Source organism: Parashewanella sp. 2210YD4-3, assembly GCF_056591735.1.
Genome location: NZ_JBWQOG010000010.1, coordinates 1 through 115,343, shown reverse-complemented (window position 1 = coordinate 115,343; position 115,343 = coordinate 1). Strand labels below are relative to the sequence as shown.

Here is a 115,343-nt window from a genome sequence, read left to right as displayed (position 1 = left end):
CGAATTACCAGCCTGTCCTCTAACCATACACGCTCACACTGCTGACCATGCTCTTCAATATTCACCTGTGCTAACAAGGCATCATCTATATACACTCTCGGTGTACCTTTGTTAGAACCAATTTTCCTGTTAATTAAAGAAGCCATTTTATTTCCCTCACCTTCAAGATAAAGAAAACATACCAAGCCCAGATACATGAGCATTTTTATTACGCATAAAAAAACCCAGCAATACAACTGGGTTACGAGTAAAAGGTAAAGCTTAAAAAAGGAATGAAGACCAAACCAACTTATAGTTGATCTATTTGATTTTTAAGTTCATCGTTTTCAGCTTCAAGCTGTTCGATTCTTTTGAGTGCTATTTCAGCCAAATCTTTAATGGCTATTTTACAACTGACTCTTTCACCCTCTTCATTAACAAAGCTAGAATTCAAGTTCGTTAGACCAGCTTTTGTTTCGTCCGTATTAGCGAGCCCAGCTAAAAACATTGTTAAATTCTGTTCATTAATCATAATAACCACCTACTTCAAGATTCTGATAAACGTTATTCATTTCCTGCATTGATCCATGCTGCCACCAGCATCGAGAATCGATACATCTATGTTTGAATTCAGAACATACCTATATATGCAAACGGTTCATTTTTATTGCACATAAAAAAGCCCAGTCAAAAATCTGGGCTATAGCGGTGAATGTAATGACGATACCTTTAGCCTAAAGCCATTTTTTGCAACTTTTGTCGAGCTGCTGGGTATGTGTGATGACTTATCTTTCTGGTATACATCCCTCGGATGAATTTAATGTCACTTTGTTTAGTCGCTTTTCTCAGTGCCAGCAAAACAACCGCACCATAGCTATTATATGGAAATTTATGGCCATTAATTTTGTTCTGTATAGAGTCAGCATAAGACAACAAGAAAAGATACACCTCAAAGTCATGTTCGCTAAGCCCCTTGATAGTTTCAATATCGATTTGCTGAACATATCGAACTAGTTCAGGCTTCTTCAGTATCAATTCAGTAGGCTTCAGATAATTAACCATCATTGATCTTCGCTGCTCCTTAGTTAAACCTGAAAGGGCTTTATCCATTTCATCATCTGTTATTTCCATATGAGTCAACCACACTTCAATATGGTGATCATGAGTTCCGAATTCAGCCGCCAAGGTTTTTATGTTATGTCTTTTAATGTTCATGATATGCCTCAAATGTTTTTTAAGCCGAAATAGGAGTGTTGTTAAATTCGAATGACTCTACCCTGAAAGGCTTGTAATGCCACCAGCTAGAACCTTCATTCATATTTTTTAGAGTAAGTACGTGATGAACCATGCATTTCAGATCTGGCAAGCTATTTAAGTGATGGCAGTATCGAGTTTCATTAAAGTTAACTCTTGCAATAAAACCACGGTGAGTATCGAGTTGCTGATATTCAGTTTCTGAGAATGAATAACCTGCAAACCCTAAGTTATTTAAACTAATACATAGAGGTTGTGTTTTCGCATCAAGAAGGTGTTTAACGAGCTCAGCAAACTCACTGCCATTTGTTGCAATCGAGCCTCGGGACATACCACTATTAAATGATTTCTTTAAATACGGTAAAGCATCATTTAAAAGCTCGTACTCCGAACCCACGAATAAAAAGCCCCAGCTAGGATCGCTAGGATATACATTACTATCATGAGTCTTAGCTAAAACGATGACACCTGTATCTAGTGGCAAGAGGCCACTCGCTTGAATTGGTTCAGGAAGAGGAACGGAAAACACCTTTATATCTGTATAAATTGTAGAACTCATAGGAAACCTAACTACATGGTTGGTGCCCCGAAATAACGGGGCGATAGAATGGTTAATTAAACTGAAGCCGCTGCGAGCGAATGGCCTTGATCTATAAGATTTATTAACCATTTTCTTAGAAACGAATTATTATCTTTTTTTATAGATGGGTAGTAATTATTCGCATCTTGATAGCTACGGTAATAGCGAGGGGGGATGCTCATTTCAAAAGTGAGGGCTTCAGCTATTTTTCTGTCAAAATGCACCACTATTACTTGTTCAGGATCTTTGCATAGATCGCCATTTTGCTTGTAGTAATGAACCAACGACACAGCAACGCTATTACCTTCACTTAAGTAAGTAGGAATGTTGTTATGCATAGGGATTACTTCAACTTTAAGATCCATATAGCCATCTGACTTATAAGATCCCTCAACAATAGCCCCCTCTTTAATGATCCCTAATTTCAGCAGACGTTCAAAATTCATTTGTTCAGCGCTTCTGCGTGGCTTTCTAAGTTTTATCATGCTTGCCTCTGCAATAGTGGTTGGAAGTGAGGCAAACATACATATCTCACCACCAGCTGCAGCAAAACTCCATCACCACCCATTTCTCCAATCACTAAGAAACAACTCTTTTTCAGCGATAGCTGAAAATAAAAGCCATGCCACATGGAAATCAGAAAAAGAAAAGCCCTAACAATAAGTAGGGCAATTGATTAGCATAGTGCAGAGAGGAGAATCCATATATCGGGGCAGATTTATTTGCTCAACGTCTCAACTCCCGAATAAGAGGCCTTTTTTCCAATCTCTTATATCTTGCAACTCATCAGCGAGTGCTTTTGATGCCTTATCTTTAAGTGAATTCAACATCATAGAGTATCGTGTTATATGTTTAGATATCTCCCTAGTAATGGCTCTGTGCATTGGCACCTCTATTGACTGACCTATTATCTCAGCACCTATTTCTACAGTGAAAGCAGAGAGATCAAATCCATCCACAAAACCCATTAGTTTCATCAAGGCTCCGTTATCAGGCATTAGATATTTTTCATTGTGATAGATATACAGGCTATCCTTAGCTTGACGGTTTTGGCTCTTAGTGATTGCTGGGGTAATTACATCCCCCTTACTGGCTGTTCTTATTCTCCCTGTTTCAATTCCTTTTTTTACTGAGCTTGTATGAGATACATCACGAAATAAATGTAAGTTTACATCAATTACATCTCTCCATGCATGCGTGGTTCTGCTAACTGCATCTGGAAAAGTAAACTCAGTAGGCAGAACACTAGCAAACATAAAATATCGCTCACGATTTGACATACCGTTATAGTCCTTCGCACTCATAACTTTCTCATGGACGTTGTACCCAAGACGCTCTAAAGCTTCTCTAAACAGTTTTGCTTCTACACTGCTATGAAAAGGCTTTACATTTTCCACCAGCAAGCATGGACTACCAACCTTCTTTATCGTATCAATAACAGACAAAAACATATCTCTTGTACTGCTTAAATCAGCAATTGATTGTTTTCGCGCTTTATGCGTTTTTAAGCAACTAAAGTCATCACACTGAATTGATATTTGAAGAAGATTGGGGCGCTCTGATATAAGATCAGAAACAGCATCTACATTAAACTCATAGATATCCTCATTGAATATTGCTTTAGTGTGCTTGCTATTTATTGCCGCACACAATGCACCTGTATCTGTTTTGTCGTTATGGATCACAACGTTGTTACCAGTTGCTTTGCATAGGCTCTTTTTAAAATCACGCTTCTCTGGTGGGCGATAATCAAGTGTATAAAGATTTCTGAATCCATCAGCTTCAAGTGCAGATACATCAACACCTGAGCTGCATATAGAAAACGAAGTAAAGGGCGAGTTTGTATTAAACTGCTTTAACACTCTTCTTCTGTATGAATTATTGATACTTTGCTGAGCCATTATATTGTAGCTATGCTTTGGGATTCCGTTTCTATTGTCATCTCCTAGATACGCACACAAACCACCAGCTTTCGCTTCTATTTTATAACCTAGCCTTCTTAGCTGCAGTTGAAACAGAGTACATTCCTGAGACTCTGAAAATCCGTCCTCAGCTGATATATCAATTTGATTGAAGGCCTTTTGCTTAATAATTTCAAGCGCGTCTAAAATTGGCGTATAAACTCCGTCATTATTTGGAGAACCTAATGATATAGAAGCGGCAGCTCCTTTGCTGGTGGCTAAATCTTTGTGACTTTGCACTGGCCTGAACTCAATCACACCTTTTTTAAAGATAACGTGAACATGAGAAGCATCCCCTAGAGTTTCATCTATAAGCTTTTGATTGCGCATGTCAAAAACGGGTTCAACCCCTTTTCTATTGGCATAGGTTCTTGATGAGATTTTTCTTACCTGAGTATCACCAATTGAAGCAGGCCTAACTTTAAATCCGTTCAACTCTAGAGGCTCTACTACAACCTTTACACCTTCCCCCATTCCTACTACAGAAAGAAGCTTCGAGGAAACCACTACCTTTCTCTTGTCGCTATTGGCACCAACACGCATAACCTTCAGCTTTTTTGTGAAACCTTCAAGCTTTTGCAAAGCAAGATTAATGGATGGAACGAGTTTGGATTTTTTGAATTCAATCATGTTAACCCCTATTTATTTCAATAGGGGCAACATATCTAAATGATAAAAATAGGCAGGAAAGTTGCGTTTAACTGGAGAGCATTAATTCTTTTGAATTACTTCTTGATTTAAAGCGTTTCCGCGTAGATCTTTTCGAGAAACTCCTCAACAAATGTCAAAGTAACATCTATATATTCCCGCTCAATTTTTATAAACATATGGCTGCGAAGTGAAAGGTTGTTACTATTCTTTACGATATTTTTAAGAGCAGAGGTATTTCTGGCGGTTTCTATATTACCTTCGCTATGTACAATGCAATTTCTAACTTTATTCAACTCAGTTAAAGGTTGCCATTCAGCGTTTAATTTATCGAATTTCACATTAGCTAGTTTTTCTAGATATTTTTTGGCACGAACAATCCCTTCGCCTTTCATATCATCCAACTCAACAGGGTAGCCCTCATGCCTGCATAGGTGTTTGCACAATGAATTTAGTGAGTTCTCTAGAAATGAATATATGGAGACAACGGTTGACCTTCGGTAGAGATCAATGTGGATATCTTCAATTTCAAAATACCCATCTGAAAAATATTCATTTACTTCTATAATATCCTCTTCACTTAGCCCCTCAATTGATTCACTATATGCCTTCTCGATTGTTTTAATATCATCATTGAACTTTGATTCTAACTCTTTTGAATAACACCTGAATTGCTCTAGAGCATTCCTCGTTTGGTGGGTAATCGCATATGAAAAAATCTTACCACTCATCACTTTTACGTCTTCCTTGCATTTCAACAGCATTTACTCCTATTAATTTGAATGTATATAACACCCAACCGAGCTAACAAAAGGTTGTAAGCTAGAGTTTAAAGCTCAGCGGTGAAGGCATGCAAGGAGATAATTAACAATAACTACGCCCCCTTAAAGGCGCGAGCATTGTAAATTTCTGAGTGAGTTTCGATTAGCTTTAGCTTCTTTATGTCAGAGTGAAGAGGATTAACAACCAAGATACTCTCAAGCCCACCAGTGACAGCGGAGCTTGGAACTTCAAGAGCCAGTGATTTACCAGCAACTAGAAATGCAGAGCCTATGTTTTGTGTGGACATTGGATAAGGAAAATCTGACCAATCTGAATCTAATTCAGAGACATGAACCTTCTCAATATCAACATCACCAACTATTTCATACACACACATCACACTACCTTTTGGCAGCAATCGTGGTGTTGGAATATAGTTAGCAAGCTCTAACATTGCCACGGATGGAGACAGTGCAAAATATAGAACTGGCGAGCCCTTTAGGTTCCATCTCGCACCATCACGAAAACTTGCACCTTGGCCGTTGTAGTTCTCAGCAAAAGCGATATTTGTAACCCGATAGAGTCGCATCAAGAAAACTCCATCCATTTGATTTTGTTCAATACATCTTTCACCATCTTGCGCCCAATGAAAGATGATAATAAAGATTGAGGTTTCTGGTTATTTAACGCAGGAATAGAAGTAGATAAGAACTCTTCCACCAGCTCAATATCATCGTAAACCTCTAAGCCAAGCGAGTACACTGATAATATATCCAGTATCTCTTCACTTTGATGCCTTGAAAGATGTTTACGCCCATACAAACGACTTAAATTACTAGACTTAACAGAAAGCGCCTCGCAAACCGCTTCCCTCTGCTTTGGGAATCTATTAACTGTATTCCTAACCACTCCACCAGAAACACCGCTTATCGCAAGCTCGAACATTTTCTGAGGATTAGAGAAGATAACCGACTCAATACCTACATTTTCAAACAGTGTGTTATTCATAGCGATATCCATTAATTATCCTCCCTTAATGATACACCATATTGACGAGCAAACAACATCATAAAGATGAATTCATATTTTCTACATATTCAAACCTTATGATTTTCGCACGACCTATTCGCTTAAACCTTTTTTGGTTAGGAGTATAATTTGAATACGATGAAGACTTTTTGTTTCTGAAACCTAAATCTACGGATTCACCGTTATCCATATGTGCAAGCAAAGTGTATTTATGCTCCATCGCATCTAAAATGGGTTGAGCGTCAAGTACACCCGATTGAACTCCAAATAGTTTTGCTACTCTCTTAAACTTTTGGCTATGCCCATGCTTTAAGCCAATTGCTAGGTGAGCAAGCTCATGTCGGATTGTAGATCTAAGCTTTCTGGTCGCTGTGGTGCCAACAAAGCAATCATTAATTCGAACAACGCCTTCAGGCGTAGCCCATCCCCATGCACTTTTGCTCTTACACAATTCTAAAGTAGATGGTTGATGCACCCATTTTTCAAGTGGATATGTTTGTCTAACTGATTGAATAGCTGAATCAAATTCAGCCTTAATTATTGCTTCGGTAATCATAAAGCCTCCCAAAAAGAATGAATTAAACATACACACTTAAGAGAAGGATTCAGAAAAGTTACAGTGTTCCCAATCACATAGCTGGATGAGCTGAATTGCGTTAGCAATTTAGGGAAGATGAGTGATTTTATGGTTTGGGGTTGACCCGCTCATCGAGAGCAGGCCATACATGCGACAGGGGCTTCAGTTATATCAAAGTCATCCACCAGCTCTTCCAAAGAAGGCTTTTCGTATTTTGTAACACTTAGGATACGTCCATATTCTTTTTCATGTTTCAGTTTTTCGATAGAGTTAATGGCTTGCTTACTAATTGTTGGGTCAAAATGATGAACATTTTGCTTTTCACCTTCAGTAAGAAGTATTCTCTCAGCTACTGCCACTGTCTTACGAATAGCGAATAACGGAGTGCGGTCGTTTTGCCAGGTAAACACACCTGTCGGGGCTGGTGGAATTTCATTTTCAAAATCATCAACTTCTATTTCAAAGATGTAAACCTGACGTTCACCAGATAGCTTTTCTTCGCTTTGCGAATACAACTCTTTGGTCTGAAGTCTATGCAACCAAAAATGCTTCAAGGCTTTTTTAATGCCTCCCATCGATGTGGAATAGGTAATTAACTTTTCAAAAAACACCATTGGTTGAGCAAGGAACCCATAAGAATTTGACTCGTAGTGGTATTCCACAGCAACATACAAACGCTTGCTGTCACTTGCCCCAAATAAGTCATCGATGCCGCTTACCAGTTTGTTCTTACCACGTTCAGACTCGAATCCGAATGCTTTATATCCCAAATCAGATGGTCTGTAGTAATTAACCCAGTTACGACCTACGTTTAAAATTTCTGGGATTGATTTTGGTAGTGCTTTGTAAATGTTCAAAGTGGATGCTGGTACGTCTTCTGTATTCCCTGCTCTTTCCAGATCAACTGGAGAAGTCTTCCAAGCTGAGACGATCTCGCTTCTTCGAGAAAAAATGCAAATTTTGCAGCCGCTTCTCGACTTGTCGAGGTAGTATCTTGGGATTCCCTGAATCTTTTCTACTATCATGTTTACGTCAGACTTCTTAATACCTAGAGCCTGTAACGGGTATGAAGATGCGATGTGCTCTTCTTTCCAGTCGATACCTTCTCTCTGGGGTTCATCAGCTCTAAGCCCTACAAACTGAATGAAAACAGAGTCTTCCCCAAACTTCTCTTTCAAAGCATTAAAGAATTTTTTGATAGGTAGAGTTTTCAACGTCTGAGTGCAAGAACGATGAAGCTGGCTAGGCAGAAAGTTACCATGACGCTCAACGCCTTCTAGCAGCCCATATTTTGGCTTAATTCTTAGTATGTTTCGGCCTGTGATTTTTTCGAATAGCTCTAGAGCTTCCTCAGTGCCTTCCGCTTCGATACCTGTATCGCAATGAACAAAACACAAAGGAGCGGAAGGATATAACGCAATCAAAGTATAAGCCGTTGCAAAGCTATCCAAACCACCACTAAGAGGCACAATTAAAAAGTTCTTCTTTCCTTCGATTTTTGGCAGTTCAAACTTACCCGTTACATAAGTAGAGACCGATTCTTTAATGAGTTTTAAGTTGTTCATTTTCATCACACCGTTTTGTATTCTTGCTTGATGAGATAAACATATAATCTGGGGTTTAATTTGCAGAAAAGTTAAGGGGTTAACCCCAATCAATAAGTAAAAAATAAGCCGCAAGGCTATAAAAAAAAGCCCCTTTCGGGGCTTTGGGTGGGTCATGGTTGGGTTGGGAAAAGGAGCTGGTTAAGCAGCTTTTTGTTTGGCTCTGATTGCTTTAGCCTCAGCCAAGATAGCACCTAGCTCAGAGAATTTCATAGCCTTTGATTTAATAGTGATTTTCTTTTCAAATGCAAGTACAATTTGTTCCGCGCTCATATTGAATTACCTTCTAGATTTAATTTGAATGCCTTGCCCACTGAGACCTGCTAGTTAAAGTGGGCAAGTTAGTTCCCTTTGAACTAATGTAAACATACCCTTCTGAAAGCATCCTTCAGATTAATTACGCCTTCCAAGGTACTTATTCATTGGCTAGATGTATTTTTTTAAGATCATCGCTTCGAATTGGCTGACTTCATCGGCATCTTGAAGAAACATTTCTATATCACCATTCAAACAGGTTGCAGATAGGTGTTTCTTAACCCACGCGAAACCACTTAGATCATTACCGTAATTCAAACTTTGGAATGCCCGTTCTTTAGCCTCATCCATAGAATCAGCATTAATCAAAACTTTGGAATCTACTTCTTGGCCATCGATAATGGATAAAATCTTTACTAAAAAGTATCGGCTGCTTGCAGGCTCCTTTAGCCCATCCACCAGCTCAGAAATCAGATACTCAATTCTTGATGCTCTTGAATCAATGACTTCAAAAATATTGTTGGGAGATGAATGCTGATATCGCTCATTAGAGTTATGGCACAAAAAAGCATCTTGCTCAGCTTCAGAAAGCTCTAGGAAGTTAATTGGAAGCTCTTCGTTTAAACATGCGCCAGAAGCGGCTTGAAGAATTAAAGCTTTTTGCGGTTCAGTGAATGTGTTCATTTCCACACCTCAATATTCATAAAAGATGGGGAAAACGTAGCGGAAACCGCAACAAATGCAGCGAAATTACGACATCATTCCAATTAATAGTAAAAACATAGAAAAAGGCGATAGCCTTTTTTGAAAGGCCTAAGGCCATGGTGAAAGGACTTAAAAACCCCTAATATAGACATTGGCACCGTACAGCACCACTTCTTTGCATTTCAAGTCTTTATCGAGTAACTCACCAGATTCTCGAACAAAAAACCATTCTTTTAAATAAGGACTGTACGTTACACAAGTGAATGAGTCATCGGGTGTAAAAACCCCGTCAAAACAATCCTCAAAGCAACCCCTCACGTAAGCGTGAACGTTTCTAGATTTTTGCTTTAACACGCGCTGGCGACTTGCCTCGGACACTTTAAAAACGGCATCCTGTAGCACAAGTATTTTCCCATAACCGCTCACCTTTCCTTTATCTTCACCCTTACGTTGTTTGCATGAATAAAATTCAGGTTTGTTAAGGTTTCGATACGAATCGACTTCTTGACCACGAGTAGTAAACCTTTCTACCTGTTTCCCATTAGAGTTAATAACAGAAACAAGCTTTTCTTCTTGAAGTAAGCTCGTACCTGTAATGTATTCGGTTACTGGCTTTACTACAGTCTCTACACATTGATAATCAAACATGTCTGCTTGTGATAAATACATATTCACTCCTATGACTAAGCTGCGTTAGATTTATGACAATGCCAACCAGCGTCCACGAGCCGACCAATGCGACACATTTGACTCTGACGCTTTTCATTTTTCTTTTTCGCTGGAGAGCCGAAGCATTTAGCAATAGCTTTTATCGCTCTCATAGCATCAGCATATGAGTTTAGAACCATAGTCCCATCAGCAAGCGTTCTGTTGTATCGAGCAAATTTATTCGCTTGTTTTAACCAGTAGTTCAATACAGCCTTTTTTTGGGAGGAATCTTCTTGGTTTTGCCAGTGGTTGATGTATTCAATGATTTCGTCAAGTTGGTGATTCATGCTAAGTCTCCCTTGTTGGTATAAATAAAACATACCAGGATGAGCATGTGGGGCATTGAAATTGCGGAGGATGAGCGGGGATCGGATACATCCCCATTAAATAGATAGAAAAGCTTTTTCTTTATCTGGGGCTTGTTGTAATGGTATTAATGCCTTTCAGTATTTTCTCAAACTCAACGATTAAACTATAAATACCAACCCGATCACCATTGGCTGTCATTCTCGCAATTGCAGCTACAAAACAGCGGCCAATAGACTCAACTGAATGATTACTCAAACCAATACTAACGAGTTCACAACTGTTGAAAAAGTTAAGCTGGTGGGATAATTCCATCTCTGCACTATTCAGCTGAACTAATTCATGAAGAAAAGCCGCAACACCTACCCTGCTTTGTTGCCTTGCTAGGTGTGACAAGCACACATAACGTTTAGCTAGCTCACAAGCTTGGAGCATTTTTAAAGCTTCTTCAGCTTTCCCTGATGCTAAGAGTATTACAAGACTATGGGAAACACTTAAAGCAGATTGATTAGGCATAACATTTTCCATTTTCACCTCCTACTATCTAGATAATTTGAACATATCAATAGAGAAGATAAATTCAGATAAATTAACGTGTTAGTCTTTTGCAAAATATCTGCGCTTTCAACAGCTATAAGTATGTTTTAGCTCATATGACCTATTCATCGAATTCATAACAAAGGAAGTAGAAAATGACAGAACAACTAAAAGAATGGTTAACATCTTTAGCAAAACGCCAGAACTCGAAGGCCATTGAGATACTCGAACTTATCCATCAGATTGAATCTGAATCAGCGCAGTGCAAACAGACACTCGAATTAGTTACATCTCAAGACCGTTACAGATGTATTTCTGTATCAACCTCCCACCTTGATGAGGCATCGCGCAAAGCTTTAACGGCTTTAGCTAACACATCACATATGATTTTTCAGCGGGATACTGGATGGTTTGTGAAACTGTATGATGAGCTAGAATACAACACCGATTTACCAGAGCAAGAGGTGAGCGGTCTAAGTGAATTCCCTTTACAGCTTAAAGAAATATTTGCAGCTGCTCTTAGTGCGGATTACCGAATGATTGAGTTTGATTCTGATGGTGAAGTCTATCAATCCTTTGCTAAATATGACATCTAACGTCTTTTTTAGGTAAAAATAAAGGTAGCTATTTGAGGCTACCTTTTTTTCATTTCTACGACCCCTTAAGACCAATCCAAGATTGCTCTCCTCAAGCCTTTACCTACTATCAATACCCTGTTGTCTTACTTGCTAAGCAACATTTATGGCCAAAAACGCCAGAGGAATAATTAACTACTCCCTCCGACTTCTTGTGCTGGCTCCAAAACCTCTTCATCTCAACCAGTAAATATGTCGCATCAACATGCTTACCACAAACCTCACAATTTCCATATCGTTCACTGCCAAATTTAAGCTTAGTCAGTCGATAAGCAAATCCAGAGGCAAGCTTCAGTTTGGTAGAGTATTTACCAGCATTATCTTTGATCATTTCCTTTAGGTGGTGCTCAGCCTCTTCATATGTCTCAAAATCGTCTCCAAGCTCCTCGCCAGACTCTACATCTTGAATAATGAACCAAGCAGTTGAACTATGGTGGTTAATTCTTTTCTTTACCGTAAGCTCGTAAGTGTTCATAGCCATAATTGGTCCTTTTATTATTGAGAGATACAGCTCATTAGTTTTTGATGAGTTGTTTTGAATGAGGTAAATGTAAAAAGTGAGGCGTCTCGCTCTATAAATGCGTTGATGGCTTGCTCTTGTGCATCGAGTAGCGAAGACTCCATATTCAAAACATCATTCTGAGAGCTGGTACTTTGAATGTTACTTGACGCTGAGCGTAGATCAGCATTTAACAAATCAAATAAAGTACTTCCTAATTCATGTTTTTGCGCTTGCTCGAACGGATTCAAATCAAGACCTTTTTTTACGGTTTCATCATTTACAGATTCCTGAGGATTATTTGACTCTACACTCTTTATATTTGGTTCAGAATCTAAGCTGGTGGTCACGGCAATAATTGCTTCGTTATAAGTGTCGTATGAATGAAACTCTTCATAAACTCCACAAACGGCTTTATAGGTCACAAACTTACACTGACTAAAGCCAATTCGCTTTGTGTAGTGAGTTGGCGCAATGACAACCTTAGTCAGCTTACATCTTACGGTTTGAACATCTCTTATGACCCAGCCCTCATTTATACTCACTTGAACAACATTCTTATCAAGCTGAAGGTCAAAACGTGAACCTGAGTGTGTGTTTGATTCAATTGCTTTTTTAGCGCGTCCACCTGTCGAGTAGAGACCTCCACCTTTTTTAGTGAAATCGCTTTTAGGCAAGTGATCTAAAATCAAATCACACGTCTCAAACCTTTTTTGAAAATCAATTTCTGACATTACATTTTGGTTAACACTTGGCATAAAACGCCCCTCCCTTAATCGATTGAATATCAACATAAGAGTTAAATAAAAGTGTTCAGAAATATTGCAGGCAGAAAAAGAAAGCCCCATAGCGGGGCCGATATTAAAAACTCTAAATGAATCTTATTTTAAGAAGATGAATCCCCCACTCGGCTCTCAAGTTTGGCTCCCTCAAGCGATATAACATGAGTAGGATCTTCTTGGTTTATATCCCCATAAACCACCACCCTTAACTCTCCATCATAAACTTCAAAGTAAACAGGGGTTCCGTTTTGGTCTTGGCTGCAATGATCACCATAACTTTCAAAATGAAGTGCAATACCTTGGTCTTGGCAACTACCCTCAACAACTTTTCCCTTAACTTGATTGCTAACGCTAAAGCTCAACGTTGCATCTTCTATTGAGGTATTGATTGGCGGCTTGTCACAAGCTTTAAATTCACTCCAACAGGTTTTCCCTTCATGAAATATAAGAATGTATTGACCTGCAAGCTCATCGTTTAGCATATCTTCTTCAGAGACATTAAGCATTTCAGCAAGAGATTCACAGACATCATCATCAAGGGAAGAAGCATCCAAAATAAACTCGTTAGATATATCATTTCTTTTGAAGACATCGAAATAATGTTCTATCTCTCGAAAAGCTTGAACGGTCACTTCAAGCACTAAACCATTAAACTCAGATATGTTTCTATTACTCATAACCACCTCTACAATACAATGAGCAGTTAAAGTAAAAGAGGCATAGGAAAAAAGCAGAAAAGTTGAAATAGTCCCAACCATACGCTTAACAGATTGAATTACTGCGATAGCAGTGATGAGAGATGTTAGCGCCTGTATGCAACCAAAAACACTAGGCACAAAAAAACCTCCAAATGGAGGTTCTTTAAGCAAAGTTAGATATTACTCGTGATTAGCTTTATTGGCGACAAAGAAAAACATTCCAATCAGAGCAAACGAACCTAGGGCAACGCAGCCTGTCCAAATCCACATATCCATCATATTGTCTCCCTCTAACTTTCTTTTTCTATTGTTGAGATTAGCACAATTACGCCACCAGCGACAATAAGCACAAAACCCAAAAAGCCGATTGTTACTGTATTGGCAATGTCTGACATTGCTTCGGCTCGTTTAAACATAATACCGATACCACTAAATAAAACTAGCGCAATCCCGATTGTTCTCAGAGCATCAGCGAGATACTTTGCAAGAGCTTCTACCTTTTGCTTCATGAATCGCCCTTATCGCTGTCTGGAAACGTGATATTTGCGTCAGCGATGTCACCCATAAGCGCATCAAGCTCTTTTGATCCTTCACCAAGTGCAAAGCTTGCGTATGTTTCTACATCCTTAACACTGTTTCGCCATTGCTGGGTGTCATTAAAATGCTCAAGTAGACCATGCTTTTTCATAATAGGTAGTAAAGCTTTTTCACAAACTTCCTGTACCTCTTTTTTGCGAGCATATTTAAGCATGTCTTGGAAGCATTCTTCAGGTAAAGCTTCCACTGTACCTATGCAAGTGTAAGGGGCTGGATACATAACGGTTTTATGACCGTCCATAATCCCCTTAAAATCCTTATGAGTGTGTTTCCAGATCAAATCAATATCTGCTTGAGTGCGTTTAGAATTGTCTTTAGAGTCTGTCATTTAGGAGTCCTTTTCGTTGTTCCCGTTGATTTAGTGAAAACATAACGAAAAGAGAAATCCGAGCAGATTTATTAAGCCTTCATTCCATAAAATAAAACAACATATTCAATGCATTAGCATTGAATGAGCAAATAGTTATTCCAACAGATAATAAATACCCTCAACTACTAACATTATGAAATTTTATTTATTAGACTTAAAGCATGTGAAGCGCATTTTCGCGGAACAAGGACCTTTAGCAAGTCCGCAAAGCCATGACCAATGGCACCAAAAAATAAAACATAACATGTATAAAAAAAATGAATCTAACAACTCAGCGAGTTTCGGTAATTGGATTGAAAGAGTAACTAAAATAATTGCAAACCTGACCCTTTTAATTGCGTCTTTAACTTTGTTAATAAAAAAGTCACGTTTGTTCGGATTGGAAATTTACGAATTAATTCTTTTTTCTGAGAATTTTGTTGCTCTCCCCTTTTAAGCTAAACCTCTTTGGACAAGGCTTGCCTTAGCAAGCCTTCTTTTACCAACAAATGTCTGTCGTTGCATCGACTGGAGAATCTGAAAGCGAGACTACAGCATTAAAGCTCGAAGAAGCCTCTGATGATGAGATAAAATCGACACTTTCTTTCTGAAGCAGCTCTTTTCTATTTTCGATGTTGCTTTGGTTCAAAAAATTCAGCTGCAGTTCAAGCATAGTCCAATCGTGACCTGTGTTATTAATAACATCTAACTCTGCACTACAAACTTGGCCAACCATTTCATTCCATTGCTTTGTATTCTTAGAGGCCAGATTGATTAATTGCTTTCTCAGCGTGATATCAACATTAAATGCTTTTCGAATCTTTGGTGACATCAATGACTTAATACCGTCAATATCAGTAAATAGATATTTCACCGATTCGATAAACCCATTATGCGTATGGAATTCAACTTTATTATTCAAAGTATCAAATCCAGTTTGCCCCACACTCAAAAGAAATGAAGTGAATCGACTTCGATATAGACTATAGTTAACCCTTTCCTTCACATTCTCAAAGGCATTTTCCATCGAACTCAAAACATACCCGTATTTATCAGTAGAGTAGTCCTTAAATGCTATTTTAAGCTCTTTACGTCGAGAATTACGCATAGCTCTAACTAAAAGCAATTTATTAGCTTTCTTTGACCTAAAGGCGCTCATAAGCATTAGCTTACTTAAGCGGACTGTTCCATGAGAGCCTAACGCCTCTTGCACCTTTACAGGTAATACCTTGGTTTGTGTATATTCGGCTAATTGAGCATCATTGAAAAAGAATAGTCCCAGAGAATGGAAGTATGAGGTTCTTCGTAAAATGCTCATCAAGTTTTGCTTAGCATTAGGCTTCAATGAAACAATACCGTATCTCATAAATGTTTCTAAGGTTCCCATACCAGGGTATCTATAGATGCTTTTCTTCTGCAGTTTGCTGGTGGACACCCACTCATCATGAGATTTCAAAGCTCTTTCATAGCCATCAAATTGAATCCAGTTATCCAAAGAATAACCATCGATGTAATAGCCACCAGCGATTTCAGTATTTACATCTAAAATTGGTGTTAAGGTATATCCATTATCAGGGAAAGGGATCTCTACATCCTGAAGTAGTGACTTCTCAAGACTTGGCACCACACTCCTTGCACCAAACGATGGAGAATCAAGCGAGGTTCTTCCGCGCTCAACAACAATCTTTTTCCCATTAACTGATCTCGATTTAACAATTCTTCTCTTACTGAACTGTTTTCGTATTTGTTTCTTAGATGGAGAGTCTGAGAATCGAGAGTATAGAACCTCAGTTCTTAGGCCTCTCACTGGTACAGTATCAGTAGATTTTAAACCAACGAGTTTATGCTGCTCATCTTCAGGCAAATAGAACTTTGCTAACTTAACAGGAACCTTCGCAAAATTATCCACTTTAGTTATATCACAGCCAGTAATGTATTCTTCGTCATGAAAATTAAATCCAGGTTGGTAAAAATGCTGCTCAATACCGTACTCAGGAATTGCCATCACAGCGTCTGGTATATTACTAACTACAGCACTATTAACATCAACTTCAGGATAAGGAATACGAAGCCCCATCTGCTCATATTTTTTAGATACTTTCGCAATACGAGAATTAAGAGTTTGATAAGCACCAGAACCGTATGCTTCTTCTTCAACATCACTTTTGAATTGCTGCATATTATTCCAATGGAACAACGCTCGGTACGGTGGAATGCGAATTCCATCACGAGCATGAATCAATGAGATGAAAATACACTGCTCAAAACTAAGTGGCTTAACAAGGGGCTTAGTTGCGTATTTCCTATAAGCATTTCCAAGAACCTCTTTATCTTCTGAGGATAAAAAGTGATCGGTCATAATATCTTTATAACCAGCATCATCCATTTCATTACCGTATTTGACTTTGATGGCAAACTCTTCTGCTCTCAACTCCTCATCAATCGTTACTTGGCAAAGAAGCAGAATCAATTTATCTAGTGCCTTACCTGATAAGACATTTGGTTGCAGAGCGATTCCACCAGTCAACGAGTCAATAGCTCTTCCCTGCCAAGATCTATATGAAATATCTTCGCTAATATAAGACATGTAGTTACGACACTTTAAAATATTGCCACTGATCACTTGATTTCTGATGAGCGAGTTCATGGCTTCTCCACTGCTATCAGTTTTTACCTTTAAGCAAAGGGTGCAGCCTGTGCGACTACTGGCACCGCAACCACCAGCTTTATTCGACTCACCTTTTACCTTCTTAGAAGACGTAGGACAGGATGAATCAGTAGCGTCTCTGTAAACAATATCTAATAACCTATGATTTTCTGTATAACTTGGAATTGGCTCGAAAGCTTCACTGGGAGAAACGATTGGATTACTTCCTGCCCTTCTGATAATCATCCAGACATGATCTGCAGTCATGTTGCAAATTGGGGTCAGAACCTTTGACTCATTGCTTTCACTGTTTCGAGCAATTAAATCTTCAGCAGTTAAAGTGTCATTATTGGTTTTCTTAAGGCTACGAGCTCGCGCATGAGATTCCGAAATTCGACTACCTAATAGCGTCACTGTCTCAGAGCCATACTCGGCTTCTAACGCTCTTTCGATTATCGATGCATTATCAACTTTTAGAATCACACTACAATCTGAACTGGTTCTTCCTGTCGAGAATAACTTCATGCCAGAGAGATATAAACTAGCCCAACTTTTGGATAATTCAGGTGTAGCAACTCTAATATCCATTTTGAAACCAAACAAAGAGCCAAAAGCATTTAGCTCTTCAATCTGACTTCTTACTAGAAACTCCAACATATGAGGCTCAAGGCCAGTATCTATGGTGGTTACAATAAATGGTGAGTCTTTAGGTATTTTCTGCTCTTCAATGAGCTCTCTATGAGCCTGCAGCGCAGCGAGAAGAAGCACTGTACTATCTTTGCCGAATGATACTGCAGAAATAGTTGTATAATGCTGTTTAACAGTCTTTATTTCTGAAACAGCATTATAAAACAAGTCATAAGCTTCTTTTTCCGTGTCTTGATTAATATCAATCGCACTAGAATTTGAAAATTGAATAACATTATTTGTACTTTCAATAAAAGAAAGTGGAATGTTTAACGCTGCGTTCATTTACCTGACCCATCATGTTGCCTTCTGAATCAGATAATAAAACACCCCCTCAACCTCTTCAGATTTTTTAAGAAACCAATCATTTACTACACATATATGTTTTATGCGTGATTTAGATCTTTTTTCTCTTGTAGCAACTATGCAGTCCTGCCCGACTTTTACCTGTTCATGGATAAACCTTCTGATTGGTAGTGATAGCTCTGGACAAAATATGCTGGTGGCATCTAAAGTAGGAATATTCATAGTTATCACCCTTCACCATCAGCTTGCTCAGCTTCTTCTTTCTCTTGGAGTTTTTTGGCTTCCCGAGCAATTCTCCGCTGCTCAGCTTTTGCCATTAATACCTCATCCTCTACAAGCTCAAGCTCTTCAGGTAACTCAATTCCCATAGAAGAAAGAATCATAGATGCTGTTGCTTTTTGATTAAAAGCCTTATCAGCAAACACTCCCCTGTAATCCCTACATCTGCCAATCCAATCATCATTTTCTTTTGATAAGTCTAATTTGTGCCACTTATCCAAGATTGACCAGTCGGCTTTCTGAGCTCCTGAATTAATAAAATATAAAGCAACAACTTTTCCAACAATACCTAGTGATTTTAAAAACACACTAGTACCAATAATTGTCGATTCTCTTGTATTAATAGCCAAAGTTGATTGAGCCAAAGCATCATGAAGTTGTGGGTGATTAGCTACTACATGAATAAATTTATGAATGAAGCCTTTCCAATAGGTTTGCTTAGCTTCATCCATTTTCTTTTCAAAACTACTTTTCGTGGTTCCTGTAACCAATTGAACAAATGCCACCAGCTGATTCAAAGTCCAAAGCATATTCGAAGTTGAAGAAGCTGATACAGAAGCTTGATGAAAATCCACTCTGCTTTTCAATAATTCATTCTCTGCTATTAACGCTCTAGTGAATTTGTTGATGCTGACTCTTGAGTCCATTGCTACACAAACGGATTTGTTTGGTTGGGTTTGAAGCATGTTAGTGTCGGCAAATACTTGATTATCTCTTTCTACACCTTCAGATTTAACAAACTTAATATCAAGGGAATAAGTATCAAGATTAGGTCTTTTATTTAAAGCTGATTTAATGCCTGACAATCGCCCTTGCCCATCAGTTAGATATCTAAATGCATCTGCAGGTAAAGAAAGTTTGAATACGTTTGAATTTGGTAAAGCCTGCTCTACAGAGAAGTGCTCACATATTGCTATGACTTCAGGAAAAATGAAATCATCATTATCTAAGATGTATTTAGAAATAGAGTTAGTTCTAGAAGACTTTAGTTCACGTTGAATTCGTAGTGCGCCTGAACCAGAATCAGATGTTGGTACTATGTCAAAAGAGTCAGCTAAAGCTTTAAAACCAATTTTGCCAGTATAAGTAGTTCTATTCCCTTCTTTACCAGCTATAACAAAAATGGAGATATCAGAGTCACTTTTAAGTTTAGAGTATAGGTCTGATAATTCATTAGGTATTGAGGTAACTAAGTTCATTTGCGAATTCCTTTGTTAATTTGCAAATGAACATACAAGTAATGTCTTTCTAATTCAGAATTGTTGCAGCGTGTCTTTTAGCTTTTAAAAAATTCAAAGAATCTTGTTAACCTATAGATCTATTTAATAAATATAAAAGATCTATATCTATTGATCTATATAACTATGATAGACTGTGGGTAAGTCAAAAAGCTCCTTAATATCAGCTGGTTGCAGCACTATTAAAAGGTGCTAGATTACAATTAAACGTTGTTTGGGATCATATAGCCGTTTTAAGGGATCAAAAGATCGTTTTAAGAGATCAAATACCCGTCCTTGGAGATCGTTTAAAAAGCCTATCGAGATCATATAGATGTTTTAAAGTGACATTTATATAGCCCAACTTATCCACAGCTTAAATTGTAACCATTCGAAACTTTGAATTGTTATTGGGCGACTAAAAAACCATCTCAAGGATCGTTTATCTGTTCAAAAGTAGCTTATATTTGGCTAAAAGAGATCATTTATTCGTTATTTTTCATTTGGGCGTGAGATTAATCCATCAACCCATCAAATTAGGGATCATCATTTTAGCCCTGAAGTTGCAAGTAATTGTTGTTTAGGTGACAAGTATTTGTTGCCATTAATACCCTTCTTGCGTACTCCCATCCTTCAATTGATCAATTCTTTCAAAGAATACATCGAGATCGTCATCATCTATTTCATTCACAGGCTTTGCATTTGCTGCTTCATGTCTTTCAATTAAAGCTGAGTAAATTTCTTCGGCCTTACCTTCTCTGCCTAATTTAATGTACGCTGCGGCCAAAAATTCAAGCTCATTATCGTCAAGCTGCTTACCAAGAACCCATCTCTTATTTTCCAATTCTTTAATAGTAGATCTGGCTGAAGCTTTATCTAGCTGTATTTCTTTATCTATCCATCTATAGTTAAACTTGATAGCGACAATGCTTCGACCTTTCTTGATTGGAATGAAACCTTTATTTCCGTCTTCATCTGTTAATAGCAAGATTTCATCTTTACACTGTTCTTGTAGAATTTTTAGAGGCTCTATAATACAGCGCTTAACAAATACAGACGGCTTCTCTAAAGATTTCTTGCCAGGCTTAATCTTTCCACGTTCATCAGTGACCCCTAACATAGCTTTCAGGTCATCAATTGAAAAGTTGTTGTTCTTAAACCTAAAGTCATTTGTTTTGAATCTGCTGAGCATTTCATAAATACGTTTAGAATACGAATGAGATATCTTAAAAAATGTTTTGGAGTTAATAAGTGCAAACCCTTTCACATAACCTATATATTCCATGCTTAAAGCATCGTTTGGAATCATGGTTAGCTTTGCATTTTTATAAGATATTTCTTTAAATAGAGGTAAAAACCTGAATTCTTCAGTGTCTCGGTATACCACACCAATCGTTTTTGTTGCTAGCCTGTCAGCCACGGGTGTGAGCGTTGCACTAAGATGTCTTGATTCAATACCTAACCAATCGCTTAAATCAGCTGCTTTGAACTCGTATACAGGAACCTTATTGTTATCCCATTGCTTGGGTTCCATGTGAGCAACCATAATATTAAATAGATTCTGTTCGTGTGGGGTTAAATCCTGTTTTGCGAATACTAGTCTATTACCTTTTTTAATGTTACTAGGTAACTTTCCGTCACCCTTTAGCTTAACTTTTTTTTGCTCAAGAGCTGGAAGTGAATTTGAGTGTTCGCTCATAAAAATTCCTTTAATATCTCACTAGAGATCATTTTCTTTAGAACATCAATTTATCCTTATTATAGTGACAGAAACTTGTTGTACAAAGCTAAATTTATGTCACTTTGGTTTTTCTATTAAATTTCAAATAAATCAATTGGTTGTGTTGAGTATGAATGAGTGTTCTTTTTTCGTTGTTACACAAACTTGGCTTTTTGTGTGCCCTCCTCATGGAAAGAGAACAAATTTATGATCCTTATATCAAACTACTAATTGTATCTAAGTGACATTATTTTGTTGTTGGTTAATTGTGTGAAGAACGCCCTATGTATGGGTAAAGTAAGATTAAAACAATTAGTTACTGGCAAGAAAATAATAGCAGCAGAAATTAGAGATCAAAATTTTGTTGTTTTAGTGAGTTCTGTACGTAAAAGGATCATTATCTTGTTGTTGAGGTACACCTTATGATGGTGACGAAAAACTACAAGGTATTGAAAAATAAAAGGATTGGTATTCGTAGATGTTATTTAAAAAAGGTTGGAGGCGGTAAGGATCATTTATTTAGCCTCCTAAAGTGGTTGGTTTAAGCTTGGTACGTTGTAAAAAGCAGTAAAAACAATTGGTTACGATCTAATTGTTTCTTTTTGATTGTATGGTGACATTTATTTGTTGTTCGACCATGTTTGTAAGTTGTTGATTTTAAAGCATTAATAATCTTGGTTACTTTTTATTGTTGTCTACGAGCTAAATGTATGTCACTTAAAAAGTTTGATAGCAAAGTAGCCATAAAGCTATGGAACATCAAATATAGAAATAGCTCTCCAGTTAGCTCCGCACTATCAAATTTCAAAAAGCTGTTATTCTATTGCAATCATTACAGATGAAAATCCTATTCAGCCAAGAAACGTAAAGCCTTGGTCTATTACTTCTTCCCGTAACAGTAAAGTTTTCATTTGCAAGACGGTTATACACCTTAATTTGGAATATCAAAGGAAAACCTGATTATTTTTAAAAAAAGTTTGAAAATGCTATTTACAAGCTTGAAACACCAGTGAGAGTAATGGCTTTATAAAAAGTATATAAATAAATGAAGTACGAAGAAGGGATAAATTATTAACAACAAAATTGTTACTTATGGTTATAACTTTGTGGTGATTTCACCGTGAAATTTAAAAGTGTTAGTCATATAAAACAATAAGATAGAACTGAAATGTTTTGGGGGAAAATGTCGCTTTCAGGAAATTCTGAAAACGACAATAAGAAAGCTGGCGATAGCCAGATTTTGAGAGCAACTTATTTTTCTTCTTCGGCTAGAACCTCTTTAATCTTCTCTTCAATGGTATCAAGCTGAGTTTTTGTTAGCCGAGTAAATTCAAACTTTGTAATTCTGTCATTATCTATTCTGATAGCCCTTTTCTTTGTTTTTGCATCAAAGGTAAATATAGGGCTCTTTACAGGACCACTCTTCTTAGGCTTCTTAGACTTCTTTAATTTGCTAAACGATTCACTGTATAGCTCTATAACAGTGTCTTTTACTACATCGGTCTTTTCGTCTTTAGGGTTATCAAAATCCTGTAATGCAGTTGATATAAATTCGCTGCAATCAATATCAAAGGACTCAAGGCATTCAGATATATTGGCAAGTAAATTATAGTCACTGACCATTAAGTCGTTAACATCTGGTATTGCTGAAAGGAATTCTGATTTTATAGATGCAGCTTTATCCGCTCTTGATACCTTACTTGGGGAAATGTCCATGATTTCTGCAATTTCTTTCCCCTTAAAACCAGCTTTTTTATATTCCTTCACTTCAAAGCCTAAGTCTCTTAGGTTGTGCTCTTTGGCTGTTTGGACATCACGAGCCAATTGCTTTGCATCAGCTAAGCTAATCTCTTCTTCTGCGAACAAACCCTTTAAAGGGCGCTGCTCACATATCGCAGCCATTCTTCTACGTTGACCATCTAAGACGTTCGCTCCCTCACCTGAATCAAATCCAATAACAGGTGAAAACTGATTGTGCTTGATAGTCTTACGAATATCTAAAACAGACTCTGGAGTAACACTTTTAGGGTCTCGACCGTTTATACTAAACTCAACATAAGTTTCTTCTTCTACTTTATCAGCAGGTATTACACGCCAATTGAACTTGACTACTTTACCCGACTTCAATGTAAAAGTTTGAGAGAACTCGCTAGCGTTAACGTTAGAGCTTGAAGTTACCAGTTCGCTAGAGCTGCCCAAAGCATGCTCTAAAGCAGCATCACTCATACCAAGAATAGGCTTGTTCTTTGCGTCACGTCTTTTAGCCATTTTGGATCTCCCAGTTTTCTAGTAGTAGACGTTCAAATTCTAAAACCATATGCATTACATCGTCTTGCAACTTCTTTAAAGTCTTAGATTTGGTAGAAGCTTCAGAGGGCGATATATCATAAATAGTCGAGTACATAGAGGCCGCATTGATTACAGCCTCACTTTCGGGGAATGGAGTAAAAAACATATCTCTACCACATGCAATCCGAACTTCTTGAGCTATTTTAGCTTGCGTCTGTGAACTGGCTTTAAAAATGGTCTGTAACACCTTTATTTGCTTATAGCCACTATGGTTAAACCCTGCCAACAGTCGATACATTCTTGCTAAGAATCTAAAGTATTTAGCAGAAGAATCTCTATCGTTTTCACTGGCTTTAAATGGAATTAATAGGTTATCTGCTGAATAATGAGCTGCAAGGGTTGCTGCTGAAAACTTAGGGGGCGTATCAATGAGAATTAGATCAAAATCATCTTTTACCGCATCAATAATTGGATTTAAGTCTTTATACGCTAGATATACTTCTTTGTTCTCATTTGCCTTTAAGCGCATGTTTTCAACATAAATGTCGTATTCATCATCGGTTTCACGAGCACACATAACTTTTAAATTTTTGGCATTTGTTTCATAAGTAGCAGATTTACACAAATCAACGAATGTTTCTCCATCCTCTAACTCATAGTTCTTCATTAGAAGATCACCAACAGAAAGCTCATCATCTGTAAATCGAGGCTTTAGTTGCATGGTGGTAGTACCTTGAGGGTCTAAGTCAATAATGAGAACTCTGTACCCTGCCTGTAATTGGTAAACCAAGCCTGAACCTAATGTGACTGTAGTACTTGTCTTACCACACCCTCCCTTTAAGGAACTCACGCACCAGACTTGAGCATCTTTATCTGGATGCCTTTTGAAAAATGGCTCATAACCAAGGTGATCTCTAACGGCATTAATATCATTAAAATCAATGCACCACTTATTTCCATCTTTGTAGTCAATGCTAAGAGTTTCTAGAATAGTGTTCATCTTACGAGAGTGTAAATCACCGCATGCAACTAACGCTTCTGCTTGATTATATGTTCTGATGTACTTTCCACTTGGGCTATCCTCCAAGTTCACCTGCTTATTTTGATTAATGATATTTGAAAGAGATGAAGCTAGGTAGTTAAGCTTTTCTAGCGTTTCTTGTGAACCCTGCATTATGAATTTCCTATATTTCCCAATTGGTTTAAATGGTATCAGGTAATGTGAATAACTCAAGTTCAATTCAATAAAAAAGTGGTGATTCACTAAAAAAGCGTTGAAAGGTGCTTTTTGTGTGTATTTTGTTCTGTTGGTTTGATGCTTGAAGTTGATAAGGAAAGGTATGCAGGTTTGGAAGTGTGGTGTCGAAAAAGTAAGCGACAGACTATAAGAGTAATAGCAATAAGTTCGTGTCGCTCCCAGTCGTTCTTGAAAGCGACATTGCATTTATTTTTTACGCATTTTTCGTGTTGCGTATATGACAAAGCACACTATCCATACAGTAATGAAGCCATATAAAAAAACAGTTGTAATAAGATCCCAGTTTTGGCGAATGAACTTTACAACCACGAACAAGCCTATAAAAATTAAAACCACCAGCACTCGTTGCATTATGAATCCCTTTTATTCTTTGCTATGGGTCTAATATATCGGTTTTAAAAAAACATGCAGAAATATTTTATTGTCAGTGATAAACCAGAGTTTCAGGGTTATGACTGATCAATTGTTCAACCCCTTTCAAACTTGGAAACTCACTCTCCAATTCATATAGAGTCGAAAAGCTTTTCTCAAAATAAGCGCCTGTCCTGATGTTTATGACTGACTTTTTTACTCCTGAGCTGACAACCCACTTTTTGTCGCGAATTTTCTTGAGGGTTAGTCGCTTTTCATTTACTGGGATGAGAAACGTTTCGTTATATTGTTCTATTTGCACTTTTACATTTTCGATGATAAAGGATAAGGGAATATATCAAATTTAGAGATTCATAACTCGTGCTAGACAATTCAAGCACTAGAACTGTTTACTGAAAAAACAGTTACATCATTTTCCCAAGAAAAATGTTGCGTAACATTATGATTGTAAATGGTTTTGTTGTACTATTTCACGGTGAAATCACCATGATTTCATCCATCTCATGTAGAAATAAGGAAGTTTTAGGCGATATGAACGTCGACAAAAAGGGTTTGAGTTTCGACAAGCTTTTTAGCCATGCAATTAGCGAAGTAGAACTTAAGCAAAAAAGTGTTTTTTTATGTGAAAGCAAAACTAGATTAGCTCACCGCATAGTAAATCATGTTACATCTAATGAAGAAGGTATTATATCTGAGTCCATGAAAGTAGATACTCAGATGCGTTTCACCTGTTTTGAAATAGCTCAAATTGCCTCAGTATCCATAGGCATAATTCTGGCTAAAAAAACGTGGGAATGCGTAAAAGAGAGCGTTGTTCTAAATGAGCATAAAGAAAGCGTTTACATTATAGATAAAATACTCAATCAAGAACATCAAATGAAGCACTCTGATGCACAAAAGTTGGCATCCAATATTACAGGCATTAACTTTGATCACATTGCTCACAATCCATTTTACTTGATGGCTCAATTTAAAGTTTTGGATTTGATGAAAAGTATCTTTGCAAAAGAGTATGAGGATGATATTTGGAAGAGAATCCCTGGCTTGCTAGTGAGTTCAAAAATGAAGAGACTTCAGAAAGAAACTGCTCTGAAATATTATCTCAATTCAATAAATAATGAATATGAGGTTGGTATAGGGGCGTTATAGTCCCTATACAACACTATATTCCTAGACATCTCGGCTTACCAAAAAAGTATCCTTGAAAATAACTAAAGCATGGTTTTTGTATAAAGCTTACTTTGCTGTATGACTCTACCTTTTCGGCTATAAATTGAATTTTAGGGAATCTGTTTATAAGCAAATCCCCCACCCTTTCAAGCTCATTTTTTTCGTTTTCTAACAAATCTAGTTTTACATAGCTGATATAAGGAAGGAATGGTTCCCACTCTGTTGAGTAGATGAAATCATCAAGTGCAATTTGGAAGCCTCTCTGATGAAGCTCTATACATTTGAACAAAACATCTCTTGTTGGGGGAACTGACTCTAGAATTTCAATAACGAATAAATCAGGACAAAGATTTGAAGCATAATTTAGCAACAAGCTCGTTTTATCAAAATTAATAAAGAGCTTTTGGCAATTGAAATTCTCCAGGACATGTGGATTGGATAAAAGTTTATTAATCAGTTTTTGTGTTGCCCTCCCCTCCTCTTCAATTGGAGGGAAAGAGTTGTTAACTGAATCTCTATATAAAAGTTCGTACCCAAACACTTTAAATGCTGAATTATAGATTGGTTGAACAAACACTCTGGTCGTTGATGCATCTATAATAGCGAGAGCATCTTCTGGCTCTTCGAGAGCTACTGCGTTTATCATCTATTTTGAGCCTTCTTCAGAAGTGGATGGCTCTAAAACTGCGGATAGAGATTCAAACTCTGAAATGATCAACGCTGCAAGCTCCTCAAGAGTTTCTGCGCGAATAACTTTAGATTTTGATACAAATAAGTCGTCGTGCTGATAGTCTAATTTGACTTCACCAGAATCAGAAGAATACTTTTCGCTAAAGCGTTGAAGGTTGTTTTTTAATGAGCCCTTTTTCAAAAGAAAGGTGAATACTTCTTCAGAGACCACTTTGCTTTCTACTGTTTCCTTGAATAACTGGTCATCTTTAGAGAGTAAATGTAACTCTTCTTCTGTTATGGCTATGCCACCATCTCCTAAGACTCTTTCGACTATGATTAAATCATTATTGCTTTTTAATACTTCAACATCGTTCTTTGAGAGCATTAACACGCCATCGCTGTTTCTTAAAAACCTTACTCCATCAATAGTGACATAATCTTCAGTAACCTTGTTACTAGAACATCCAGCAAGAAAACATGCAGATAGTAAAAAATTGATCGCTAGCTTTTTCAAAATAAGTCTTCCATTGTTGTAAGCAAAAGAAGACTTATATAGTTATTACTTAGAACAGTCATCGAAAAACTGACTATTTTGGAAATGACTTGAGCAACAGTAAGTGAAGGGAGTTTAATCGCTTGTTGGGTGTGTCTGTATTGGTTTCCCTTCCGCGTTTAGATGGTTACAAAGAGTAAAATTGGCAGATGCTAAGAAGCTTCCCATTTCTTTTCTATAAGAAATATTAAGGTTTTTAATTGCGCGGGTGATACCAACATAAAAAAGCCTTCTTTCATCCTCTATATGCATAGCTAAATCATTCTTGCTATTGATCACCGATGTTTTTAATGGTGAAGGTATCGAGCCTTCACTCGCATCTACGATCCAAACAGTATCAAACTCAAGCCCTTTGGAAGAATGAAGTGTGGCTAATGTCACTACATTTCTGTCAAGCTCATCAGATTGATTGGAATTGGACTCAAGAAGCTTATGAACACGTTCTATTTTTTCCTTAAGCGTATCCCCTTTCATTCTTTGGATGATTAAGTCAGAGGTAATGTGAATGGCTTTAATCGTCCCTTTATTTTTTATAGATTGAGTAATAACGGACACGAACTCTTTTAATATTTCAAATGGTTTCCCCTTACTGTTCTGCCAAAAGCTTATTTTTTGGTTTAATGAATTGGTAACTTGTGAAGTGGATGAGTCAACTAAGGACCAGTCTAGCTGTTCAATTCTAGTAATTTTGGTTTGTTTTATTTGAGATGCCAGTATATCAAGTGCTTCTTCTGATTCACCAAAAGCAGCGAGGGAATCAGGTAGCTCATACAAATTTTTATCAAGTATATAGATTGAAAGTAGTTTGATATAAGCAACAACAAAAGGATTGTTAAAGAGTTGATGTTTGCCGCCAAGCCTTTGATATGGTACATCCATATTTAAAAGCTCTTCTTCAATATCGGATAATAGCCGATTGTTCCTAGTCAAGATTGCTGTATTTTTGGGTTTGGAATGAAAGTGCTTTAATAGATCTTCAATGATGTCATGATGCCTATAAATTGTTATTGTGCCATCTTTGAGTGAGTGTTCAGAATTAAACTCCTTTGCTACACGGTGCTCATTGTACTCGATGACTGACTTGGCAAATTGTAATATGTTAGGAGCACATCTAAAGCAAGTATCCAGAGTGTATTTTGACGCGCCTAGCTCTTTCTCAAGCCTAACGAAGTTTGTGTACCCCTGCCCCCCTGAAAATCTATATATTGATTGGTCATCATCACCAATTCCAATGATGGTTGAATTACCGATTACAGCATGTTGTTTTAGCCATTCAAACTGAATAGATCCCGTATCTTGAAATTCATCAACAATAATATGAGAAAAAGGAAATGGGCTAACATGGCCAGAAGATATGTCTTCTACCATTTTTCTTCCAAGCAGCTTTAAATCAAATGTCGGGGTGGTCTTCGACTCTAAGATTTGAAGAAAAAGCGTGAATACCTTTTCATGGATTTCAGATTCGAAGATAGGATTCGGTATCGATATATAAAAATCGATGATGTCAGAAATGTCGTTAAGCTCTAGTGTCCCGATTTCATTAGCTATTCGAATTAACACTAGTTGGTATTTTGCGCCAATGAGCAGTTTAAAAGAGCCCCTTTTGCTTTTATAGACCTGTCGCGCCATGTTAACTATGCAAGAGTCAATAGTGGCTATTTTTAACCTTGGTAAACTCTGAGCATCAATGTGTTTGGAGAGCCGTTCTTTCATCTCCGCTGCAGCAGATCTTGTAAAAGTAACAAGTAGAATAGAATTGCTTTTGGAGGATAGGAGGTTGTGTACCAGTGAAACAATCGTGTGCGTCTTACCTGAACCAGGTAGGGCACACACATAACTAGGAGTTTTGGTAATTAAAGAAACTTCGAGTTGTTTTGAAGTAAGCTTGCTCATTTATCATTGGAATCTGCAAAAAGATAAAACTAACAAAGCTTAGACACAGCAACATTAAAAAAGTGACTATTTACAATTTTTATTAATATCCATATAGGCCTTAATCGTTTATTAAGGCATGTAGAAATCAAGTTCTTCATTAATTGGAACCCAGCCTAAATCAGCAGCAGGCTTTGTTGGGGTTTTGGTGAAAACGAAGTCCTCTAAATCTTTTTGAATATTAATAGGGGAATTTAGACTATTTACAAATATCATTGGAGTTGCGTTGTGATAAAAAGTCCACCTATTAGAACCTGCAGCCTTGTACCTTAAGACGGGTGTAACAGGAGAATAAGGAATCCTCTTGATGTGTGATACATTCTTGCGCTCAAGCTCTTCCAGTTTTTCTATTGTTTTGGCAACCTTTGTGTCCCACGTTTTAATATCTGCATGCATTGGGGGCATTAAAATAGAAGAACGCGCCTTCGTTATTGCTTTTTCAACAGAATATTTCTCATACCGTCTTCTACTGTTCCAGCCTAACGCTATGTCTGTTATCTCTCCAGCTGTTACATTTAGCTTTCGAGTTAACTGGTTGGTGTTAATCATAGCATCACACTCATAGAGGGCTGGGTTTGAAATGATCTGACTTCCATTTTTAGTCATAACCCTTGTAGGTTTGGAGTGCATCATGAAAAATTCTTCTATCTTCAATTTGCTAAGGTTTACGTTATCTATTAACGAACCTATTTCATAGTTTTCAAATCTATCTGGGGCTATCGCGATATAGCCTGGATAGATAAGCGTTTCTCTTACGTTGGATGGGTTATTAGAATGAATGATAAAAAGTGAGTTTACTATTTGCTCAACAGTTCGCTTCAAGCTGACATATCTATCTCTTTCTTGTTTATCTACACCATAAACTTTACATTCGCTAATTACCCCAGGCTTCATAAGCATCTCTTTTAAATCTAAAGAAGATTGAGCTAGCGTTTTTAATCGAGAAGATAACTCTTCCTTTAATGAAGTATCTACCATGATCACCTCTGAAATCGATTTATGCCACAACGTAGCATAATTAGAGGACCCATTCAGAAAGTTTCTGAACAAAAGGCAACTATTCGCTGCAATACAGCAGCGTAATTTTTCTGAAACCAAGTCAGGAATATGGATAGTAGAGGCATTCAAAAACAAAAATCTAAGGCCTGCAAATGTTTCAAATTCAGAATGAAGAAGTAAATATTGATAGATACATACTAAATGGAGGAGTGGTAATAACACCAAACAACAGGACCGCGCAGGCCCTTAGAGCGCAAATTCGGAAGTACAAAAAGTATCAGCATAATTTAAAGCAGAATATCATTCCTTTATCTGAATGGATTATTAATTCATACAAAGAGCTACAACTAAGAAATATTTCACCTTTCAACAAAAATGCAATTATTGATGACACTTGCCATTTGTCATACTGGGTACGGGCAATCTATACGGATAAGAGCTTGGAGCAATTTGCTAACCCAGCAGAATTGCTGGGTGAAGCTATTGATGCGGATAAAATCATGGAAAAATGGATGTTAAATGATTTGGAAGCCGACAGTTTTGTCTCAAATCGATTTTTGCACTGGAAGAAGAAAGTTGCTTTAGATATGAATAGAGTGGGTTGCGTGTCTCTTTACTCTGCACTCAAACAACTTATAGCAGCAATCAATAATGGTTTGATGCAACTTGAAATTGATATCGCAGTATATGCTTTCGATGAAGTACCGCCTCTCTATGAGGCCTTGTTCAAAGCTATTAGTAAGTTCTCAAATTTAAAAACTTTCGAGCCGATTGAAAGACAAGCTGATTGGAAAAAAATAGGTGCAAATACTGAAGACGAACAAATCACGTTAGCGGCTAAGTGGGCTGGCCAGATTCTTAAAGCAAATGACAGAGCTTCAATTGCAATAGTTTGTCCAAATTTAAGAGAGAAAAGAAACAAAATAGTGAAGCTATTGAACAAGGTATTCGAGCCACAGTCAGTGCTATTAACTGAACCAGCGTATGCCGCGCCTTACAATATATCGCTTGGTCAACAAATAGATTCAATCCCTTTAATTTCGAGAGCGTTATTTTATTTAACGGCAGGTGATAAATCCTTTACTCCAACTCAAGTGCAACACTTTCTAAACGATCCCTACATTGCGTCTTGTAAATCAATATTAAGTGATAGAAGGCGTTTTGCGTTCAAGATTAGAGATTCAAGAGCGTACAAAAAAACATTATTGGATATTGCAATGAATGCATATTGTCCTTCTGAGTTAAAACAGAAAATATCGTCATTTGTCAAAGAAATGAGCGCTGAAGGTCTATTCCTAGTGCCGTCATCCTGGGCAGAGTTGTTCAATCGGGCATTAGGAATGATTGGCTGGGGCGATGGAATTAAAGTAGACCTTGAAACTAAGCAAGCACTTAAAGAGTGGCATAATGTTTTGAATGAACTGTCAAGAATGGATCTTCACTGCAATGAAATCAGTAAAGAGGTCGCTCTTCAAATTTTAGTAAACCTTTGTTCGTACACATACAACAGCTGTAACTCAAGTGAATCTCCAATTAGTATCTTAGGAACATTAGAGGCTGCTGGTCTAAATTATGACTATATATGGGTGTTAGATTGCAATGACAAGGTATTCCCCCCAGCAGCTAAACTAAATCAGTGTTTACCGCAACAAACACAAATTGAAAATAAAACACCGCATTCATCAGGGGAGCGGGAGTTTGAGTTTAATCAGCGTTTATTTAATCGATATGCTTCTTCTTGCTCGGTATTAATCTCAAGTTATCTAGAAAAGAATGAATACGGAGAAATGAAACCAGCTCCAATCATTGAAAATGTACTATGTATTTCAGAAACAGATAAGGGCTTCGAACATACAAGCTTTGATTATAGGTTGATCAATCAAAATAAAAATAAGCCAAGTAAATCAAATGACTTTATCTCTGAACTTGTACCAACTAATAGCAGACTCAATGGAGGAGTCTCTATTATTGACAACATGGCTATTTGCCCCATGAAGGCTGTGTACGAAAACAGGTTTAAAGTAAAGCAAAAGGCACAAGCTGCATTTGGTGCTTTATCCCATATAGAGAGAAATAACTTAAAGAAAAGCGTCTTAGAAGCCGTTTGGAAACATATATCAACTTATCGAACAGAACATGATTTAGAGTCTGATTATGTTGCTTTATGTAGCTTGAGTGAGCAAGCAATAGGTAAGCTTGTGGAAGAATCTGTTCTCGATGCGTGGATTTGGATTGATAGAGAAGATATTCCTTATTCAGGTAAAGAATCAGAGAGAGAGCTTGTATCAAAAGCGGTGTTTGAATTACTAAAGCTAGAAAAAGAAAGAAGTCCATTTAATGTAGTTGCACTTGAACATAGTCGAACAGTTCAGATTGATGGCTTAGATATCAATGTAAAAATAGATCGAATTGATGAGGTTATTTCTGAAAATAACAGGAAAGAGCTTGTAATAGATTATAAAAATAGTGAGTATCCGATTTCAAAAATCTTTTCACAGCACATAAAGAGTAAGCTTGCACTCGGCTTATCAATCGAAGGGATTGAAGGTGCGGCTTATATCTGCACAGATAAAAGCAAACCAAAAATTGAAGGTATTGGAAGAGGGGTTGAAGGTGTTATTGACTCTGAGAGTCATAAACTTAGAAACGCCCCTAAAGGCCTAGAACAAATCAAACAGTCAATACGCGGCAACGCAACAGAATTAATTGCAAGGTATACCGCAGGAGAGCTGCTCTATACACCTTCAGTTGATGGATGTAAGTACTGCTCGGTTAGAAATACGTGTCAATTTGCTGCTACATAACAAAAAGTTGAATTGAAATATGCCAACACTGACAAGAAAAAGAATAATCATCAGCCTAGGGGTAGGCCTAGTAGTAGGGGCGCTAATCTTTGTCGCCTACGAGTACCAAAAACCAAGAATAATAGACTATGACAAAACATCTCCAATGATGATTTTTAAAAACAAAGATAAACTGTGGCAAGTCACTACATATGATGGCGATCCTGTGACTACGCTTATGACTCGAATTCACCCCGTATTTAGTCAAGAATACAGAAATGTTTATTTGAATTATCGGTCACAATTTGTTTTTTCTGATGGAACAGCCATAACGGTTGAAGAGCAACCGATTTATTGGAATAGGGCAGGGGATATAGTGACCATTGATTACACCAAGATCAATGAATCATACATTTTCTGGGTTGGGGATAAAGAAATGCAGAGTGATACCGCGATAACCCTTGCAGGACTGAAGAAGCAAGTACTATCAGAAATTCTCAAATCTAAAGAGTTAGATCGAAAAAGAATGCTTCAAAAAGCAAACAGTAGGAGTGAATGGCTTGATTAACAAAATAAAGAGATTCCTGTTCAGCAACATAAATAAAGAGGAAAACTCTATTTACGAGCAATATCCATATTTAAGCACTTGCATAATTGATACATTCTTTTCGACCTTAGAGGAGGGTGCTTCGGTTTCTACTTTAGCTGGAAATGTAGTTGTTCTACCTGAAATGAAAGAGTCAGGAAAAGTAATTGAGACTTGTACGCCACTATTTATTTATAACGGCCTAGTAGCTGAGGACTTTCCATCCCATACAAAAATATGCTCTTTGGCAACTGAACTTGAACTGAGCTTGGCTGAGAATAAGCAAAATGAGTGGGTCGTATTCTTAATAAACTGGGCAAAAAGCGGTAAACCATTTAAGACAGAAGATGTAATTCTGGAAGCGCTGCAGCAAGGAACGCAAATGCAAGTTGCTAGAAATCAGTTTGAAGAAGTGGTTTCAAAGAAAATTGTCCACATACAAAGCATTTTAAAGAAGAACAAGAAAGGAGTGTTTTGCTGGATGAAGAATCGAAAGGATAATATGAGCAGCTCTTCAGTTAGATAGAGCTGCAATTAAAATGGAGTTAAACAATGCAAGAAATAATTTCGAGATTTATGGGTTTGCTACTTGACGAAAATCGAACAGACTTTCTCCAATCATCAGATTTTTGCTCTGTACGTAATGGCTTAATTTGACCAGATTCTCTGATATTGACGAGCTGCTTTTCTGGCGTCCAATCTTTTACTTTTTCGTGTATCGTAATTTCTGGGTGTCTAGGTTTACACCACCAAAAACCTCTTTTACACTGAAACATTGTTTTTATATGGGACGGTAATTCAAAAGCTTTTCCATCAACTGTGACGTAAACCTTTTCATTATTTTGTTCTGACATTATAACCCCGTAATCAATAAGCCACGCATAATAGCTGGCAAAAAGTTGCTGGGGAGCTTAAGAGTTCGTGCTTGGTACAAGACTCGTAACAACTCCATGGGCAGCATAGTCGAGTTTATGCGAGCCCTCCATGTATTTCTTTCGAACTAAACTACTCAAAACAGAACTCTACTGTGAAGCTTTTTCAAAAAATGGGCCCTACAGGGATCATTTTTTATTGTAAAGAGAGTTCAAGCGGTTGAACTGTATTGAATTAGTGTAATTATCCCACTGTAAAACGTGTAAATATACCCTGCTAAAAGGAGGGGCAGCGTTCAAACAATCGTCAATTAGAGCGAGATTGATGCTGCAGGCAATCAAACTTGACGTTATTGGGATTATTCTTCTGATAGAGATCTTATCGAACTGTTTGAGTTTACAAAGTAGCAAGTCTCTAGCCTATGGTAAAAAAAGAGTCGTAGACGGAAGGGGTCAGAAGATTCTAGGTTTATGTAACACTCTTCAAGAAGTTGCTTTACTTCATCCTCTGAAATTGAAAGTCTGCCAGCAATGTATTGCTCATTACAGCCAAAACAAAAATAAAAAAGTGCTTTCAGCTGCTGGTGAGATAGCTTTGGAAACACCAGTAGCATATTATTTGTTAATCCATTTAAAATCGAAACTGAATTTGTTAAGTCAATACTACTAGTTCTTAAGGTCAAACTTATAAATCTTAGAAGTTCAATTCTTGTATTATATAAGAGCCGAAGCTCTTTACTGTCAGGCATGGATAGCTTTTGTTTGCAAGCTGCGATATGTTCTTTGGCTGTGGCTTTAGAAATTCCCAAAATATTTGCGATATCGGTAGAATGAAACCCAATTGACCAATAACTTAAAACTTCAACTTGCCTGACTGTTAACTCCCTGAACACAAGTGCTTTGTACGATAGGTTTACATCATAATTTTCACAGTAATTTATACTGACGTTAAATCCACTTTCTAAGTTAACGCTATTAACCAAATTTATTAAATCTGATAATATCAATTGAGCCATACATTCCTCCTATATGGATGTTAGGCCTGTCGTGAGAGGTGTCGCATACCTCTCACGGCAGATATACACTTAAGTTATTGAAGATGCTGTTATTGTTCAAACTGCTTTGTTATTTGCGCTAGATTGTTCAGCTCTGTTGCAAATAAATTCGATGGCCGTGACTCGCCTAGATGCTTTAACTGGAAACCATTTCAGGTCTATATCTGTATTTTGATTTATTAATTCCACGGCTGGTAAAAGAATGTCGTCTTTAAATTTGTCCCACCTTTCATACTTACCACTCAAAGCGCTTTTGATTTTTAGCTCGTCAATATTAAAAACCAACTTCATAAAGCTGGTGGGTTGGATAGAAATTTGTTGTTCGAATTCGTGGGATATCCAGTAGTACAAGCAAAACGCTAATCTGGAATTTAGCTTGGAAAGATCAAAAAGCCTCAGACCGTTCATAGTGTTAGCAAAACCTTTTATAACCTTGATAATATCTTCGGATAAATAAGTGCTGAATTTGTCGTGTTCATCGATGCTCGAACAAATCTTTGAAACTATTGATAGTTCTTCAGATTTCCATTCAGGATCATTAAAAAATATTTTTATCGGTTTATGCTGAATATTGGTTACGAGTGTATGCAACGAAAACGGAACGTTAGGGTGCTCAGATGAAAACCCTGAGTTAGTACATCTAATTAATCTTGATGGACGCAAAGAGTTGCTGGTCTTTTTTAAAAGGTAGTTAAGAGCTACTAGCTCTTCATATGAATATGTGAAACAGCCTTCCAAAATGGCATGAACGTATAAGATATTACGCATTTAACTCCCCTTTAAAAATAAATTATAGGGGAGTTTATCAGAGTTTGTTTTTAAATCAATTTAGAGCGACTTTATGAGCAGAGTTCAGCTTGCAATCAATCTGTCTGCCTTTTCGGGAATTACATTTATTCAGCTTATGTTTTGGTTGTGATGTAGAAGGTTGTTACTTTGAATTGGAAATACTTTTAATAGCTTAGCGTCAATAATTTCTTTCAATTGACTGTAAAAGAAAAACATTGAAGCAGATGCGCCTAATACCGACACAGGTAGCATGACGAATCCAAAGATAGCTGTGTATAAGATAGAAAGAAATGCAGCGATTGAAAATAATACAAATAGAGTGCAAGTGATGGAAAAGGAAGAGGCGAGGTGGACTCTTCCTTTGTATGATATTTCGAAGGGAGTTTTGTCTAACATTTATTTACTTCCTAAATCTGATAGAAAAATGAGTGACTTAGGGTTGTAATGCTATCGGGGCGTAAATTCCATCTAAAACTGATTATTTTTAAAATAATAGGAACAATCAACTGTAAAAGGTTCACTACTCTCGTAAGAATTGCGCAATCTATATTGCAAACAATTACAAGAAAAATGCGTAGATCATGATCGCTGCAGCTAAAAAATATTTGACTGACTGTGGATAATTACCAAGTAAAAAATCAGATAAACCACCGCATAGAGCTGAAGCTGAAAAAATGAATAGTATCCTTTCTGTGAGTCCACTATGGTTAAAGAAGGCCACTTGAATTAAATTACCAACTCCAATTACCAACGAAATAGCCATCAAAACCTGAAAAATGAACGAGTATAGATACCTAGCCTCCCCATAAAGCTTGTAATATCCTAGCTTCGTGAACCATAGATGTTTCTTGATACCAGATTCTATGAATAATTGTTCTACATAATCTCTTTTGTTACTCATTGTCTGAAAGTCCTGATATTCGGTATTCCTTTCCCAACTTATAAAGATACTTATTAAATGTATCTCGATTATCGGTATTGAATACCATTGAAGTGTTGACGTTTTGGGATATTTCCGCTGCTATTTGTGCTGATGCAAGAATGTTTGCCTCGTAGATAAATCTACTTGCGTACTTGTTATCGTAATAGCAGGTAGAGTTGACTTTACTTGTGTAGTTGCATGCTTTTTGTTCCCACACTTTATCTTTGGGTACATGAACCACTAACAGTTGCTTAGCTCGAGTTATGCCTACATAAAACAGCCTTCTCTCTACTTCAAGTAGATCTGAAGAGTTTCGAGAGTCAATATGTGGTAATACAGATTCTTGGCAATATGCAACAACTACAAATTTCCAACCTAGCCCCTTGCTTTTATGAAGGGTAGTCAATTCGATCCTATCTGGATGGTCATTATTATTAACTGTATTAAATATGGCTGAAGCATGACTTGAGCATACGGCTAACTCTTCACTAGATAGCATTATGTCAATCATGGCATTGAATTTAGCCAAGGCGTATATGGGGCGCTTCCAGTTCTTTCTTTTGATTTCTACATCTACCCTAGATTCATTGACCAGTCGCTCCAATAGGTATCTTGCCTCGGTGTTTCTTGACTTAACTGTTTTGCTGAGCGCAGTAAGACGTTTATTTAATACAGTCTTAAGATCAGGCTTTATTTTAAGCTTTTTGGCTGAGGCTATCGCTAAATCAAATTTCAATTCCGAAACTAACACTGCAATATTGGAAACCACTGACTCTTTAAGGCCCCAAACAAAAGACGTTAGAAAAACATTGATAGAAACCGTTACATTTTTATTATGTAATTCTGGCTCATCTTGAAGAGAATAGTTTAGTAACGTTATACATGCTCTTATGAATCTAGCCTCGTCACAGTGCAGAACACTACTGTTCAGCTTAGAAATAAAGTAGGGGTGATTATTCCGTAGTAGCGCAATTTCAATTTCATCCGTTCTAGCGTAATTTCTAAATAATAGGGCAATATCACGGTAATTGCCTTTTTCAATCCAATTGGCAATCTCTCTCATCAAATCTGATTGCTCAAAATCAAAGTCTTCTGTGGGGTAATGAGCGATAGATACTTGGGTTTGATTAGTTGAACTATGTGATATGCAAAGCTTATCTATGCGATTTTTATTTTGAGATATTACGTTATTGGCCATTAATGAAACGAATGGACCATATCTAAAGGTATAGGTGAGTGAGTACAGAGTGACATTCGGAAAGTCTTGATCAATTTGAGAGATAATGAAATCGGGCTTTGAACCGATAAATTGATAAATTGATTGATCATCATCACCAACAACATTAATGAACGCCTTAGAGCCTGCTATAAGCCTTAATAGTCTGTATGTTAATGGGTTAGCATCTTGGAACTCATCAACTAGAACTATACTGTGCTTATTACTGACTGCATGAAATGCATCTTTATCAGCATTAGTGATACATATTAGGTCGTATATCAAATCAATGAAAAATTGAATATTCTGTTGCGTTCTTAACTCTTCAGAAGAATAAAATAAATCAATGTAGAAGCGTTTTTGATATGGGTAATTAAAGTTATTGAACACCACATCAGGTGGTAGAAGTGTTGTTTTGACTAAATCAACGAACGATATAAAGTCTATCAAAGCATCATTTGAACGGAAGTTTAATATTGACTGAAGATGCTCAGGAACCGCTTCTTGATAAATAGTTCTGTAAAAGGCCTTTAGATCTTTGTCATTACTCACTAATGTCTTTTCTTCCATAAAGCCTTGTTTTGCCAGTTGGAAGCAAAGTTTCTTTGCGTAACTATGAAAGGTTCTAACCTCAGGAAGGTGGAAAAAATTCAGCTCATTCATATCACCTTTAAAATTCTTAACCGCAGAATCGTTAAACATGATCACTACGATTTGATCAGCACTCACTCTAGAGTTTAATAGCTTTTCGATTCGCTGTACCAAGACAGTGCTTTTACCGCTACCAGGAACTGCAACAACTTTTAAGTTTTGATCCTTTGGAGCGTTTACAATCATAGCTTGCTCTGCAGTAAGCTTTTTACCCATAAAGTGAATATATTCAAAAAAAAAATTAGGTTACAGAAAGTACGCTTGGTAAATTCCCCAATCAATAGAAAACTGATTATTTCAGCATTTGAAGTGACGAAGCATAATTTCTGGAGCAAGTATGGATTTTGAAATATTTCATTTGAAGGAGGGCGACACATCAATAAGCTCTCTAATAGACAAACAAAGAAGAGCATATCGAAAACCAGACGAATCAATATTGTTACATTACTGTCTGAATCAAGCTCATGTCGAAGAGTGCCGCTCTAAACAAAGCAAATCAATTGAGGAGCACTACTTAGAAAAGCGAAATGTAACCCAACAAATAATCGATGCAGGTGGCTATGTTAAAGTTGCGGATGTAACTGCTGACAACATGATAGAAGCGTACATAAAAACCAATAATATCAACCAACGCTGGTTCATTGTTCCAGAAAAGGGCGTTAAGCCTTTAGGAAAAACAATCCGTTCAACACAATCATATGATTTGATGAGATGGCAACAAAAAGACTATTTAGTTTTACCTCTTGGATATTTGGATATTGATACTGGTGAGTTTTTCGAGATAAAAAGATAATAAAAACAGTGGTGTAATAAATCTGAACACTAGTTCATGTCCTGATATGTTTTCCTCAGTCAAAGATGGTTATCCTGAGGAAGGCAATGTTAGTCGATGCAACAGAAAGAATGAAGGCGCTGGATATCAGCCATAAGCTAATTAAAGCTCCTGCAGGTTCTGGTAAAACTGGACTGCTAACAAATTATTTTTTGAAGTTATTAAGCGTGGTTGAGCACCCTAGACAAATTCAAGCGATGACTTTTACTAACGCTGCCGCTCAAGAAATGAAGCATAGAATCATTGGCTCTATAACGAAAGTGAAAAACCAAGAACATCCTTGCAGCGCTCATGAAATCGAAAATTACGAACTTGCTTCTGCAGCACTAAAAAACAGTGAATTAAGAGGTTGGAACATCGAGTCTAACCCGTCGTTATTGCAAATCAGCACGATCGATTCATTTTGTCGTCAGCTTTTAGCGGATAACGCTAGACCAAATAGTGATTACATTATCTCGAGAGAGGTGAGCAATGATCCCTATCAACTCTATGAGTCAGCAGCAAAAGAAACGCTTAGTTACATTGAACATGATGAATTTGGCCAACAAATAAAGCAGCTCTTATTTCATTTCAATAATGACAGCGCAAAAGTAGTAAAACTGATTAGCGAGATGCTTGAATTACGCGAGCGTTGGATTCCACTTTTATTTGAAAACCGCCACAAGAGCCGTGAAACCCTAGAAAAAGCAAGACAAGAGTTCATCAATACTGTTTTGGAAGAGGATTTTCATCAGGTGACAAGCTTTGAAACAGAGCTTATTGAAAGCCTTTCTCAGCTGAATATAGATTCCGAATGCGTAACTGACTTCTGTAAAAATGGGTTTCAACTGGAACTAACCGAAAGCCAAGAGCTAATTGACTCACTATCAAGCGTTTTTCTTACTAAAGCTGGGGCTGCAAAAAAAAGATTTTCAAAAAAAGACGGCATCAGAGAAGGGTTCTCTAAAGAAGCAAAAAGTGAGTTGAGTCAGAGCCTGACATCACTTGCCCAAGCATTAGAGGGACCGCTACAAAAGTTATCCCAAGCTCCTTGTTATAAGTATTCAGAAGCAGAGTGGAAATTATTAGCTAACTTGTTTGATGTTTTACCTTTGGCAATAGCAAATTTGAAATTAGAGTTTAAAGCATGCAAGGCCGTTGATTTCACTGAAATTGCAATGTCTGCACTTTACTCAGTGGATTCCGAAAATGGAGAGTCTACAGAATCTACGATATTCAAAGCAATGAGTCTAAAACACATTCTCATCGATGAATTTCAAGATGTGAATAATGTTCAGATGAATATTGTCAAACATCTCGTTGAGCACTGGGGAAAAGATAAAGATAAAAGCCTATTTTTAGTCGGAGATGCTATGCAGTCACTCTACGGCTTTCGAGGAAGTGATGTAACCCAGTTCATGCAAGCAGAACAAGGTGTTGGAGACTTAGAAATTGATTTGCTCGAGTTAAAAACTAACTTCCGTTCATCTCAAGGTATAGTGAATTGGGTTAATAATGTGTTTAATAAAACCTTCCCATCAAATGAAAACCTAACTTTAGGCGCTCCTTCGTACAGCAAGTCATCAGCCGCTACAAAAGCTGCAGCCAGCCTTGAAAAACCTGTCGAAATTCATGGTTTCATCGATGATAAGAATGGATTGGAAGAAGCTAGGTTTGTGGTTGAACAAGCACAAAAAATTCAGGGTATGGAAGATGGTTGCAGCATTGGTATTTTGGGGCAGACAAGAAACGCATTAAAACCCGTTTTAGAAGCTATTGAAGCTAATAAAATTGGCGGTACTAATGAAGTTAAATTGAAAAAAATAAAAAAGCTTCCATATGTAATTCCCTTAACATCACTAGCAAGAATTCTTATTGATGATTTTGATATGGCCGCATGGATTAGTGTGTTAAATGGTCCACTTGTTGGGCTCTCGCTCGATGACATTGAAAAAATATTTGGAAGCCCCAAAATACGCGATCCATACAATCACATAACCAACAATATTAATGGTTTTGATTTAGATGAAGATGAGCTTAGCAGGCTTGAAAGCTTCATGAGCTTTATGCTCATTGCGATGGAAAAGAGATATTCAGAAACATTAGACAAGATTCTAGAGGGGCTATGGATTGCATTAAGCGGAGACTCCCTAACAGAAACAGCAGCATGCCTAAGCAATATTGGCACAGTGATTGAGCTATTTAACGGTAAAACACTTTTTGACATCGATATTGACTGGTTAGACCGACAACTCGAAAACTTATATGCGATGCCAGCTATCGGCTCTAGCGATACCCAGCATACAAACATAAATGTAATGACCATTCATCAGGCGAAAGGGTTAGAGTTTGATTACGTCTTTATCGTAGGGTCAACGCGCAAGAGCATGATTTCAAAGTCTCCTCTAGCAGCCTGGGATAAACTGCCAAATAGCAATACATCTGTTTTAGGTTGCAGTGACGAACTTGGAGTAAAGCTCAAAGATAAGAGCTTTTATAAGTTTATCGGAAGACATAAGCGCAACAAGGAAGCGGAAGAATTAAAGAGAGTGGCTTATGTAGCCATTACAAGAGCCGTTAAAAAAGTATTTATCACTGGAAGTATGTCTGAAAGAGAAGGGCAGTTAAAGCCTCCAACAGCATCTACTTTGCTAGGTGTAATATTTAGTGGGGTTGAAACACCAATTACTACTCACTATTGCAATACTACTGTTGCCTCCACTTCTTTGATAACCCCTGAATTGATAGTCATCAACAGAGATTTAGATGAAAAATTTCCAGAGGTGCATACGCTTTCTAAATATAGAGGTGAGCAATCAATTACAAAAATTAGCAGCGCAACGAACTGGGTACTTAAGACAAATAAAATAGAGCATATGGTTCTGAATGACATAAAAACAGAAATGCTTCAATGGGAGGCTAGGACATACTCAGAAAAAGACATAAAACAGTATTCATTGGTCATTTTCAATTTACTCAAGCAGAACGGAATAGAAAAAAAATCATTGCTAAAGAGTACGTTAAAGGTAAGGGATTGCTTGATGAAAGAGCTGGTTATCAATGAAGATGGCCCTGTTATTGGCACTGCAAATCCCCTGAAAAATCCTCTCAAGGTGATAGGTTATTAGATGAATATGAACTTTTTATGGGGTCTTGCTTTATTGGCCCTTCTTTCACTGATTATGGCAAAAATGATTAGAACATCTGTATTAATCGCGATTCTTGTCGGATTGCCACTCGTTTTGATCTTTGTCGGTATTTTAATAATTACATTTAAAGGAGCGATGTAAGCAATGGCTTATTATCAAGGAAATCATCATTTCAGCATTATAGGTGCAGCTAAAGAACAGCAGGGTTTTGGGCTTTATTTTAAGAATTTCATGCAGGATGCATTTTATCCTCAGCCTATTGGGACGCTTTCAACCAGCAACTCCCCCTTTTACGCCTACGTTGAAGACTGCCCAAGTAAAACAATATCTATAGATGGGAAGTTGGTAGAGTTAAGCTGTGCTCAACAAGGCTTCATTGCCACATATCGATTTGCGGTTTTTAAGGACCATAAAGAAATGTTGGAATCACTAGAAAGTGGGGTTAATCAAGTTTTAACTAGTGAACAGCGTGATCTTCTACTGCCAAAGGTAAAAGACCTGCTTTTTGACCTTAGAGCATACTTAAGAGCCCAATATTAATGAAATTCAGTCACTAACCACTTTTTTACGAAATATTCAGATTATTAAAGCTGCTAATTAATTGTTGTGTTACGTTTCAGCAATTGAGAGTGGTCGTAGGTATTATCATGCAAAAAATAGAAAACCAGTTGTTCCTTAAACATATTCAAGACGTAATTGAAAATAATGAATTTTATGACTTGATTATCAATGTTCAATCTAAAAAATCAGAAGATATTGAAACGTTAAAAGGGCAGCTGTTGGTTACACCAGTAATCGGCTCAATTTTTGTTTCTACGGACGCACAAATGGTCAATCTTTTCCAGTTAGTTGATGAAGCCAGAAAAATTATTGATGAAAGCAAAAAAGCATTAGTGTTGAACGCTTCAAACCTGAATGGCTTTTCACTTTTGGAATGCTTCATAACTAATGGCGTTGCCAATAAAAACAAACCATCAAAAGAGATCGTCTCTGGTGCAGATATAAAACTCATTAATTCGGAGGGCTATTTTGGGGACGTTCTTTAAGACAAGTATGTTGTTTGCTTCTATCTTGTTTAGTTCAAGTAGTTTGGGGCGAAATGTCTGCTTGGGTCATGAGCAGCTTCTCCAAGGTGGGGGTGCATCTGTAATTTGCCATAAAGAATTAAACACTACATTTGGATATGACAAAAAATCCAAAAGAGTGTTATGGGCTATCTATGATGCACCCCAAAAAAATGAAAAGCTGAAAGCTATTAATACAGGCAGATATCTTAAATCTAAATACATCAACAGTGATGTGCAGTTTGCAGCAAATGATTATCCATATGAACTGGATAAAGCAACACTTGTTCCTCCAATATCAATCATGTCAAATCAAGCGCAATCAGACTTGGCATTCAGCATGATTAATATTTTTCCTCTAGACAGGAATGCTTGGCGAGGTAATTTTGGCGATCTTACTTGGAAGTTAACAGTGTGGGAGAGGTCTCTATTTCTCAAGAGAGGGGGCATCAAAATTATTACTGGGCTTGTTTGGAATAAAAATGAAGGTCAGGAACCTCAAGAGCCAACTCAGCTCTATAAAGTATATTATGACCCGTACACCTCTCTGTCACTGGCATATTTGATTCCAACCAAAAAAAATTTAGATGATGATATTGATAAGTACATCACATCAATTAGCTGTATCGAATCTATGTCTGGAAGAAAGTTCTTTTTAAACCTGCCTGATGACTTGCGTAATAAAGTTGTCACAGCGAAAGCAAGAAATAAGGATGTTTGGTCAAGACCTGTAACTAATAGCAAGGAGGCTTTATGCGAGTAGCTCTTTTCTTATTGTTCATTCCTTTTTTTTCAACGGCTTCAGAAGGTCTTTTTTACAAGACAATAAGAGCTGAAAACGTAAAAGTAATTTCTCCAGGCAAGTTAGAAATTAGAACAACGTTTAATGGCTCTACCGAATTAGGAAGGCTTACTTTTATATTGGATCTTGTTGACTTCGGTGGCAATAGCAGTGCCGCTTGCAAAACAAGTAAAGATAATAAGGTAAGAAGTGAATGCGACAGATTATCGAAGTTTGTTGAAGATAAACCTGTCGAATTTAAATTAAATGAAAGCACACCTGAAGGTGAGTTTGTTGGTGAAGTGTATGTAGATGGAATAAATCTGCAAAACTTTATGATTCGTGAAGGATGGTACAGGTTCAATTATCGAAATTCACGTTCAAAGTATTTAGTAATTATTCAGCAAAAAGCAAAGTGCTTGAACAAAGGAATTTGGAAAACGGAATCTCTTAAAAGAGATATCGAATGCAATACTTAAGGAGATAGAAGTGGAATATTACAAAGCATTATTATTAGCGTTCTTAGCACAAGAAAATCAGTTCAACCTTGATGATGTAAAAGAGTTTGCCTCTCAGTTCAATGTCACTTTCGATGACGTTAGAGGCTATCGAAGCCAACTGAATGCTAATAAGCCAATCATGATGGCTATGCTTATGGGCAAAAAAATTGAAGAGGACCCTGAGTTAAAAGTTGGGTCAGAAATGCTAGGTTTTATTAGCCAAACAAAAGCCGATATACAAACAAATTCAATAAAATTTATTCTCCAATAAGATGTCAACAGATAGCAGGAAGGGCTTTGAAGAATCTCCAGAGCCAACTGAAAAGCATGTAAATAATTACCTTCAGCTTTTAGGTAAGTCCATTAGGTTATTTCGTAAAAATCAACCATTGAGCAGTTGTAGAGATCTTGCAGGTTTCTTGACACATAAGATTTCTCCCTACTTTGGAAAAAAACTTTCACGAAGAACATTATCTAGGGCTGAGGCAGGAGATCACAAGATCTCACTTGGCTATATTGCAGCCATTATTCATGAAATGGACTTATGGCCAGAAATCATTGAAGTAGTAAGTGAGCAAAAGAATATCGATGCGCAATATGTTGCATTGGTTATTCAGGAGTTAAAAAGAAAGGAAGCGCATCAACGGGAACTTCAGTCAAAGCAAAAAGCTGCAGAAGATGAACGATTGAAGAAGATGAGACAAGAGCTTTTCAGGGAGGTAAAAAAGCGTGCTCAGTGAAACAATTGAAGTAACTCGATGGGATAATGAAACACAAGGTTTTGTTGCTGTTGGAAATTTAGTCAAGATAGTACTTGAGGAAAGAGAATTCCCCATTATAGGGTTTCAATACGAAGATGATTATTTACAAAAGCATCCAAATTTGGCACCAGAGGGCATTGAGTCATTTAATTGCCAAAGTATTGTAATGGGCAGCACTAGGAATAATGATTTTTTACCCACGTATTTTAAGCAGTTCTTGCCTAATGAAAGCACGAAAAATCTAATTACTAACACCAATAGAGAAACGCTTTCTTTAGATTCTTTTGATCTTTTAAAGTATGTCACCTCATTTAGGAGTAGCTTTAAAGCTATTCAGTTTGATCATGATGAACAACATCAATTCAATCTAGCTCCTTCAGTTGAACAAGCCTGTGATTACTTGCTTAAATGCCATGATGGGTGTTTGAACATGAAAGATAATCAAGTCTTAAGTTCATTCTACAATACAGATCAAAAAGCGTTTGTTGTGAATGCTATGGTGCCGATAGATGATGAGCTCCATCATTGCAAAATGCAATTGCACAACGATGACTCTGAAGTGAAGAAGCTAAAAGTAATTCGAGAAATCCTTACCTTGTCGGGAATTGAAGCGCCTGCATTGTTCGCAGCAGAATTAGATGGCAAGAGCTTCTCAGGGCAAATTACAGGGGAGGTTACGCACTCTCTTTCAAAAGAGTGGAGCCAAATGTTCAACGAAGTACCGCTTGCCTGTCTATTGGAGGGTAGTGGAAAGACAACCTCCTATGAAAACGATACATTTTCTAAAATTGCACAAGTGGTTACTGAGCGTTGTTCTAATGTTACAACGGACGAAATACTAAAAATCGCACTACTGTCTAGCTTACTTCTTCAAAAGCATCTAAATACGCACAATATTATGCTTAGAGAAATCGTGCCTGGTAAATGGAAATTGGCACCATTGAGCGTTGCCGCCCCTCAACCAGAACCCAATGTTTTGCCAAATATAGCAATTAGTGATTCCCATTCCACATATCAAGCTGTTTATTTTGATGAAAACTTTTCTCAGTCGCTCAGTCAGTCTTTTGGCCTACCTATAGATAAAGTGAACGGCTTAATTGAAGAGCTAGGGCAAAACATTAATCGGTATGGGAGCTTAGCCAAGAAGCATGGGTTGGACCACAAGGATGTTGAACAGGAATTAGGTATTATCGACAAAAGTAATATCCATCAATATATGCAAACAATTAATTCAGGCTTATCGGCAAATAGTGATAAGGATCTTAGTCCAGAATGAAGCGAGTATTAGTTATGTTCTGTTTTGCATTATCAGCAAATGCGACTGCGGGAGATTTGGAGCAGGAAATTGAGGCCGCACATAAAATTCTCAAGCAGCGTAAAGAAAAGCAAGCGAACTATCACAGGGCTCTAAAAGAACTTGGTTTGAAAGCAAAACAGCTTGAAAAGATAAGCATCAAACCTTCAACCAATGAAGTTACATTTAAACAAAAGCCACTTCAGTGTAGAGAAAGAAATTTCCGTTGGAAAACATCTTTTAAAAGAAGGGATATTAAGGATTGTGAGTTTAAATACAACATACGTGATCCCAATCAAATAGGTGGTTTCTACTCAGCAATTGAAAAATTAAAACGTACTGGGTGGGACGTAATAGAGAGTAAACATCATAAGCAATTAAGATTGTCTGACAAAGTGATTTGGAACTATGAACATTACAGATTTGCTAGAAATAACAAGGAACAAGCTAGATGAAAAAAGCGCTGATCATTAGTACGGTATTATTCAGTTTGGTGTCAATTATTACTGGGGTTTTAGTCACTCTATATATAAAAAAATCAGTGTCTGATGATATTCAAGAAATGCTTGTAAAAGTTGAGCCTTCAATTGAAAAAAGATTGCTAAATAAAATTAGGAATCTTAGGCCTGAATCATATCAAGAGGCACTCATTCAGAGTAATAGACTTCTGGTACACGTAAAGTTCTTAGCTGATAAATTTTATAATGGTGATATCTTTGCGCAAGAGCTGTCCTTATATGCAGACAATGCTTATGAAGCCATGATGGAAAATGCAATTAACAATGAGTTTTATACGGCTTTAGCGAATGCAAATATTAGTTCTTCTCTGATTAAGTACTTTTACATTGATCAAGATACAGGAAGCAGAGTTTTCAGTAGCGATGCTCAGCGTGATGGAGCATTGATTAGAAATAAGTATTTTATGGATATTCCACAAGGCTCTGTATTTGCGAGTGTAATTGAGCAAGTTCCTACCTCATATCTTTATATGGTAAACGACCTAGTTCCATACCCAAAGTGTGAGGAAGACAATGAGCCTGTAGTTGTCTATGGTGAGCTTTATCCTGCGGACTCTATTGTCTATGGCGTAACGATGTCTAACGAAAACCTAGGTTGGCGCATTGGGTTTGAGGGATTGCACCCGATGTCTGAAACCGCTTTGAAAAATAGAGTGATTGTTACAACAGCGTGTCGCACTCCAAAAGAACCGAGTTAGTTAAGGTTGTTCTTATATCAAAACACAATACCGCCATCTGGCGGTATTTTTTTGGGTGAAAGTCAATCGGTAAGACCATTCAAGCCTTTGAAGTGTTTTGGGTGTGTATCCCAAAATTGAATCCAGTTAAATTCTCGTTAACTTGAAATAATTCATAAGGCATTACTTGGCAACTTCACTTTTTAGTCGAAATAAGGCTTCAAACAAATATATAGAGCAGCTCTCCCATGGCATCGATAGGATGAACTTTCCTGTTGAGTACCAATTAGAGTTTATTGATCTGCTTGAGTCATTTGGCAGCTTAAAAAGACAAGATGCTTTGAAGCGATTACAAGAAGTCTATTTAAGTGAATATGGACCGAGCAATATTCGTATAAAAGTTTGTAAAGACCTCATTTCTTATTCAGAACGAGGCCGCTGGGAGTTAGGGTTGGAAAAGTGGTTTGCTGATGATTTGCTTTTTATGTATCGAGCTTCAGTTTATGTGAAAGACAGAAAAGGGATCATTAAAAAGCTGGCGGCTGCCTTAAAAGAAGAGAGAAGTTTGTTTAGGGAAAACTTCGTGTTTGGTTTGATACCACCGTTAATTGTTAACAGCATCCTCTTGGGTGCTATCCTCCTATTTTACATCGTTATTTTCCCTATGATGTCGGAAATACTCGATATCGAAAACACCTACGAGACAGCCCCAATTGCAGTGAAATATATTGGTGACTTCTTCACCTCCATTTATTTTATTTATTCCCTAGCTGGCGGAGTGGCTTTAAGAGCCATTTATATCCAAAAAAGAAACAACTGGGTTGGTTTAGGGCGGGATAAATGGAGCCAAAAATTTCCTTTGAACATGTTTCGCTCTTTTCAGGCGGCTAAGTTGCTTTATGTAATTTCGATGATGAAATCAAGTGATATGAAGCTGCTTGATATTTTGAAAGAAATTCAAAAATGGGTGGACCCTTACCTCGAATATCACGTTAAAAAAATGGTAAAGGGAATATCTCACGGTAAAGACAAAAAATCCTATTTTGGATTAGGTCTATTTTCTGAAAAGCAACAGATTCGAATTCGAGCTCAATTGGAGTTCGGTGGAGGCGATTACTCAAAAGCGCTTAAAGCTGCAGCTGAGAACGCTAATCAAGATGCAGCATTTCTTATAAAGAAGTATGCAAAAAGAGTTGGATTATTTCTCTGGGCAATTGCACTTGCTCTGGGATTGCTAACTTTGAAGTCAATGTCATCACTTATGTTGATGATAGATATTTAATAATAGAAGGTACTGAAATGAAAAAATATAGCAGCTTAAGCAATAAAAAAAATAAGGGTTTCACGCTTATTGAACTCGGAGTAGTTATTGCTATTGGGGCTTTGATTATTCTTTATGTGATGAGTGACATCGTTGCACCTGGTCAAGGTAAAGCTAAGGTTGGCACAGCGAACGCTACAGTAGGTCAATTGGTAGTAGGTGCAGGTGACTGGGTTTCAGGAAGAAGCAATGGCTATACAGGTGTTACTGTGCAGCTACTATCCAATGATTTATATGTTAAATCTGAACTTGGAGATGGAACAGACCAAAATCCGTGGGGAGGAGATTATGTAGTAGCGGCTGGTACAGACCCATACGATTTAGTTATTCGAGTAACGGGTGTGCCTGCAGAAGCATGTAACAGACTTGCGGCCAAATCACCACAGGCTACCTGTGCGAGTGGAACAGTTTCATACCTAATCGAAGCTACTTAATCTGAAAAGGTAATATTTATGCTCTCCCTAAAGAAGCAAAGAGGTTTCAACCTTATGGTTGTCGCACTTGGGCTTGCAGTAATTACACTTTTTATTGCAAGTGAAATGAGTGCTCATGAGGCAAGGGAGAGTAAAAAGCGAGCTAAGGACTTTCATCAAAGAACCTATAAGTACATTAAAGCGCTCAATTACTACAGAAAGGTGAATTGTACTGCAGTTGGTACTGTCGCTATTAATGACCTCTACCCTGAATATGTAGGGGAGCCATGGGATAACTTATATGGTTCCAATGCAAAGTTTCAAATCTCTACTGTCAATAGACTCATTATATATTCAGTCACAGTTACATTTACCGACAAGCAGATAGCAGACAGGATGAAAGCAAGATTCATCAACAATATGTTGATTGAAGATGGTGCTAACGACAGGGAAGTAATTTTTTCTCAGGCAGAGCAATTGAGCTCTGCAACATTCAGAAATAGTTATGACCGTTCAAGGATTCTTTCTAGCAATCCTTCGAGTTGTTAGTGGTGTAAGGAAAGCAAGTATAGAAGAGATTTTATGAAGAGAAATAAATCGAAACTTACTACAGCTATATTGTTATCGCTTGGAATAGGATTAGCCACAACCTCGGTTGTGGCTAATGACTTTTCATCGGGTGCAATTGAAGCTAAATTTGATAAAGCTGATATAGCCGTAACTCAAATGCATGACATTCGAGCGGCCATATTTATGTTTTTTGATGAGCAAGGAGCATTCCCTGCCAATATGGGAGCGCTAACCGATCCAGCAAGAAAATACTACGCTGGGTTAAGCAATTCCCCTTTTGGTGCTTCGTATACAGGTCAAATTTCTGCTGATGGTCGATTCTTTGAGATATCTATCAATTTCCCTTCGGAAGAAATTGCTAAGTATGTAGCAGAGAGAGTCAACACAGATCCTGCGGGGACTAATGTTGTTTTAGCTGTTGGTACTCCAGCATCTCATACTCTCTGGGTTAATAGCTTGAGTCGAACTAGAGATCCAAGCAGACCCGAACTAAATGAGATGGAGACAGACCTTTCATTGGGTTGGAATGATCTCAATAAAATTGATGTTGCGAATGCTAATACGATCAATATTGCAAATATCGCAACGGCAGGCCAGCTTGTTGCACTAAACTCTACAACCACTTTAGATTTTACGGCAACAGGGACATCCACCCTAAACAATGCCAATGTAACAAATCAGTTAACAGCCAAAAAAGCTAACATAGCTGATGTGGAAGTGAGCGGTAGTACTAAAGTTAATACCTTTGAAGCTGCAGGCGCGACAAGGCTAAAGAGTACATTAACCGTTGATGGTGCTACTGAGTTTAAGGAAATTGCTACCTTTCTTAAAAAAGCAACCTTCAATTCAGATGCAAGCATAAAAGGTTCTCTTGATGTTGCGGGTAGTATCACTGCTCCGAAAGTAATTAGCGCTGAAGGAGAGTTCGAAACTGTTAAAGTAAAAGGCTCTGTTACAACCAAAAACCTTACTGTTTCAGGCAAATCAAAGCTAGGCGATGTTGAAGCCAAGAAAATTGAATCTGAATCAATCAGTGGCCAACAACTTAATATAGATGGGAAGTCAACGCTAGGCACACTTGAGGTTACTGGTAATACACAGTTAAACACTTTGAGTGTGGCAGGGTTAACCACTATTGACGGTTCGGCTGTTTTCAACGGAACAGTGTTGACTACCCTAGGCCTACAAGTTGGTGATGCGAACACTGGAATCATGAAATCATCTAATGATGACAGAGTGAGGATCAATAATAGAGCTGGTTATCTTGATATTGGGACGACAAAATCTGGGCTGGTAGAGTTCACTACTGATGCTTCGGGTTATGCTTTCGATAAAAAGGTTTCCGCTAAAGATCTATTTCAAGTCAAAGGGAGCGATAGCGAGATTAGACTTGAAGCCTCAGGGCAAAATCCGTCCTTTGTCTTGTCTGGCCGTAATGGTATAGCTCATATAGCTTTATCTGCTCCAGATAGACTCGTGATTTCTCAAGCCAACTTGGAGCTGAAGAAGAACCTTATAACAAGAGGTTCAATTGAGGCTGATGGTAGAATCTATGCTGATGCTGGTTTACACGTAAGAGGTGATTGGGTTCGTGTAGACGGTAACAATGGACTTTACTTTCAGTCCCATGGCGGTGGTTGGCATATGACTGACTCCACATGGCTACGAGCGTATAACAGCAAGAATATTTATACTGGCGGAGTTATACGTGGTGATGGTGGTATCCAAGTCGATGGAAAGTGGATCGCATCATCTGATGGTTCGACACTTTACGAAAACGGCGTGGCTCTATCAAGTAGATACTTAGGTCGTTACTCTAAGGCCAGCGATGCCGATAGGCTCGATGGCATTAACAGTACACAATTCGCTAGACGTGATACGAGCAACAACTTTGGTGGCTACCAGACTTTCAATAATTACATTAGAGCTAATGGTGGTGTGATCGTTGACGGGAAATGGGTCATATCATCGAATGGCGCAACGCTTTATGAAAATGGTGTTGCGCTTTCAAGCAAGTATCTCGGTCGTCATAGCAGAGCTGTTGATTCGTCTAAGCTAGGCGGTATTGTTGCTTCAAGGTATGCACGAACAGACATTGATGAAACATTCGATAGAACTGTGACAGCTCAAGACTTTAGGCTTAAATCTAGCTATGGTGGACGAAGAAGCCTTAAAGATGCGCTACAGTGGATACAAAGTTGCGAATCAAAAAATGTTGTTGTTTGTCAGGATAATCGAAATAACGGTCAATCTCTTTGGAGCGGAAACTCTCAATATGTTTCAAATCGCTGGGGTAGAGGTCAATACAGGCTTGATATTTCTCTTGGTTATGGAAACTTGGCAACGTCAGTACTTGTAAACGTTGATGGTTCGTCTAGAAAGCAATTGACAGGTATTCCTGTGCCGACAAGCTATAAAGGGAACTACCATATTGAATACTCTGGCTGGAGCGGTGGTCAATTTAGAGTTTACCAGCATGGAGCAAATGGAAATCCTAGGATCATACGAATATCTAAAATTTAGCCTTAGATAATAAAAAACCGCCTTCGGGCGGTTTTTTATTCAATGCATTAAGCGAGCGTTGAGCTAAATACTATGAAAGAAGCTTTCTTCTTAGTCCAACTAAAATCAAAGCTATCAGTCCAAAACCAAGACTGCCACCCGATTTTTTAGTTTCTTCTGGCTGTGGCTTAGGCTCTGGTTGAGGTTGAACTATTTTAGTTATCTTTAGAGGAATACTAAGTGCGTCATTTAAAACTAATGAACTTTCAATTGATTCTGTCACATCTTTAGAATTTTCATTGAATGCAACAGTTATGCTGCAATCTGCACCACTTGCAAATGTACCCTCACAAGTTGAGTTTGTGATATTAAATAATCCTGAGTCATCTTTTAAAGATGGTGTAAAAGTCACATCAGAAGTCGTTAAATTCTGAACAGGTATAACCCACTGCTTTGACTCTGTGGTTACATTTTCGAATTCAATTCCTTTTTTACCAATGGTATTCACTGAGTTGATTTTGGTTTTAAACCATTCGATATGGTACGCACTTCCTGAGCCATGAGTATTATTACTTCCTCCACCAGACACCCAAGATACAACCTTGCCTTTTATGTGTATAGGGGAACCAGAATCACCTTTATCTGTATTGGAATTTTTCTCATTTTTTAAAAAATTTTCAGAATCAAACCTAATATAATTTACTTCGGTTAAACCATCATCACTCCAGTGTGCCGTTACGTCATAGTTCATTTCTGTATCACGTATAACACTCGGAGATGGATCATCTTTCGTTTTGCCCCAACCATAGATATTGGTTATATACTTTTCAATTGATTCGGGGTTTTTCGTATCAACATCATCAGTGAGCTTTTTAGTGTTTATAACGGCTGCACTATTCGATAAGAAAGGTTTCTCTAATGTTAAAATTGCTAAATCACCATGAAATGACGCAGTTTCTGCATTTTGGTTGTCCTTGGCTGCCTGCTCTTTTACCCAAAGATTATTTGGTGAATCCTTGTAGATATAATCAGGGCTAACCTCGATACCGACAACCTTAATGTCTTGAGACTTAAAACGGTCACGATTCCCAACTTTTACAGTAACATTCGCTTTTGCAGCATCAAGAGTCACAATGCTATGGTCATTTGGATCTGAAGTGATTAGAGTTTTATCAAACTCACCACCAGCAGGTTGTAGACAGTGAGCAGCAGTGATTACATATTTACCAGCAACCAACTGACCGCCACAATACGCACCGTAGCCGTTAACGATATTTACAACATAATCTAACTGTTCGTTGTATTTTTCTTCAGAGACTTCAACTGAGTTGTGTCCAGCTGATACAGTGGAAGAAAGCAGAGCAAGAGATGTAGCAAGAACGATTTTATTGAACTTCATAGGTATTTCCTTTTATTGTTTACCCGTTTAATTAAGGTAAACATAACCCTCTGTAAGAATCCCTCAGAAAAATTACAGCCATATATTAACGTCTTGTGAAATTTAATGATTCAATCTGAGAAATCAATAAAAAAAAGGAAATATGTAAAAATATTGCGATAATCCACTATCCATTACATAAAAAACATATTTTCATCGACACTGAATTTTTCTGTAGTATAGAAGTCTAAGTAAATATGTAATATCTTTGTCTAAATAACAAAAAGAGCTAAGTATTGGATTTTATATGAGTGATGTATTCGAAAAAATTCTTGAAACAAGCCGTAACTTTGAAATACATGCAGCAGTCAATATTAAAAATGAACAAGTAAATATTACCTGTGATGCATCAGAAGATTTTAAAAAGTTACCCTCAACAGAAGCAAATACATTGTACGGGTTAATGGCTAGTTATTTGGAAATGGATGATATACAGGAACCCTTAAAGTGTGAATTTAATGAAGATGTCACTGGTTCTGTAACATTAAAGCTGAATTACGATAGTGATTCAGGTTGGAAACTTACCGTTGAACCTAGTGAAAGTATTGCTGATTCAGCCTTCAAACCAAGAATTCTATCTCTTATTGTGAAAAAGCTAGAAGAACTTGAAAACCAATAGGCCATCAAAGCCGAAGATATACTGCAACTATACAGAAAGATAAAGCAGCATATTTAAGAGTGACTCGCTAGGTGAGACTAACAGGCTGATACAATAATTATTATAAAATAGTATGTGTATCAGCCCAGCAAGCTGCAGCTCAGGGTTGCATTCCAACCTCTTAATCTACATCTAAATAATCGCGCCAATCACGACAATCTTTTGATAGGTAATAGCTAATGATATTACTTGTGTCTAATTGGATAGCCGATTTAGACAAGAATCGATGATTGAGTGTGTTAAACAACTCTCTTTCATCGAGAAGGCTTTCATCTAGATTCAACTGTGCAATGATAGACTTGCGCTTATGCATTAACCTAGGCCCATTAAATTTTTCGATAAAGAAAAACAGTGCCCATATTTGAGTGCTGAGCTGTAAATTCTTAAAAAAGCGATCAAAGTAGTCACAGCCATCTACCTTTAATTGACTTTTCCCAGATGCTAGCAGCAGATACCAGGCAAAAATATCATGATATTCTTTAAGTCTTTGATCTAAGAGCTGTGTGTTAACCCAGTCCTCATATTCAGCTCTATTTAGTTTGCTCAGCGGTAAATGCAGAACATCATATAGCTTTTTAGCTGAAGTAATGTCTTCGATTACGTTTATGCTTTGCATATTAGCTATTGACCAATTTTCACAGAGTTTATCAAGTCTATTCGCCCTTGTTCCTTATTGATGCTGTACGCATTTATCTGAGGAATTAGGTGTTCTTCTTCACTAGATACATATAAGGTGTCATTCGCAAATGCCATTCGGTATGTCTTACAGTCAATGATGCGCTGCAATTTGTTTTTGAGAATTACCTGAACGCCTTCATTTTGACAGGCAAATGCCAATTTCTTTTTTACAACATCAATATTAAAGTAAGGAACAATAGGAAGCTGCATATCTTGCAATTGGAGAGTTTGGAGATCAAGTCTCAATACGAAGCCGTTTCGAGAGCATATATAAATGATATCTTCTTTATAAGGGTTTATTTTAAGGTCTGTAAAAATCACCCTTGCGAGGTTGTACTCAGGAAGAGAGAGGTTATGCCATTTATTATTGTTAGGCTTAACGTAAATACCGTTATCAGCACATACAATGAACTCACCCTTATATCCTATTTGGCAAAGCGTTATGTTCTCAGTTAGTGTTAGCTCTAAGTTACTATGCTGGCCGTTATACGTCCATACTTCACCATCTGCATAACAGACCAAAAGCCCCTGACTTTTACTAAAAGAAAGAGAGTTAATTGGAACGTTACGCCATTTTGCACTTATCCATTCGTCATCAGAAAATTGAATTTCACAGTCACTAGGATATGTTTCGTTTAAATCTGCTTGAGGAAAGATTAGATTGCTGTCATAAGTCTTTATATGAATAACACCGAATTCATCACCAACGACAATAGCATCATCGGCAACTGTCATATTCGTAAATTGAAAATTCGCCACAATCTGACGGCTTAGAGAAGTTAACTCAAAATTTAACAAAGAAATGTTGGAACCAAGCCCTTGGTCAGCTTGAGTTCTTGAGTCAGTCTGAATAAGAAGCCCATCTAAATTAGGGGCTCCTGTCATTTTGGTAATCGATTTTTCCAGCATTTTATAATCTCATTACTGTTTGACCTTAATAAGGTTTTCTTCTGCGATTGAACCTCTAGCGATTCGATTGCTCATCTTTGCATTTAGATCGACTCCAAGGCTTTGATAGTGCAATCTAGTACCCTGAATAATAGCTTTAGCAGCAAGTTTCGCTTTTTCACTTTTTTCGGGGCCAGATAAGTTGTCCATGCCATTGTCGCCTGCTGCAGTAGGAGGGCGTTTCATATCACTAGCTTCGAACATTTTGACTAACAGATTTTCCTTGTGATCGAGCCATTCGTTCAATGTTGCAAAACGTTCTCCACCTTCCTCATTTTTTAGTGATTTGGCGAAATTTCTATCCCCATCTGTCAACATTTTATGTTCAGTACCAGACTTTTGAGCGTCATCGACATAGATACATAAAGCGTTGGCTTCAGTGTAATCACCAAAACAATCGGCAATTGCAACAGATGAGCGGCTTTGCCCTGATTTTCTGTATTCACCAAAAAAGCATGAATGAGGAATTAAATGTTCTCGTTGAACACCTTTAGGGATGGGTTTGAGTTTATTGTATGGGGCTAAAGTGATGCCATAATTTTCCAAGTATTTTGCACATTTCTCAACAGTATTGAATTCAGGGACTTCGCCAGAAGCAGTGTGTATGGCTCCTTTATCAAAGCACTCTAAGGCTTTTTCTTGCTTTTTTTCATCCAGCTTACTAATAGACTCTAATGCTTTTTCATAAGCAATAATTGGATCTTGTTTTATAAGGTGATCCCCAAGCTGGTGGACCAATATCTCTCCTTTTTTGTTGGAGTAAATATTGATTTTGGGATCTTCGTTAATTAGCTCGTAACTCTCGTTATTGATCTGATTGACTCTTTCTGCAAAGGTGGATCGCTGGAAGTTATCAATAAAAAAAATGGAAGAATGGTAAAGCTCTTTAATGAGTTGGTTATAATTGTTCCTTGTTTCTTGGTACGTAGGATCATCCATAAAGAATGTTCCTTTACCAGAGTGTCTCGATTCGATTTCATTTAATTCAGTCGATAAATCAGTTTTCATCTGATGAAGCAAACTTAATAGTCTTATTCGTATATGTCTTGGTAAGCGGCTCCATAATGCACTATTCAGTAATGAGAGTATTTCTGCAATTGGAATACTCCCTGTTTCAATTCTATCAATGAGTTGTTTGAACCTTTCTTGCTCAGCTTTAGAGCCAACTGTTCGAATATAGCTTAAAATCCCTGACAAAACCTAACGACTCTCCTTCTTCACAACACCTGACTGAATATCAGATGAATTTTCTGTTTCGTACATTTCATCTTCGTTTGACCAAAATGCTTTTTCATCGATAGATTGAGCAAAGGATTTGCTTATCAGTTCATTTGCCAACTTAGAATGGTTTTGATGACCTGAACCAATGAGTTCTGTCATTAGGTTTAATGCATTGGAAAAGCCTGGGGAACAAAGGGTGGGTTCTTCTTTCCTTAATACATCTATAATCTGCATACCAAGTGAAGTAAGAGTAATATCGCCATTTAATATTGAGATCAAATCAGCATCAACGAGGTCGTTAATGTTTTTAGAGAAATTAGAAGGTCTGCCTATGCCGTATAGTTGCATATCTTTAAGCAAGTCACTCAAGCTGTAATCTATCTCATCTTCTGGTGTATAGAAATCCATCTCAAAACGGCCTTCATTCAGTGCCTTTATATCCTCATCAGTGATTGGAGTTTCGTTTTCATGAGGTTTTAATAGATCTGGAAAGTGAATAGTATCACCAGAAAAGGTAACTGATTTAAAGAGCACTTCTAACTGGTTATCCGCATTGGATAAATGTACAGTGTGATTGAATTGGTTAGCCTTGATGTCAGCTTCCTTCTCAATCTGCTCGATAATCTTTAGAATTTGTTGCAGACTATTTCCATTCGGAACCTTTTGCAGATAGCGTAGTAGCTCACTGTACTCTGAGGAATTAACATCGAGCAAAATTGATATATCTTCATGAGCGCTATTTTTGTTCATAAAATTGCCCCTCATATAAAGCCTGTAGCAAGTTAATAGTATCTTGAGGAATCATTTTATGACGCTCCCAAGCATATCGGATAACATTTAGTGTCGATGCACAGGGGGGCTCATAGATTAGGTTTTCTCTTTGTTCGTTTTTAAATTTCCACGAATCAATTTTTGCCTTGTAACTATTTTTTTTACTCTTTTCAAGGCGCTTTTTAATATGCTCAGCCCCCTTAGTTACAGAGCCTTGAAACGTTTTTCCGTTTACTTGAATATTGACGTAGACACTTTGTTGATGACGAATTAGAGCTTGATTTAAAAGAGATAAGATACCAGCCTTTACTCGGCCAATTTTTTTGCCCACAGACTTAAAATGTTTATCATTGCTTGGTGCAATAATCCCTTTATTAAGCAGTTCATCTAAATTAGATGAATTATGAGCCAGTGAATTTCTAACTACATCACTAAAGCGCTGAGCAATATAAAAATCAATAATATCTCTTATGGCCTCAGCATTGACCCTAGCACTATCGTAGACGGCCAGTTCCTTTTGATTTCGAGGAAAGTTGTCTATGGTCTTAATGATCGTGGCTTTATCAAGACTACTAAGTCTTACGTGTCTTATTTTTGGAGCCAATGAAGGTTTTATTAACGTCAGTTGTTTGGCTAGGTGCCAGCCAATGAACTCTCCAGCATTGTCTTCATCAGTGGCAATTATGACCGTCTCCATACCTTCAGCTCTACTTGCTAGTTCATGGATTAATTCATGACTATCATCCTGAATTTCGTATCTTGGAACTACTTTTTGGTTATATAAATCCAAAGATGAAACTTGCTCATAAGTACGCCCCTTACATGCAACTACTTCAAAATAACTGCTAAGGTGATTCTGGACCGTCTCACATTTACCAGGAGCTTCGATAATTACAAGGTGTTTTGGAAAAAGCTTCACACCGTTCTTTTGAATCAACGCTCCTGTTTGCGCTACATAACCCATGTCATCTTGATTATCTTTGCTTGCTGTATTCATCTTATATTCATCAGGACATATGAAAGCAATGAAGTGCTGCTTGGCTCTAGATAGTGCAACGTTTAGTAGGTAGGGCTGCTCATCAAAAAATGAATCTCCAACATCTTTACCTGTTTTTACAGAGCTAAAAATAATAATTGGCTTTTCCGCACCTTGTAGCGCGTTTACCGTTCCAGCTGTAAGTTGCTCCATATCTTCAGGGGTTATTTCAAACTCACCCTCTAAAGGTTTGCTATTGAGCAACCCCTTTAACTCATCTTTGATCAACTTAGGTTGATGTTTGAATGGAGAAACGATCCCAACGATATCGTATATGCGTGGTGACTTACCTTTACTGTTATGGAATCGGTATATCTCTGGCCAATGATTATAGATAAAGCTAGCAATTTTCTTCGCCTCATCAATATTTACTCTTGAACCATCAATTTGTTTTCCTGATTTTTTGCTTTCTACCCAAGATAACGGAGGGAAAAGTTCATTTGTTTTATATAGATGTGGTGAAATGAAGAGCTTTCCTTCATATACCATTTGATTACAAACTTCGATGATCTTCTCTTGGCAACGGTAATGCCCGCGTAATAAAAGTCCTTTGCCTTGATAAGAAAATTGAGATGCTTTTCGTAGCAAATGAAGCAGTGAGCCAGAGCTTGTCAGTAAACCTTCTTTTTTAAAACGAGCATAGCTTTTATCATCAAACCCGTTTTGATTGAAAATGTCCTTTTCTGCTGCAGGCGTAAGGTTCTTTACTACTGGTTGTAGTTGCAGGACATCGCCAACGGCGACAACTTTTTTAGCTAAGGCTAAAATGGGTAACCCTTTCGCAGTTGCAGCTTGCCCAGTTTCATCAATAATCAGTAAATCAACTTTGCCTAAAAGGTATTCTTGTATACCAGAAATACTATCTTTATATATTCTAAATAGGGTAGGGCTGAAGTCTAACGTGGAAACTAAGCAAGGCGTGAGCATACACATTCTGCGTAATGCTTTTTCTAAATTCTCTGGGGTGGCTGTTAGTAGAATCTCTTTCTCACAGTCGATTAAGTATTTACCTTCCCAATATCGAGCCGCAATGTGAAAAAGTTCTACGCGAATTGTGACGTCAAGAAATCGATCTATCAATATTTGCTGGCACTGTTCAACCAAACTCAGAGGATCAATCTCTTGAGTATCTCTCAGTGTTTCCCTAGCAACTTCATCAATAACTGATCGCTTGTTAGACTCAGAACTAAGCAGTTTAAGAAGGCTATGATAAATAGAGGTCACTTCATTTCTATTTTGAGAAAGGAAGTTTTTATTAAAAAACTGGTCAAGTGCAGGCTGGCTATCTTTAATACTGTTAAGTGCGTTTACATAAGTATCTAGTTGGCCTGAAATTTCTTTTAGATAACTCTGCAATTTCTCCGTGACCTGATGCACGTTATCAAAAGAGGGTAAGTTATTAGCTGAAGCGTAATTATTGGCATTATCTAGGTAGACCTTTTTTAAAGAGTCTATCTTCGTAAAATCAGTTAACTCCTTTTGGTCTTTTCCTTGCCAAGAAAAAATGGATGTACCTTTCTTCTCGGTTGTTGCGATCATGCTCCCTTCAATTAGGTTATTCTCTGATAGCTCTTTAAACCTTGTGGATGATGGTAAATACGTGCCGTAATTACAAAGATGAGGCAACCATCTTTTATAATGAATCAACTCTTTAGAGCTACCTGTATAGGCAACATTTGGAAATGCACTGATAACGTTTGTAACCGACTGATTTGTGTCACCTACGGCTAAAATTATCGGACAAGGCTCATCATTTATGGCAGCCTTGACATATTGATTAGCAATAACGGCTTTCATCATTGCTGTTTTGCCTGAGCCTGGAGGTCCATTTACTGCCAGAATATTTCCATCAGCTAATTCATCAATATACACATTTGCCATGCGTTGAGTGTTATCTAATGCAAATAAATCACGAGATTTTTTTGGGTGAAGCCTATCTTCTTCAGCATCACCGTTTTCGTCCATATGGCCCAATAAATAACTAGGATTACTGGAAACTTTAAGGTGTAGGCTATCAGTTTCAATCAATTGTGTTTTAAAGCGGTCATTAAAAGCATCGATTGCACTATGAAGCGGGGAGGGGGAATTATCATCATTTACTAAAGCCAAGAACTTATATAGAGATCTAAGGAATACCGCGCCTGACAGATTCTGTTTGTATAGCCTTGCCCCAAACTCATAAACATTACTTTGATGAGATTGATTCCTGTTGAAGTATTCAGCAAATGGATATTCTGCACATTTTTCAAAAAGAGAAAGGGCTGAGTGATACCAAACTTTCCAATCATCTGTTATTAAAGCGGGTGTGTCACTGGTAATTTCCTCATACTTTTTATGGTCACAGACGCCAAACGTGCGCTTTGTCCCATTTTTGTCAATCACATCATCTGCTAATTTAGGTTGAACAGACAAGTTGGGCTTTAATCTAATAGCTGTCTCATTAATCTGCTCCCAAATAAATGGTAACCATATACAATCGACAAAATAGCCATTAATTTTGAAGCCGAGACTTAAAATATAATCATGGTCTTTATTTAGTGAAACTGAATCAGGTATTTCAATACATCCATGAGTGGAAATCCTTTCATCTAATTCTAATGAAAAGCCAATATATTCGTTGGCCTTCTCACTAGAGGCTTCCATCAGTAGGCGGTTGAACAGTATTAATTCTTCTTTCATATTTTTGCTACAGTTAAAAATTTTTTAATAGAATAACCTTTGGCAAAAGGTTTAAGTAAAACTTCGAATTGGAAAGCGCCAGGCTGATTTAGGGTGCTTTGAATGTACTCAGGAATAACCTTATGACTACATGTGACTTCAAGTTGTTTGTTTTCTTTGGAGGAGAACGTGTATTTTTTCCCGTTCTTTTCAGTAATGCGTTCTAAGTACAATACCTCTTTAAAAAAGGGGGCTTGTTCAACCTGAGACTCCATCTCTAGTGATTGAATAACGTAACGATTTTCGTTGTCTGAAAATCTTACAGTGCCTATAGCAAGTGCATTTTGTTTTACATTTTTGATTTGGAGTTCGTCACATAGGTTTTTTGACGCTGAAACAGCAGCACTGAAATATGGTTTAACAGGAACTTTAAAAACTAAAGCACCATCATAAAATTTTGACTCTCTTTCTCGTTGATCTGATTGGAGGTAGTAAGAAGCATGCATCAACTTCCAGTCGTAAAACGCTTTCATAGGTATACGAACGTTCTGATTTAACTTTGGAAGTGTGGTAGAAATTGAGATAATCCGCCATTCATCTTTGAAGTATTCAGAGTCATCGAAACTCTCAAAAGGTTTTTCAAGGACGACTTCTAATTCGAAGCCCGTTGAAAATTCTGCAATCCCCAAATTAATCAGCTCGATTTCTGGTACTTTAAATTCGATACCTGTTCGCAATTCCTTAAAATAAGAATAATACCGAGTATCAACCAGCTCTCTTCCTAGATAAGCTACCTTTCCTTTGAATGGACTGGGCATGGCATTTGAAAAGTTCAGCTGTATCTCGTAGCTATCATATTCACCTTTTAATTTAACTAGTCCGATTGGAAGGTTAATTTTAGTGGATACTTTTGGTCGGAACTGAATGCTATTTACAGTGTCGAATTCGATATGATGCTGAAATTCAATAGTTTGTTTGGGACTAGATTTGTGACTCACTTTAATCGAGCCTGTATAGATATCCACAGTATCTTTTTTATTCCTCCCCTTTATGATTGAAGTTGCAACATCTTGATATTCAGTATCCATTATTGGCTTGGTTAATTCGAAATAGCGCTTGTGACCATTATCAACACTTTTGAGCATGCAAAGCAGTTTTGCACCTGAATCTGCTCTAAAGATGTTAAGTTTTTTTATATGAACTGAGCATTCGTAAATGATAGGGCTTTTTATTGTTGAGAATTCGAATACGTGCAATTCGAGTTTAGGTTTATCTTCTTTCTGAGTTTTGGCCTCTTGACCAATATAATAAAGCAAGTATGAATCTAACTCTTTGAGCTTTGGTTCAGTAATTTCACTAATCTCAAAGGTGGAATTGTAGTTGTTATACTTAACTGAGCATGAGAACCCCGACTTTAGCCTTCTTATTGAACGATTTGATAAAAAGTAGGGTTTAATAACAAAAGGGATATCACCTGCATCAGAAGAGCCTGTGGCTCTAATTTCATCTCCATCGTTGCTTAAAACTTTACAATTGATTAGTTTTATATCTTCGAATGAGGGGGATAAGTATAAGTTAAGGTATTTACCACTTTGTTTAAGCGTTATTTTGAGGGAGGAGGCATGCTTTAGGTTTGATGGTTCAGCTCCAAAGTGCATTTTATCCCATGTTACTAAATGATGGCCACTCTCTAGACGTAGATATAGTTTCTCTTTTTCAATCTTTGAAATTGTGACCGTGTAGGGTTTTTCCAGCTCCATTTCTGAAGGAAAAACAAAATTCAGAAATTTACCTGCACTTCCCTCAAAAAACTTTCCTTGGTATGAAAATCTTTGTTCGTATATAAAGTGCCACTTATGATCATCAACTGTCCTACTAGAAAGTTTAAGTACGCAGCTTTTTCCTTCGCTCTTTAATTTAAACTCATAAAACGATCGACCTTTTCCAACGTAATTGAACACTCAGCTATCAAATCCAAAATTCATTATTTACTAAATTTTATCTGAAACAGATAGTTACACGCAAGAAGCGCTCAGTAGAATATCGGACTAATCATAACGCGGTTTGATGATTTAAGATCTAGGCCGAATATTATTAGATAGAGGGAAGCCAATGAATGATTCACCAGCCACTCAACCAGATACCCCAAGACATCTTATATCTTGTTTTTTATACTGTGAGAGTTCGGCTTCGAATTGAAAAAACATAACTTGCCCCTATATCTGTTTAAATCTAACAAAGAAGGAACTGAAAATGTATCAATTAGGGGATGTTCTTGCCATTCAATACACTGGGTTTATCCACTACGGCATTTACGTGGGAGATAATATGGTGATTCACAACTCTAAGTTGTTTAAAAAGGTCACTCAGTCACCATTAATCGAATTTCAAGATAATCGAGAAATTACTATAAGCAAAATAAAAGCACAAAATCCATTTGTAGCCGTTCAGAATGCAAAAAAATATTTAGGCTTACCTTATAGCTTACTTTCTGATAATTGTGAGCACTTTGTACGAACTGCTTGTGGATTGGTAACTGAAAGCACTCAAGTGCAAAAGTATTTGATTTCAGCAATTGGCACTGGAGCCATGCTAAAAGCGGATAGTTCGATTATTAAAGCCGCTGGTGGGGGAGCTGCGTTTGGTGCGATGTTAACACCTACAGAAGAAAGCCCTGTGCTCAATGCGGCAATCTTTTCATGCCTTGCGGCTGGAATAGCTTACTTGGCTTCTGACTCATAAGCCGAAAGCATCTTACTGGTAAAACTATGTCCAAAAAGCCTCTTTACTTCGAGGCTTTGAATGCTTAATTATTTAGGCTGGGTCGTCTAGTTGTGACCTATCATCTTTAACAAAAGGCTTAAACTCCTTATGAGTTACCTCGTTCTTTTCTAAACTATTTTTCGCAGTCCATTGCGTATGATTTACTAAAAAGTCTCGATTCTTCTTTGATTTTGATTTTCCAACTAACTCAAGATGATAGTCCAATTCATGGTCTTGGCTGAAATTTACAACTTTCCATTCTTTCACTGTTGATATCTCCATTACGGTATGCAGTATTGCATTACTGATATGTGTCCTATTAATTGGGGTTCAAGGGCATGATGTTCTGATCTACTGGATATGCCCCTATTAAGAGGTAATAACTTAATTGGAGAACGAAATGACAAGGAAAGGATATTCTAAAGAATTTAAGCTTGGTGCAATTAATTTGGTGTTTGAGTAAAACAATATCTGTTCAGCAGCTGCGAAGAGTCTTGATTTGACTCCAAGTGCCATTGACAATATGAAGTGGAAAAGAGTTAGCTCAAATTTTTAAAATAATTATGATGTGCATCAATTTGTTTTAGTAACGCTGTTAATGAGTTAAGTGATATTGTGTTTCTTTTATTTCAATAATTATGCCACTACATGGAGCAGCTAATGTGGTCAGATAAAGAATCAAACATTGATTTTCTAAATTTCAATGAAACCGCAGAATCAATCAAAGATCTCATTACTGAAAGAGAGTTAATGCCTATTAGTGTAGGTATTTTTGGTAATTGGGGGGCTGGGAAATCAACAGTCTTAGAGTTAACAAAAAAGTCACTCGACGCTGATGGGGAGAAAGAGTATTTACAAATTCACTTTGATGCTTGGACTTTTGAAGGGTTTGATGATGCAAAAGCTGCCTTATTAGAGACAATCGCTTCAGAACTTATGAAAGAAGCTGATGGTGATAAGACACTAATTGAAAAAGCAAAAGAATTTTCAAAGCGTGTAGACAAAATTAGATTGTTAGGAATGTTAGCTGAAGGCGGTGCCACATTATCTGGGGTCCCTATGTTCGGGCTTGGGCAGAAGGTGCTTACTTGGTTTGGGGATGATGATGAATCTGAGGTTGAAGTCGAAGAAGGCTTTGACTTAGCTGATGTTAAAGGTGCAGTTGATGAAGCTACTAAGCTTGCTAAAAAAAGTAAAGGAATATTAAAACCAAAGAAAAAGTTGTCACCACCAACAGAAATACGCAAATTTAGAAGCGCATACTCTTCGCTTTTAGAGAGCTTTAACAAACCCCTAATAGTATATGTGGACAATTTAGATAGATGCTCTCCAATTAATGCAATCTCCACATTAGAAGCTATAAGACTGTTTCTTTTCCTACCAAACACCGCTTTTGTCATTGCGGCAGATGAAGATATGATCCGTCTAGCTGTCCCTCACTTTCATAAAGGAGCTTCCCAAAGGCATCAGACTGATTATTTGGATAAATTAATACAAATTCCAGTTCATGTACCAAAGCCTGGTGTTGCAGAAGTAAGAGCCTATTTGATGATGTTAATCGCATCAGATATAAAAGTAGAAAAAGCTGAACTAGAGAAGATTAGATTAAAACTAGAAGAATCCTTAAGATTATCATGGCAGCAAGATCAAATTACAGTCGATGATTTGTTAGATGGCTGCAGTATCGAAGATGTTGATGAATTGCGAGGTGAGTTTAAGGTTGCAGAACAATTAGCTCCTATTTTGGCTGAATCTTCAAATATTAATGGTAATCCAAGGATCGTAAAACGATTGCTTAACCAAGTTCGGATGAGGTTAAAAACTGCCAAACGCCGTGGAATGCATTTAGATGAAAAAACAATAACGAAATTAGTTATTTTTGAGCGGTGCATGGGTACCCAAGCAACTAACAAACTCTACGAACTTATTGATAAGGAAAGTGGCTTGCCTGAAATTATAGCAGATATGGAAAATGCTGATGAAGAGTTTGATATTAAGAAGATGCCTGAAGAGTGGAAGCATGATGTAGATTTTCTTGATAAGTGGTCAAAACTTAAACCTTCTTTTTCTCATCAGAACCTTACCGCAGCAGCTTACTTAAGTAGACAAAGTATCCCTATGGGAGCTATCAATTCTGTCATGTCTGGTGCTGCACAAAAGCTTTTAGATGGTTTATCCAAACAGAAAAATAGACTAAGTGAAGCTAATTCTAAGTTAATAGAGTTAACTTCTCCAGAAGAATATTTATCAGTGATGGATGGGCTTATTGAGAAGTTTAAGCTAGTAGAGGATTGGGGGAAAATGCCAGAAGGGTTTTACGGGGCAAGAATGCTTGCTCTAGAAGATGGCAAATGCAAGTCAGTCTTTCTAGCATATTTGAATTCTGTTCCGAATAAAGTTTGGAAAAAACCAATTATTAAAGAATTAGAGGGAGCTAAGTAGTGGGAACATCTGCATCTTCAACGGGACCAAACAATCAAAGTCCATTAGTTCCACCTTGGGCAGAGCATGGAGAGCCTTTTAAGTTTGGTTCTGCTGATGGTGGAGAGGTAGGCCAAGACCCATCGGGTGTCGATGGTCAGGGGGATAGTGGTGAAGGTCAAGATTCAAATAACGATTCTAATCAAGAAATAGATAACAGCAAAGTTCAAGAACAGATCTCTGGAATTATAAATACCGCTGCTCTTCCAAATCGCTTAGCAGGAGCAAGAGCAACTTTTGGTGAATATGCTCGCAGTGGAGGTGGAAGTTCTAACTTGAAAAGCTCGCTTCGAAAGTATGCTAAAGGTTCAGGTGGTGGTTCAGGAACAAGCAGGCGATTGAGTAGCGGCATTACTGCTGGAACAGGCCTCTATAGATTGATGAGCGGTGACAGCGTAACGGTTAACAATAATACGCTGTCATTGTCTGATTTGCATGGTTTATCTACGGATCAGGTTATTGATCGAGTCACAGAACATTTAACGCCAGAAAATGGTGATGCTGATGCCGTTAGAATTGCATTAGATTATGCACTGGCTGAAGCAATGCCCGATGAAGATGATTTTGATGCAAATGTCATAAATGAAGATGTGATGCATGAAGCACTCTCTTGTTATTTAACTGATTTGATATTTCAAGATATTGTCACAGGAATGGGAAGGGCATGGTTTTACACTGAGCATGCGAGTAAACATCACCGTATGGAAGAAGAATTGAGAGAGTTAGTTAAGGTTGTTACCCAACAACAGGTAGAAAGTCTGATACACGGTAATGCGGGGAACATAACTAAAGACAATATCACTCAGTTACAGATTGATGCGATTACGCAAACTGTTGAAGTTTGGGAGAGCTATAATGACTAATTTTTATTTTCATAATGACCCATCAGAACTTCCAGCTTATTCAGAAGATTGGCACCCAGTTCAGATCTATAACACCCATGAATATGACAAAGCAAAATACAGCAAAGCCTCGAGAACCTTGTTAGATAAAATTCGCGCCTTGGGGACTCCAATAAATGCCGATGCTATAGATCTTGTGACTATTGCCACTGCTGTAACTGCAGCAGATACCTTAGCTTTACGAGATAAGGCTGCAGATGCTTGGTCAAGGCAAATGCATCTTTACGTCCCCGTAAAGCATGTGCAATTGTGGAGCACGTTGTCTGATCGACTAATTTCAATTTTGAACTTTCTTACAGGTGATCAATGGAAGTTCACTTTCTTTGAATCTTCAATGGAACTGCCTAAACCGATATCTAGTGATAATGCGAAAGAAAGGTGTAATTCGCTAAAAGGGTTGAATTCTGTTTGCTTATTTTCTGGAGGGCTAGATAGTGCAGTCGGTGCTATAGATATCCTTAATGGCCAGTCTCAATATAAGCCTTTACTAGTAAGTCATACATATAAAGGTGACGGGGCTAAGCAGGAAGAAATTAAGTTGTTGTTAAAAAGAGGTTTTGGAGAACTTCCTTATAGCATATACCCAAGTCTGATGGATGGGTTAAAAGGAAAAACTGATATTTCAATGCGAGGTAGAAGCTTTAACTTTTTATCGATGGCAGTGCTAGGAATTGTCGCACTACGTAATGTTAATAATGATCCGAGTATTTCAACAATTATAGTTCCTGAAAATGGATACATATCAATTAATCCTCCACTGACGAGGCGCAGAATTGGCAGTCATAGTACAAGAACAACCCACCCTTACTTTTTAAGTCGATTAGAAGATCTTTTAAATGATGCTGGTTTCCATGTGAAATTTGTCAATCCATATCAGTTTAAAACTAAAGGTGAAATGCTGGCAGAGTGTAAGGATCAGAATGCCATACAAAAAGCTGTTCCGCTCAGTGTTTCTTGTAGTCACTGGCATAGAAGGAATATTCAATGTGGGCATTGTGTTCCCTGTTTAATAAGGCGTGCATCTGTTCATTATGCAAAATTCAGTCAGGATGCGGCTTATGAGGATCAAAACCTTAAGTCTGTTTTGAAAGAGTTTAAAACTCGAGATGATCTGCAATCAGTTCAAACTGCGATTATTCGGCTAAATAAAACAAAAGATTACCGAGCTTGGTTACGACAGAGCGGAACATTACCGCAAGATGCTGATGTCAGAAAAAAGCTTGAATCAACGATCATGCGAGGCTTGGCTGAAGTGGAAACCTTTCTTAAGGAGACAAATATACAATGATGGATCTGCACTGTCATGTTGATCTCTACTCTGAGCATGATGTTATTCTTAAAGATATTGAGAGCTGCGGATTTTACGTGTTATCAGTAACAACAGTACCTTCTGCATATAAAGGTACTGTTGCTCTAACTAACGCTCTAAATAACTGTCGAACGGCTTTGGGTCTTCACCCTCAGCTTGCACATCAACGTCATAATGAGTTGCCTTTGTTCGATATATTGTGCAATGAGACAAGGTATATTGGTGAGATCGGACTAGATGGTTCTAGAGGCTATGCTGAGCATTTGGAGGTTCAACTTGTAGTGCTTGAACATATTCTAAATAAATGCAGTGAGTTTAATGATAAAATTTTAACAATTCATAGCTTAAATGCTGTCGACAAAGTCTTAGAGCTATTATCTGTATATCCGAATTCTGGTAAGCCAGTACTTCATTGGTTTTTGGCAACTAAAAAACAGGTCGATAAGGCGATTGGACTCGGATGTTATTTCTCTGTTGGACCAGCCATGATTCACTCGAATAGGGCAAAGAAAGTTATATCTTGGTTACCAAAAGAAAGAGTTTTATTGGAGACTGATGGTCCATTCGCAAAAGTTGGTGGAAAAATTCAGTATCCTTCCAATGTTATTGAGGTTATGAATTATTTAGCAACTAATTGGAAGGTATCAAATGACAGTGTTTCTAATCAGCTAAGAAGTAACCTTAGAAGGCTGTTAACCAATAGCTGAGCTTAAATTTTTTTCGTTTTCGTCTTTGGCTTAGGCAATAACTCTCGCGCTTCCGATAATGAAAGAGGATGCCCGAGCATTTGTTCAGTGATCAACATCTTTGCATAAAACATTCGACCAGGTGAGCACCTAAAAAAGCACACATTGCCAGCTTTAGAGAGCGTTACTGTGCATTCGCCTGATATATCTTCGTCAAACCTTAATGATTTGTTGTTCGCATCACCATGAAATTTTGACTCGTACTTCAGAGGCTTATTGTTGGCAATAAGATAAAACAAAGCATATAGATCTTGCTCTGACAGCTGCAACGTTGTTTTTTCATCCCAGTTTGGGGTTCTGTTGGCTATCGGTGCAATTTCAACGTTGATTGTTGAGAACTTAGAACGAGATATAACTGCTTGAAAATTGATAGCGTATTTATCATTGTAAAAAGTATACTTTTTACCAAATGACGCTTTCTCCTTCTCCATATGCTTATCCTTATATCTTTATAACAGTTAAGTTAAAATTTTGGCTCTGAAAGTTGATAGTTTTCATCGACATCAAACTTAAATTCAAACTCAGGATTTGCGTTGAGAATTTTAATGCCATCGGTCGCTGATTTAAGTTGTTTATGTTCATTCATCGAGTAGAGGGTAACAATACCAGCTTCATCTTTGAAGTAGCCTAAACATAGATAAGCTTCTTGTTCTGATTCCTTATCTCCACCAGCAACAATACCTTGCAATTGATCTACATGGCCTTCATTAAAAACCTTACACAATATCAGATCGATTTTTTGGTCATCACTAACTAAAACGTTATCAATAAAACCTGCAATCTCAAAAAAGTTTGAGTTAAGCGCTTGGAGCTTCATCGAAGAAACCTTTTCTTTAGCACTCGACATAATCTGGGAGAACTGCAGTTCCTTAGAAAGAGGATGGCCGTCAAACAAAATAGCCTTTGTCGTATCGATAACGGTTGGCTCGCAAACGGCAAATAGGTTTGTTTCCCCAACTAACAATTGAAGGCGCTGGTCTTTAATCACAAATTCATTCAGTTTCATTTGATATCCAAATGGTAAAAAACATGAACTGCAATTTATAGGAAGTTAGGCAAACTGCAATAAAATTCTGAGTATTTAGCCTCTTAAATATAGCTACATACAACACGGGTTTAGGTTAGGTATATACCGCCTGCTGGCGGCACTACTTTTCTGATTTTCTTAATGGGGAGCTGGAACTATAAAAGCCTTAATTAAAAACCAAACTAAAAATAATACATCTACTCTGGATAGGCAAAGACTGGGCCCTAGCTGCCGAAGGCAGCAGAAAAAAAGAAAAAATAGAAAAAAAGAAAGTAAGTAAAGGTCAAATCAGAGAGACGATAGTGGGGGCGAAGAGACGTTGGCTTTTGATTTTTTCGTCCCAGTTGTATGTAGCTATATTTTATTTGGTGTTAGTTCAGCTTTCTCGCTGGTGGGTAGGTTTTCGATGCCGACGTTACCTTTTTAATGCTGGTGATGGCAACCAATATTTGGCTTTTTCAGTTAGATGGTGAAAACATAATGGCCGCTTAGGGCGTTCAACCTTTTTAAGTTATTTGCATTTCAAACCTCTTGCGGTTACAATTGTAACCAGTTGGCAAGTTTGCTAACTAGGTTGGTCGTTTGCATCAACCTTGTTCTTTTAAAATGTGAGGCAGGAGGTATCGCCTATCGATAAGGCTCATCATCCGCATAAAGAGATAAACGCAGCTATTGAACTGGCGATTCAAAAGGGTTGGGTTTATACGAAATCTAAAAGAGGTCATCCTTTTGGAAGATTGAAGTGCACAAGTGAAGAAAAATGCCACCAAATGTCAGTTTGGAGTACACCCAAAAACCCGATTAATCACGCAAGACAGATTATTCGGTATGTAAATAAGTGCGCTAAATAGACTTAAAGGTCGTCACACTGACGACCTTTCTTGCCACACATAAAAGACAAAGTAAGGAATAAGACATGAAAACCTATAACTTTAGTATTGTGGTTGGTGGTGTCAGTATCTTAAATGATGATGATATGGCCATTGCATCAGATCTTCTTTTTGAAGCAGGCTGTGATGATGGAATCGTAATGACATGCAATACCACACTTTATATCGATTTTGACAGAGAAGCTGAACACTACGAAGCTGCTGTTTCATCAGCAATTAAAAATATTGAATCAGTGAATGGCTACAAATGCCTTTCCGTTGACGCAGGTGATACCGTCAATTTAACTGATGCGGCAGAGCTTTCAGGAGTAAGTAAAATGAATTTATCGCGCTACAGCAAAGGAGAGCGTGGTGCCATTGATTTTCCACACCCTATTGAACGTGTGGATAGTACAAGACCTTTATGGTCTTGGGGAGATATAGCTGAATGGCTAGAAAACAGAGGATTAATTGATAGCGAAGTCGTGTCAATCGCAAAAATTACTCATTCAATGAATGTTGCGTTATCAATAAGAAATGCCAATAAAGCAAAGGAAGTAAACAAATACCTTAGTCTTTTCGATAACAATAATAAAATGGTATTAACCATGTAATAAAACCTCAAGTCCTCACTGACTTTAGCCGCCCGAACAGCGGCTTTTTTTTATTAGCTCACTATTTATTTGAAATTAAACTCTGTTCAGTCATTCCAGTTCCGTTTTGAACCTAAATTTAAAAATTTGCTCTATTTTAAGAACGTCCTTCCCCAAATGTGATAATTTCAATGTAAACAAACTGAGAAGGAACTCGTCTATGCTGTCAAAAATGACTAAGAAACAAGAAACGTTTTCAAATATTATCTACATAATATTTACTATTGTTCTCTGCTTATACATTTGGTTTAGAGGTGCAGAATTAGGAACACCTGAATCACATCGAGCCACAACGATTGCTGCTGCCTATCTCTTATGTCACGCTTATCGCCTTATGGGGAGAAAGTTCACCTACAAAACAATTACAAGCCTGATGGCGATGTTTGCCATATTTCTGAGTGCTATTATTAAAGTTGCGGAGCTATCATGAAAATTGCTAACAAGGCCGATATTCGTAAAATCAAAAAAGCTGCGGCTCTGCTGCAGTCCGCGTTTGAGTGTGAAGACAAGCTAAAGCACAAAGAACTTGAAGATGCTTATGCTAGGTATTTCGGTTTCGAGTCATTTGATGATCTTAAACTGAAGGCAACTTCAAATTTAGATTGTGATTCAGCTATTTTTGAACTGGCAAAACATGATCACGTTTCAAGACATAGCATCAGTAAACAGCTAGCTGAAGAGTGGTGTGAGTTTTCAGAGTGTTTTGGTCATGAAATCTATGAAAGTCCATTTTCTAATTTTTCCAGCATAGCCTTGCTAGGCACTCTGGCCAAAAAAACTCTACAGTGTGTTTACCGAGAAGGAATAAACACAAATCGAGCATATAAGGTTCTCCTTGATACAAACACTAACAATGCAATACTGCAAGAAACCCTATTCGGAGAACTTAAAGCGACCTATTTTAGTGGTGAATTTAATCCATTACAGTCTGCCATTTATCAATGTGAAGATATTCGTTTAGCTAATTTTGACATACTACAGAAAAACTTTGAGAGTCTTGGAACACTCGCATTAAGTCTCAACTGGTTGATTACGAATAGCTCCTTAGAGGCAGTTGTAGAGTCAATAGATAGTGGAATAAGCTTGATAGAATCTCTTCTTACCGCGAAAGATGGAAGTGTATATCGATTGGATGTGAAGCACTATTACCTTCAACCGTTATCTGTCCGCTGCTTTATTGAAACGAGTATCCAGCTGATCCTAAATCACCCACAAGTCTTACTAATTAGATCTGACTTTGAATCCAGGATTCTGAAAATTCTGCAGCAAAAGAAATTGAAAGATATCAAGCTTTGTTCATCCATTTATCTAACTGGGTACTTCAACGAAGATAGTTTGAAGACACTTAGTGAATTATTTCCAGACAATCCCCTTGTTGAGACTGTCAACGAGTTATAAACCCATATGTAGAAGAGGCATTATAAAAGGCAATGATTAAATCAAGATACGTTACTCGAGACCAAAATGAAGCTGGTGGGGTGCTTATTTTGCACTGCTCAACTGCAGAACTTTCAAATTTATCTGTTGACCAATATATTCTAGGTTCTGGTGATGATGAGCATGAAGGAAGCTTTTCTTTCAAATTGAAGCTTACCGACAAAGACGGTGTATTTATTATTGAGTGGGATAGTTCCGAATCAAATCATAGATACGATCTTCTAAAAGGGCTACAAAGAGAACTTCTCTCTGTTGGAGATTACTTTGAAAGAGTATCGGGTAAAGACGGTACTGAATGGGATTATCAAATAATGGAAATCACAGCTTGATTGATAGGATTTGGTCAGGATAATCTGGCCACTCTAGGGTAGATTGAAACATGATTGTATTTTAAAAGTAAGTCAGAAAACACGAACGAAAATGAGCCCTGACGTTGCAGCTAATATGAAATAGCTGCATACAAAAACTCTCTTTGGAAAGTGTCCTGATTTGCTTGACCAGAACACTCTTGAGCATCTATACAATGCAGGTTTGAAGCCGCCCCCCTGTAGTTAAGGCGATGAAGATAGCAAGAAAAAACGGGCGCTCTAAGTCAGAAAAATGCTAGATTGTTAGCTATTCAAAATTATTGGGGCCTAGTAAAGCTCCTTCCTATTCGACCAATCCCCCCATGAAAGTATTCGTTAATGATATAACTTCGAATCTAGACATCTATAGAAAAACAAAAATCGCAGTGTATAAATAAATTAAAAAAGTGTCAGCAAGGGTTAAGCATACAATTAGCTATTTGTTTTATCATCGATGTCGTAAATATACTAATAGAACTGCACCATGAAGGAATTCAAAGCAACACAGCTCTCAGATGATGATTTGGCAACAATCCAGAATATCTGCTGCTATAGTCCTGAGCGTGACAAGTCATGGGGGAATCTCATTGAAACCTTGGCTCGCATAAGGGTAGTTACACCATCGGAAAGGGTATGTGTAATCACTAGTAATAATCTAGGTTTGGAAAAAACATTTTTAAATCAATATGAGCTTGCCAACCCCATTCAGACTGAAGGAGCAGAAATAATACAGCCGATGTTACGACTTAAATTCATAGATGAAAAAAACATTAATGCTTGTTTGGCTGACTTGTTATTACAAATGGAAGATAAGATAGAACCTATATATACAAGCAAAAGCAAAATTTATACGACTGTGTTATGCCATCAATTTATTAAAAGAGCACAAGAAAGGAAGGTTGAAATTCTGACATTGGAATTTTCTAGGCATACGTTTATCTTCGCAAGTGACATATTCGTAGATCGGCTGATTAATTTACTACACTACCTAACAGAAGAACTTGCCATAATATTCATCATTTCATGTTCCACTGCGATTCTGGACTCTACTAATTCAATTAAGCATTATTCTGCTAGGGCGCATCATTTACACAGCCTAGGTGAAACTATTGAAAAAACTATCAGAGGGAATTTACATCACTTTAACGAATACTCCTCGTCAAAAGAGTTGCCAGAAGAGTACGACCGATATATCCGAACGATGGAAGAGTCAACCATGGATGAAAAATATCGCCTGAATCAATACAGGCATTACGCTCTATTTGAGCTGCTCCGCATCGGATATGGTAGCTGCTATTTCGTTCAAGAAATTTTAGCCTTTAGCTATATTTTAGCCAGAAATGAAGGAACAGAAATTAAACCAAATCATGTAAATCGAGCGTATCAGATTTTATATGACTCTGAAGATGAAATGCTGCTTTCGGATTGAATGCAGCATAAAAGATGGATAACGTCTTTTCATAAAGGAAAAGGCAAAGTAACTGACTGATCTTTAGCAATCTTTATAATTGGTCCTTAAGCATTTAAATAACTGCTCTTTGCTATATTTAATTTGCAGTGGGGTTAACCTCTTTTCAAGTGGTGTAATAAAATCTTGAGCTATTGAATACTTGTTGAACAAGGCAAGACTCAACCACTTATGAGCTTCAGTTTCATTTCTGGGAACGGCTATTCCATATTGATGCATTAACCCTAAATTAAACTGTGCAACAGCCACTCCTTGCATCGCAGCCTTGCTATACCATTTGAATGCGATCTTATAATTTGGCGAAACACCTCTTCCTTTTTCATACATAAAACCAATATTATATTGCGCTGTAGAGTCCCCCAGTTCGGCTGACCTCAAATATAAATCATGTTCTTTTCTTAAATTTACAGGGACACCCAGGCCTTTACCATAGGCATTACCTAGATTGTTCAGTGCAGCTGGAAAGTTCTGCTCAGCGGATTTGGTATACCACTTATGCATTAAGTCATAATTTTTTGCTACACCTTGCCCTGTTTGGTACATGTATCCAATATGGTATTGTGCTTCCGCACTGTTCTTTTCTGCTGCTTTACTGTACCACTCAAATGCTGCTTTAGCGTTTCTAGTTATACCAATTCCTTGAAAATAGATTTCTCCAAGTGCGTTTTGTGCTTGTGTATAATTTTGAGCAGCTGCTTTGGTAAACCACTTTATCGCAGCTTTAGCGTTTAAAGGTACATCTTCACCTTTAATATAAACGATCCCCAATCCATACTGAGCTTCGTCATATCCATGTTCCGCTGATTTCTCCAACCATTTTTGAGCTAATACTTTGTCTTTTGGTACTCCTAGACCAAAAAAATGAATGAGACCAATGCGGTATTCCGCTTCTGCAGAACCAAGTTCTGCAGCTTCACTAAACAAAGTAAGCGATGATTTATAAAGCTGTAATTCAAAGGCCTTTTTCCCCAAATCAAGAGGTACAGCACCCATATTGGAAGGATTGGAAAAAGCGAAACCACAGGTGAGTAGATATATTAATAGTCCAATTACAAGTCGTTGCATTATTATTACTCCATTGCTCAATGCATTGTATTAGGTGCAATATTCTAATTTGACAAACTTGAATTAACTACAAGAAATACCTTCTGCAATAGAAAAACTCAAATAACCCTACAAACGTTTACCCCATAAAATAGAACGTGCTGCTTCATTCCTAGGTTTTCACCTGTATATAAAACGCCTTATGTTTATTAAAAATCTCCAATAGAATTTCCCAAATAATCAGTATTTGATTTCAAAGCCCATTTCTCCTCAATAAAATAACCTCTGAACACTAGACTTATGGATATTTAAATGAAAAAGCTAATTTTGAGCGCTGCCTTGCTAACTGCAGTTGGTGGAGGAGCTTATTACAAGCGGCATGAAATCAACTTAATGTTAATGGTTAATAACCACCAGCAGGCAGCACATCAATTTTGGTTCAGTCAAAAAGCAAACTTGGATGAAAAGGGTGCTTCTCATCTCCCCCTAAGCAAGAGTGTTAAAAATTTTGAATATCAAATAGGGGATGCAACAAAAGAAGAAAATGGGAAATATTACTTCAATACAACATTGTACATTAATAATTCAGTGTCGCTCCCACTCTATACCGTTGTGGAGTCTTTAGAGGGGGATTGGGTTGTAAATATGTCTGAAACGTTTCTAACGGTAAATCAGGCCGCCCTTAAACGAGCATCAGATTACTATGCATCCAGTCTTAATGCTTACAATCAATACATTTCTTCTAACGGTCGAACTAATGCAAATTACGAGCAGTTAACCAAAGAAGAGAAAGCGGCAGTTGATCAACAAATAGATGACTTGCTTGAAGAAAACTTCAAAGAAGCCAAGTCCTCATTCAAAGCCACCATGTTGAAAACAATGTAATAAGCCTGAATATTCAAGCTTGCAATAAATCTGCAGCCATTATTACCACATGTATTCTGACACCATCTTTGGTTACTTAGGTGGATTTATTTATGGCTAGGTTAAAAACCCTCTGGTTTGGCACTGATACTTTTGGGCGAAGTGTTGAGGTTGCTGAAAGTGTCGAAGGGAAGTACTTTTCGAGAAGCTACGAATATAACGGGTATGGCAAAGTATGGACAAAGTGGGAAAAGTATTCACCCACATTTGAAACATCCACTCAAAATGCCTATACAGGAGAGACAATGCAACACAACGACAATCCTGTCATGACCTGGGGATTCAATCGATTAAGTAAATGCACCGAAGATTTACCTCGCTACAGATTACCCAATGCGGCTTAGTGCCGCTATTTTTGCTTCAAGGAGGGATGATGACTTATTTAAGAGTGGTGCTAAGTTGGACACTAACTTTCCTAATGCCAAAGGGTTTTGGCAAAAACACTTCCATATTACTTTTACTTTACTCAATATTAGTGCTTTTGCCGATAATGAGCGCTTTAAATCATCTTTTTGGAATGAGTCAGGCAACCGAAGCCAAAGTCAGCATTTTTAGTTTAAGAAATCACTGGCTAAAGACTCACCACCAGCTCATTGATATTGGTCTTTCCCATCACCAGCTTACTCCTTATGCATCAATTTCATTTTTAAAAGAACTTCAAAAAACTGGGATGTATTTAGCATGCCTTCAAACTCATGACATGAAGGCAAATTGGAAGTACAAAACTATTTCAGTTGTTGGTAGTGCAACATTCCTTGCGCCTGGAGATGGACTGGGTCCTATTTATCGATTTAATAAGATTTCAATCCCTCTTGAGAGCATATATCGATATTACGGAACTCATGACTTTGAGTACATTTATTCAAAGGTTTTAACTAAGGATTCCGATTTTTCGACTCCCATCCACCCAAGCAAATGGGGAAAGTTTGAATTACCAACCAAAGAAAAAGCCAGTAAAGACCTAAAAGATGTAGTTACGGGGGATTATCGGTTTTACTCAGGCTATCAACCTTACTACTTTGAGCTTGATAACAGTAAAAGTAAGAAAAATACACTATGCGAAGACGTTCACTATAGCAACGTAGGTTCAAGAATTGGTGCTTCACACGCATATAGACTGTATTCGTATGAAGAAATGACCAATAGCATGCGCCAGTTCAAGTATAAAGGAAACTTTCAAACACTTGCTGAATACAAAAAAGATCAAAATATGAAGCTTTTTCAACGAAATATACGGAAATCTGTGGATGCATATTTAGACATGAGGGGAATTGGTGGAATTTAGTTTATATAAAGGGTGAGGCTGCTCGATGAAAAGTACCTTGCAACTGCTTCAAATTTAATAGGATAAACTCCTAACACACTAATAAAGGAAGGTTTTTCTTTGAAAGAGTAGGGTAGGCTTACCAAAGTAAATAAGTCTATACAGCTTATAAATAAAACTAACAAAATAATGGGATTAGATATGGATAAAATCAGTGAATTTGAGCAAGCTTTGACTCATGATCCAAGCACCTCATATTGGCTCAAAGAACAATTTCAGGTAACAAAAGAAAGAGATCCAGTTGATGCTCTACAAGACGCTGAAAGCCTTGTCATAGCATTAAAGGCCAGAATTAATCTAATAGAACAATCTGCGTTAAAAGCATCAGCACTGAATGATTCAGATGGCCACAAATCTAAGAGTAAATATCACCAACTATTTCCCTTAACGTAGAAGCTCTGAATTACACAGGAATCTTAGTCTGCAAAAGGAATTTAAAATGCATGAATCTCAAAAAGAAAGGGCTCTTAATTTTGTTGATAAGCTTTCTTTTAGTGATGCTTACTTCAAAATTTTGCTCGAATTAGCATGTATATCTTGTTCTACTGAAATATATAATAAAACGTTTGGAGTGCCTACTCGATCTAACTGGCTCGAAAAAGAAACAAATTCTTATTGGCTCAATTGGGACTTTGGAAGGGAGCTTGTTACGTTGTTAGTCGAATATTGTCGTCCTCGTAATGTAGATGCAAGTACAAGTAATTTCTGGAAATTGTTAGATGGCCATTACCAACAAAGTTATTTTGAGCAATATGAGTTTGAGAGAGAAATTGAAATAACACCTAATGATTTCGAATCTTTATGTAAAGCAATCACCAATAATAATACAGTTTTCATTGGAAACTTTGAGCTCTCTCCCAAGTGTGTTGAGGATGCTACGGGTCATTACGGTGAAGATGTTTGTTGGAGAAAATGGCATCTTAAAAAGAATAAAAAGGTATTAAATGAGCTGCATACAGATAGTTATTCTCTTGCTGAAAAGGTTTTTTACTTGGTGAATGGTAGAAACTCTTTCGATTCAGAAAGTGGTAAAGCAGCAAAAAAACTTGAGTTCTATTGTAAGTCAATTTACGACCGATAGTGACTAATAGACGATTACTTAAATAGGGAAATAAAAACGTTATGAGAAAAGAGACATTAGCAATAGCTCTTACCATTGTTTTTTCAAGTGCAACAATGGCTCACGGAGGGCGTACAAACTCTCAGGGATGCCATAACGACCGTAGCAATGGAACTTATCATTGTCACAATTCAAACTCTAGTTCTTCAGCTAAAAGTCATAAGCAGAAGTATAACCGTAAAGATTGGCCTCATTGGGTGGATGCTGACAGAGATTGCCAGAACACCAGAGCTGAAATACTAATTCGTGATTCAATCGCACCAGTGAAGTTTAAGCGTAATCGTGGCTGTAGCGTTACTTGGGGGAGATGGCACGACCCATACACCAATCAGACATTCATTAAAGCTTCGGATATCGATATTGATCATATTGTGCCATTAGCACACGCAAGCAGCTTTGGAGGTGCGGCATGGTCAAGATCTAAAAAGCGTCAATTTGCCAATGATCCAGAAAATTTACTGTCGGTTGAGGATAACGCTAACCAAGAGAAAGGCGCGCAACCACCCCAATACTGGATGCCAGAAAACACCGCTTATCACTGTCAGTACATCAAAAAATGGAAGTATGTTAAAGACAAATATGGTCTGAGATATTCAAAGCGCGAACAAAAGAAAATCAATAATGTTCTAGCCAAATGTAATTAGTGAGAAAGCGAGCAGGGAGGAAAAATGAAACTGTATTTTTCGAGCTCAATGGTATGTGAGAACCACGAATTTAATTCAAGAGGACTTGGCTTTTATATTCATGCCGTAGTCAGAGCTAGAAATAAAGAAGAAGGCGTTGCTCTACTACAAAAATGCAAAAGAGTTAAAAAAGTTGATGAAAGCGTACTTGATAGACTTAAACGTTCTGGTGCTCCAATTGAATCGTCAACAGGCTCATATAGTTTAGATTGGATGCCTGATTATGCTTTGCTGCCTTCAAGAATGTTAATAATCATTGCTGACGAAATTATTGGTGCCTGTGAAGCCTTTATTCAAGATTCCGAAAACGAAACTCTAAATAAAGAGATAAAAGTACAAATTGAAAAATTCAGGAAGCATTGCTACTAACTTTAATTCACTCACAAATAAATCGGAATCATAAGGTTTAAGTGCCCTGAAAATTAAATTAGAAGTCGGTATAGATGGAGGGCTGGTGTCATTGCGCTTGTCAGACCTCGCAATAACAAGTAGATTGTCGCAGCCTAATGAGCAGCTGGATGAACCAGCAAACATTAAACCCATTCAAGATGAGCTACAAGAAATAATCTCACAACTTGAAAGTCAAAAAGATAAACTGTCAAAAAATGGAAGTATCGTAGTCATGACTGTAAACGGAAATCAGGTGGAACCGATAAGCAATATTCAGCAGATATTATTTGAGCTTAAAACATTGCATTGGACTATTTCTGCTTCACTATCTAGAAGTAATAAACCACTGGAACTAGTTTTTGGTCGTCTTCGTTATTGCCAAACGATGTTTCAAAACCCTGTTTCATTTGATAATGCCAAATCAAATTACATGGCTCTGATGGATGCTGTAGGACCAATGATCGTTCCTTTAAAAGCTACAATAGGCCCACATGAAACTGTAGTGATGCTTTATGAAGTCTCTCAAGCATACAAGTCTGGTCAGTGCTTATTTAAAACGGAACGTAAACCCTACACAGACAAAGAGCAGTTGGAAATGGTAAGAAGCGCTTGGAATGGAATGAGATGTGGCATCGCTCGCCTATTGCTGGAAGAACCTGAGGAATTGCGAGAAGCCGCTAAATTACATTGTGAGATGCTGTTAGATGGACGTTTTAATTATAAAAAGTTCGGCTTCAAAGACTTTTTGCTCAGTTAATACTTTGGTATCCATACAAAGTGGTACATTAATCTGTAAACGTGATGTGAATTAGTTTATTGCCGATATTCACCGATATCGGCAATACAGCTAATCTTTGAACTTAGCTGTACCTGTTTTCTTAGCGTTTGTTTGCTGCGTATACCTTATGGGCATGGTTGGCGTCTTCCATCCACCAGCAAGGCTTATTTCACCAGTTGGTATTTCTAATTCTGCCATTGATACTGCAGAACCGACTCGAAAGCTGTGTGTGCTAACATTCTTGGCTTGCTCACCTAGCAGTTGAACCCCTAAACGTTTGACAATTTTCCTATAACCCTCGTATGTGAGCTTATCGCCAATCTTATCGTTTTTTTTCACACTTCTGATAATTACTCCTGACGAAATGCCAGCTTTACTGAGATAGAGCCTGAGGATATAACATGTTTTTGAGGACAGGTTGGCAAATCTAACTTCACCTGGCTTTTGATTTTTTTCACCATAAATTTTTGCTGTTTCATGCCTGAAATCGATATCTTCAACTAGCAAGTTTCGCATATTAACTGAACGACAAAGAGTATAAATTCCTAGATATGCGATAACAGCATCACGCATATCCCTTAGTGAGCTTTCCTCCGTGATTTCAGGTAAACGCTGAAGGTCTTCATGCCTAACGGGTTCGACCTGTTCAGCTGCAGGTAGTGTCGCAACATGATTGCGAATGGCCTGAATGAGGTTTTCTGATTCTTGAAGCGGGTTTCGCATCTCCATAATACGATACACTTTACCTATTGACGCAAAGCGCCTCTTTAAAGTGGCGCTGGTATAGCCCTTAGCTTGCATATATTTAAGATATTGGAATAGAACTTCTTTGGCCACAGAAAAATCAGCTGAAAACCTTGGTTTTGATTCAGATGCACACCAATTAAAATATTGTTTAAGATCTGTTTCCAACGCTCTTTTAGTATTGGGCTTCAGCCCAACGAATACTCGTTCAAAAAACTCACTTAGATTTTCCTGTGCGAGTTTTTGCTCATTTGTTGGAGCGAGCCCCAGCTCATTAGAGCCACCATATAAATCTAGAGAATTACTGGCCATCCCGATTATCCCTCTTCAGTTTCACTTAATTCAGCGCCATGTAAGAGTTGCAGAAATCGATTACTTAAAATAGCCTCTTCCAAGTGCTGTTCGTTGAACTTCCTACGACCAAGGCCTTGCTGGTAGCTCTGTTTGATGGAATGCTTCAAGGCATGCTCAAGAACTTGTTGCGCTTCTGAGCTCACATTTTCAATCAGTTCTTTCCAATAAACAGCAGTGAATATTTCAGGGTCCGAATAGCTGATACTGGTATGCCCTTCATTAAGCTGTAAATTTAACGCTTCTTTAGCGATGAAGTTATCAGGATCGAGTAGGCAATCAATAGTCTCATCTAATGAGCCTAGCCCCGCGTTATATTTGATTTGTTCAAGCTTTTTTAAGGTATCTTGGTGCATCCTTGCAACAGGCCTGCTACGCTCATATTTAAATTTTGAAAACCGTCTCTTTAACTGTTTTTGTGCATCTGGTGCAAAAAAACGAGTGACAATATCGTTAACGGTATCGATACTGAAATCTTGATCAAGCTCCGCTATATGTTGTTTTATATTCGCAGAGGTGTCATTGGTGAGATCTTGTTCATGCAGTTGCATCAGCCATCGTTCTGATAATGAGGACAGGAATTCCTTTATGATCGCTTTGTCTGCTTCTTTAAATGTGCTCATTTGATTCCAGTTGAAATAGATAGAAATAAAAATGTCGTTACGACAACTAGCAAGTTAACTGTAGCATTAGTTTTGCATTTGGTAAATTGGAATGATGTCGTAACGACATGTTCAGTTTAAATGAGCGCTCTCACAAATGTCGTTACGACACATCAAAAAAGCAGCCACGCTCAAAGTAACAACCAGTGCAAAGCAATAATGTAGTAACGACAAATCACCAGTTTAAGCATTAGTTGTGATAAGTGTAATTATCACAACTAATGACGAAAAAATAAACTTGGTCACAAAACCTGTTGTGGAGAGACAATAAATCATCCGTAAGAACTAAAGTTTGCCCGTAAGTGCATTTTCAGACAATAAAGTTTAATCCGTATTGCATAACTTATTGATTCTTAGGTTAGGTTTTCAAGGGGGTAGTTAGGCTTTGGCTTTAAATTCAGTAAGAATGGACTCTCGCGAGAAAACTATGTCGTTCCTACCTACATTAGTATCAGTTAGACCAGCAAGGCAGACAGCCAAAGTCCCACCAGCTTATTAGACAAGTATAATTGGGGCCAATCGAAGCTCAAATTATCCGATAACAGGTAACACACTAACTTCTTTAAGCTTTTCAAGCTCAAAACTTGACAAATGAAATGAAATTTCTGGTGGAACTTTATTTGAGTTATCCATCTTGAACATCACCTCACTAGCCTCTGTATTATCTAGCTGAAAATAATGAAACGCACCAGATTTCGGTAGTTCTATTGTAAAAGCTGTACTTCCTGCGATTGTTATACTCATCGGGGTATCAGGGGCTTCTTCAATGATCTCTAAAGTAAAGCCTTCAAATTTATGTATCACAATGACCTCTTGAAATCTATTTATTGTTTGCGAGTTTCGTTTAACTACTCGGGCTTTTAAAAGCTGCCACTTAAATTTATTTAAAATCGCTTTGTAGTTACCTATCGTACATTATACTTGTCACCTAAATCTACCTACTTCCGTGGAACATATTTGGTCATGCTATTTCAGAGATAGATACAAGCTTAAAAAATTAGCCATTCGACAATGCTCTAATATCAAAAGGCAGATTATGAGGGAAATTGGCAACAAATTTTTTAAAATCAAAGCTATTCAATGCATATAGCACTATCATATCAATCATTGCTATCTGATCTGAGGATAGAGAATAATCATAGTTCTCATATAGCCAGTGCTTCTTCATGAAATCATCTCTCCCATGTTGGAGGATATCGAAAGGTATGCCAACAAAGTCAATAATCATATAATTAAAATCATTGAAATCTTCACTCTCAGTGTCAAAAGCCAAAGTAAAAGTCGGTCTAATTTTTTGGAATACCTCTACAGGCATATTCAATTCTTTCAATAATTTCATTTGTTTGTCGTTAGTCAAGGTGATGAATAACATTTTTGTTTGTTCATCGTAATCATCTACTCCAGCACTGATTCTTTCTATATCTTGGTTGTTCATATATTTACCTAAAAATAATATTAATTTAATGTTATGACTTCATTTAATAGTCTGAGAATACTGTTGCCTATTTAGCAGACCACTTATCTGGGAACCCTAAAGCTGCATAAGCCCGTAAAGTATACCTTTACTGTAAATTAGCCTTTGCTTCATTATAAGCTCTCCAAATATGGCGGTTTAGATATATCATATAGTTACCATATTGGAAGGTCATATCATCTTCATACTGACCACCTACAGCTTCACCAGCAACGATAGGAGAGCCTTTACCAGAACAAACACTCTGTTAAATAGTCTCGATTATCAGAATTGATGTGGCAAGCAGCATTTCTTAGCTCACGAACCAAATCAGTAATATGATTTACATTATGACCTGAAACATCATCAGTAAAGTTAACAGGGCCCCCCTTTTTATTACACATCTTCAACAGAACATATAGATGAATCATTAAATCAGTGAATGCGGAAGAAATCAGAGGGTGTGAATTAAAGCGGCCATTGAATATTTCATTAGTTAACAGTTTTTCGATCCTATCAGTGCACACAAGTAATAGAGCTTTTTTATCCATCTCTTTTTTTTCGACTTTTTTTTCAGATAGGAGATCGTTCATTCTGTTTATTGGAACATCGAAATGATAGAAATAATTTAATGAGAGTCTAACCATAAGGAACTTAATAATAGCTGACTAACAAAGCCCCGTTACTGCGGTCGTTATGACAATCTTCTGCATTGGTACGGCCTATATGCACCATTGCAGGCTTGAAAGAGACAAAGCTACAAAACCAATTAAAATCCTTCTTACGAATTATTCCTATATCAATCTATCGCCCAAAGAGGCATAAAATCAGGGGCGCTTTTGGTATCTTCCCTCGTCAAAGTAAAATTAGAACCATTCTCTAATCTGTAAAAAACTCTGTCGGCCTTAACTAAATCTGAACGATTCATAACAGGCTTATTTTCGCTAGTTCTACTTTCCCCAAAAACAACTCTGTTAACTTTGTTTTGCTCGATGAAAGCAAGCATATTTGCAGTTTCCATAATGCTATTTTTTCCTATCCGTTAATTGTGTACTATCACAGGGTCAGAACGCACAAAAGCAGTCTTGAAAATGAAAACATTATTATCTTCAGAAACTAAGTTTTCATGTAAAGCATCTAAGTATGTGGACTCTGTTAAACGCATCTTATATGAACCTACCCAGTCCTTATAAAGAGTACCTTCGTATTCACACTCTGATTTGCACTTTTGTATCTTCACTACAGCGCTCTTATAAGTAGAACTCCACCCAACCCCTGAGTCTGAAAAAATTGATTTTATTCCGAAACCAAGCCCTAGCACTCCACCAAATATGAAACTTAGCTTCACAATTTTTGCAAAATCGTTCATTCGCACTTTTTCCTATCCGTTAATTGTGTACTATCACAGGATCAGAACGCACAAAAGCAGCCTTGAAAATGAAAACATTATTATCTTCAGAAACTAAGTTTTCATGTAAAGCATCTAAGTATGTGGACTCTGTTAAACGCATCTTATATGAACCTAACCAATCCTTATAAAGAGTACCTTTGTATTCACACTCTGATTTGCACTTTTGTATCTGCACTACAGCGTTCTTATAAGTAGAACTCCATCCAACCCCTGTGTCTAAAAAAATTGATTTTGTTCCGAAACCAAGTCCTAGCACTCCACCAAATATGAAACTTAGTTTCACAATTTTTGCAAAATCGTTCATTCGCACTGTTTCCCGTATAAATAAATTGGCCTAAGTGCGTCTAGCTTCTTTACATGTAAATAAACGCAATCTGTTTTCTAAAGCCATTTCATGTTGTCGTTTTTTGTGAAGGCTCTACCTCATTTTTGCCTATTAGATGCTCCGTGAATCGAACAGAGAGAGAAACAGCAGAAATATAAACACAAGCACTAATGACCATTAAAATAGCCACTTTGGTTGAAATAAGTTGTTCGGTCATTAGCCAGATAAAGCAGCATAAAGGTAAAAACATATTCATAATAAACAATAATAACGCTGCACTATATTGAATTAAACTAGCTAACTTAATTCCTGTATATTTATCTGAGTGTTGAGCAAAGTTAAACAGGTTTAAACTTGCAGATATAGACAAATCACGCTCATCATACTCATATTCAGTTTTCAAATAGCTATAAATAGCTCTTTCATGATTTATAGACATAAAGAAAGTAAAGCCTACACAAGCATGAATAAAGAGTAATACAGAAAGCGCCATTGAATAGCTAAACGAAATTTTAAAAAATGGTAATTCAAGTGTCTGAGTTGCGTCACCGACAAATATTAAAAGTAAGAAAACAGTAATAAAAGCGTATGTTTTTTCCAGTCTAGAAATTTTTAAACCAGCTTCTCTAAAGTTGCTGATTTGAGATTGTTTAAGAAGTTCACACTTTTGAGTTTCTTTATTGTTTTTCATATACGTTTATTACCATTGTTGGCTCACATTTCCTGACTGCTTAACGGCTCCTGATGAACCTATTTTCGTATAATCTAACTTATTAAGTATTCTTTCAAGCATTTACGAAGTTTCCCATATTTATTAGTTACTTAAACACTCAAGCTCAGGCATCAAATTTTGTTCTTTACAGAGCTTAGTAATTTGCTCGTTTGCTTCTTCAGTATATTTGTCAAAAAGCAAATAACTTGAAATAGAGGCTGCATAGAGTGCCAATAAAAACGTTCCCCAAATAGCTATTTTTTCCATGCTAATTTCCCATATTTAAAAATTGAACTAGCTAGCCTACGTTCCAGCGCCACCATCTAAAGAAATCTCTGGTGTAAACAAGCCTATTCCACGATCATCTTTTCCATTCGTGCAAATACTTTCAACTACGTCTTCTCTACTTTCATTTGCATCAAAAAGCATGAAACCACCGTCATAGACACCGCCACTTAAACCAGCCTTCCCACACTTTTTTAAAGCTCTTTCAAGTGATTTAGCAGCTTTCAATTGTTCTTCGTTAAGTGCCATTTACTACCCTGCTAAAAGTGATCCAGCAATTACAGATAGAAGGATAAAAGATGCAACAAGAAGCTTATTTTGCCAGCGGATTTGCTCAAGGATTTTCTTTTCAAAATCGTTCATATTTGTAAATTCCCCATATAAATTAACCAATGTTAGGGTTCTTATCGTCAAATTTTAACCTTACAAAATAAGACCCCTAACAACCTATTTAATACAGTCGTTTATCAATTTTGTTTTCTTTTCTTCACTTAATGAAGATTCTTCCTTTGCTAATTCAGCAGTAAAATAAAGTACGCACTTAATTTTGTTTAACATATTAAGAATCAGGGCTAGCATTACAACTATTACTGTTAATAAGATTGTTTCAAACATTAAATTAATTTCCCATATCTGGTAATTAAGGTTTAAAAGTTGGTAACGTTGGTTCAGGAATGTGCTTTAGTTCTACCTCAATCTCAAAATCAGCACACCCTGCATACTCCATTTCAGTAGAAAGTTCGTCCCATTCTTCAGCCCAATAGCGATATTTAAATCCAGCATCACCATCATGCCAATTATCACTACGATCATTAATGTAAGATTTCATTGCTGCATGTTGCTCACCAGCAATGCTGTTAAGCTTATCAGCCGCTTCCACATAAGCCGTTTGGAACTCTTCTAATAGCGTTGCATTCTGAGAGTTAAAACGAGCTAATAACGCTTGTATGTCTTCATTTAAAGCATCGACAAGAGCATCATGTTTATTCTTTACATCAACCATTGTTTGATGAAGCGCTCTGACATTTTTTTCATTCTCTTTGCTGATTTTACGCATTCAGGTAAAAATCCTTATCTAGAATAGAAAACTCTTTATGCTCTCCGCATCGAGGGCATGATTCAGGAACACGTTCATCCTCATTGTAACCCCGCCCAAAATCACACTTGGTACAATGTACTGTGTAACCAGCTTCAGTAACACCACTAATATCATTGGCTAAATCAGACATTTCTTGTTGATGTTTTTCGAGTACCGAAAGATGTGATTCACAGTTGGAACAAACCCCTAAACCTAAAACATCGTCTTTTGCTAACCAGTGGCAAGGTTGCGAATTAGGCTCACAACCCTTGATATCAGTACAACCACAACCGATACATTCAATATTCATAACGTCCACTTCCCCTGGCACTTTTAAATATTATTGAATTCGATAAAAAAGAACTAACGTACTCACTCTGAGTTTGTTTGCTAACGCTTAACGAATGAAACTATGTTCCCTTCATTAAACGTCCAGCCTCAGCTTTTAATAAAGCCTATCGAGTTTTTCAGCTACCGCATTTAAGGATTCTTGATTGGGCGTCCCCGCCACCTTTTTAGTTTTCAAAGGGTTTTGAGAAACAGAATTTAGGTGACAATCACCACTCTGAGCAATATACAATGCAGATTCTAGCCCTTTGATTTCATTTGAAAGTTGAGCCGCCTTGTCATACCAATCGTTATTCACTGCATTTTTAACATCGTCACGTTTTTTATTGATATCCTTATTTACCAGCTCTACAAAGGTGTTTAAATCAATCATAGCCATAGTTATTCTCCAAACTCTCTCTCATGCTCTAATCTTTCTTTTAACTCTTCAATTCTGCGTCTATTTTCACGTTGCTGTTCTGCACCTTTTGACACTTTCTTACCTGAAGACGTACTTTTGCGCTTACCTAGACCGCGATTAAATTGACTTCCTTCACTCATTTTTGACGCACATCCCATATGTATTTAGTTAACTTTTATTATCAGCTAAAGCTTGTTCTAACTACTCTTTTTCAGGCTCAGATTTAGATAAATTATGCTCTAATTGCTTGATTCGAGTTTTAGATTCTGCGTACTGAACTTGAACTGTATCAAGCTTAGATGCTTTCTCTTTCAACTCATTGCTCTCCAATGAAAGCCTATCGTTCTCTTTCACATGCGCGGCTAAAGATTGTGCCAACGATTCTCTCTCTCGGTCAGATTGCGATAAATCATGTTGTAACTGATTGATTCGGCTTTGGGATTCTGCGTACTGAACCTGAACCTTATCAAGCTTAGATGCTTTCTCTTTCAACTCATTACTTTCCGACAACAGCCTATCATTATCTTTGATATAACCTTTGTTTTCGGTTTGTAATTGAACAACTGTTGTTTTTTGATCAGCGATTTCTATACGCTGTTTCTCAATTTGAGTCTGTGCCAATTGATATTGCTGAGATTCAATTTCTCGTTTAGCTTCATCAACGGTTAAAAGCTTTACTTGCTCTCTTAATTGCGAGTTTTCAGCTTCTAATTTTTCATTTCTTGATTCAACAGATTTAACTAATGCGGCAGCTTCATTCTTTGCGGCTTCAACTAGCACAATCGCTTTTTGCTGCTCTGCACTGATTGCATTTCTAGCATCAATTTCAGCATCTTCTGCTTGCTTGATTGCTACTGTTTTTTCGGTCTCTGCCGCTTCAGCTTTAGCAATAGCTTTATTAATTTTTTCTTCAGCTTCTTTAATACTCTTTAGTGCGTTTGCTTCACAAAGCTCTACTCGATGTAAGCAATCAGCTTCTTTTTCTTCAAGTAACTCATTGGCTTCTGCTAACTGTTCCTTTTGACGAGCCACAATTTCATTCAGTGAAGCGAGTTTTTGATCAACTACTATTTGAATTTCTGAAGCTAAAATATTTGCTAACTTGCTACTCCCAAGTTCATCAGCCATTTTTGACACTTCAGCATCACGCTTATCAAAGAAATCCTTCAGATAACCTGAAACAGTTTCAGTTCTACCACCAGTAACACCGATAACGTTCCTAACGGTAGCCTTTATTCCTTTGGTGAGCATATCAGTAGCAACTGAAGCCACTTGCTCAAATGTTACTGCATTTTGATTACTCATAATGTTCAAATCCAAATAAGTTTGCTTTTTATACACTATAGCATATTGGAAACGGGAAACGCTAATTTCCACGTTTTTATGTTTCCACTGGAAACGCAAGTTTCCCTAATTTAGAAAAGAATTACTTAACAAGAGAAATTAATTAATAGAAAAGAACAACATTAATGAAAGAAGCTACTTTGCAAAGTAGAGCCACACATTTATCAGGCGCTTTTCACATAAGCATCATATTCACCGATTGCGGCTTCTATTTCTTGAATACGTTTACGGGTAGCGGCTTCTTCTTCATCACTACATGAAAACTCTACTATTTTATATAGCTCTACAAGCTCTTCACCATATTCAATGCTTTCATTGTGGTTCTGGATTTTTATGGCCATGTTCTATCCTCCTGTTTATTTTTGGTAAGCAGTATCGGGCTAATCTTAAAAGAACCGACTCTCAATATTACCTGTCTTTATCAAACTGAACCTAATGAATTATTTTGATTCTCGAATTAGTGTTCAGGCAAATTCGGGGTATACGATTGAATATCTTGCACTTCAGCATCTAGGAACACACATTCATATTAATCCAGTTCACCAACGTCTACAAACGACTTTTACAACTCATCATTTTGGATCTCGTCTAACTCAGTTACATCGAGAGCAGCCCGCACTAAGTCGGGCTTATTAGAGGCGTTTCCTATTATGTAGATTGCTTATTTTGTCTAGTTCACCTACTTAACCCTACCAGTCAATGATGTCTAATCTATTAAATAGGAAATACAGGCCACATAGGAAACAGAGGACTAGAAAACTAACCTTGCAATGCAAGCTTGGCTCGAATACGTTTGATGGTACTTTTGCTTATTCCTGTACGCTCGACTGCTTTATTAATTGAAACTCCATTTTTCAGCAATTCGACCACTTGAGGATATTTATTTAAAAAAGCATCATCATCGAGCTTTGTGCCTTTTGGCCTACCGAATCTAGAGCCGCAAGCCAAAGTTTGTGAAATTCCTTTTTTTGATTTTACTAACCGTTCATCTTCATAGCGCCAACGTCCCGTAGTCACATAACGCTCTGATTTATCGAATGGCTCAATACTTTTCCCTAATCGAGTAAACTCACTTTTTAAGTTCTTAGCTGTTTTGGTATCGAGCTTTAGATACTCGGTGTGAGAACCAAGTATAAATTGATAAGGCTTATACTTATATAAAGCAAACTGTTCTACATAACCCGCATTAGGTACAGCCCTAATGATCTTTCCTGATACATCACAACCCAATTCACGCTGAACATCTGCAATCACCTCACTTAATCTTACTTCTGGCTCTCTGCTAGTTCTGCCGACTTTATATAGCGTTATATCCGTTTGTGTATTGAGTTCGAATAAATACAGCGTGGATGTGAGAATGGTTTGTTGTCTATAAGCTTCAATATCTCGATGCGCTTTATGTTTATAACCATGATTAACGTCATCTATTAACTCACTCATGCGAAGTTTTAATGTTTGACGCATCCAGTTATTGAAACGTGATATAGGCAAAGCTCCTACAATAATCAATCCCTTTTCTGCAAACTCATAACCACCTACAAAATCACGGTGCTGTATAAGTTCATAACGCTCTAACCCTGTGTGACCACTCTCACCGAAGAACTTAGGGTTTTTACTTTCTGGTTTATATCCTTTTAACAATATGTCGATTAACTCTGCTGGAACAGACAAGTGAAAGTGATCCCAACCTGATATTTGCGGTAACTGTTGGAGCGATTCATTACAAGTATCACCATCATGCCTAAAATGATGCTCCTTAACTTTACCTTTGACAGCAATTAAACCAGTGTTGCAAAAAGGGCATACAAGCTCACCTTTACCTGATTGCTGCGATTTGATATCAATCAATTCACCTGAATTAGACTTACCTAGCTTTAAATAGGCACTCATAACACATACTTAATTGAACCCACTTTAAATACAAACTAGCAGGGTTCAAATAAGTGTGCAAACTAGATGCTGTTAATAAGATAGTAATAATTAATGATTCGATTAAAAGCAGCAATCTTGGATAACAAAGCCGTACAGGAAGCGAGGATTAGATAAAGGAAAGTGCTTTTAAGCCTTGTTAACATATTACGGTACTTCGAGAGAACCGTATTATGTTAACAGTAACAGTGCTCAATATATCGGCTTAAGCCACTAGTGATTGATCGAGTTTTTTTGATTTTGGATGTAAAAAAATAGTAGCTTTAGTCTCTGTTGAATCTGCTACTTCAGCAACAAAGTGGCCATGCTTGGCAACCTCGGCCTCTATTTGCGTCCAACGACTTGAATTAACAACCAGTGCTAGCGGAGCGACTTGAATGCCATCGTTATTGAAAGCATGATCGACGTGTTCACCCAAAACATAAATCTGATTTTCCTGAACGGGTCTATCTTTGTCAAATAAACCGCTCGGCAAACTAAGATTACTCTCAAGATGACTGAGCAAACTATAAAAATGTTCAACATCGTTATCAAACTTGTCAACCAGAGAGTGCAGTCTTATTAATTGTTGCTCGATATCAGCGGTATGCTTACGCCCTGCACTTATTAGGCTTTTAATGTCCTTTCTTAGCTTCTTATATTCGTCATTTTTTACGAATGGTTTCAAGTATTGAACCATCCATTCATTCCTTCTTTTTGACGGTACAAAACGCTTTTCATCAGCACATCTCATATAGAGATAAATTAAAGCATTTTCAGCAAAATCTTTTACAAGTTGAGGATATGTTTTTTTCATTTAGAAATTGGTTTAATTAATGTATATGGGAACTTAATCTTACTTGCCATCATAGCATGAATTTGAATTAGCTCATCGTTCCTTAAAGTAGAGGTTAGGAATCAAGAAGAAAAAACTATTTTAAGCCTGCTAACATATTAAGATACCTCGAGATAAGAGTAATATGTTAACAGTGGCCATGCGACTTGCTGGTGTGACTTTAGAGCGTTAGAACTGCTTGAACTAAACTATCAATTTAAGGTATGACTGAGCATTCAGTTGGCACTCTGATTTAGCGCTTTATCTACTCACGGGAGATAATTTTTTTAGTGAGTCTACCCAGCTCGCCTGATGACTAATTGGAATTAAAACCACTGAAGTATTGCTTATCATTGCGGCTGGCTTACCAATTGAAATTGCTTTACTTTCATCATAACTACTCGATTTACTGTAAGCTCTAGCACATGTAAGAACAATATGAGTCCAGTCAGCTATCTGTAGAGACTTTTCAATCTGAGTATCATTTAGCCCTTTCTGTTTAAGCTCCCTCATATACTCATGAGAGAGAACAGGGTCTTTGATTGTTATAGTTTGACCAACATTAACTAGCTGTTCACCGTATTTACAAGACTCTGTTTGAGTTGCAGCTACTGAAAAACTAAAGAAAGCAATCAGAGCTACTATTGCTTTATTACGCATCATTACCATCATGCCTTATAGATTAAAATTACTTGGTTTATCATCGATAAGATAGAGTGCTAGCAAGGCTAACACTCTACTAGATATCAATAGTTATCCTTTCTCACAAACACATTCGTGAATTTTTTGATTGCAATCTTCACAAGATCCACACTCACAATTACTAGCTGGGTGTCCACAGCCATCACAAATTTTATCCATTTCATTCATAACACTTACTTCCTAACTAAGGTGCAAACGGTTTACTTATGCAAAATCTAATCTACTGTTATTTTGCAGCTCAGCCAAGGAAAACCTATCGATTTTAAAAATTACTATGCATATATCAATCTCAAAACAATTTTGATTGTGCGAGCGTCTAGTATTAGCATCAAAATCAAAGACGCCTCTTTCCTCAACCCCTCCCATCTTTTTTACTTCACCGAGAAAAACCACTCTGACAGAGTACTTTTCGGTATCACATTCTGGCTTTGCTTCAACTTGGTACTCTAGAAGGCAGAACATTCCACCCTTTACATAAACGAGTTTGCAGAAGTCAACGTTGATTTATTTGTTCATACCTGTGCTGCTTACGACCATAAGAGCAATCCTTAGAAGGTGATGTTCATTTAATAATAAAAAAAGCCCATGGAGAATGGGCTAGGTGTCATTTACTTCTGTTGACAAATCCTAAACTATCAGAGATTTACGGCTTGGGCAAACACGCAATAATGGTGATTCGAAAATATCGAGAGAGAAGCACCAAATATGGTTATTACCCATTTTGGCTTTGGTAATATCGACGTTGCACCAGCATTGTTGTTTTCAGAAACTCCTGAAAACAACACCTTATCATTTTGTAAATAGAAAGATTTTGAAAGTATGAACCTCACATGTAGTTTAAACTCAAATTTTTATAACATTCAGGGTTATCTGCAGTGAAATTAAAGCTATTAATAACAATCCTATTAGTAACGGCTATCGTTTCACTAAATTACCTATTGTTGAGGGTAAACAGTAACTCAATGGCTCCCTTATTCCTAAAGGGAGATATCATTCTTATTAAGCGCTCGAGCGAGCTCCAATATGGCCAAGTAGTTTTATTTAATGCTGGTGGGAAATCGAATTTAGTCAAAAGAGTTGTCGCACTTGAGAGCGATATTGTCAGCTATAAAAATAAACAACTAACTGTAGTAAATTCTCTAACTGGGGAAATGCTCACTACTGAGAGGCTAAAACATGATTATCAAATACGTTTAGGTACTGATTACCCATTAAATGCAAAGTCCGCAACCATTGCGACTGTGCGATATCACTACTTGATATCTCCGATTATTCCAGACTATAAAGAACAGCATATAGCTAACTTAGGTAAGGGATATAAAGTTCCCGAAGGAAAGGTTTTTGTAATTGGGGATAATCGGGATCAAAGTTATGACAGCAGAAACTTTGGCTCTGTGACAAAAAAGGAAATCGAGGGACACGTACTGTTTAATCTCTCTGAAATATTTAGGTAAATACTTCATAAAATCATGCCCCCTGATTTAACGAATATTAAGTGTAGGTAAATCTATTTAATCGGAAAGGTAAAAATTAGATTATTGCTTGAACAACTCGCTAACTCTGATTTACCCATCACGTTTCTACAAGCTCCTTGGGGAACATTTGTTAACCTAAGTACAAAGGTAGTAATATCGCCACTAAGCGTAGTCGCAATGTAATCTCCCCCCCATGGATTTCGGCCTGTTCCATCGGCAAACTCAGAATTAATAAAATCGCCATCAGAAAGGATCTGCATATTAATTCCTAAGTATTTTGTTACTCGACTAGTTCCCCAGTCAGCTGCTCCTAATGATATTTCACCAGCCTCCATGATCGCTTTGCTAACTTTCGTTCTAGCGTTGCTTGGTTCAATAACGTCAACGAGAACATATACGACTATTAAAGCTCCAATCGCAATTACGACTCCAAGTTCAATCAACGTGAATCCTTTTTTGAACTTCATAAACTGCCTGCCTTTTTTCATTATTTTCTCTACTAATCAACAACCAAAGAGCTTTGTGCTTCAATTGGACAAATCAGGCCATCCAGCAATAGCTTCTTCAATTGATCATCCAAACTTGAAAAGCCATGTTTAACGAGGTGTGCATTCCACGCATCCCAATTTGCACTAGAGATAAAATTACGGTCTTCTTTACCGACCTCAATCATCTCGATAATCAATTTACGCCCAGAAAAACCTTCATGGCAATCAGTGCATCCATCGGTATTTCTCGTATAAATGCCACTCGTATTCGATAAGTTAAAACTATCCCAGGCATTGAATAAGCGACTGTTATACTTTTCATCTAGCATTTCATCAGTTACCAGCAAGCGACAAGATTTACATAATAGCTTTTCCAACCTTTGAGCCATAAGTAATGAAAGAATGCCAGGGGTAGCGAGGTCTTTGAGATCAATCCCCAATGCTTCTAAACGTTTCACTATGCCTATAGCGTTATTAGCGTGAGTTGTTGCAGCGCCTAATTGCCCTGTTCCAACATGCTTAATAAATGCAGAGGCGGTGATTTTATCTCGAATTTCACCAACATATAGAGCCGCAACATTTTGACGCAAAACTTTCGAAAGCTGCTTCTCATGATCTTTTTTCTTCAAAAGATTTTGAATAAAGTTGGGACGATTGAACCTAATTTCGATAGGGTCTTCTATCGTTTGCACTGGAATATCATCACCAATCTCATTCAATAATGCTGTCGTTGTTACTGTTTTGCCCGACCCCATTGGACCTGATGTTAGAAGCGAACCTTGCTTTTTGCTCACAAACTGAAGCATTTTCGCTAGCGTTCCCTCCTCAATACCCAATTCACCAATAGGAAGAGGTTCTGATTGTAAAATAAGCCTTATGACAACATGAATATCGTCTGCTCGCTCTGGGACTGTTTTAGCTACACGACAAGTTATATGGACAGGCTCATTATTTACACTAAGAGAATATGTAAATGAAGTTTCCTGATCATCGATGCCATTAAATTCGGCTTGCCCTGCGGCTTTACCAAGCGAATCAAAAACTGCAGAAAGCATCTGAAAGCAAGATTCATAATTTAAGAAGGTATAGGGTTTATCTCTCCTTAAACGTTTATCTACCGAAAACAAAGCAACAGCCTTTTTTTCAGATCTATATGCATTTATATGAATGTCGTTTGCATTTACTGAGAGCGCATCTCTTAGCATTTTGTCAAACTCTTCTCGGGCAGTGTTTGATTCTGCCGTTGAATCCTCTATACGCTCTTCATGCATTTTGTTTGCTTCAGTCATCTTGGCCACAACAACGGTTTCATCAGCGAGCAAGAATTTACAAACAACAAACTTTTCATCAAGTAGCTTCAGTTCATCAATGATATGAAGAATGGTAGTTTTTCTTTCATAATAATGATTATTTACCACCAATAACGTGCCATCAATAAACGGCAGAAATGGCACGTCCTTGGTGTCATAAATCTTCTGCCATAAAGAGATAAAGTCATAATTAGTATTATACGACTCTAACTCTTCTAACCTTTTTACTTTGTGAGCAACTGAAAGCTGCTTTCCTTGAAACCTATCATCAATTTTTAAATTGTCAGAACAAAGGCAAAACGTCATACATCCTCCCTATGTTCTGCAAACTTTATGTAGCTTTTTAGAGCGAGAAACTAAATCTAAAACTGCAGCGCAGTATTCGCTATCAATTAAACTAATCAATTGAAATTGAGAGGCAAAAACCTGATTCACTTTCACATTTGAAAAATGTTCGGTTCCGATCACAAAAGAAGCAGTGGAAGGTGAATACTTATTACCCTTTGTGTAAAAGTTCAGTCTGACGCTTCTTACATTTATTGCTTCAACACTTGAGACTTTTTTAACGCTTTCGATATTATCAACACTGCCTTCAGAATCGTCACTCACCCCATCATGTTTAGATATTTCCAGACCTTGCTCAATTTTTTCAATATCTCTAGTATTTTTGGCTTCTAATAGCTTGTTAGTAGAAATCTCAGCAGCATTTTGATAGAGCTCACTCTTTTCGCGCTGCATTCTAAGAGACAACAGACTTTGCTCCCAAACCGCAGTTTCTCTTTTGTACGGAGCCATAGCATGAACATACATTTTAGCAATTGCTTGAAAGTCTTCAAAAACAGGAGCTTCACGATAAGACGGGTCTGGCACTCTAATTATTTCTCGTTTGGGAGCCTTAGGTTTGCCGTTAGCATTATTATCACTAGCTTTACCAGATTGGTTAACAAATGTTACCTCATCGTCACTGGACTTTGCGCCATATAACATATAAAACGCACCTGCAATGCATAGAAAAATAACTGTCAGGTAGGCTATGTTCTTCGTTCTTTCTGGATTATCTTTATTAAACATGCTCATTTTCATTACAATCTCTCTTTAACACCAATCACTTGAAATTCAAATGAACCTTCTATTTCTTTCGAATCTCGATTTACTGTAAAAGTCAGCTTCTTAAACCCTGCGCTGCGACCAACAAACAATGACGAAAGACCATCCAAGTCTTGATAGTACATAGCGCTAAATACAACCTCATGATCAGAGATAACATGAGGCACATTCAAATCCTGTTTCACTGCCACCCCATTTTTAACTTCTACACTCGTCCACACCCATTTAATAGCATCACTTAACCATGTAATTTCTTTCGCATGATTTGCTCTAACTGGGCTACTCAGGATTGGAAATGGAGAGACCTTTCTCCCGATTTTCACGCCTCCAGGCGTGAAGTTTTTGTAGAATAAAGAGCTAGGAAATGCGGTGTTGATATCTGAAGCATCCCCATAGGTACGAGTCATGAAAAAGGAATTAACGTCTCCTTCAGCATCGTACCTAGAAAGCTCCCAGCCCTTCACTTTATCCGCAGCAATAATTTCTTGGATTATAAAAGCAAACCGTTGCTTCACACCTTCACCATCAGCAGTCAAATATTGCTTAAGCTCTTTGAACTTATCAATAACGATCGGCTCTAATGAGGCTGTTTCTATTTGAGGTTCTTCATCACTGAAGTCAATCGACATCAACGCATTGACTAAAAGAAATAAGGCAACCCCACCAGCTATCATCCCTCTTTTTTTCCAATTTTTTGGATAGCTTAGCGATTCAACAGAAGCTAGCTCAAAATCATGTAAAAGTGAGTCAGTTAAGGGAACCTCTTCATTAATCAGTTCTGTTTGAAAAGAAACTGGAATACTCAGCAAATCACCAAAAAAGACAATTGAATTGGAGTGATTTTCATACTGCGCGTCACGACAATATACTTTTACAGTAATATCTTTTTCTTTAAATCGCTCTATTTCTTGAACGAGTTTAACAATGACACCTTGCTGCGTTTTCTTTTCGAAACTATCTTCACTTAGAAGGTAATCCCCATACAAGACCCCCTCAAAAGCAAAGATAAACCATAGCTTATCTTCGTAAACTTTATTGATGTATATTAGATTCTCGGGAGAACCTAATTCTTCATATACTGCCTCAGCTGCAGCAGCCCCCTCTGATTTGGAAAGAGATACTAGATAGCCATCGCCATACGTTGTTTCTTTCTGAAAAATAGCAGCGTAGGCATATGAATGTTCACGAAGATATTCAACCCAAGGCTCAATGTCCTTAATGCGATCCCTACTGAACCACTGTCGCTTTAAGTTAAATTCATATGACATTAGAGAGGCACCACTTCAATCATCAAAATTGTCTCTGAGCGCACATCCTTTGAACTTCGAGTTAGACTTGAAGGAATCACACCACCTTCAGCACCGTTAGTTTGCAAAGATGTCTTAGACAACCCAGCGATGAGCACTGGCTTATTAAAGTCAACTCTAATAGTTGTATTAAACACCTTGTCATTGATAACAGGGCTTTCAACTAACGTATTGCCCTCACCCTTTGGTTCGATGTCCAGCAAAGATGATTGAGATGTAGAAAGCTTTAGAATTGCATCGCTTTCACCGATATTAGGTAAACAGTAAAGTAAAAAGCCTGTTTCAGCTTCTGACTGAATAATGGAGTACTCTGAGCCTACTGATGCCGTGGTAAATACTTCACGACCAGAGATATAATTCACTCGGTCAATATTTCCCACTGTGCCAACCCTATTATTGGTTGCTATAACACGAGGCAATGTTTTTTTAGATACGGCTCCTTGCTCAGAAAGAGCTGCCAAATACAATTCGGTTTTAGATAACGGGCCATCTGTTTTTCCTAGTGTAAATGAGGTTCGCTCATTTAGCCCCCCAAGAATACCTGCATTAATGTCAGACCTTGTAGCTGCTTTTAACCCTTTTGATACAGTCTCAGCCACCAGCTCAAGATCTACAGCAAACTGATTTTCATCTGTGAATTCAACGTTAATGAGAGACACTTGAACAGATACTTGTCTAGAAAAAATGGCATTTTTATCTTTAATAAAGTCTTCAACCATTCTCATTTGAGATGGAACTGCACGAACAAAAATACTTGATGTTGAGCGTAATATTTTCGAGTTCGCCCCTTGCTCACATCTAGGTGAGTTGCTGGGGCTGTTTGTCGCTGCTTCTTGCTTGTTGTCAGAAGCATTGGCATTGGCAGAAGCGCGAGCTGATTGACAACCTAAAATAGCATCAACACCCAGTTTAACATCATGCATAACATCAAGCTTACCCGTCAGAACAGAGAATTCTTGTTCCGAACCACCAATAAAGTTGCCCGACTTTTTCTTTTGTGAAGAGTTTCTACTAGAAGAGTTATCACCTTTCACACCTTTTTTACCTACAGCATACTGTTCGTTACCAGGCAAGTGTCTGACGGGAAAGGTAGCAACTTCATATTTCTTAAATACAATCTCATTGCCGCGAACGGAATATGAGTAGCCAGTTAGACTTGAAAGGTATCCTAAAATCCCAGCATAAGTTAAGGAAAGCTCGGGAATAGTGATTTTTTCGTTTTCCTTCACCCCTTCCAGAAATTGAAAGTTGACTGGAATACCAGTAAATACTTTTTGTAACAGTTCAAGAAAAGCTATTTTTCTAGCTCCTGATATCTCTTTAGGTTCATTGAACCAATCAGGCATCTTTATGTCTTCTTTAGTTAAATGCTCTACATAAACTCGGTTGAACTTTTTAACAAAAGGGGTTGGGTCTTTAAAGTCTCGTTTTCCAACAACATCTGTCATTGAGTCTTTAATTTTCTCACTGGTTTTTGAATGATGTTTAATGGCCGAATACCCAGCACAACCACTCAAACTAGCAGCAGCACAAATTACTGCAATTTTTTTGATCAATGACATTACTTCCAAAGCTCCTTCTCATCCGCATAAAACACGCCTACGGTATCGCCAATAAACGAACCGAACATGATTTGGTTGGGTTTGTTATATGGTGAAACAATGTTATTCGCGATTTCAAACATCGATTCACCAGTAACCCAATAATCTGAATAGACTTTGTGGTTCCCAACCTTCCAAATTAGGTGCTTGGTATTTCTTGTTTCCTTCATCAATGCTTCGAAGTTCTTTTTGAGTGAGCCTTCTAATACGTTGAAATGAATCAGCCCCGTTCTTTCATCTACATAAATCCGTTTACTTAAAGCTGAATCAGGCTTTAAATCAAAATATTCATAGGGAGCATCGATGTTCTTAGGTCTTTTCTTTATAAAACCTAACTCATGCTTGGATTGAGCTTTAGATAGGTCCTTCCCTGGGTCGGCCATATCATATCCCTTCACAAGAATTGCTTCGCTAGATGATAATTCCGCAGGGTGAGGTTCTGGATCACTAGAAAAAACTGAAAAAATTCCAGAGCTTGAGTTGCTAGCTTTTATTTCTTTAGCTTCACTAGAATCCTCAACAGATTCAGAGCTTTCAGCATCCGTAGCTTGAGCGCTATCTTTATCCATTTTCTCCTGCTTTACCGAGGTGCTCGCGCTCATTATTCTCAAAACTTTATCTTGGGCGTAAGCGTTTACTGAGTAGCCTGTTACAGCCAAAGCAATAATAAGTGGTCTTAGTTGCATCGTTGTTCCTTTAATAACTTCTTGCTGTTTTGTTTTCCACACTCATCCATACAGACCAGATCGTTTTAAGCGTCACCGAGTAGATTTGTGCTAGATTAATTAAAAATTCGAATTGATTGCGTTTATCTAAAGCATTTTGAGATTGTCTGAACTGTTCAACTTCACTGAACACGGCTTCACCTTGCTTTCGTGAAAGAGTATTTTGTTTGAATTCAGCAGGCATGATTTTTCGTAGGATGTTGATAGCCCTACTGTCATTAAGCGTGTTTTGTGAAAAGAAGTGCGTCAAAAATGTTTCTGTTGCTTCTAATGAAATTGCTTTTTTTATGACTTTATCTTGATTAAACACTTTCATTGCATTTTGAATGCAGTGATTCAATCCCGAGCGGTCTATTGAAATTGACACGTAATCTAAATCTGAAAGTAGCTGAATAATACCTGCCAATTCTTTGCAGTTTTTTGAATCGAACCATTTCATCAATTCAAGAGGAGTTCCTGAATTGTTCTCTACATATATCTGCGCGTAGTTACCAGAGCACCTTGTCAACAAGTCATTTAGATATAAGCTCGTAAGTGTAGTTTTTGGATGAGAATTGTTACTTGCAAGCGAAATCGAGTCAGCATTAGAAAATGCTTCATGTAATACCCCATCATCAAGCACAACTTCAAAGGTTGGTTCCAAAGTAATAAAGCAAGCTAACTCTAAAAGCTCACCAGAAGATAGAGTTTCAATACTTTTAACTTGTTCTTCGTTAAGAAACTTTAACGTTGAATCATTAAAAATATCTTCACATAAACGCTGATGAACTAACTTAGTATCTAGCTTTTTTTTCTGAATTAAATTTGGGCGAAAATGACACTCAAAAATGCTTGGCTCTAACATTGATATTCGCAATAAATTTCTGTTGGAGCAAAAATATATTTACATGTTTATTGCTTCAATCAAAACCTGACTATTTCCCAAAATAGTCACCTTGATTTAATGAAATCTAAATCATCATTGCTGAGTATCTGATTTTGCATACAAAGGGATAGGCTTTTAGGCGATGAAATATGCCCACTATAAAATAACAATATAGTGAGCATTGAGGGGGATTTAGGGAACTTACTTAAAATAGCTAACCTTCTTGGAAAGTTCGTCAGATAGCTTTTGTAACTCGGAGGCGCTTTGAGTTGTATCATGAGCCGCAGCATAGTTGTTCTCATTCAGCCCTGAAACTTCATTGGTACTAGAGGCAATTTCGCCACTCACTTGCGCTTGCTCTTCAGATGTGGCTGCAATGGCTTCTGCCATTTGCTCAATCTGATTGACTTGAGTTGCTATTCCCGTCAATGCTGCGCCTGTTTCTTCGGCCTGTTGATTCACTTCAACACTAAACTCTTTGCTTTGATTCATCAACTTAACTGCACTTTGGGTACTACTCTGTAGCTGATTGATGATATTGACAACCTCTTGAACCGATTGTTGAGTTCTGGCAGCAAGGCTTCTTACTTCATCAGCAACAACAGCAAAACCTCTACCCTGCTCTCCAGCCCTTGCAGCTTCAATTGCTGCGTTTAAAGCTAGAAGATTCGTTTGCTCTGCGATTTCATCAATAATTTTGGTCACACTTTGAATGTTGTTACTTTCAGTTTCAACTTTTAGAATTGCTTCAGAAGATGATTGAATTTGTTCGCCCAAAGCGGTCACTTTAGCTCGCATATTTTCAACCACATTCGTTCCTGAACGAGTATCAGAATTAGCCTCTCGAACACTTACAGCAATCATCTCTACTTGTTCAGCAACACTCTGCGCAGATGAGGCCATTTCTTCCGTTGCCGTAGCAATATGCTCAATTCGGGATTGCAACGATTTAGACAAAGCAAGACTACTTTCTGAATTCCCACGAGTCTGATCAGCTTGGGAGGCTAATGATATGCTGGTGGATTTGATATGAGTAATCAGTTCATGTAAGCGCCCAGCCATGTTACCGACCACCGCTGTCAACTGCATCATTTCGTTGCCTGATTGCTCATCCCCGCCCTCAATGTTTAAACTTACCTCACCATTACCCAAGCGCTTCATATACTGATAGTTTATCTGAATTGGAGCTAATAGCCGCTTTAAAACAAAACTTAGTACAACGATAACAGTGAACGAAGCAACAATAGCTATTAATAAAATAATTGTTAAAAGCTGCTTACTACCTTCAGTAATTTCATCAACAAAAGTTCCACCAGTAATGATCCAGTTCCATCCAGGCACAAAAGCACTCACCATGTACCTCTCACGATTGCGACTGTCATCACCTTGGTAAAAAATCACTTTTCCAACGTTTGATTGCAAGTCAACAAATGGAGTTTTCCCATCAGCCGTAATCGTTGATTGAATGTTCTGGCCAATCAAGCCGTCATTCATGCTCATAAGATAAGTGCCTTCATTTCCTGACGCACCATTTAAGACCATGCTTTGACCGCTTTTACCCCATTCAACTTCACGAATATTCTTAAAAATAGATTCCGTAGCTTTTTGAAGAGGAATAGCTGCAAAAGCAATACCGTAAATTTCAGCACCATGCTTTAAAGGTCGATAATACGAAAGATAGCTTTTACCAAAGAGGCTAACAATTGATGAATAAGATTGTCCTGATATTAACTTTTGGTAGCCTGAATGCTCTTTTCCCAGATACGTTCCAACTACTCGTTCACCACTGTGTTTCTTTAAGGTTGTGATAACACGAATAAAGTCGCTACCATCACGAACAAATACCGTTGCATCAGCTTCAGTGTTAGCTTTAAAACGGTCAACTATCGAAGTGAGCTCAGAAAGCGGCTTTCCTTCGATTTCTATTCGCTGTATTGATTTTCCTTGCACAGAATCAACACCCTTAACAGGATGCAATCCATATAGATATCCATCAATTAGAGCCCCTTCTAGGTGCTCTACTGATGACAAATAAGCATCGTACTCTTCTTCTAAAGCATGCGCCAAAGCATCAATCGTACTTTGATTATTGCTTAAGGTTTGATCTAAATAAAGAGAACGAGCTTGATTGAAAATTAACGATGCAGTTATAAAAAATGCACCAGCGACAAGAACAGCAATGGTCAGTTGGATCTGAAAAGCAATACTTCTATTTTTAAACATAACTATTACAAGGTAGGTGGGATTAGATTAATTATTTAACCGTATTCGACTGATTTTTATCAGATAGTTTATATGGAGATCATCCCACGCTTGTTAATAATTGTCGATTTTTAAACAAGGAATTGTAGTTTAAATAGCGTCTATAACTATTTACAATAGCAAAAAAGCATCTTCTAACTACTTTTACTAATTTGGCTGTCCACATCAATGCATGTAATTTAGCGATTGTCAGAGTCAGTACTTTTTATGATAAACAAAAAAGATAAAGCCCTATTGCATAGCAATAGGACTCTATTTCACAAACACGACTTAATGATATGCTTTTTTGTTATAGTGCTTCAAAGCATCCAAAACTATCTCATCAAGAATAAAAGTGGGCGTTTCATCAGCTTCATCCACTTCGGCCATAACTGTAGATACTGACGAATCCTGCTGAAGAGTGATTGCCGCCCTTCTCCTTCTGTCGTCAACTTCTTTATCTAAACTACCATCTGGATATAGCTCAACAAGCAATTTCCTAGCTTCACTTGTGCCAATTTCTTTGGTGATAGCAGCTTTAACAATAGTATCATCTCGAGTAGAAGTCGTAGCCCATAGAAATGTTGGTCCATACATAGAAATAACAAACTGTTCATATCGAGCATTCGCAGTTTCAACCATCATTACAAGAGTTGCCCCATCTTTAGAAGGCCGCTTCATGCTGTTACTTCGCAGCCTATGGGCTAAGTTTGATGGCATTTTAAAGTAATCGATAATATGCTCTGCATTACCCCTATTTCCTCGCCCTAGAATTACAATATCCGAAGCAAGTTTTACCATTTGTGGATCAAAGTCATCTGGTAGCTGGCTTCCTTGTAAAATATCAACTTTCCATTTACGCCCTTCACGCACAGATAGAGCCTGTAGTTCTTTTGCAAAAGGATCGCCTTTAAATCGGTGAATTTCATCTCCACCTAGTCTCTTAGGGGTCTTTTCAATGGATTTGACATGTTTTCTATGGAATGGAACATAATCAAAAGGAAAGACCCCTGACTTATCGAGTAACATTTCAGACAGGTGCTCTTCACCTGTAAAGATTCGTTTAGTCAGAGTGAAATAGGCGAGAAAGTACATCAAGCTCAATCGTTGCCTAGATGAGTCACCAGTACCTTTTGCGGCTTCATCTAAATCGATTGAAACAATTCTGGCTGAGCCGATATCAAATTTTGTGTAACCTGAAATCACAGGATATAAATTCAGCGCTTCCGTCAGCTTTCTTCTTACATAAGTACAGACGTTTTCACCTGTTGAGTTAACTTTCGTCTCCTGATACCCAGTTGTAATAATAGGATTGTTAACAATTGTAGCAACGTCCTCAATTGTTGGAACTGCAAAGCGTTGTGCAACAGTTGCCAAATGATATTCACCTTTTGATGAGAGAAAATCTACAATATCCCACCACGTCAACATCCTGTCGTCAGTATTGTTTGAATCAATATCTAATTCGGCTAACGCCCCATCAATTTTAGGTGAAACACCAACCTCGTATCTTCTGGCCGAATTTCGAGCCTCACGATATTTATAGGTTTGCTTGATAACAGAATGTATTAAACCAGAAACACCTTCAGGCGCTGTATCTTTGCCATCCTCACGACATAACATAGTGATAAAGGTATGTAGAAACGCACTCTGATTTGATAGCGGTTTTCTCAACCCTAATGGTGTATCAAGAGGATTAATTGATTTGTCTTTGCGGTTTAGTAATTTTTCGTAAATAACCAAATCTTTTTTTGCTTTTGGAAGGCTATCTCTAACCATCTCGCAAAAGCCTTTCATACCAGGTCCAATATCGATATTCAAAATATATGGAAGCTCATCATTGTCGGGATGCAACAACAAAGCTAAATGCTCTCCATTCATATGAACTGTTTTACCAGAACCCATGGGGCCAACAACATACTTTACCCATGCCAATTGCTGTTTGCTGTAAGGCATGTAGGGCACTATTTTTCCTGTTTCAGTTTTATACAGTTTAGAACCTGATTCCCACGCACTCCCTATTCTAGCTATTGGAGCTAGTTTTATTATGTCGTAGAGAGGCGCTGCAGACGCTTGGCCAACAGAACCAAGAGTGACACCACCTACGCTAGATAAAAATGACTCAACCTCATCACCTTCAGCCTGAGACAACTGAGTACTTCCCCAGCCTGAAACGGCTTTTGCCAATCCATTTTTTCTTTTTCTAATTTCAGTAAAATCATCAACTTTTCGGCTCCAAGTACAAAACATGATCTGGCTTGAAACTATTTCTTCACCGCTCTTTTGCAGTGCTTTTAGGTTTTCATAGGCATCTACAAGCTGTGCGTTTTTGACTGAACCAGTAAAGGAAAGCATTCGAGCTAACCCCGTTTTAATTCCGAATACTGCCATTCCATCGTCTTTAAGTAGCATGTGCATTCGAAATGGTATTTTTAGTTTATAAATACGCTTAAATAATGCTTCAAATGGCTCTGGATCTTTTGGGTGTTGTTCAACAGATAAAGGGGCATAAAGAACATCACCACTTCTGCATACACCTTCTTTTTCGTAATTAATTTCCCTTGGAATTAACTGCTCCTGAATAGAACGATGGAATATACCTGAATAATCGGCATTGTTTTCAGCGATGATTCTCATTGGAACAGGATCACCAGGTAAAGTAGGAAGCCAATCTTCTGAAGTGAAAGACTCATCAATACTGATCCGAATGTCTCTCAAAAAATTATGAACATTTTCGATATGGCTATTTATATTGATATTCAAAAGGTCAGCAACTATTTGATAGCAAACAGAGGTGTGTTTTTCATAAAAGCCTTGGCCTGTATACATCATTTGCATAGCTTCTCGATGCCGAGGCATGTTAATCATGCTGGCTCCACGCTCTTTTTCAATCATTTTCTGTTCATGCTTGGTCAGACGGTTCACGTTTGTCCAGACCAATAGGTACACCGATTCCTCTTGACATGAAGAAGCATGAACTTTATGCATTTCCTCAATGATATCCTTCATATCAAGCTCTAATCGCTCAGCAACAGCTAGCGCTTGTTTTGTATATATTCTTTCTAAAGCGGAATCTATGGCCTCATGGTCAGTCTTGAACGTAAATGAGAAATAGTGCTCTCCATTGCTCATGTAAGAACGAAAGGTCGTTTCCAGAATGTCTAGTACTTCGACGTACTCGTCATACAAGATATCTCGAGTAGATCCAGAAACCTTGATAGCAGTTAAAAGAGTACCGTCTGCCATTACAATCGTGTTTTCATCTTCACACGTTCTAATATCAATAAACGACCTTGGATTCACTTTCAAAACGAGGTCATTTATTGATTGAAATAGATAATCAAAATTAGAGGCAATGCTTTCGAATAAATTTCTTCTGTATGAATATCGCATTTTATCGGGCTCACTGTGGAAGCAAAGATGAATAAGATGTTTCTAGCCAATGTTCTAAGTAGGTTCTGTAAACTTTCATACTAGGTAAATACCTAATGGAACCAAAAACCTCTAGTTCTCGAGCTATTAATGATTTGGGAGCAAACTTATATAAACTCACATACCCTGACAGGTGGCCTTCAGAGATATTCAGTTTGGGGATATTTGAATGGTTTTCCGTTAATCTCTTGATAAAAGCATTGTGTTGCTCATTTATGGCACCCAGCTTATCGAAACCAATATTGTTCTGTTTGTATATAAGGGCAACAAAAAGATCTCTCGCTATCGATATCACTTCACCTTGAGTTAAATCAGGGCAATACACTAAAACTCCATGATTTAGTGAAGCTTCCCCACTTCCAAGCTTAACGCCACGTTGCAAATGTTGTGATTGAGCACACATCAAACATAAGAGATAAAGTCTATCGCCAATTTCAACAAATTCGAGCCCTGAATGAGGAACAGCTTTGGTTGGTTTTCCAACAAAGCCACAACAATTACAAGTAAAACTCAAAGCCTTCATCGCTTGAAATTCCGACTTGGTTATTACGTTATCAAATGAAGCTATTTTATGGTGTGGACTTAGAGCTCGTGGAATAAACATATTTAATATCGCAAGATTAGTAGAGAAAGGATAGCGGGGCTTGCGCCCCTATAATGACTAATTAGACTTTTTATAGCCGAGAGACTCTTCGATTGCAGCTTTACCGCCATCTTGATCTGTAATAGTGTCAGAGAAGATTGCCAAGAATAACATTGGAGACATTGCGAAAATACCTGCTGCGAGTGTCAACCATAATTTCCCTGGTGAATCTTGGTTTTGCTGTTTGTTATGAAGCAATTTTATTCCGCTGACTACAAACAAAAAGAATCCAATTAATGCAATAATTTGTAAAGATCCAGTTAATATTGAGCTACCAGCGCTACCAGTATTATCAGCAATATCACCAATTTTCTTTGCTTCAGCCATAACTTCACCAGATAAAGCAATCCCAATAAAAAACGTACTCGTTACAGTTTTAGATAATTTTAAAAACTTCATTTTTCCCTCATCTTTGATTTATAAATCAACACTTGTTTTCATTTTTTCATAAGCATTCTCAATACCAAATGAATTACCTACGATATCAATAGTCAACTCAGCATTTGCGAAAAACACTGCCAATACAGCTTTCTTAAACGCAGAGCGCCTTGCTGCAGAGTCATTTCGCTCTATAGCGTCCTTAAACGCTATGCCTGCAAATAAATACTTAAACCAACCATAAACTTTGATAACTATAAAAATTGCATCAAAGAGCAAATTGTGGTCATTGGTTTGAACAAGATCTTCACCCAACAAAAAAACAGGGCCAGATGCGGTCCCTAGCAGCGATGCAGAAAAGATATTCATCCAAAATTGGAATGATATAAGCATCATCCCTAATATAAACCCTGCCCAAGCTTTACTAACTTCGCCCCTTTCGTATACCCGTTTGTTTAATAAGGCTACGCCAGAGTTGACGAAGATAAATAATCCATAGACACCACTAATAATCACAGTTGCAGACATTATCTGCGGAAACTGTTTTACAAAGGTGAATACGGCTGTATAAATATCCACGCGCTTTCCTTACACACCTGATGAGCGAGTGATGCGGCAATGCTGCGTAATTACCTTTCTCGACTGAACATTAATATCAAGCACAATTCCACATCTAGGCACATCCACCCCTTTACTTATCCTTAAAGAGCTTTTTGTATGAACGTTATAAATCTGAGTAAAGCTACGACTCGTCATCTTGAGTTTCCATGGATGGTTATTTTTCCAAACGACTTCAGAGCTTGTATTGCGAAGCGCCTTTATAGGTTTAACAGCAGGTTTCGCCTTGCTATTACTTGCATGAATTGATTTCAACTCGCGCAAGCGCTTTCTGGTATTTATATCGTTTGCTCGTAATGTTCTTGATAACTTTTTGAGAGAACTGACTTCAGTTTCTAAAAGATCAACTTTTGATTCATATGCTTTATTAGCGGCACCCGAGTTTTGCGGATTTGTTGACTTCAAAGATCCAATAATTTGCATTACCTCATCGATGCGGTCATTAAGTGTCTTATAATCACCTTCCTGACGAACCAAAACCCTTTGGATTAATTCAATTTCTCGTTTAACGCTTGATAACTCGGCACTATCGTTAACTTTACCTTTACTTTGATGAATTTCATTTCTAAGTTGTCTTGCAAGAATTCTCAGCTCAGCTTTAGTGGCTGGAGCCTCCACCCTTGGCATTTCAGAAACTTCTGAAGAATACGGATAATGCTCTTTCACAAAGTCAATAGCGAATGGATATCCGAAATACCCCCCCACTCCAATCAAAGCTATCGAAGCAGACAAAGCTATCGCCTTTATGTTAACAGGCTTACTTTTTCTAATTTTTAAGCGTTTTGCCTTGCCCTTCTTCTCTTCACTTGTACTCGAAGGACTTGGATTGGTATTTTTAGCAGCTTCCTGTTCCACAGAAACACTGGTATCTGTTGCTGCCTCACCCTCTGGCAAACTATTTTCAATTTCACTAATAAGATCCTCAGAATCAGATTTGACAGGAGAATCTCCACTCCTTTCTTTTTGAATATTCGCTAATTTTTCATTAATAGTAGATTCTTCAGAACTCATAAAGTTATCTCTTGTTCAACAACGAGAATAGGATAAGGAATTGAAAGATTGAAAATAAAGATAAAAATTTAGAAATAATCAGAAAAGTTGATTTTTGCCCCCCTTCCGCTTGATTAACCTGAATCGATAATCAAGCGGGGAAGGATTTTTACTATTTCTTAGGCTTAAAGTTGATATCTTCGAATAAGAAAATACCAACTTCTTCACCTTCTTCAATGTATCCAGTGATTGGTCGAGATGCATTTTCTAGAAAAATATTCGCAAATTGCTCCCCGAGTACTTTAGTGGAACTGATGGCTAGCTTAGTACCATCTAGACCTGAGTATGTGACTTTCTTTCCTGCTATATCGGTCTCTTCAGTGCGCTGTTGAGAGTTTCCTACTGCCTCCGCTGCGCCTTGGATAAGCGTAGCGATCGTTAGCCCACCAAATCGATACCAATAGTGTTTATCGATTTCTCCATTTACAGAAGGTTCTCTGGTACCAGGGTCGACAGCAATACCATCTATTGGAGTACACTCAACTACATCCTTTAAACAAATGCGGTTGAACTCAACAACAATAAAGTCGTATTTCATTGATACCTTGCCATGGGCAGTCGCGCCATAGAGGAAGTGCTCACGAGGTACACCAAAAAGATTAAACACCACCTTATTGTTAACGTCAGTATTCACCTTTGAGGTATTGACTGCATAAAGGAGTGTCCCTGCTTTTTGTTTTACAAAGTCTTGGTCAGAAGCAGAGTTAGCGCCTTGCTCTGGAACGTTACCTCCCTGATTATTCTGAACAGAGTTTGATACAAGCGAGTCAACATATTCTTGACCAGTGCTAACTGATTCGGAAGTTTGTATATCTATATCAAATTTTGGTGTATGACCTGATAATTTATTTGAAAGTGACGCCTTAATCGCTAAGTACCTTTGATTTAACGTGGCAATTTCAGAGCTAGAAAGTTCAGAAATATCAATTTTTGGAACTCCATTAGCTGTGCGCTTTACTATAGGCGTAGAGTCCTCTTTCTCTTCAGCGCCATTTTCTTCTTGCTGGGCTTCCTCCTCATTTGAAGCTGCTTCTGGAGTACCATTGATTAGCTCAACTACCTTTTCCGAGGGAGGAACTAAAGGTTTGCTTGAAGATTTACTATTGGGATCTAATAAAACACCTTCTTCAGAAGATAATCCTTTTTCGGTTAATACTATTGGAGATTGATTTTCATCAACCACTTTTCTTCCTTGTTCATCATATAGATGGCCGTTTTGACCAACGCTAAGTGTTTTACCTCTAAATCTGATTGGTCGAAGGTATGCATTCTGTAGCAAGCCATCATCAGAGATGAATAACCGTTCTCCGCTTAACGAAACAACTTGACCATCTTTTGTAACAAGCATACCGTCTTTGGTTTTATAAAAGTCTGTACCTTCCTGCTTGGTAAGCTTTCCACCAGCTGTAACAAGCTCACCCTTCGAATCAATCAACACTCCATCTGAATTGGTTAATAGTACCCCTTTGCTTAAATCTCCATTTTTCGTCCTCAGCTCTCCGTTAGCACCTACGTAAACTGCGTTACCATTTGCATCAACAACAGGTTTACCATCAACGGTATATAGCCTTCCGTTCTTTCCAACAGTCACAGCTTTGCCATCAAATAAAATTGGTTTACCGTCAACACCTAATAAAAAGCCATCTTTATTTGCAAATAAATCAGAATCACCTATTTGACGAATATCTTCACTTCCTTTGCTCCCAATAACTTTTCCAGAGCCATCTTGAAGCAATATGTTTTTAACAGGCTCACCCTGAGCATTAACGATATTGCCTTCTTGATCCATATACACGGGCTGACCATTCTCATCCAAAATCGGTCTACCGTATTCATCAAAAAGCTGCCCATCGCTGCCTCGGATAACTTTTTTATTTCCAATGGTTATCGCTTTCCCATCTTTACCGACTAATAATCCATCGTCCGTAATATGGATGCCCGAACTGCCTAACTCATTTAGCTCAGAGACATATTCAGATTGCAGATCACCACTAAGCAATGGTTTCCCATCTTCAGTAAAACCTTTCATAGAAGCTTTACGGCCTGACGAATCAACGATTTCACCATCAGC

The 115,343-nt window shown here is 37.6% G+C and carries 121 protein-coding genes (1 of these 121 running past the window's edge); 40 read left to right on the top strand and 81 right to left on the bottom strand.

The genetic code is table 11. From position 1 onward, the window contains the following. From AC1EU0_RS14890 to AC1EU0_RS14815, 16 genes are all read right to left on the bottom strand, one after another. Positions 1 to 146: the start of a DNA cytosine methyltransferase gene (locus tag AC1EU0_RS14890; RefSeq protein ID WP_480303331.1), read on the bottom strand. The gene continues 1,243 nt to the left of window position 1, outside the view; 146 of the gene's 1,389 nt are visible here — the first part of the coding sequence; its start codon is at positions 144 to 146; its stop codon lies beyond the left edge, outside the window. Between the two features lie 143 nt (positions 147 to 289). Beyond that, positions 290 to 511 (bottom strand): hypothetical protein, encoded by a 222-nt coding sequence (locus AC1EU0_RS14885; RefSeq protein ID WP_480303329.1) that lies wholly within the window; start codon positions 509 to 511, stop codon positions 290 to 292. Positions 512 to 708: 197 nt separating this feature from the next. Further along, the gene (locus AC1EU0_RS14880) at positions 709 to 1,194 is read right to left on the bottom strand and encodes a hypothetical protein (protein ID WP_480303327.1); all 486 of its coding nucleotides are present in this window, start codon (positions 1,192 to 1,194) and stop codon (positions 709 to 711) included. A gap of 19 nt (positions 1,195 to 1,213) precedes the next feature. Next, positions 1,214 to 1,792, bottom strand: a complete 579-nt coding sequence (locus tag AC1EU0_RS14875; protein WP_480303325.1) for a hypothetical protein — start codon at positions 1,790 to 1,792, stop codon at positions 1,214 to 1,216. Positions 1,793 to 1,848: 56 nt separating this feature from the next. Further along, on the bottom strand, positions 1,849 to 2,337 hold the full coding sequence (locus tag AC1EU0_RS14870) for a DUF6908 domain-containing protein (protein ID WP_480303323.1): 489 nt from the start codon (positions 2,335 to 2,337) through the stop codon (positions 1,849 to 1,851). A gap of 210 nt (positions 2,338 to 2,547) precedes the next feature. Continuing rightward, the gene (locus AC1EU0_RS14865) at positions 2,548 to 4,404 is read right to left on the bottom strand and encodes a DNA cytosine methyltransferase (protein ID WP_480303322.1); all 1,857 of its coding nucleotides are present in this window, start codon (positions 4,402 to 4,404) and stop codon (positions 2,548 to 2,550) included. Positions 4,405 to 4,511: 107 nt separating this feature from the next. Beyond that, the gene (locus AC1EU0_RS14860) at positions 4,512 to 5,186 is read right to left on the bottom strand and encodes a hypothetical protein (RefSeq protein ID WP_480303320.1); all 675 of its coding nucleotides are present in this window, start codon (positions 5,184 to 5,186) and stop codon (positions 4,512 to 4,514) included. 110 nt (positions 5,187 to 5,296) lie between these two features. Next, positions 5,297 to 5,773, bottom strand: coding sequence for an RES family NAD+ phosphorylase (locus tag AC1EU0_RS14855; protein WP_480303386.1), 477 nt, complete (start codon positions 5,771 to 5,773; stop codon positions 5,297 to 5,299). Beyond that, positions 5,773 to 6,192, bottom strand: a complete 420-nt coding sequence (locus tag AC1EU0_RS14850) for an antitoxin Xre/MbcA/ParS toxin-binding domain-containing protein (protein WP_480303318.1) — start codon at positions 6,190 to 6,192, stop codon at positions 5,773 to 5,775. Before AC1EU0_RS14850 ends, AC1EU0_RS14855 begins: the two co-directional genes overlap by 1 nt. Positions 6,193 to 6,250: 58 nt before the next feature. Continuing rightward, positions 6,251 to 6,769, bottom strand: a complete 519-nt coding sequence (locus AC1EU0_RS14845; RefSeq protein WP_480303316.1) for a hypothetical protein — start codon at positions 6,767 to 6,769, stop codon at positions 6,251 to 6,253. A 149-nt stretch (positions 6,770 to 6,918) separates the two neighbouring features. After that, positions 6,919 to 8,355 carry a phosphoadenosine phosphosulfate reductase domain-containing protein gene (locus AC1EU0_RS14840; RefSeq protein WP_480303315.1) on the bottom strand — a complete coding sequence of 479 codons (1,437 nt, stop codon included), beginning with the start codon at positions 8,353 to 8,355 and terminating at the stop codon, positions 6,919 to 6,921. A gap of 180 nt (positions 8,356 to 8,535) precedes the next feature. After that, positions 8,536 to 8,667: a hypothetical protein gene (locus tag AC1EU0_RS14835; RefSeq protein WP_480303313.1), complete on the bottom strand. Its 132-nt coding sequence runs from the start codon at positions 8,665 to 8,667 to the stop codon at positions 8,536 to 8,538. A 153-nt stretch (positions 8,668 to 8,820) separates the two neighbouring features. Continuing rightward, the gene (locus tag AC1EU0_RS14830; protein WP_480303311.1) at positions 8,821 to 9,333 is read right to left on the bottom strand and encodes a hypothetical protein; all 513 of its coding nucleotides are present in this window, start codon (positions 9,331 to 9,333) and stop codon (positions 8,821 to 8,823) included. 150 nt (positions 9,334 to 9,483) lie between these two features. Continuing rightward, positions 9,484 to 10,023 carry a hypothetical protein gene (locus AC1EU0_RS14825; protein WP_480303310.1) on the bottom strand — a complete coding sequence of 180 codons (540 nt, stop codon included), beginning with the start codon at positions 10,021 to 10,023 and terminating at the stop codon, positions 9,484 to 9,486. Positions 10,024 to 10,037: 14 nt separating this feature from the next. Beyond that, entirely contained in the window at positions 10,038 to 10,349 is a 312-nt protein-coding gene (locus AC1EU0_RS14820) for a hypothetical protein (RefSeq protein WP_480303309.1), read from the bottom strand. A 121-nt stretch (positions 10,350 to 10,470) separates the two neighbouring features. Beyond that, a complete protein-coding gene (locus AC1EU0_RS14815; RefSeq protein ID WP_480303307.1) occupies positions 10,471 to 10,896 on the bottom strand; it encodes a hypothetical protein in 426 nt (141 codons plus the stop codon). Positions 10,897 to 11,060: 164 nt separating this feature from the next. Here AC1EU0_RS14815 and AC1EU0_RS14810 point away from each other — a divergent pair, with 164 nt between their 5' ends. After that, positions 11,061 to 11,501 carry a DUF5983 family protein gene (locus tag AC1EU0_RS14810; protein ID WP_480303305.1) on the top strand — a complete coding sequence of 147 codons (441 nt, stop codon included), beginning with the start codon at positions 11,061 to 11,063 and terminating at the stop codon, positions 11,499 to 11,501. Between the two features lie 109 nt (positions 11,502 to 11,610). Here the strand turns inward: AC1EU0_RS14810 and AC1EU0_RS14805 are convergent, their stop codons facing one another. From AC1EU0_RS14805 to AC1EU0_RS14750, 12 genes are all read right to left on the bottom strand, one after another. After that, positions 11,611 to 12,021, bottom strand: coding sequence for a hypothetical protein (locus AC1EU0_RS14805; RefSeq protein ID WP_480303303.1), 411 nt, complete (start codon positions 12,019 to 12,021; stop codon positions 11,611 to 11,613). Positions 12,022 to 12,035: 14 nt separating this feature from the next. Further along, positions 12,036 to 12,797, bottom strand: coding sequence for a hypothetical protein (locus tag AC1EU0_RS14800; RefSeq protein ID WP_480303301.1), 762 nt, complete (start codon positions 12,795 to 12,797; stop codon positions 12,036 to 12,038). A gap of 128 nt (positions 12,798 to 12,925) precedes the next feature. Next, entirely contained in the window at positions 12,926 to 13,498 is a 573-nt protein-coding gene (locus AC1EU0_RS14795) for a hypothetical protein (RefSeq protein WP_480303300.1), read from the bottom strand. 311 nt (positions 13,499 to 13,809) lie between these two features. Next, positions 13,810 to 14,028 (bottom strand): hypothetical protein, encoded by a 219-nt coding sequence (locus AC1EU0_RS14790; protein WP_480303298.1) that lies wholly within the window; start codon positions 14,026 to 14,028, stop codon positions 13,810 to 13,812. Next, positions 14,025 to 14,444, bottom strand: coding sequence for a hypothetical protein (locus AC1EU0_RS14785; RefSeq protein WP_480303297.1), 420 nt, complete (start codon positions 14,442 to 14,444; stop codon positions 14,025 to 14,027). The genes AC1EU0_RS14790 and AC1EU0_RS14785 overlap by 4 nt, the downstream gene beginning before the upstream one ends. A 520-nt stretch (positions 14,445 to 14,964) precedes the next feature. Further along, positions 14,965 to 18,084 carry a phosphoadenosine phosphosulfate reductase domain-containing protein gene (locus AC1EU0_RS14780; RefSeq protein WP_480303295.1) on the bottom strand — a complete coding sequence of 1,040 codons (3,120 nt, stop codon included), beginning with the start codon at positions 18,082 to 18,084 and terminating at the stop codon, positions 14,965 to 14,967. A 12-nt stretch (positions 18,085 to 18,096) separates the two neighbouring features. Then, a complete protein-coding gene (locus tag AC1EU0_RS14775) occupies positions 18,097 to 18,327 on the bottom strand; it encodes a hypothetical protein (RefSeq protein WP_480303294.1) in 231 nt (76 codons plus the stop codon). Between the two features lie 5 nt (positions 18,328 to 18,332). Then, complete coding sequence (locus AC1EU0_RS14770) at positions 18,333 to 19,583, bottom strand: DNA sulfur modification protein DndB (RefSeq protein WP_480303293.1); 1,251 nt, start codon at positions 19,581 to 19,583, stop codon at positions 18,333 to 18,335. Between the two features lie 622 nt (positions 19,584 to 20,205). Then, on the bottom strand, positions 20,206 to 21,300 hold the full coding sequence (locus AC1EU0_RS14765) for a replication initiation protein (RefSeq protein WP_480303291.1): 1,095 nt from the start codon (positions 21,298 to 21,300) through the stop codon (positions 20,206 to 20,208). A gap of 1,272 nt (positions 21,301 to 22,572) precedes the next feature. After that, a complete protein-coding gene (locus AC1EU0_RS14760; protein ID WP_480303290.1) occupies positions 22,573 to 23,589 on the bottom strand; it encodes a ParB/RepB/Spo0J family partition protein in 1,017 nt (338 codons plus the stop codon). Continuing rightward, positions 23,582 to 24,784: a ParA family protein gene (locus AC1EU0_RS14755; protein WP_480303288.1), complete on the bottom strand. Its 1,203-nt coding sequence runs from the start codon at positions 24,782 to 24,784 to the stop codon at positions 23,582 to 23,584. The genes AC1EU0_RS14760 and AC1EU0_RS14755 overlap by 8 nt, the downstream gene beginning before the upstream one ends. Before the next feature lie 508 nt (positions 24,785 to 25,292). Continuing rightward, a complete protein-coding gene (locus AC1EU0_RS14750) occupies positions 25,293 to 25,541 on the bottom strand; it encodes a hypothetical protein (RefSeq protein ID WP_480303286.1) in 249 nt (82 codons plus the stop codon). A 140-nt stretch (positions 25,542 to 25,681) separates the two neighbouring features. On the opposite strand from AC1EU0_RS14750, the gene AC1EU0_RS14745 reads away from it, so the two are divergent. After that, positions 25,682 to 26,389, top strand: a complete 708-nt coding sequence (locus AC1EU0_RS14745) for a hypothetical protein (RefSeq protein ID WP_480303284.1) — start codon at positions 25,682 to 25,684, stop codon at positions 26,387 to 26,389. A gap of 13 nt (positions 26,390 to 26,402) precedes the next feature. On the opposite strand, the gene AC1EU0_RS14740 is transcribed toward AC1EU0_RS14745, so the two are convergent. The 4 genes from AC1EU0_RS14740 to AC1EU0_RS14725 form a co-directional block, all read right to left on the bottom strand. Next, positions 26,403 to 27,056 carry an EAL and HDOD domain-containing protein gene (locus AC1EU0_RS14740; protein ID WP_480303282.1) on the bottom strand — a complete coding sequence of 218 codons (654 nt, stop codon included), beginning with the start codon at positions 27,054 to 27,056 and terminating at the stop codon, positions 26,403 to 26,405. Continuing rightward, entirely contained in the window at positions 27,057 to 27,596 is a 540-nt protein-coding gene (locus tag AC1EU0_RS14735; RefSeq protein WP_480303281.1) for a hypothetical protein, read from the bottom strand. Between the two features lie 114 nt (positions 27,597 to 27,710). Then, entirely contained in the window at positions 27,711 to 29,528 is a 1,818-nt protein-coding gene (locus AC1EU0_RS14730; protein ID WP_480303279.1) for a UvrD-helicase domain-containing protein, read from the bottom strand. Between the two features lie 111 nt (positions 29,529 to 29,639). After that, a complete protein-coding gene (locus AC1EU0_RS14725; RefSeq protein ID WP_480303277.1) occupies positions 29,640 to 30,545 on the bottom strand; it encodes a DNA replication terminus site-binding protein in 906 nt (301 codons plus the stop codon). 173 nt (positions 30,546 to 30,718) lie between these two features. Between AC1EU0_RS14725 and AC1EU0_RS14720 the strand changes: the two genes are divergently transcribed. From AC1EU0_RS14720 to AC1EU0_RS14710, 3 genes are read left to right on the top strand one after another with little or no spacing between them, the layout of a single operon-like run. After that, a complete protein-coding gene (locus AC1EU0_RS14720) occupies positions 30,719 to 33,370 on the top strand; it encodes a PD-(D/E)XK nuclease family protein (protein ID WP_480303276.1) in 2,652 nt (883 codons plus the stop codon). Positions 33,371 to 33,389: 19 nt separating this feature from the next. Beyond that, positions 33,390 to 33,917, top strand: coding sequence for a hypothetical protein (locus AC1EU0_RS14715; protein ID WP_480303275.1), 528 nt, complete (start codon positions 33,390 to 33,392; stop codon positions 33,915 to 33,917). Continuing rightward, positions 33,910 to 34,461, top strand: coding sequence for a hypothetical protein (locus AC1EU0_RS14710; protein WP_480303274.1), 552 nt, complete (start codon positions 33,910 to 33,912; stop codon positions 34,459 to 34,461). Before AC1EU0_RS14715 ends, AC1EU0_RS14710 begins: the two co-directional genes overlap by 8 nt. Positions 34,462 to 34,480: 19 nt before the next feature. Here the strand turns inward: AC1EU0_RS14710 and AC1EU0_RS14705 are convergent, their stop codons facing one another. From AC1EU0_RS14705 to AC1EU0_RS14690, 4 genes are all read right to left on the bottom strand, one after another. Continuing rightward, positions 34,481 to 34,789, bottom strand: a complete 309-nt coding sequence (locus tag AC1EU0_RS14705) for a hypothetical protein (protein ID WP_480303272.1) — start codon at positions 34,787 to 34,789, stop codon at positions 34,481 to 34,483. A gap of 377 nt (positions 34,790 to 35,166) precedes the next feature. Continuing rightward, positions 35,167 to 35,823 carry a LuxR C-terminal-related transcriptional regulator gene (locus AC1EU0_RS14700; RefSeq protein ID WP_480303270.1) on the bottom strand — a complete coding sequence of 219 codons (657 nt, stop codon included), beginning with the start codon at positions 35,821 to 35,823 and terminating at the stop codon, positions 35,167 to 35,169. Positions 35,824 to 35,919: 96 nt separating this feature from the next. After that, entirely contained in the window at positions 35,920 to 36,630 is a 711-nt protein-coding gene (locus AC1EU0_RS14695) for a replication initiation protein (protein ID WP_480303269.1), read from the bottom strand. 914 nt (positions 36,631 to 37,544) lie between these two features. Beyond that, positions 37,545 to 39,656 (bottom strand): ATP-dependent helicase, encoded by a 2,112-nt coding sequence (locus AC1EU0_RS14690; RefSeq protein ID WP_480303267.1) that lies wholly within the window; start codon positions 39,654 to 39,656, stop codon positions 37,545 to 37,547. Positions 39,657 to 39,777: 121 nt separating this feature from the next. Between AC1EU0_RS14690 and AC1EU0_RS14685 the strand changes: the two genes are divergently transcribed. The 16 genes from AC1EU0_RS14685 to pilV all read left to right on the top strand — a co-directional run bounded on the left by AC1EU0_RS14685 (position 39,778) and on the right by pilV (position 53,822). Beyond that, a complete protein-coding gene (locus tag AC1EU0_RS14685; protein WP_480303266.1) occupies positions 39,778 to 40,233 on the top strand; it encodes a hypothetical protein in 456 nt (151 codons plus the stop codon). Positions 40,234 to 40,319: 86 nt separating this feature from the next. Next, the gene (locus tag AC1EU0_RS14680; RefSeq protein WP_480303264.1) at positions 40,320 to 43,379 is read left to right on the top strand and encodes a UvrD-helicase domain-containing protein; all 3,060 of its coding nucleotides are present in this window, start codon (positions 40,320 to 40,322) and stop codon (positions 43,377 to 43,379) included. Then, on the top strand, positions 43,380 to 43,541 hold the full coding sequence (locus AC1EU0_RS14675) for a hypothetical protein (RefSeq protein WP_480303262.1): 162 nt from the start codon (positions 43,380 to 43,382) through the stop codon (positions 43,539 to 43,541). It begins immediately after the preceding gene. Positions 43,542 to 43,544: 3 nt separating this feature from the next. Then, complete coding sequence (locus tag AC1EU0_RS14670; protein ID WP_480303261.1) at positions 43,545 to 43,940, top strand: hypothetical protein; 396 nt, start codon at positions 43,545 to 43,547, stop codon at positions 43,938 to 43,940. 107 nt (positions 43,941 to 44,047) lie between these two features. Next, the gene (locus AC1EU0_RS14665; protein WP_480303259.1) at positions 44,048 to 44,446 is read left to right on the top strand and encodes a hypothetical protein; all 399 of its coding nucleotides are present in this window, start codon (positions 44,048 to 44,050) and stop codon (positions 44,444 to 44,446) included. Positions 44,447 to 44,453: 7 nt separating this feature from the next. Further along, positions 44,454 to 45,227: a hypothetical protein gene (locus AC1EU0_RS14660; protein ID WP_480303257.1), complete on the top strand. Its 774-nt coding sequence runs from the start codon at positions 44,454 to 44,456 to the stop codon at positions 45,225 to 45,227. Then, positions 45,218 to 45,724: a thermonuclease family protein gene (locus AC1EU0_RS14655; protein WP_480303256.1), complete on the top strand. Its 507-nt coding sequence runs from the start codon at positions 45,218 to 45,220 to the stop codon at positions 45,722 to 45,724. The genes AC1EU0_RS14660 and AC1EU0_RS14655 overlap by 10 nt, the downstream gene beginning before the upstream one ends. 10 nt (positions 45,725 to 45,734) lie before the next feature. Beyond that, positions 45,735 to 46,016 carry a hypothetical protein gene (locus AC1EU0_RS14650; protein ID WP_480303254.1) on the top strand — a complete coding sequence of 94 codons (282 nt, stop codon included), beginning with the start codon at positions 45,735 to 45,737 and terminating at the stop codon, positions 46,014 to 46,016. Between the two features lie 148 nt (positions 46,017 to 46,164). Further along, positions 46,165 to 46,485, top strand: coding sequence for a hypothetical protein (locus tag AC1EU0_RS14645; protein ID WP_480303253.1), 321 nt, complete (start codon positions 46,165 to 46,167; stop codon positions 46,483 to 46,485). Next, positions 46,475 to 47,782 (top strand): hypothetical protein, encoded by a 1,308-nt coding sequence (locus AC1EU0_RS14640; protein WP_480303251.1) that lies wholly within the window; start codon positions 46,475 to 46,477, stop codon positions 47,780 to 47,782. Before AC1EU0_RS14645 ends, AC1EU0_RS14640 begins: the two co-directional genes overlap by 11 nt. After that, positions 47,779 to 48,255: a hypothetical protein gene (locus tag AC1EU0_RS14635; RefSeq protein ID WP_480303250.1), complete on the top strand. Its 477-nt coding sequence runs from the start codon at positions 47,779 to 47,781 to the stop codon at positions 48,253 to 48,255. Before AC1EU0_RS14640 ends, AC1EU0_RS14635 begins: the two co-directional genes overlap by 4 nt. Further along, entirely contained in the window at positions 48,252 to 49,016 is a 765-nt protein-coding gene (locus AC1EU0_RS14630; RefSeq protein WP_480303249.1) for a hypothetical protein, read from the top strand. Before AC1EU0_RS14635 ends, AC1EU0_RS14630 begins: the two co-directional genes overlap by 4 nt. Before the next feature lie 430 nt (positions 49,017 to 49,446). Then, a complete protein-coding gene (locus AC1EU0_RS14625) occupies positions 49,447 to 50,277 on the top strand; it encodes a hypothetical protein (protein WP_480303248.1) in 831 nt (276 codons plus the stop codon). 17 nt (positions 50,278 to 50,294) lie between these two features. After that, the gene (locus AC1EU0_RS14620; RefSeq protein WP_480303246.1) at positions 50,295 to 50,750 is read left to right on the top strand and encodes a type II secretion system protein; all 456 of its coding nucleotides are present in this window, start codon (positions 50,295 to 50,297) and stop codon (positions 50,748 to 50,750) included. An 18-nt stretch (positions 50,751 to 50,768) separates the two neighbouring features. Continuing rightward, positions 50,769 to 51,278 (top strand): hypothetical protein, encoded by a 510-nt coding sequence (locus tag AC1EU0_RS14615; protein WP_480303244.1) that lies wholly within the window; start codon positions 50,769 to 50,771, stop codon positions 51,276 to 51,278. A gap of 33 nt (positions 51,279 to 51,311) precedes the next feature. After that, on the top strand, positions 51,312 to 53,822 hold the full coding sequence (gene pilV, locus AC1EU0_RS14610) for a shufflon system plasmid conjugative transfer pilus tip adhesin PilV (protein ID WP_480303243.1): 2,511 nt from the start codon (positions 51,312 to 51,314) through the stop codon (positions 53,820 to 53,822). A 70-nt stretch (positions 53,823 to 53,892) separates the two neighbouring features. On the opposite strand, the gene AC1EU0_RS14605 is transcribed toward pilV, so the two are convergent. Then, on the bottom strand, positions 53,893 to 55,200 hold the full coding sequence (locus AC1EU0_RS14605; RefSeq protein WP_480303241.1) for a trypsin-like serine protease: 1,308 nt from the start codon (positions 55,198 to 55,200) through the stop codon (positions 53,893 to 53,895). Between the two features lie 286 nt (positions 55,201 to 55,486). On the opposite strand from AC1EU0_RS14605, the gene AC1EU0_RS14600 reads away from it, so the two are divergent. Beyond that, the gene (locus AC1EU0_RS14600) at positions 55,487 to 55,858 is read left to right on the top strand and encodes a hypothetical protein (RefSeq protein ID WP_480303240.1); all 372 of its coding nucleotides are present in this window, start codon (positions 55,487 to 55,489) and stop codon (positions 55,856 to 55,858) included. A 160-nt stretch (positions 55,859 to 56,018) separates the two neighbouring features. On the opposite strand, the gene AC1EU0_RS14595 is transcribed toward AC1EU0_RS14600, so the two are convergent. The 6 genes from AC1EU0_RS14595 to AC1EU0_RS14570 are packed head-to-tail and all read right to left on the bottom strand — an operon-like array spanning position 56,019 to position 65,170. Next, a complete protein-coding gene (locus AC1EU0_RS14595; RefSeq protein ID WP_480303238.1) occupies positions 56,019 to 56,513 on the bottom strand; it encodes a hypothetical protein in 495 nt (164 codons plus the stop codon). Between the two features lie 5 nt (positions 56,514 to 56,518). After that, the gene (locus AC1EU0_RS14590; protein ID WP_480303236.1) at positions 56,519 to 57,484 is read right to left on the bottom strand and encodes a hypothetical protein; all 966 of its coding nucleotides are present in this window, start codon (positions 57,482 to 57,484) and stop codon (positions 56,519 to 56,521) included. Between the two features lie 12 nt (positions 57,485 to 57,496). Beyond that, positions 57,497 to 58,720 carry a hypothetical protein gene (locus tag AC1EU0_RS14585; RefSeq protein ID WP_480303235.1) on the bottom strand — a complete coding sequence of 408 codons (1,224 nt, stop codon included), beginning with the start codon at positions 58,718 to 58,720 and terminating at the stop codon, positions 57,497 to 57,499. A 3-nt stretch (positions 58,721 to 58,723) separates the two neighbouring features. After that, entirely contained in the window at positions 58,724 to 59,494 is a 771-nt protein-coding gene (locus AC1EU0_RS14580; protein WP_480303233.1) for a DNA topoisomerase, read from the bottom strand. Beyond that, on the bottom strand, positions 59,481 to 63,230 hold the full coding sequence (locus AC1EU0_RS14575; RefSeq protein WP_480303231.1) for an AAA domain-containing protein: 3,750 nt from the start codon (positions 63,228 to 63,230) through the stop codon (positions 59,481 to 59,483). Before AC1EU0_RS14575 ends, AC1EU0_RS14580 begins: the two co-directional genes overlap by 14 nt. Further along, positions 63,227 to 65,170: a hypothetical protein gene (locus AC1EU0_RS14570; RefSeq protein ID WP_480303230.1), complete on the bottom strand. Its 1,944-nt coding sequence runs from the start codon at positions 65,168 to 65,170 to the stop codon at positions 63,227 to 63,229. Before AC1EU0_RS14570 ends, AC1EU0_RS14575 begins: the two co-directional genes overlap by 4 nt. Before the next feature lie 292 nt (positions 65,171 to 65,462). Between AC1EU0_RS14570 and AC1EU0_RS14565 the strand changes: the two genes are divergently transcribed. Beyond that, a complete protein-coding gene (locus AC1EU0_RS14565) occupies positions 65,463 to 65,951 on the top strand; it encodes a lecithin retinol acyltransferase family protein (RefSeq protein ID WP_480303228.1) in 489 nt (162 codons plus the stop codon). Between the two features lie 72 nt (positions 65,952 to 66,023). On the opposite strand, the gene AC1EU0_RS14560 is transcribed toward AC1EU0_RS14565, so the two are convergent. Beyond that, positions 66,024 to 66,239, bottom strand: a complete 216-nt coding sequence (locus AC1EU0_RS14560) for a hypothetical protein (RefSeq protein ID WP_480303227.1) — start codon at positions 66,237 to 66,239, stop codon at positions 66,024 to 66,026. A gap of 393 nt (positions 66,240 to 66,632) precedes the next feature. Here AC1EU0_RS14560 and AC1EU0_RS14555 point away from each other — a divergent pair, with 393 nt between their 5' ends. Genes AC1EU0_RS14555 through qatD form a run of 4 tightly spaced genes read left to right on the top strand, consistent with a single transcriptional unit; the run spans position 66,633 to position 71,371 of the window. Continuing rightward, positions 66,633 to 68,414: a KAP family P-loop NTPase fold protein gene (locus AC1EU0_RS14555; protein ID WP_480303226.1), complete on the top strand. Its 1,782-nt coding sequence runs from the start codon at positions 66,633 to 66,635 to the stop codon at positions 68,412 to 68,414. Then, positions 68,414 to 69,316: a hypothetical protein gene (locus AC1EU0_RS14550; RefSeq protein WP_480303224.1), complete on the top strand. Its 903-nt coding sequence runs from the start codon at positions 68,414 to 68,416 to the stop codon at positions 69,314 to 69,316. Before AC1EU0_RS14555 ends, AC1EU0_RS14550 begins: the two co-directional genes overlap by 1 nt. Further along, entirely contained in the window at positions 69,309 to 70,643 is a 1,335-nt protein-coding gene (qatC, locus tag AC1EU0_RS14545; RefSeq protein WP_480303222.1) for a Qat anti-phage system QueC-like protein QatC, read from the top strand. Before AC1EU0_RS14550 ends, qatC begins: the two co-directional genes overlap by 8 nt. Next, on the top strand, positions 70,640 to 71,371 hold the full coding sequence (qatD, locus tag AC1EU0_RS14540; RefSeq protein WP_480303220.1) for a Qat anti-phage system TatD family nuclease QatD: 732 nt from the start codon (positions 70,640 to 70,642) through the stop codon (positions 71,369 to 71,371). The genes qatC and qatD overlap by 4 nt, the downstream gene beginning before the upstream one ends. 2 nt (positions 71,372 to 71,373) lie before the next feature. Here qatD and AC1EU0_RS14535 read toward each other — a convergent pair whose 3' ends face one another. Both AC1EU0_RS14535 and AC1EU0_RS14530 read right to left on the bottom strand, forming a co-directional pair. Continuing rightward, the gene (locus tag AC1EU0_RS14535; RefSeq protein WP_480303219.1) at positions 71,374 to 71,841 is read right to left on the bottom strand and encodes a hypothetical protein; all 468 of its coding nucleotides are present in this window, start codon (positions 71,839 to 71,841) and stop codon (positions 71,374 to 71,376) included. A gap of 32 nt (positions 71,842 to 71,873) precedes the next feature. After that, positions 71,874 to 72,416: a hypothetical protein gene (locus AC1EU0_RS14530; RefSeq protein ID WP_480303217.1), complete on the bottom strand. Its 543-nt coding sequence runs from the start codon at positions 72,414 to 72,416 to the stop codon at positions 71,874 to 71,876. A 937-nt stretch (positions 72,417 to 73,353) separates the two neighbouring features. On the opposite strand from AC1EU0_RS14530, the gene AC1EU0_RS14525 reads away from it, so the two are divergent. The 4 genes from AC1EU0_RS14525 to AC1EU0_RS14510 all read left to right on the top strand — a co-directional run bounded on the left by AC1EU0_RS14525 (position 73,354) and on the right by AC1EU0_RS14510 (position 77,172). Further along, on the top strand, positions 73,354 to 73,920 hold the full coding sequence (locus tag AC1EU0_RS14525) for a hypothetical protein (RefSeq protein WP_480303216.1): 567 nt from the start codon (positions 73,354 to 73,356) through the stop codon (positions 73,918 to 73,920). Between the two features lie 465 nt (positions 73,921 to 74,385). Then, positions 74,386 to 75,357, top strand: a complete 972-nt coding sequence (locus AC1EU0_RS14520; RefSeq protein ID WP_480303214.1) for a hypothetical protein — start codon at positions 74,386 to 74,388, stop codon at positions 75,355 to 75,357. A 32-nt stretch (positions 75,358 to 75,389) separates the two neighbouring features. Beyond that, positions 75,390 to 75,725, top strand: coding sequence for a hypothetical protein (locus AC1EU0_RS14515; protein ID WP_480303212.1), 336 nt, complete (start codon positions 75,390 to 75,392; stop codon positions 75,723 to 75,725). Between the two features lie 502 nt (positions 75,726 to 76,227). Beyond that, complete coding sequence (locus AC1EU0_RS14510) at positions 76,228 to 77,172, top strand: hypothetical protein (RefSeq protein WP_480303211.1); 945 nt, start codon at positions 76,228 to 76,230, stop codon at positions 77,170 to 77,172. Positions 77,173 to 77,235: 63 nt separating this feature from the next. On the opposite strand, the gene AC1EU0_RS14505 is transcribed toward AC1EU0_RS14510, so the two are convergent. Next, positions 77,236 to 78,297, bottom strand: coding sequence for a tetratricopeptide repeat protein (locus AC1EU0_RS14505; protein WP_480303209.1), 1,062 nt, complete (start codon positions 78,295 to 78,297; stop codon positions 77,236 to 77,238). Positions 78,298 to 78,567: 270 nt separating this feature from the next. Between AC1EU0_RS14505 and AC1EU0_RS14500 the strand changes: the two genes are divergently transcribed. The 8 genes from AC1EU0_RS14500 to AC1EU0_RS14465 all read left to right on the top strand — a co-directional run bounded on the left by AC1EU0_RS14500 (position 78,568) and on the right by AC1EU0_RS14465 (position 83,453). Further along, a complete protein-coding gene (locus tag AC1EU0_RS14500; RefSeq protein WP_480303207.1) occupies positions 78,568 to 79,140 on the top strand; it encodes a hypothetical protein in 573 nt (190 codons plus the stop codon). A 92-nt stretch (positions 79,141 to 79,232) separates the two neighbouring features. Continuing rightward, on the top strand, positions 79,233 to 79,523 hold the full coding sequence (locus AC1EU0_RS14495; protein WP_480303206.1) for a hypothetical protein: 291 nt from the start codon (positions 79,233 to 79,235) through the stop codon (positions 79,521 to 79,523). A gap of 26 nt (positions 79,524 to 79,549) precedes the next feature. Then, positions 79,550 to 80,464 (top strand): hypothetical protein, encoded by a 915-nt coding sequence (locus AC1EU0_RS14490; RefSeq protein ID WP_480303204.1) that lies wholly within the window; start codon positions 79,550 to 79,552, stop codon positions 80,462 to 80,464. A 180-nt stretch (positions 80,465 to 80,644) separates the two neighbouring features. Further along, on the top strand, positions 80,645 to 80,896 hold the full coding sequence (locus AC1EU0_RS14485) for a hypothetical protein (protein WP_480303203.1): 252 nt from the start codon (positions 80,645 to 80,647) through the stop codon (positions 80,894 to 80,896). A 46-nt stretch (positions 80,897 to 80,942) separates the two neighbouring features. Beyond that, the gene (locus tag AC1EU0_RS14480; protein ID WP_480303201.1) at positions 80,943 to 81,584 is read left to right on the top strand and encodes a hypothetical protein; all 642 of its coding nucleotides are present in this window, start codon (positions 80,943 to 80,945) and stop codon (positions 81,582 to 81,584) included. Positions 81,585 to 81,625: 41 nt separating this feature from the next. After that, entirely contained in the window at positions 81,626 to 82,267 is a 642-nt protein-coding gene (locus AC1EU0_RS14475; protein ID WP_480303200.1) for a GmrSD restriction endonuclease domain-containing protein, read from the top strand. Between the two features lie 24 nt (positions 82,268 to 82,291). Continuing rightward, positions 82,292 to 82,675, top strand: coding sequence for a hypothetical protein (locus AC1EU0_RS14470; RefSeq protein ID WP_480303199.1), 384 nt, complete (start codon positions 82,292 to 82,294; stop codon positions 82,673 to 82,675). A gap of 85 nt (positions 82,676 to 82,760) precedes the next feature. Continuing rightward, on the top strand, positions 82,761 to 83,453 hold the full coding sequence (locus tag AC1EU0_RS14465) for a hypothetical protein (protein ID WP_480303198.1): 693 nt from the start codon (positions 82,761 to 82,763) through the stop codon (positions 83,451 to 83,453). A 90-nt stretch (positions 83,454 to 83,543) separates the two neighbouring features. On the opposite strand, the gene AC1EU0_RS14460 is transcribed toward AC1EU0_RS14465, so the two are convergent. The 20 genes from AC1EU0_RS14460 to AC1EU0_RS14365 all read right to left on the bottom strand — a co-directional run bounded on the left by AC1EU0_RS14460 (position 83,544) and on the right by AC1EU0_RS14365 (position 95,993). Next, the gene (locus AC1EU0_RS14460; protein ID WP_480303196.1) at positions 83,544 to 84,530 is read right to left on the bottom strand and encodes a tyrosine-type recombinase/integrase; all 987 of its coding nucleotides are present in this window, start codon (positions 84,528 to 84,530) and stop codon (positions 83,544 to 83,546) included. 5 nt (positions 84,531 to 84,535) lie between these two features. Then, complete coding sequence (locus AC1EU0_RS14455; protein WP_480303195.1) at positions 84,536 to 85,192, bottom strand: hypothetical protein; 657 nt, start codon at positions 85,190 to 85,192, stop codon at positions 84,536 to 84,538. A gap of 570 nt (positions 85,193 to 85,762) precedes the next feature. After that, complete coding sequence (locus tag AC1EU0_RS14450; RefSeq protein ID WP_480303193.1) at positions 85,763 to 86,035, bottom strand: hypothetical protein; 273 nt, start codon at positions 86,033 to 86,035, stop codon at positions 85,763 to 85,765. Between the two features lie 193 nt (positions 86,036 to 86,228). Continuing rightward, on the bottom strand, positions 86,229 to 86,666 hold the full coding sequence (locus AC1EU0_RS14445) for a hypothetical protein (RefSeq protein ID WP_480303191.1): 438 nt from the start codon (positions 86,664 to 86,666) through the stop codon (positions 86,229 to 86,231). A gap of 266 nt (positions 86,667 to 86,932) precedes the next feature. After that, positions 86,933 to 87,277: a hypothetical protein gene (locus AC1EU0_RS14440; protein WP_480303189.1), complete on the bottom strand. Its 345-nt coding sequence runs from the start codon at positions 87,275 to 87,277 to the stop codon at positions 86,933 to 86,935. A 206-nt stretch (positions 87,278 to 87,483) separates the two neighbouring features. Beyond that, positions 87,484 to 87,705, bottom strand: a complete 222-nt coding sequence (locus tag AC1EU0_RS14435; protein ID WP_480303188.1) for a hypothetical protein — start codon at positions 87,703 to 87,705, stop codon at positions 87,484 to 87,486. A gap of 21 nt (positions 87,706 to 87,726) precedes the next feature. Then, on the bottom strand, positions 87,727 to 88,053 hold the full coding sequence (locus AC1EU0_RS14430) for a hypothetical protein (RefSeq protein WP_480303186.1): 327 nt from the start codon (positions 88,051 to 88,053) through the stop codon (positions 87,727 to 87,729). A 19-nt stretch (positions 88,054 to 88,072) separates the two neighbouring features. Further along, positions 88,073 to 88,399 carry a hypothetical protein gene (locus AC1EU0_RS14425; protein WP_480303184.1) on the bottom strand — a complete coding sequence of 109 codons (327 nt, stop codon included), beginning with the start codon at positions 88,397 to 88,399 and terminating at the stop codon, positions 88,073 to 88,075. Between the two features lie 88 nt (positions 88,400 to 88,487). Beyond that, positions 88,488 to 89,111, bottom strand: a complete 624-nt coding sequence (locus AC1EU0_RS14420) for a hypothetical protein (RefSeq protein ID WP_480303183.1) — start codon at positions 89,109 to 89,111, stop codon at positions 88,488 to 88,490. 123 nt (positions 89,112 to 89,234) lie between these two features. Next, positions 89,235 to 89,399, bottom strand: a complete 165-nt coding sequence (locus tag AC1EU0_RS14415; protein WP_480303181.1) for a hypothetical protein — start codon at positions 89,397 to 89,399, stop codon at positions 89,235 to 89,237. 36 nt (positions 89,400 to 89,435) lie between these two features. Next, the gene (locus AC1EU0_RS14410; protein WP_480303180.1) at positions 89,436 to 89,666 is read right to left on the bottom strand and encodes a hypothetical protein; all 231 of its coding nucleotides are present in this window, start codon (positions 89,664 to 89,666) and stop codon (positions 89,436 to 89,438) included. Positions 89,667 to 90,057: 391 nt separating this feature from the next. Further along, the gene (locus AC1EU0_RS14405) at positions 90,058 to 90,474 is read right to left on the bottom strand and encodes a hypothetical protein (RefSeq protein WP_480303178.1); all 417 of its coding nucleotides are present in this window, start codon (positions 90,472 to 90,474) and stop codon (positions 90,058 to 90,060) included. Further along, positions 90,467 to 90,805 (bottom strand): hypothetical protein, encoded by a 339-nt coding sequence (locus AC1EU0_RS14400; protein ID WP_480303177.1) that lies wholly within the window; start codon positions 90,803 to 90,805, stop codon positions 90,467 to 90,469. The genes AC1EU0_RS14405 and AC1EU0_RS14400 overlap by 8 nt, the downstream gene beginning before the upstream one ends. 135 nt (positions 90,806 to 90,940) lie before the next feature. Further along, entirely contained in the window at positions 90,941 to 91,222 is a 282-nt protein-coding gene (locus AC1EU0_RS14395) for a hypothetical protein (RefSeq protein WP_480303175.1), read from the bottom strand. A gap of 2 nt (positions 91,223 to 91,224) precedes the next feature. Then, entirely contained in the window at positions 91,225 to 91,383 is a 159-nt protein-coding gene (locus AC1EU0_RS14390) for a hypothetical protein (RefSeq protein WP_480303173.1), read from the bottom strand. A 61-nt stretch (positions 91,384 to 91,444) separates the two neighbouring features. Next, on the bottom strand, positions 91,445 to 92,548 hold the full coding sequence (locus AC1EU0_RS14385) for a DNA-binding protein (RefSeq protein WP_480303171.1): 1,104 nt from the start codon (positions 92,546 to 92,548) through the stop codon (positions 91,445 to 91,447). Positions 92,549 to 92,751: 203 nt separating this feature from the next. Beyond that, complete coding sequence (locus AC1EU0_RS14380) at positions 92,752 to 92,928, bottom strand: hypothetical protein (protein WP_480303169.1); 177 nt, start codon at positions 92,926 to 92,928, stop codon at positions 92,752 to 92,754. Between the two features lie 418 nt (positions 92,929 to 93,346). After that, a complete protein-coding gene (locus AC1EU0_RS14375) occupies positions 93,347 to 94,477 on the bottom strand; it encodes a helix-turn-helix domain-containing protein (protein WP_480303168.1) in 1,131 nt (376 codons plus the stop codon). 244 nt (positions 94,478 to 94,721) lie between these two features. Next, positions 94,722 to 95,312 (bottom strand): DUF2913 family protein, encoded by a 591-nt coding sequence (locus AC1EU0_RS14370; RefSeq protein ID WP_480303167.1) that lies wholly within the window; start codon positions 95,310 to 95,312, stop codon positions 94,722 to 94,724. Positions 95,313 to 95,591: 279 nt separating this feature from the next. After that, entirely contained in the window at positions 95,592 to 95,993 is a 402-nt protein-coding gene (locus AC1EU0_RS14365) for a hypothetical protein (RefSeq protein WP_480303166.1), read from the bottom strand. 914 nt (positions 95,994 to 96,907) lie between these two features. On the opposite strand from AC1EU0_RS14365, the gene lepB reads away from it, so the two are divergent. Further along, a complete protein-coding gene (gene lepB, locus AC1EU0_RS14360) occupies positions 96,908 to 97,486 on the top strand; it encodes a signal peptidase I (RefSeq protein WP_480303164.1) in 579 nt (192 codons plus the stop codon). A gap of 53 nt (positions 97,487 to 97,539) precedes the next feature. Here lepB and AC1EU0_RS14355 read toward each other — a convergent pair whose 3' ends face one another. The 14 genes from AC1EU0_RS14355 to AC1EU0_RS14290 form a co-directional block, all read right to left on the bottom strand. Beyond that, positions 97,540 to 97,974 (bottom strand): type II secretion system protein, encoded by a 435-nt coding sequence (locus AC1EU0_RS14355; protein ID WP_480303162.1) that lies wholly within the window; start codon positions 97,972 to 97,974, stop codon positions 97,540 to 97,542. Positions 97,975 to 98,006: 32 nt separating this feature from the next. Beyond that, positions 98,007 to 99,611 (bottom strand): ATPase, T2SS/T4P/T4SS family, encoded by a 1,605-nt coding sequence (locus AC1EU0_RS14350; RefSeq protein ID WP_480303161.1) that lies wholly within the window; start codon positions 99,609 to 99,611, stop codon positions 98,007 to 98,009. Positions 99,612 to 99,620: 9 nt separating this feature from the next. Further along, entirely contained in the window at positions 99,621 to 100,388 is a 768-nt protein-coding gene (locus AC1EU0_RS14345) for a hypothetical protein (protein WP_480303159.1), read from the bottom strand. Further along, complete coding sequence (locus AC1EU0_RS14340) at positions 100,388 to 101,680, bottom strand: hypothetical protein (RefSeq protein ID WP_480303158.1); 1,293 nt, start codon at positions 101,678 to 101,680, stop codon at positions 100,388 to 100,390. Before AC1EU0_RS14340 ends, AC1EU0_RS14345 begins: the two co-directional genes overlap by 1 nt. Further along, positions 101,680 to 103,281: a type II secretion system protein GspD gene (locus AC1EU0_RS14335; protein ID WP_480303156.1), complete on the bottom strand. Its 1,602-nt coding sequence runs from the start codon at positions 103,279 to 103,281 to the stop codon at positions 101,680 to 101,682. Before AC1EU0_RS14335 ends, AC1EU0_RS14340 begins: the two co-directional genes overlap by 1 nt. Next, positions 103,281 to 104,048, bottom strand: a complete 768-nt coding sequence (locus AC1EU0_RS14330; RefSeq protein WP_480303154.1) for a hypothetical protein — start codon at positions 104,046 to 104,048, stop codon at positions 103,281 to 103,283. Before AC1EU0_RS14330 ends, AC1EU0_RS14335 begins: the two co-directional genes overlap by 1 nt. Continuing rightward, the gene (locus AC1EU0_RS14325) at positions 104,017 to 104,889 is read right to left on the bottom strand and encodes a hypothetical protein (RefSeq protein WP_480303153.1); all 873 of its coding nucleotides are present in this window, start codon (positions 104,887 to 104,889) and stop codon (positions 104,017 to 104,019) included. Before AC1EU0_RS14325 ends, AC1EU0_RS14330 begins: the two co-directional genes overlap by 32 nt. A gap of 222 nt (positions 104,890 to 105,111) precedes the next feature. Then, positions 105,112 to 107,133, bottom strand: coding sequence for a methyl-accepting chemotaxis protein (locus tag AC1EU0_RS14320; protein ID WP_480303151.1), 2,022 nt, complete (start codon positions 107,131 to 107,133; stop codon positions 105,112 to 105,114). 309 nt (positions 107,134 to 107,442) lie between these two features. Beyond that, positions 107,443 to 110,460 carry a hypothetical protein gene (locus tag AC1EU0_RS14315; RefSeq protein WP_480303149.1) on the bottom strand — a complete coding sequence of 1,006 codons (3,018 nt, stop codon included), beginning with the start codon at positions 110,458 to 110,460 and terminating at the stop codon, positions 107,443 to 107,445. Positions 110,461 to 110,554: 94 nt separating this feature from the next. Beyond that, positions 110,555 to 111,187: a hypothetical protein gene (locus tag AC1EU0_RS14310; protein WP_480303148.1), complete on the bottom strand. Its 633-nt coding sequence runs from the start codon at positions 111,185 to 111,187 to the stop codon at positions 110,555 to 110,557. A 57-nt stretch (positions 111,188 to 111,244) separates the two neighbouring features. Then, positions 111,245 to 111,625 carry a hypothetical protein gene (locus AC1EU0_RS14305; protein ID WP_480303146.1) on the bottom strand — a complete coding sequence of 127 codons (381 nt, stop codon included), beginning with the start codon at positions 111,623 to 111,625 and terminating at the stop codon, positions 111,245 to 111,247. Positions 111,626 to 111,643: 18 nt separating this feature from the next. Then, positions 111,644 to 112,183 carry a hypothetical protein gene (locus AC1EU0_RS14300; protein ID WP_480303145.1) on the bottom strand — a complete coding sequence of 180 codons (540 nt, stop codon included), beginning with the start codon at positions 112,181 to 112,183 and terminating at the stop codon, positions 111,644 to 111,646. A 9-nt stretch (positions 112,184 to 112,192) separates the two neighbouring features. After that, complete coding sequence (locus AC1EU0_RS14295) at positions 112,193 to 113,233, bottom strand: hypothetical protein (RefSeq protein WP_480303144.1); 1,041 nt, start codon at positions 113,231 to 113,233, stop codon at positions 112,193 to 112,195. Between the two features lie 151 nt (positions 113,234 to 113,384). After that, the coding region (locus tag AC1EU0_RS14290; RefSeq protein ID WP_480303143.1) for a DotG/IcmE/VirB10 family type IV secretion system protein at positions 113,385 to 115,343 on the bottom strand (1,959 nt) is incomplete at its 5' end.

Excerpts from the sequence above, each read along its gene's own strand:
- AC1EU0_RS14425 (WP_480303184.1), bottom strand. The coding sequence starts at position 88,399 with ATGAACGATTTTGCAAAAATTGTGAAACTAAGTTTCATATTTGGTGGA.
- AC1EU0_RS14295 (WP_480303144.1), bottom strand. The coding sequence starts at position 113,233 with ATGAGTTCTGAAGAATCTACTATTAATGAAAAATTAGCGAATATTCAA.
- AC1EU0_RS14445 (WP_480303191.1), bottom strand. The coding sequence starts at position 86,666 with ATGAACAACCAAGATATAGAAAGAATCAGTGCTGGAGTAGATGATTAC.
- AC1EU0_RS14825 (WP_480303310.1), bottom strand. The coding sequence starts at position 10,023 with ATGTATTTATCACAAGCAGACATGTTTGATTATCAATGTGTAGAGACT.
- AC1EU0_RS14480 (WP_480303201.1), top strand. The coding sequence starts at position 80,943 with ATGCATGAATCTCAAAAAGAAAGGGCTCTTAATTTTGTTGATAAGCTT.
- AC1EU0_RS14790 (WP_480303298.1), bottom strand. The coding sequence starts at position 14,028 with ATGAAGCAAAAGGTAGAAGCTCTTGCAAAGTATCTCGCTGATGCTCTG.
- AC1EU0_RS14700 (WP_480303270.1), bottom strand. The coding sequence starts at position 35,823 with ATGGCTCAATTGATATTATCAGATTTAATAAATTTGGTTAATAGCGTT.
- AC1EU0_RS14455 (WP_480303195.1), bottom strand. The coding sequence starts at position 85,192 with ATGAGCACATTTAAAGAAGCAGACAAAGCGATCATAAAGGAATTCCTG.
- AC1EU0_RS14795 (WP_480303300.1), bottom strand. The coding sequence starts at position 13,498 with ATGAGTAATAGAAACATATCTGAGTTTAATGGTTTAGTGCTTGAAGTG.
- AC1EU0_RS14760 (WP_480303290.1), bottom strand. The coding sequence starts at position 23,589 with ATGGCTAAAAGACGTGACGCAAAGAACAAGCCTATTCTTGGTATGAGT.
- AC1EU0_RS14835 (WP_480303313.1), bottom strand. The coding sequence starts at position 8,667 with ATGAGCGCGGAACAAATTGTACTTGCATTTGAAAAGAAAATCACTATT.
- AC1EU0_RS14490 (WP_480303204.1), top strand. The coding sequence starts at position 79,550 with ATGATGACTTATTTAAGAGTGGTGCTAAGTTGGACACTAACTTTCCTA.
- AC1EU0_RS14670 (WP_480303261.1), top strand. The coding sequence starts at position 43,545 with ATGGCTTATTATCAAGGAAATCATCATTTCAGCATTATAGGTGCAGCT.
- AC1EU0_RS14555 (WP_480303226.1), top strand. The coding sequence starts at position 66,633 with ATGTGGTCAGATAAAGAATCAAACATTGATTTTCTAAATTTCAATGAA.
- AC1EU0_RS14475 (WP_480303200.1), top strand. The coding sequence starts at position 81,626 with ATGAGAAAAGAGACATTAGCAATAGCTCTTACCATTGTTTTTTCAAGT.
- AC1EU0_RS14460 (WP_480303196.1), bottom strand. The coding sequence starts at position 84,530 with ATGGCCAGTAATTCTCTAGATTTATATGGTGGCTCTAATGAGCTGGGG.
- AC1EU0_RS14325 (WP_480303153.1), bottom strand. The coding sequence starts at position 104,889 with ATGTTAGAGCCAAGCATTTTTGAGTGTCATTTTCGCCCAAATTTAATT.
- AC1EU0_RS14720 (WP_480303276.1), top strand. The coding sequence starts at position 30,719 with ATGTTTCAAATTCAGAATGAAGAAGTAAATATTGATAGATACATACTA.
- AC1EU0_RS14390 (WP_480303173.1), bottom strand. The coding sequence starts at position 91,383 with ATGAGTGAAGGAAGTCAATTTAATCGCGGTCTAGGTAAGCGCAAAAGT.
- AC1EU0_RS14385 (WP_480303171.1), bottom strand. The coding sequence starts at position 92,548 with ATGAGTAATCAAAATGCAGTAACATTTGAGCAAGTGGCTTCAGTTGCT.
- AC1EU0_RS14510 (WP_480303211.1), top strand. The coding sequence starts at position 76,228 with ATGAAGGAATTCAAAGCAACACAGCTCTCAGATGATGATTTGGCAACA.
- AC1EU0_RS14745 (WP_480303284.1), top strand. The coding sequence starts at position 25,682 with ATGATTGTAAATGGTTTTGTTGTACTATTTCACGGTGAAATCACCATG.
- AC1EU0_RS14345 (WP_480303159.1), bottom strand. The coding sequence starts at position 100,388 with ATGAAAATGAGCATGTTTAATAAAGATAATCCAGAAAGAACGAAGAAC.
- AC1EU0_RS14515 (WP_480303212.1), top strand. The coding sequence starts at position 75,390 with ATGATTAAATCAAGATACGTTACTCGAGACCAAAATGAAGCTGGTGGG.
- AC1EU0_RS14635 (WP_480303250.1), top strand. The coding sequence starts at position 47,779 with ATGAAGCGAGTATTAGTTATGTTCTGTTTTGCATTATCAGCAAATGCG.
- AC1EU0_RS14580 (WP_480303233.1), bottom strand. The coding sequence starts at position 59,494 with ATGAACAAAAATAGCGCTCATGAAGATATATCAATTTTGCTCGATGTT.
- AC1EU0_RS14430 (WP_480303186.1), bottom strand. The coding sequence starts at position 88,053 with ATGAACGATTTTGCAAAAATTGTGAAGCTAAGTTTCATATTTGGTGGA.
- AC1EU0_RS14770 (WP_480303293.1), bottom strand. The coding sequence starts at position 19,583 with ATGAACTTAGTTACCTCAATACCTAATGAATTATCAGACCTATACTCT.
- AC1EU0_RS14335 (WP_480303156.1), bottom strand. The coding sequence starts at position 103,281 with ATGTCATTGATCAAAAAAATTGCAGTAATTTGTGCTGCTGCTAGTTTG.
- AC1EU0_RS14605 (WP_480303241.1), bottom strand. The coding sequence starts at position 55,200 with ATGAAGTTCAATAAAATCGTTCTTGCTACATCTCTTGCTCTGCTTTCT.
- AC1EU0_RS14575 (WP_480303231.1), bottom strand. The coding sequence starts at position 63,230 with ATGAAAGAAGAATTAATACTGTTCAACCGCCTACTGATGGAAGCCTCT.
- AC1EU0_RS14320 (WP_480303151.1), bottom strand. The coding sequence starts at position 107,133 with ATGTTTAAAAATAGAAGTATTGCTTTTCAGATCCAACTGACCATTGCT.
- AC1EU0_RS14305 (WP_480303146.1), bottom strand. The coding sequence starts at position 111,625 with ATGAAGTTTTTAAAATTATCTAAAACTGTAACGAGTACGTTTTTTATT.
- AC1EU0_RS14420 (WP_480303183.1), bottom strand. The coding sequence starts at position 89,111 with ATGAAAAACAATAAAGAAACTCAAAAGTGTGAACTTCTTAAACAATCT.
- AC1EU0_RS14755 (WP_480303288.1), bottom strand. The coding sequence starts at position 24,784 with ATGCAGGGTTCACAAGAAACGCTAGAAAAGCTTAACTACCTAGCTTCA.
- AC1EU0_RS14820 (WP_480303309.1), bottom strand. The coding sequence starts at position 10,349 with ATGAATCACCAACTTGACGAAATCATTGAATACATCAACCACTGGCAA.
- AC1EU0_RS14880 (WP_480303327.1), bottom strand. The coding sequence starts at position 1,194 with ATGAACATTAAAAGACATAACATAAAAACCTTGGCGGCTGAATTCGGA.
- AC1EU0_RS14340 (WP_480303158.1), bottom strand. The coding sequence starts at position 101,680 with ATGTCATATGAATTTAACTTAAAGCGACAGTGGTTCAGTAGGGATCGC.
- AC1EU0_RS14350 (WP_480303161.1), bottom strand. The coding sequence starts at position 99,611 with ATGACGTTTTGCCTTTGTTCTGACAATTTAAAAATTGATGATAGGTTT.
- qatD (WP_480303220.1), top strand. The coding sequence starts at position 70,640 with ATGATGGATCTGCACTGTCATGTTGATCTCTACTCTGAGCATGATGTT.
- AC1EU0_RS14530 (WP_480303217.1), bottom strand. The coding sequence starts at position 72,416 with ATGAAACTGAATGAATTTGTGATTAAAGACCAGCGCCTTCAATTGTTA.
- AC1EU0_RS14380 (WP_480303169.1), bottom strand. The coding sequence starts at position 92,928 with ATGGCCATAAAAATCCAGAACCACAATGAAAGCATTGAATATGGTGAA.
- AC1EU0_RS14440 (WP_480303189.1), bottom strand. The coding sequence starts at position 87,277 with ATGAACGATCTCCTATCTGAAAAAAAAGTCGAAAAAAAAGAGATGGAT.
- AC1EU0_RS14355 (WP_480303162.1), bottom strand. The coding sequence starts at position 97,974 with ATGAAGTTCAAAAAAGGATTCACGTTGATTGAACTTGGAGTCGTAATT.
- AC1EU0_RS14675 (WP_480303262.1), top strand. The coding sequence starts at position 43,380 with ATGAATATGAACTTTTTATGGGGTCTTGCTTTATTGGCCCTTCTTTCA.
- AC1EU0_RS14885 (WP_480303329.1), bottom strand. The coding sequence starts at position 511 with ATGATTAATGAACAGAATTTAACAATGTTTTTAGCTGGGCTCGCTAAT.
- AC1EU0_RS14705 (WP_480303272.1), bottom strand. The coding sequence starts at position 34,789 with ATGTCAGAACAAAATAATGAAAAGGTTTACGTCACAGTTGATGGAAAA.
- AC1EU0_RS14395 (WP_480303175.1), bottom strand. The coding sequence starts at position 91,222 with ATGGCTATGATTGATTTAAACACCTTTGTAGAGCTGGTAAATAAGGAT.
- AC1EU0_RS14415 (WP_480303181.1), bottom strand. The coding sequence starts at position 89,399 with ATGGAAAAAATAGCTATTTGGGGAACGTTTTTATTGGCACTCTATGCA.
- AC1EU0_RS14620 (WP_480303246.1), top strand. The coding sequence starts at position 50,295 with ATGAAAAAATATAGCAGCTTAAGCAATAAAAAAAATAAGGGTTTCACG.
- AC1EU0_RS14780 (WP_480303295.1), bottom strand. The coding sequence starts at position 18,084 with ATGAACGCAGCGTTAAACATTCCACTTTCTTTTATTGAAAGTACAAAT.
- AC1EU0_RS14405 (WP_480303178.1), bottom strand. The coding sequence starts at position 90,474 with ATGCGTAAAATCAGCAAAGAGAATGAAAAAAATGTCAGAGCGCTTCAT.
- AC1EU0_RS14765 (WP_480303291.1), bottom strand. The coding sequence starts at position 21,300 with ATGAGCGAACACTCAAATTCACTTCCAGCTCTTGAGCAAAAAAAAGTT.
- AC1EU0_RS14715 (WP_480303275.1), top strand. The coding sequence starts at position 33,390 with ATGCCAACACTGACAAGAAAAAGAATAATCATCAGCCTAGGGGTAGGC.
- AC1EU0_RS14680 (WP_480303264.1), top strand. The coding sequence starts at position 40,320 with ATGTTAGTCGATGCAACAGAAAGAATGAAGGCGCTGGATATCAGCCAT.
- AC1EU0_RS14485 (WP_480303203.1), top strand. The coding sequence starts at position 80,645 with ATGGATAAAATCAGTGAATTTGAGCAAGCTTTGACTCATGATCCAAGC.
- AC1EU0_RS14370 (WP_480303167.1), bottom strand. The coding sequence starts at position 95,312 with ATGAAAAAAACATATCCTCAACTTGTAAAAGATTTTGCTGAAAATGCT.
- AC1EU0_RS14730 (WP_480303279.1), bottom strand. The coding sequence starts at position 29,528 with ATGAGCAAGCTTACTTCAAAACAACTCGAAGTTTCTTTAATTACCAAA.
- AC1EU0_RS14850 (WP_480303318.1), bottom strand. The coding sequence starts at position 6,192 with ATGAATAACACACTGTTTGAAAATGTAGGTATTGAGTCGGTTATCTTC.
- qatC (WP_480303222.1), top strand. The coding sequence starts at position 69,309 with ATGACTAATTTTTATTTTCATAATGACCCATCAGAACTTCCAGCTTAT.
- AC1EU0_RS14365 (WP_480303166.1), bottom strand. The coding sequence starts at position 95,993 with ATGATGCGTAATAAAGCAATAGTAGCTCTGATTGCTTTCTTTAGTTTT.
- AC1EU0_RS14520 (WP_480303214.1), top strand. The coding sequence starts at position 74,386 with ATGAAAATTGCTAACAAGGCCGATATTCGTAAAATCAAAAAAGCTGCG.
- AC1EU0_RS14845 (WP_480303316.1), bottom strand. The coding sequence starts at position 6,769 with ATGATTACCGAAGCAATAATTAAGGCTGAATTTGATTCAGCTATTCAA.
- AC1EU0_RS14830 (WP_480303311.1), bottom strand. The coding sequence starts at position 9,333 with ATGAACACATTCACTGAACCGCAAAAAGCTTTAATTCTTCAAGCCGCT.
- AC1EU0_RS14565 (WP_480303228.1), top strand. The coding sequence starts at position 65,463 with ATGTATCAATTAGGGGATGTTCTTGCCATTCAATACACTGGGTTTATC.
- pilV (WP_480303243.1), top strand. The coding sequence starts at position 51,312 with ATGAAGAGAAATAAATCGAAACTTACTACAGCTATATTGTTATCGCTT.
- AC1EU0_RS14860 (WP_480303320.1), bottom strand. The coding sequence starts at position 5,186 with ATGCTGTTGAAATGCAAGGAAGACGTAAAAGTGATGAGTGGTAAGATT.
- AC1EU0_RS14805 (WP_480303303.1), bottom strand. The coding sequence starts at position 12,021 with ATGGCTATGAACACTTACGAGCTTACGGTAAAGAAAAGAATTAACCAC.
- AC1EU0_RS14495 (WP_480303206.1), top strand. The coding sequence starts at position 79,233 with ATGGCTAGGTTAAAAACCCTCTGGTTTGGCACTGATACTTTTGGGCGA.
- AC1EU0_RS14855 (WP_480303386.1), bottom strand. The coding sequence starts at position 5,773 with ATGCGACTCTATCGGGTTACAAATATCGCTTTTGCTGAGAACTACAAC.
- AC1EU0_RS14690 (WP_480303267.1), bottom strand. The coding sequence starts at position 39,656 with ATGGGTAAAAAGCTTACTGCAGAGCAAGCTATGATTGTAAACGCTCCA.
- AC1EU0_RS14870 (WP_480303323.1), bottom strand. The coding sequence starts at position 2,337 with ATGTTTGCCTCACTTCCAACCACTATTGCAGAGGCAAGCATGATAAAA.
- AC1EU0_RS14590 (WP_480303236.1), bottom strand. The coding sequence starts at position 57,484 with ATGCTGGAAAAATCGATTACCAAAATGACAGGAGCCCCTAATTTAGAT.
- AC1EU0_RS14865 (WP_480303322.1), bottom strand. The coding sequence starts at position 4,404 with ATGATTGAATTCAAAAAATCCAAACTCGTTCCATCCATTAATCTTGCT.
- AC1EU0_RS14500 (WP_480303207.1), top strand. The coding sequence starts at position 78,568 with ATGAAAAAGCTAATTTTGAGCGCTGCCTTGCTAACTGCAGTTGGTGGA.
- AC1EU0_RS14375 (WP_480303168.1), bottom strand. The coding sequence starts at position 94,477 with ATGAGTGCCTATTTAAAGCTAGGTAAGTCTAATTCAGGTGAATTGATT.
- AC1EU0_RS14435 (WP_480303188.1), bottom strand. The coding sequence starts at position 87,705 with ATGGAAACTGCAAATATGCTTGCTTTCATCGAGCAAAACAAAGTTAAC.
- AC1EU0_RS14655 (WP_480303256.1), top strand. The coding sequence starts at position 45,218 with ATGCGAGTAGCTCTTTTCTTATTGTTCATTCCTTTTTTTTCAACGGCT.
- AC1EU0_RS14470 (WP_480303199.1), top strand. The coding sequence starts at position 82,292 with ATGAAACTGTATTTTTCGAGCTCAATGGTATGTGAGAACCACGAATTT.
- AC1EU0_RS14840 (WP_480303315.1), bottom strand. The coding sequence starts at position 8,355 with ATGAACAACTTAAAACTCATTAAAGAATCGGTCTCTACTTATGTAACG.
- AC1EU0_RS14810 (WP_480303305.1), top strand. The coding sequence starts at position 11,061 with ATGACAGAACAACTAAAAGAATGGTTAACATCTTTAGCAAAACGCCAG.
- AC1EU0_RS14615 (WP_480303244.1), top strand. The coding sequence starts at position 50,769 with ATGCTCTCCCTAAAGAAGCAAAGAGGTTTCAACCTTATGGTTGTCGCA.
- AC1EU0_RS14400 (WP_480303177.1), bottom strand. The coding sequence starts at position 90,805 with ATGAATATTGAATGTATCGGTTGTGGTTGTACTGATATCAAGGGTTGT.
- AC1EU0_RS14410 (WP_480303180.1), bottom strand. The coding sequence starts at position 89,666 with ATGGCACTTAACGAAGAACAATTGAAAGCTGCTAAATCACTTGAAAGA.
- AC1EU0_RS14685 (WP_480303266.1), top strand. The coding sequence starts at position 39,778 with ATGGATTTTGAAATATTTCATTTGAAGGAGGGCGACACATCAATAAGC.
- AC1EU0_RS14800 (WP_480303301.1), bottom strand. The coding sequence starts at position 12,797 with ATGCCAAGTGTTAACCAAAATGTAATGTCAGAAATTGATTTTCAAAAA.
- AC1EU0_RS14665 (WP_480303259.1), top strand. The coding sequence starts at position 44,048 with ATGCAAAAAATAGAAAACCAGTTGTTCCTTAAACATATTCAAGACGTA.
- AC1EU0_RS14725 (WP_480303277.1), bottom strand. The coding sequence starts at position 30,545 with ATGGTAGATACTTCATTAAAGGAAGAGTTATCTTCTCGATTAAAAACG.
- AC1EU0_RS14525 (WP_480303216.1), top strand. The coding sequence starts at position 73,354 with ATGAAAACCTATAACTTTAGTATTGTGGTTGGTGGTGTCAGTATCTTA.
- AC1EU0_RS14600 (WP_480303240.1), top strand. The coding sequence starts at position 55,487 with ATGAGTGATGTATTCGAAAAAATTCTTGAAACAAGCCGTAACTTTGAA.
- AC1EU0_RS14660 (WP_480303257.1), top strand. The coding sequence starts at position 44,454 with ATGTTGTTTGCTTCTATCTTGTTTAGTTCAAGTAGTTTGGGGCGAAAT.
- AC1EU0_RS14310 (WP_480303148.1), bottom strand. The coding sequence starts at position 111,187 with ATGTTTATTCCACGAGCTCTAAGTCCACACCATAAAATAGCTTCATTT.
- AC1EU0_RS14775 (WP_480303294.1), bottom strand. The coding sequence starts at position 18,327 with ATGAATATTCCTACTTTAGATGCCACCAGCATATTTTGTCCAGAGCTA.
- AC1EU0_RS14740 (WP_480303282.1), bottom strand. The coding sequence starts at position 27,056 with ATGATAAACGCAGTAGCTCTCGAAGAGCCAGAAGATGCTCTCGCTATT.
- AC1EU0_RS14785 (WP_480303297.1), bottom strand. The coding sequence starts at position 14,444 with ATGACAGACTCTAAAGACAATTCTAAACGCACTCAAGCAGATATTGAT.
- AC1EU0_RS14815 (WP_480303307.1), bottom strand. The coding sequence starts at position 10,896 with ATGGAAAATGTTATGCCTAATCAATCTGCTTTAAGTGTTTCCCATAGT.
- AC1EU0_RS14595 (WP_480303238.1), bottom strand. The coding sequence starts at position 56,513 with ATGCAAAGCATAAACGTAATCGAAGACATTACTTCAGCTAAAAAGCTA.
- AC1EU0_RS14630 (WP_480303249.1), top strand. The coding sequence starts at position 48,252 with ATGAAAAAAGCGCTGATCATTAGTACGGTATTATTCAGTTTGGTGTCA.
- AC1EU0_RS14535 (WP_480303219.1), bottom strand. The coding sequence starts at position 71,841 with ATGGAGAAGGAGAAAGCGTCATTTGGTAAAAAGTATACTTTTTACAAT.
- AC1EU0_RS14695 (WP_480303269.1), bottom strand. The coding sequence starts at position 36,630 with ATGCGTAATATCTTATACGTTCATGCCATTTTGGAAGGCTGTTTCACA.
- AC1EU0_RS14875 (WP_480303325.1), bottom strand. The coding sequence starts at position 1,792 with ATGAGTTCTACAATTTATACAGATATAAAGGTGTTTTCCGTTCCTCTT.